The sequence below is a fragment of the Fischerella muscicola PCC 7414 genome (genome assembly GCF_000317205.1).
Taxonomy (GTDB): domain Bacteria; phylum Cyanobacteriota; class Cyanobacteriia; order Cyanobacteriales; family Nostocaceae; genus Fischerella; species Fischerella muscicola.
Genome location: NZ_AJLK01000124.1, coordinates 1 through 115,343, shown reverse-complemented (window position 1 = coordinate 115,343; position 115,343 = coordinate 1). Strand labels below are relative to the sequence as shown.

Below are 115,343 nucleotides of genomic sequence, written 5' to 3'. Positions count from 1 at the left end.
AGCTGTTTTGGATGGTGGAAACAATACCACTCATATCAGCGATCCAGCCTATGACACAGCAGATTTCAATGACAATAATCCAGGAAATCTCCGCGTTGACTATGTTCTACCGTCTGAGAACTTAAAAATTCAGGACGCCGAAGTCTTCTGGCCTACCACTAAAGATCCACTGTATTCACTAGTAGGCGATCGCCAAGATGCAACTACCACACCTTCTTCAGATCACAGTTTAGTATGGACGGATTTGACTATGAAACAACCCTCTTTAGTTGGATTTTCTTCCTTACCTGCTGATACCTATGCCGAAGGCCCGCCATCTGGTCAAAATGATGGTAATGGCAAACCCATTTCCAATAACGGGCGTACAGGGCCATTTCCAGGACAACCTGTACAAGGTTTTAGCGGTGTGCAGTTTGCCGATTCAGATAGCTACTGGTTTTTGTCAGATAACGGCTTTGGTAGCCAGACTAATAGTGCTGATTATCTACTGCGGATCTATAAAGTCGATCCAGATTTCAAAACCGCAGACAATGGCAGTGGTAACGCCGAGTGGACTGACTATATCCAACTATCCGATCCTCACAACCTAATTCCTTGGCAAATTGTTAACGAAACCACAACAGACCGATTCTTGACAGGGGCTGACTTCGACCCTGAATCTATTGTTTTGGGGAAAGACGGCACAATTTGGATTGGTGAAGAATTCGGCCCCTATCTACTGCATTTTGACAGTAACGGCGTCCTCATAGATGCCCCTATTTCCACCCCAAATATTTTCCCGCTCAATACCCTCAACGGCCAAGACCCAATCGTCATTGGCCATCGGGGTGGTGTGCCTGGCATTCGTCCAGAACATACGATTGGCGATTTAGGCGGAGATTTGCTTGCCTCTAACAACTTGGGTGCGGAATTGGGAGCAGATTTCCTGGAACCAGACCTAGTTGTTACCAAAGATGGAGTTCTAATCGTCCGTCACGAACCTGTATTGGCAGCAGTGGAGACGGATGAAAACGGCAATATTGTTTACGACGAGAACGGTAAACCCGTTATCAGTGAAGCGACAACTAACGTCGCGAATTTTGCGAAGTTTGCTGATCGCCTGACTACCAAAGTTTTAGATGGAGACAGTATCACAGGCTGGTTTGCCGAAGACTTCACCCTAGCTGAAATTAAAGAACTGCGGGCAGTTGAGCGTATTCCAGATATCCGCCCTGAGAGTGCGAAGTATGATGGTTACTTCCAAATCCCCACACTGGAAGAATACATTAACTTCATCAAAGACTACGAAGCCGCAACAGGCGTAAAACTTGGTATATATCCTGAAACCAAACACCCCACCTACTTTGCTAAGGAAGGTAAATTTTTAGATGGCACTCCCATCAACTACAATACCTCACAAATTTTAATTGATACCCTAGTTGCCAACGATTTCATCGATCCTGACCGCATTTTCATTCAGTCCTTTGAAGTCTCCAATCTCAAAGAACTCAAAAATGAAATCATGCCTAATGCTGGGGTGGATATTCCCTTGGTGCAGTTAATAGATGGTAGCGGCGCTCCCTACGACTATGTGTTCCAGGGAATTGATAAAACCTACGCCGACCTAATTACTCCCGAAGGATTGACAGAAATTGCCAGCTATGCTATAGGAATCGGCCCCAGCAAAAGGCTGATTGTACCAGCAAAGACCGTCGATGAGAATGGTGACGGTCAACCAGACGACATCAACGGCGATGGTCAAATCAGTGATGCAGATCGCTACCTACAGGAACCAACTACCCTAGTGTACGATGCTCACCAAGCAGGCTTGTTGGTGCATCCCTACACTTTCCGCAGTGATAAATTTTACCTTTCACCCGACTATAACGGCAACCCAGAACTAGAGTATGAGCAGTTTATCCGCTTAGGAGTAGACGGCTACTTCAGCGATTTTGTCGATGATGGGATAGCAGCAAGAGACAAAATCACCGCCAATGATGTTGCTTCTCCCCAAAACCCAGGAGTAGAAGAAGACGAAGCGATCGCTAATCTGGCTAGATCCCGTGGTTTTGAAGCCATGAGTTATAGCCCAGATCGCCAAACCCTCTATCCGATACTAGAAGGATATGTTGCTGGTGATCCTACCGACTCCCGACGTGTTTATGAATTTGACGTTGCAACAAAATCCTTTAGCGATGATTTAGTTGGCTACTATCAAGTAGATGATCCAAGTCATGCGATCGGCGATGCTACCCCAATCAACGATACCGAATTCTTGATCATCGAACGAGATGAAAAATCGGGAGCAGAAGCAGAATTCAAGAAAGTCTTCAAAGTCGATATTTCCCGAACCAATGAACAAGGCTATCTCTACAAAGAGGAAGTCATTGATTTACTCAACATTGCCGATCCTAACGACCTCAACGGCGATGGTAGTAACACCTTTACTTTCCCCTTCCTCACCATTGAAGATATCTTGATTCTGGATGAAAATACTGTCTTGCTTGCCAACGACAACAACTATCCATTCAACGCGATCCGCAATCCCTCACAACCAGATAACAATGAGTTTATCAAGGTTGAATTGTCCACTCCCCTCAACCTTGATTATCGGCTAGGAACGCCTAAATCAATCATCTACGGTACATCAGAAGATGATTATTTCGATGATTATCTCTACGATCCCAATTCCGATAATGCTGCTCTTTATCCAGACTTATTCTTTGGAGATAATCAAACCCTCTTTACCGGAGATGGCGATGACATCGTTGATGTAGCTGTATTTGGTAGCGGCAACCAAATTGATACTGGCAATGATGATGACATCGTATTAGCTGGTACAAAAAATACCATAAACGGCGGTGCAGGTAACGATGAATTCTATATTGGTATTGGCGGAGGCGAAAACATTGTAACTGGCGGTGAAGGAGCCGATCAGTTTTGGATTGTTACCGATGAAACAGACTTGCCAGCAAAGCCTAATACAATCACGGACTTCAACAGTGGAGAAGAAGATGTGATTGGCTTTGCTAACGTCAGTTTTGCCTATGACTATCTCGGTAGTGATTGGACAACTCGCCAAGAAGGCGATAACACCATCGTGGGTGTTTATGGACAAGATGTTGCTGTGTTACTGGGAATTCAAGCTACTAATCTGACTCAGGCAAACTTTGCCTTTGCTTAAGGCAAGAATCAAAATCCTTTGCGTCTTTCGTGTCTTCGCGGTTTAACAATTATTTTTAACCGCGAAGACACGAAGTGGCTTCCCGTAGGGTAGACGCTAAGAACACGAAGGTCAAAGCAGTTAATAATTTATTTTGATATGAGTGTTGTTTTACAAGTTCGCGAACAAAAAGTTACGGCTGAAGAAATTGTGCCTTTGCTGGCAAACTACCAGTTATTACCACAACTGTTGCGAGAAATGATCATAGATCAGGCGATCGCACCATTTGATTGCACACCAGAAGAAGCAGAAAAAGCCTGTCAAGCATTTTACTTACAGCAACGTTTAACAACACAGACTGAACGTCAAGCTTGGTTACGCCGTCGTGGTATGACTCCCGAACAAGTCCGTAAATTAGTGACACGGGCATTACGGCTAGAAAAGTTTAAACAAGCCACCTGGGAAACTCAGATTGATGTTTACTTCCACAGGCGTAAACCGCAACTAGATCGGGTAATTTATTCCGTCATTCATACCAAAGATAGTGGTATTGCTCAAGAACTTTACTTCCGTTTGCAAGCAGGGGAACAATCTTTTGCGGAACTGGCTCCCAAATATTCTATAGGGCAAGAAGCCCGCACTAAAGGTATTGTTGGGCCAGTAGAACTAGGTAAACTCCACCCCACCTTGGCAAAACTGCTAACTGTCACCCAGCCAGGACAGCTTTTACCACCCACACCCATAGACCAGTGGTTTGTCATCCTCAGGTTAGAAAAGATACTTCCTGCTGAGTTAAATGATGTCACTCGTTGGCAGTTGCGCCATGAATTGTTTCTCAAATGGCTGGGACAACAAGTTGCAGAATTAAACCCGATGAATAACAGTCAAGAGGATGGAAATTTACTGCCAATGTAACTCAGTGATGAAAAAGTCTTTTTTTTGGAAATCGACCACCGATGCACACCGATGCACACAGATAGACACAGATAGATTTTTCGTTGGTGGGTGATTGGTGATTGTAATTCATTGTTGTTGGCACTTTGATAATTGCTCCTCGCTTTATGACTCAAACTCCCACTGCAATCCCAACCTTCCTATCAGGCATCGCACCCTTTGAGCAACTATCTCTTGCCAAATTGCAGCAATTGTGCAAAAGATTGCAAGTGCGGCGTTATGGAATGGGACAAGCTATCCTACCACTACAAGAGTTACCGCCTGATGTCGCAATCATCTATACAGGACAGGCGCGACTGATCGGCCATGACCCCCAAAGCAATATACCCGTGACATTGCAACGATTACAACCGGGAGAGATTGTAGGGTGGAAAAGCTTGTTGCAGGGTGTTCCTTGTGAAAAAGTCATGGCTTGTGAGGAAGAAACCCTCTGCCTTGTGCTTCCACATGAGGAATTCTTGACTCTGCTAGAAGAAGAACCAGCCCTAAAAGCTTATTTCATGGAGTCAACTGTCAACAAGGGTCAAGACTCAAAAGTTACTCCCCCCACTCCACCCTTACGGAAAGCCCTTCGGGTTCGGGAGTTCGCAATCGTGACGGGAACCGCCAAGACCGCGACCCCCTCACCGCTACCGCGTCTACACACTCCCCCTACTCCCCACACTCCCCCCACCTCCCCACTGCCCCTAATCCCCACTCCCTTGGGGGAGTGGGGGCCCCGAGTTCCCCACCTCCCCACCAAAAAATACCCCCACGTCCGCGAAGAGTCGCACAACGCTACTCTCGCCTGTTTACAGATGGTGAGTCAGTATTTCGGGATGCCGTTTCGCCGGGAGGCTATTCGCAAAGCGATCGCCAATAACCACAAAGATTTAACTAAACCAGTTTCTCTGCAATTATGTGGAGCAATTGCTGATTTCATGGGATTAAAGGCGCAATTGGTGACTATACCAGCCAAGGCGATGAATCGTTTACCGACACCAGCGTTGATTCACTGGCAAGATAGCATGGCGGTGGTTTATGAAACTAGCGATGCAAAAGTGGTTTTGGGTGTACCAGAACGTGGTATTGTTCGTCAAAAAATGGCTGAGTTCCTCAAAAATTGGGGTGAACAAGCACAGGTACTTTTACTAACAAAAACCGCAGCAACACCGCAACAGAAATTCGGCTTGAGTTGGTTTTTGCCTTCGCTTAACCGTCACCGCACAGTTTTATTGGAAGTTCTGGTAGCTTCGTTTTTTGTGCAGTTGTTTGGACTTGCCAACCCGTTGATGATTCAAGTGATCATCGATAAGGTTTTGGTACAAAACAGTATCGACACCTTGCAAGTGTTGGGTATATTTTTACTGTTAGCGGCAATTTTTGAAGCAGTTCTCGGTACTTTGCGGACTTACTTATTTGCAGAAGCTACCAATAGAATTGACTTAGCCTTGGGTTCAGAAATTATCGATCACTTGTTGCGTTTGCCTCTGCGTTACTTTGATCGCCATCCGGTGGGAGAATTAGCAACTAGGGTAAATGAGCTAGAAAACATTCGCTCTTTTCTCACGGGTACAGCTTTGAGTGTGGTGTTAGATTCTGTCTTTTCGGTGATCTACATCATTGTCATGTTAATTTATAGCTGGGTGTTAACACTGGTATCTTTATCTACCATTCCTTTGTTTGCCTTGCTCAGTTTGATAGCAGCACCAATAGTCAGGCGACAACTACGGGAAAAAGCCGAACGCAATGCCGAAACCCAATCTTATTTAGTAGAAGTACTTTCTGGGATTCAGACTGTTAAAGCCCAAAATATAGAGTTGCGTACCCGTTGGCAATGGCAAGAACACTATGCCCGCTATGTTTCATCTGGGTTTAAAACTATAGTGACTTCTACTGCTGCTGGTTCGGCAAGTAATTTTCTTAATCAGCTTTCTGGATTACTGGTGCTGTGGGTCGGTGCATACTTAGTACTCAAGGGCGAACTCTCATTGGGTCAATTAATTGCTTTCCGTATTATTGCGGGGTACGTTACTAGTCCATTGTTAAGATTATTGCAATTATGGCAGAATTTCCAACAAACAGCCCTGTCTTTAGAGCGTCTGAGTGATATTGTTGATACGCCCCAGGAAGTCACACAAGCCGACCAAGATAATATTCCCATGCCCCCCATTCAGGGCGCTGTCACTTACGAAAACGTTTCTTTCCGGTTTTCTGCAAGTGGTTCACTGCAATTAGACAATATTAATTTAGCGTTTCCGGCTCAAAGGGTGGTAGGAATCGTCGGGATGAGTGGTTCTGGTAAAAGTACGTTGATGAAATTGCTACCGCGTCTGTATGAACCAAACGCAGGTCGAATTCTTATCGATGGTTACGACATTAGTAAAGTCGAATTGTATTCACTGCGATCGCAAATTGGCATTATTCCCCAAGACACGTTGTTATTTGACGGCACAGTTCTAGAAAATATTGCCCTCACCAACCCCGACGCTACCAGCGAAGAAGTGATTACTGCTGCCAAACTAGCAGTCGCCCACGACTTCATCATGAACTTGCCCAACGGTTACAAAACACGTGTTGGTGAACGCGGTTCCGCACTTTCGGGAGGACAAAGACAACGGATTGCGATCGCTCGTACTATCCTACAAAATCCCCAATTATTAATTTTGGACGAAGCAACTAGCGCCCTCGACTACGACACCGAACGGCAAGTATGTACTAACTTAATCCAAGCCTTCCGAGGACGAACAATGTTCATCATCACCCACCGCCTCAGCACAATTCAACAAGCAGATGAAATTGTAGTCATGCACCAAGGCAAAGTAGCAGAACGCGGTACTCATACCCAACTCATGCACAAACGTGGCCGCTACTACCACCTGTATCAACAACAGGATGGGTTAGTAGTTAGTAGTTAGTTGTTGGTTGTTTGTTGTTTGTTGTTGGTTGTTTGTTGTTGGTTGTTTGTTGTTGGTTGTTAGTGGTTAGTTGTTACTAGTTAGCAGTTAATTTATTATTGACTCCCCCCTCTCCCCACACTCCCTACTGCCCCTAATCCCCAACGCCAGGTGCTTTATGCCGGGAAACCCGTCCACCGCACTGGCTCCTCCCTGTCGGTCGCGGGGGCCGGTGAGTTCCCCATTGCCCCCCAACCCCACAAAGTGGGGACCCCTAGCCCCCCATCACCCCACCTCCCCACCTCCCCATGAATAACTCAAACGGTTCCCATCCTGACTCTAATGGTCATGGAAACAACGGTAAAACTGCTGTTTCGACTCTAAATGGCACATCCTTAGCAACTCCTTCCCTTGATGTATCACCAACACTTAAACGGTTTGATCAGCCTGTGGTGTTGCGACAGTCCTCGATTTTACCGAGGGCAGTAGTATGGACTTTAATCGGCATGACTACTGCTGGGGTAATTTGGGCTTCTGTGGCACAGTTTGAAGAGGCGATTCCTGCTCAAGGTAAACTCGAACCAGAAGGGGCTGTTACCCAAGTGCAAGCACCTGTTGCGGGTGTAGCCAAAAGGATTTTGGTCAAAGATGGGCAACAAGTCAAACAAGGTGACTTATTGCTTGCTCTTGATCCAACGGTTGATAATGCCGAACAAACATCACTGCGAAAAATTCGCGCTGCTTTGCTGGCAGAAAATCAGTATTACCAAATGCAAATGGGTGGTAAAACTTCCCCAAATACGCAACTGCTGACATCGTTACCTTCTGAACGAGTTTTTTTGACCAAACACCGGGCAGAATTGGTTGCCGAAAATCGACTGTATCGCCTGCAATTACAAGGTGCTGGCACTGGTGCAGGATTAACCCCAGAACAACAGCAACGGTTGCAGTCTGCCCAATCGGAAGTGCGATCGCGCATTAGTGCTGCTAAGTTGGAAGTTGATCAATTGCAAAAGCAGTTGAAACAAACTCAAGTTCAGTTGGTTAGTGCCAAAGAATTACTGGCAGTCGAAAAAACTATTCTCACAGACTTGACTGTGTTGGCAAATGAGGGAGGAATTGCTAGGAATCAGTATTACAAGCAGCAGCAGCAATTCCTTAGTCGACAAGCAGAGGTAGATCGACTTTTAGAAGAAGAAAAACGGCTCCAGTATGCAATTACACAAGCTGACGAGAAGGTAAAGAATGCCATCGCCCTCAGTAAAAATGAGTTACTAACTAAAATTGCTGACAATCAAAAGCGGATAGCAGAAATTGACAGTCAATTAACTAAAGCTATCGTTGAAAACGAACAGCGCATTGCCCAAATTGATAGTCAAATCAGCAAGACCCAGCAAAACCTACGCTACCAAGAACTAAAAGCCCCCGTTTCGGGTACAGTGTTCGACTTACAAGCCCGTAACCCTGGCTATGTAACTAACTCTTCGGCGCCAATTCTCAAAATAGTTCCCAATCAATCCCTTGTTGCCAAAGTCTTTATTACCAACCGCGATATCGGCTTTGTTAAAGAAGGTATGAATGTCGATGTAAGAATTGATTCATTTCCTTACAGTGAATTTGGGGATATCAAAGGTAAACTAGTCTGGGTTGGTTCCGACGCCCTACCCCCTGACAATATTTATCCCTTCTACAGATTTCCCGCAAAGGTCGTTCTTGAACGACAGTATTTAATGATTAATGATCGCCAAGTTAATCTGCAATCAGGGATGTCAGTAAGTACTAATATCAAACTTCGCAAACGCAACGTTGCTAGTATTTTTACTGACCTGTTTACAAAGAAAATGGAAAGCTTGAAGTTTGTTAGGTAAGTAAAGGTTTATTCTTTCATTCCCCGCATCGCCAATAACGCTGTTCCATAAGCCGCCTCTGTATTCACAGAAGGCATCACTGGGACTTTTAAATACCGCCCCCTAATCGCCGTCCAAGTGTCATTTGCCGCACCACCGCCAGCTGTATAAACACGAGTTAACTTATCTGCCCCCAATTCTTGCAATAACTCGTATCCGCGTGCCTCAATCCTGGCAATACTTTCTAATAACCCATGTAGAAATTCCACAGGATTATCTGGACGTGGTTCTAATCGTGGCGGTAAATTGGGGTCATTAATCGGAAAGCGATCGCCCGGTTTCAACAAGGGATAATAATCCAAAGCGCTTGCTTGGCTGGCATCAATTTCCCGACTCAGATTTTCTAATTCGGCCTTAGTAAAAAATTGCCGCAGTACAGCACCACCAGTATTAGAAGCGCCCCCAGTTAGCCATAAATCCCCTAAACGATGGCTGTAGATACCATATCTGACATCTTCTACACGGGTACGGCTTAAAAGCTTCAGCACCAGTGTAGAACCAACAGAAGTCACCGCCTCTCCTGGGGATTGTGCACCACTAGCCAGAAATGCCGCGATACTGTCTGTTGTACCAGCACACACCAAGCAATCTTTGGGCAAATTGTACTTAGCAGCAATCTCTGGGCGTAGTTCTCCGATGGCACTACCAGGAATCACTACTTTAGGTAGATGAATAGAAATTTGCAGTTTCTCTAACCATTCTGGATATTGCAAAGCTTCTACGTCATAACCCAGTTTTAAAGCGTTATGGTAATCGCTAATACCCAATCGCCCATGCAACAGAAATGCTAGCCAATCTGCTTGATGCAGAAAATATTTAGCTTGTGTGAAAAAAGCTTGTTGTGACATCCACAAAAGCTTTGCCAGGCTTGAGGTTGTACTTAAAACAGTATGATTTGGGGGTGCTGCACTCTTTAACCTATCCATCACCACAGCACCCCTTCCATCGTTGTACAGCAAAGGCGCATCTACAGGATTGCCGACAGCATCACACAATAAGACAGTTGAAGAAGTACCATTGATCGCGATCGCCTTAATTTCTCGCCTTAATTCCCCAGAAATTTGCTCTAGCAGGTTAAATAAAGCCATCTGCCAGACATTGGTTAAGTCAACGCCAGGGGACATCTCAAACGGGTATAGCACCCGTTGTTGCACAATCCCTACTTCATCAACCACCACACCTCGTGCGCCAGATGTCCCAAAATCAATACCCAAATAAAAACCCATCTTCTTAACAATCCTTGACTAAGTTAGGGATACAAAGCTTTGCCTCCCTACCAACCACCAACCACTAACAACTAACCCACTCGTTTTGTTTCATCTTGTAACAAGCTATTCCCCATTCTTGGCAAAACAAGGAAAAGTAGTAAACGTAATCAAAATTTATTCAGATTAGGAGGTTTGAAACCATGAGTATATCTGATACTCAAGTCTACATCGCTCTGGTTGTGGCTCTGCTCCCAGGATTTCTGGCTTGGCGGTTAGCAACAGAACTTTATAAATAAACCATTGCCGTAACCAAATACAAGTCGGAATTGGGGAGCAGCAATTCGGAATAATCCTTCATTCTGAATTTTGCCCTCCTAATTCCGAGTTGTTGTATAGTTCGTACTTATTCCCTTCAGCATCACTGTTTTCTGCTTTATTCATGTACTTTTAAAATCGATATAAAAGCCAATAAACCTGGTAATACGGGTACATTTGCCGGAAGTTAACGGTTTAGTACCGTGAATACTTTATGTGTAGATACGTACGTATGCTAGGTTTATTTTTAACTAACTGCATACGTGTAGCAATTGCCGAAAAATGAAGTAATATGACAGCTAAATAAAACCGTAAACAGCCCTGGAGCATTGTTGCGGTGCATCAATATTAATCAGCGAGGTTCTTTATAATTATTATGAATGCTATTCAACCATCCAGACCCCCGCTACAACCAATACCAAGACGCCGAGTTGCTCCTCGACCAAAGCGGCATCTACGTCAACGCTCTTATCAAGTGATGGCGTTGGAGACAACAGTCAAGATAGGGGTTAATGTTGTGATTTCTGTAGCAGCAGTAACTGCACTGGTAAAACTTTTACCTTATCACTGGTCGCGACAAGCTAAGTTGCAAGAAATTAACACGGAACTCAGGCAGGTAGAGGCACGAGTAAACACTCTGAAGGTAGAATTTAGCCGTAATTTTGATCCGCGTCAAGCTAAAAGCATTATGCAAGAGCAGGGATACCGATTTGATCCAAACCAGCGTCCTATTATGCTTATAAAGCCGAAAGCGCTAGAAGTTGAACAAGCAGAATCTTCTCCCTAATCAGTTATCAGTTATCAGTTATCAGTTACCAGTTATCAGTTCATCTCTACAACTTAAAAGTTAGAGAATTTAAAGTAAAAATGTTAATTTGAATGTTTATACAGATGAAGTCACTTTTCTATTCTTTGTTCTGACTATTCACTGTTCACTGATAACTGTTCACTGGTAACTGTTCACTGAATTTTGGTTAACTCGTTGAACCAATTTTCCACTAGTAAACGCAAGCGCGAACCTGGAATATCCTGTGTAGTGTCAAACGACGGTAGTAAAAGCAAAGCACGACGATAATCAGCGATCGCACAATTCCAGTCACCCCAGAGATGGTAAGTTCTACCACGTTCTGCTAAAATACGACCTTCTAACTGACCAAACAGCAGCGCTACCTCAAAATTATCAATAGCCTCTTCATATTGTCCCAAGTCGCGTAAAGTAATGCCTCTGTTCAACCATGCTCGGACATAACTAGGGTTCAAATCCAGTGCCTGATCATAGTCCGCGATCGCTGCTACTAATTCCCCACGAGCAGCATAGTAATTAGCTCTATTATTATAAGCACTAGCCAACTTAGGATTGAGTTGCAAAGCTGTATTGTAATCGCAAAAAGCTTTTTGGCTTTCGCCACATTGAAAATAAATTAGTCCCCGGTTGTTGTAATCAATTGCATTTTGGGGATGACGGTTGATCAGCTGACTCAACAGTGCGATCGCCTCAGTATAGTCTCCTCGTTGGGCTGACTTCAAAGCACAAGAGCGTAAGTAGCTGTCACCGAAAGCATATTCGCCGCTACCGTTATTTTCTCGCTGCTGAAGAGTTTTGGTAGTTTTTAACACGTTATTGTATCTGTGATTTTGCTGTTCCCCAGATGCTAAAAATGAGTGGCTGTTCATATCTTCCTGCCTGAGCTGCTTGCTCTGTGAATCAACTTACAATATTTTGTAGTGTTTGTGGTTTTGCCCCTGTGTCACTTACAAAGGTGTCTATGAGTACATAGATAAGCACCCTATATGAATATTACCCATCACTACACGATGAGTAACGTCATATTTAAATTAATCCTTGAGTTTAATAGTAGATACGTCATCCCCAAGTTCAATTCCAGAAACAGGAAATATCAATCTAGTAGACTAGTCAAGTAGTAGGAGCAACAACTTGGTAAAATGCCAACAAACCATTCAGACTTTTTTAGTTGAACTTATAGTTTTGAAAATAAATTCCTATGACAACAGCAGTTTCTTGCCCCAATGCACCTGATCTCACAACCGAAGATTACATAGTCATCGGTTTAGCTACCTGCTTCATCAAAGAAGACGGAGAAGTTCATCAAGTCGAAGTTATAGAACCTATTCCCTCAGCCGCTTTAGAAGCCCTTGTCAAACGAATTCCTACTTCCTACAAATTTGCTTGCGCCACAACTTTGGGAACTGTTGTGGATGGTCATACACTGCAAAAGCCATCAAATTTTCCAGAGACAGCCCAGTTTAGTGATGAATTTGTGCAACGCGCTTTTGCCGCTGCACGCACCTACAAGCGCAAGGAAAACGCAAAATCCTTAATCCCCATTGGCACTACCTATACAGATTTTCAATATTCCACCGAACGCAAACGCGTACTGAACGCTACTCGAGTTGTCACAAAAGAAGACAACGTCAAGCAGCATTCCCACACTCATAAGGTTCTTTAGTGGAGGTGGGGAACTCACCGGCCCCTGGTGGGGATTAGGGGCAGTGGGGAGGTGGGGAGATGGGGTGATGGGGAGTGTGAAGGGTGTGTAGACGCGCTTTGCGCGGCTTAAGGTAGGATGGGGTGTGAGGAGTAGTGAACAACTACTAACCACTAACCACTAACAACCAACAACCAAAAACTAACAACCAACAATTATCTATGCTTAAACTTTACGGTGGCGCTCGTAGTCGTGCCTCAATTGTGCAATGGTATCTCGAAGAATTGGGAATTCCCTACGAGTTTGTCATGCTAGACATGCAAGCTGGAGAACATCGTCAACCAGCATACTTAGCAATTAACCCAATGGGGAAAGTGCCAGCAATTGTTGATGGTGATTTGCAACTGTGGGAATCAGGGGCAATCTTACTTTATCTGGATGAAAAGTATGGTAAAGTCCAGCACTCACCAGAAGAAAGGGCAAAAATGGCTCAGTGGGTATTGTTTGCTAATTCCACCTTGGCTACAGGCATATTTGTAGAAGCCAATCGTGAGCGAGAAATGCCTCGTCTGATGACTCCCCTCAACGAAATTCTCCAACGTCAACTATTCTTGGTAGGTGGTAAATTTTCTGTTGCTGATGTTGCAGTAGGGTCAATTCTATCTTTTATTCCCCTAATGTTAAAGATAGACTTGAGTTCTCACCCAGCTGTATTTACCTATATGAAACGCCTGTCTGAACGCCCTGCTTTTCAAGCAACTATCGGTTCTCGTAAATAAAGATTTGGTTGGTTGTTGGTTGTTTATCTATCAACTAACAACTAACAACTAACAACTAACCAATTTAACGATAATTTGTGAATTGCAAAGCGACAGGAAAGTCCTCTTGTTTTAAACGTTGAATAACTGCTTGTAATTCATCTTTACTCTTAGCACTGACACGCACAGCATCACCTTGAATTGAGGCTTGGATTTTTTTAAATTCGTCGCGAATTAACTTAGAAATTTGCTTGGCAATTTCTTGACTAATGCCTTTTTTCAATTTGATTTCTTGGCGAACACGGTTTCCACTAGCTGACTCAACTTTACCAAAATCAAAGATTTTTTGAGAAAGGTTACGCTTGGCGGCTTTTTCTCGCAAGATATTGTGTACAGATTCTAAGGTGAACTCGCTATCAGTGTTAACAATTATGCTTTGTTCACCCAACTCTATTGTAGTTTGAGTATCTTTGAGGTCGTAACGGCTTTTAATGTCTCGCGAAGTTTGATCGACAGCGTTAACCAATTCTTGTCTGTCAAAATCACTCACAATATCAAAGGAATACGTAGAAGCCATAAGAAAAAATTAGTAGTAGATGGTCAGTAGTTTGTGTTGGTAGTTGATAGTTGCTAGTTCGTTGTTAATGATTCTTCCAAACAACAAACAACAATCAACAAACAACAAAAAATAATTAACTTGTAGCTTTGATTATACTTAGCACAAACAGAATAGCAGTACTCAGGGAACCGATGGCAAACATGAGAGAGCGCAAAATGGCAATATTTAAAATATAAAAAGCTGAGTACAAAAATCGTGCTACAACAAAGACAATAGCTGCTCCTACTGCTGTGGGAGAATTGACATTTGTAATATATGCCATTAATGCTGCGGCAACAAATATCATAAATGTTTCAAAAGAGTTCTGATGGGCCCAAGTTGCCCTTTGAGCATAGGGTGGCAGTTTATCAAACATAGCACGGGGAGCATACAGATCATAGCCTACACGCGCCCGGGCATAACTCACCAATAGAAACGGTAGATAAATCAGTACAGCCGCAGCAGCGATCGCATACAGAAAAATTGCAGAAACTGGAGACGGCAATAATTGCATCAACATAAATAAAATTTATAATAATTATTTGAAAAAATTAAATTCCCAATCTTAAATCCAAAATTCAGATTAGCTGCTTATATTGCTAACAGCTGCACAAACCCAAGGACACCTGCAAGACAGTTGTTCTGACTCGCAATGTGTCCATAATGTTTAAGCTTAGCCATTACTCAAGAGTCACTAGTCTTACAGTTGACAAAACTCACTCCTAATAGTTTTGGAGGGAATGTACCGCTGGCATAACGACTAATAACTAATCGAAGTAAAATAGCGTCACCAATTTTCTATTTTCTTCTGCTTCTTGACAAGTTTGCAATAGAGTACCACTGTCATGAAACGCAAAGCAAATTAATTGCTGGCAACGGGAGACAATCTCCTTATTGCACAGGTAACTAGCCTCTGCGAGGGACAAATGATCGTTACTAGGATTTTCCACCAAATGCATAACTTGTTCTAGTTGCAGGCGGGATTCATAGGGCTGGCGTTCCAAGCTTTGGGGCAGAATCACAGTTAACAATTTGGGATCGGCCCGCATTGCTCCCTTGATCGCAGCTGAATTTGTACCCGTTGCACCAGAGGTGATGATCTGGTTGCCTGATAAAACCAGGGCGTAAGTCATCATCTCAATAAGATTTTGATGCGTAATCGGGACATGACGGGAACCCAATAAGGCGATTCGTTTAGAACCAGTTTGCTGGATGGTCGCCAGTTCTTGGGCTAATGTATCGATATTGATAAGGTCTATTGACTGACTCAAAGACGGACGGAATCAGATTAAACAACCTAGATATTCTATCAGACTGAGAGCAAACGCAAAGCTGCTTTAAGTTATATATAGCTGTATTAGTATTATTGCAACATTAGTCTGACTTGAAATATGGGGATCGGGGATTGGGAAGAGATTTTCATGCGATGGGATTCCTATTTGATTTTTGCGAAGCTAGTGGTCTATCGCAAAAGTTATGAGAAGTTGTGAGGAGTCAGATCCCCGACTTCTTGAAGAAGTCGGGGATCTTGAAGTCGGGGATCTTGTAGCCCAGCAAAATTAATGCGATCAACCACTAGGTACACTTCCTGTTAAGAGTTCCCCAATCCCCGATCCCTATTTTCAAGCTAGACACTCATGTGATAAATCACACAATGAGAATATGAAAATTTAACTCCTCCTACACCCCTACAGCCTTATACCCCCATACCCATTTTCAAGACAGTTCCTTGGGGAAATACCCATAAACTACTGAGGATAGTGCTGTGCCAAAAATTTTTCTGCTTGAGTGCGATCGCGAATCTCTCCATCCAATGTCGCAGCTAGTAGATCATCTAGCATTTGCCGATATTGTGGCCCGGGTTTGTAACCGAGTTTCTTCAAATCATTACCATTTAAGATAGGCTGAATATTTGCCCAAACTGTCAAGTAATGCCACAGGATTTTTCTAATAGCCCGAGAACTGTGTAAAGCCACTAAAATCAGCATCGGCAAATCGTAGGATCTTAATAATTTCACCACCTGGCTCTTGAGTTGGCAAGTGGGTAAAGCATCTGTGATCTCAGCTTGTGCTTGAGCTAATTTCTCCAAGCGTTCAATACTATCTTCCTGTAATTGCAGATTCTTTGCGACCTTTGCCCGATATTCTGGAACCAGGTGAGCGATAATCGCTTCTAGGCGCATTTGCCAATGAGTCAGCAGAGTTTGTTCAGCATCAAATTTGCGTAAACAACGTTCTAGCAACCGTAATTGCCGTAATAACTCTTCATCTAGTGTTTTCAAACTTGGATGAATACACTGTAACGCCCCCAAATCTCCGAGTAACTCTAAAGCAGCTTGCCAATAGGTTGCTTCTAGAATGTGTTTAATTTCTGCTTTCAGACGGGTTTGCAGTGCAGGGGTTTTATTATTTTCTTTGGTAGTGCGATCGTAAACACCACTGTTGATGGCATAACGGATATATTCTTCTGTTTGCGGTTCAATTTTAAATCCAAAACGCACGGCAAAGCGCACACCCCGATAAATCCGGGTGGGATCTTCTATAAAGCTGTTGGCGTGTAAAACCCGAATTTGCTTTGCTTGTAAATCCAGCAAACCACCAAAAAAATCCAGGAGTTTCCCAGCCCGAGGAGGCGTAAGTCTTAGTGCTAAGGCATTGATGGTAAAGTCACGCCGATACAAATCTTGGCGAATAGAACTAGCTTCGACTTCGGGGTTTGCGGCTGGGTAAGGATAAAACTCTGTTCTGGCAGTGGCAATATCTACCCATAAAGAGTCTAATTCTGGATCTTTGTGCCAAAGTAAAGCAGCAGTTTGAAAAGCACCGTGAATCTCTAACCGTGCTGCTGGGTAAAGTTGCTGGAGTGCCTTGGCTAACTCTACACCCGCACCGACATCTGCGGCTTTGTGAAACCCATCGACTACTAAGTCGATATCTTGAATTAACAAGCTACCAGATGCTTCTTTAGCTAGGAGTAAGTCGCGTACTGCTCCCCCTACTAAATATAAATGCCAACCCCGTTGCTTGGCTTGGGCAGATGCTTTGGTGAGTAATTCCCAGAGTTTGGGATTAAGGCGATCGCGCAATTCTCCCAATGTCGGAATCTCAACATCATCTTCCCCCTCTGTTCCCCTTTCCCTTCCTCTGCCCCTCTCATTATCATTTTGCTGATGCAACTCCCGCAATACATCAGTGCGGGTGACTATACCTACTAATTGCCCGTTTTCTAATACAGGCAACCTTCCAATATCATAAGTCACCATAAATGACTCAATTTCTGGCAGGGTAGTATCAGGGCTAATTGTTTTCAAGTTGATCGTCATGTAACCTTTGACGGGTGCATGACTAAAGCCGTGGTGCAAAGCAATATCTATATCCCGACGCGAGATAATACCTAGTAATTTGCCTTGGGCATCGACTACAGATAAACCAGAGTGTCCGTAGCGTAATAAAATCCGCTGTGCTTCCTCGATTGTGGTATCTGGACGAATCGTACGAACTGGCGATGACATTAAATCCCGTGCTGTCGGTGGATAGGGAATTTGCGCTTTTAACCCTTCCAATAGTTGATTGAGTATTTCTTGGCAATTTACACCCCGCAGATTCAGTGATGTTGCTTGCGAATGTCCACCACCACCAAATGGTTGAAAGATTTGGTTGAGGTTCACACCACCAATTCGCGATCGCCCAATTACTGTTAAGCGTGAGTCTTCCTCGCCGACAGAATATTTGTTTGCCAATAATAAAGCATCTATTTCTGTCAACTCCATCAATTCTGAGGCTAGGCTCGATAAACCTGGTACATAACTATCAGTTACTAGTGTTACCCAAGCTAGGGTAGAACCTCTTATGCAGAAATATTGCAAATTGTCAAGAGCTTCTGCTAATAACTGCTGTAATTGTGGAGACAAGCCAGGTTCTACATACTCAGCAACAACTGATAAATTTGCTCCTTGCTGCATCAACCAAGCTAAGGCGAGAGCATCTCGTGGTGTAGTGTGGTCATAGGTCAGCGAACCTGTATCAACGTGGATACCCAGCGCCATAGCCGTTGCTTCTGCTGTCGATAGGGGAATTTGCTGTTTTTGCAATTCTTCCACTATCACAGTTGTGGTAGCGCCTACAGGAGCAATGTGTAATTTTGTTGCGGGGATATCACTATGTTGCTCAAGGTGATGATCATAAACTATGATTTCTTCAAGATGCGGTAAATCTAACCATTCTGCCGCTTTACCCAAGCGATCGCGATATTGAGTATCTACTACAGTCAAAGAACGAATTTTTTTGGGATTGACAGAACGCCGTTCAATCAACTGATATTCATCTCGGTATAATGCCAAAAAATCCCGCACTGGTGGATGAGCGCCGGCAGTTAACACAATCTTGCTACCTGCAAGCAAACGCGTCAGCCCTACCGCCGCCCCCAAGGCATCAAAATCAGCTGTTGTATGGCAAAGAATTAAATCCATAGTTTAGTCATTAGTCATTAGTGATTGATCATTGGTCATTGGTCATTGGTCATGGGAGCATATTTAAACCTAGAGGCTAAAGCAAATGAACACAGAGTGTTAATCTAAGCAACTTCGTTTTATATTTTGAAAAAATTGGAATGCTCTCCCAATCATTGGACAAATGACAAATGGCAAAGGACAAATGACTAAAATGTTGCAATTTCTGCTAGCTTAACAATAAGGAAGAACGTTGGTTTAACCCTGTAGATATTCTATCTTTAAGAATCTTCGTTGTCTTGGGAGAAGGGAAAATGAGTATTATATTCCAAATTGCTTTGTTAGCTCTGGTACTTGTGTCTTTTGCGATGGTGATTGGCGTTCCTGTTGCCTATGCCACTCCCCAAAACTGGAATGAGTCGAAAAAATTGCTGTGGCTTGGTTCTGGTGCTTGGATCGGTTTAGTACTTTTAGTTGCACTCTTGAGCTTTTTCGTAGTTTAAGCAACTGCCGCCACACACAACTAGTTAATAGCATAGAAACAACAGGGGCAACAGGAGTTACAAAAGGATACAGGGGAAAAGGAGGACACGGGAGACAAGGAAGACGCGGGGGATAATGGAGACAAGGAGAACATCTCCACTCCCCCATCTCCCCATCTCCCCATCTCCCCATCTCCCTATACCCCCATCCTCTTTGCTCCTGTTGTCTTTATGGAAGAAATGTATATAGTGGCAAGAGTATAGTTGATTTAGAGGCGGTCATGGCAGTTTTCGAGGGAACTTTTACGCAGACAGAACCTTTGCGGTTTGCATTGGTAATTGGACGATTCAACGATCTAGTTACCACCAAGCTACTAGAAGGGTGTCAAGATTGCTTGAAACGCCACGGCGTCGATGTTGATCCTCATGGTTCTCAAGTAGATTATGTTTGGGTTCCAGGGAGTTTTGAAGTTCCAGTAGTAGCGCGCCAACTTGCTCTTTCAGGACGCTACGACGCCATCATTTGTATGGGTGCTGTCATCCGGGGACAAACACCTCATTTTGATTATGTTTCCTCTGAGGTGGCAAAAGGTATTGCTGCTGCTTCCTTTCAAACTGGTGTACCAGTGATTTTTGGCATCTTGACAACTGATACCATGCAACAAGCTTTAGAACGGGCTGGTATCAAAAGTAATCATGGCTGGGACTATGCTATGTCAGCGCTGGAAATGGGTAGCCTCATGCGTCAGTTGCGTTCTAACCTAGCTCAGCCATACGCTGGTAATTCTCAATCCTTACCTGCTTCACTCAAAAGTGCCAACATAGGCGAACTTTCGGCATCTGGGGAAGAAGTAGGTTAACAGTTATCAGTTTTATCTGAATCGCTGTCATACCCCACCAGGAAATTACCCTGAATTCCTACTTTTCACCTCACCTCAAACCTCTGCGCGAGTTCACTGGAGGATGTCATAAGACGGGTGAGGTTTTTTATCGCCCTTCAGGCAAGATAGGAGGCTCATACCCTAACAGGATTTTGGATTTGAGATTTTGCGAAAAGTTTGTAGACACGTAGACGCGCTCATAGGCTTCAAGGCAGAGTAGCGTCCCGGAGGGAACTTCAAAGCTTTTGAAGACGGATTATGAAGCACTTATCCAATAAATGTTTCAGGTTTCCATCTGTTGCAATCATTTTTCAAATTGGTATAATACCGCGTCGTCTACACGGTGTCTACAATTGGTTCGGGTTTAAATCCCCCCATACTCTTCTTCTGCCCTCTGCCCTCTGCCTCCAGCATCGCTGTCCCATTTTTAACTTACCTAAGTACTACTTAAGTGCAAACACTGAAATATTTGCTAAAATAAGGTAATCAATGTAGGATATATATCTATTTGAGTAGCAAGATCGCGGTAAATAGAGTAAAACTCGATTTAATGATAGAAATAAAAATCTATGCCGCATAGCAATTTGACAGCAAATATACGCACAGATACCAATGGTACATTGGCTGTAGGCAAGCATATACTCCAAATCGGTTCCAGTCAAGGTGCGATCGCAGAATTAGCAACCATACCACAACAACCGAATTTGCTAGAACGCTCTACACCAGTGTTGATTCGTCAGCCCCCTAGCGAGAAACTTCTAGAGCGTGAAAAACCGATCAATGAAGCGATCGCAGCTTTAAAATCTGGACAATCGGTAGAATTTTATAGTGCCGTAGGTTTGGGCAAAAGCTTTTTATTGCGTTACTTCGCACAAGAACTCCAGGCTGATTCTGTGTTTAGTGATGGTGTCATCAGTTTATCTTCCCATCACCCTTATGTAAGTGATTTACTGCAAATAATTTGGGAAGCTTTCTATGGATATGAAAGTGATATCCCTTATAAACCTACAGATGAGCAAATACGCCAGCAAATTCAGAATAAACACGCACTAGTTATACTCGATGACGGTGATCAACTCATACTCGATGAAGTGCAAAAGCTGAGAAATGCTGCTAGCAACTGTACCTTTCTGGTTGCTTCTACAAAACAGCGTCTGCCAAAACCAGCATACTCCACTGCACTTGCTGGATTGTCTATTCAGGATGCCTTAGTTTTTTTAGAAACAAAAATGCAACGTTCCCTCAAAATTGAGGAACTACCTGCTGCTAGATCCCTGTGCATCATCCTCAAAGGAAACCCAATGCATCTGCAATTAGCGATCGCTTACATCTTAGCAGAAGAGCGATCGCTAGCGGAAATTGTCAGTCAACTACCTAATTCTCAAGCTAGTATTTATCTCATTCAACAAATCATCGAGTCGCTACCACATACCCACAGAAATATTTTGGAAATTTTGGCAGTGATGGGTGAAGTAGGGTTATTAGAGGAAGAGGTTGCAGCGATCACCCAACAACCAGATGCCTCTGAAATTTTAAAGAATTTGCAACAGCGTTATCTTATTCAACAGGAAGATTCTCGTTATCGCATCAACAAGACAATCAGAGAAATTTTACCGCCAGCATGGAAATTAGGAACACCATTAGAAAACGCGATCGCTTACTTTATTAACTGGACACAGTTGTATCTCCAGCAGCCACAAAATTTACTAGCAAAAATTGATGCGATCATACAGATTTTAGAAGTAGCAGTCAGAGCTAGCCGTTGGCAAGTTGTCTTACACTTAGCAAAAGCAGTGGAAAGCTTACTAGCTTTGAGTAAGCGCTGGGGTTTGTGGGAACATGTGCTACAACGTGGACTGCAAGCATCTCAAGCCGAACGAGACAAAGCCTCTGAAGCTTGGGCTTTGCACCAACTTGGTACTCGCGCCCTATGTTTAGAAGAAAATACCGTCGCGTTTAGATACTTTACCAGAGCCTTAGAATTACGAGAATCTTTGAGTGATGTCACAGGATTAGCCCTCACTCGCCAAAATTTCAATTTACTTCCCTCATCTTTATTAGTTACCCAGCCTCCAAATATACACAATGGTGGCAGTGAATCCCACACTCTCCCGAAAATTGAGAAAAACCCCAACTTTAGTAACCATGTTCAAAAATCAAAAGTTGAATCGCCAAAAAATGGTTATCAGCCTGTAGTTAATCACCAATTTGCTAGCACTATTCAGGCAAAAGAAGCCAACCCTTTGCCCCCTTCCTCAGTGTCACCCCTAACTCGGATGAACATAGTAGAGGGACATACTTTACCTCCACAGCCTTTGCGGCAAAACTTTTTACTTTCACAAGGAGTTATTACCACCGGAATTTTGGTTTCTGGTGGATTATTAGCTTGGTTTTACTGGGATCGTATTGCACCCCAACCCAATCAATCAGATACTAGCAAGCCTCAAGCGACAACCACACCATTAGCCCAGCCCGAAACCGAAGCAACATTCACACCATCGCCCATTGCTAAACCCACAACCTCAGAAATCCCCACACTGTCACCCATAAAACCCTTAAAGGAAAGTAAGCCCAGAATAGATCCAGCATTGACACCACCAACATTTCCTGAACCAACATTCGTCAAGCCAAAACAGCCACAAAGCAAACCTACATCTGCACCAGTACCAACATACTCACCCACACCCACTCCAGAACCAACACCGACAGTAGAAACCGAGCCAGGCTTTAATTTTACACCAGTACCTAGTCCGGCATTCGGCATACCATCTCCGACAACTTCGCCAACACCAACTTTTGAGCCACCATCACCGGAAACTACATCTGAACCTATTTTTACCCCGTCACCAACTCAAGAACCAACATCAAGTTCAATAACCATACCCTCTACTTTTACCCCGTCACCAACTCAAGAACCAACATCAAAATCAATCACCATACCTTCTACTACTCCAGAAGTGACAGTGACGCCAATTGAAGAACCATTTAATCAAAATTGATGGTTGTTGGTTGTTGGTGGTTAGTAGTTAGTGGGTAGAGACGCGAGGAACATCGCGTCTGTACATTAGTAGTTAGTAGTTAGTGGTTATTCCTCCACTCCTCACACTCCCCACACTCCTCATACTCCCCCCATCTCCCCATCTCCCCATCTCCCCATTGCCCCTTCGCCCCTAATCCCCACTCCCTTGGGGGAGTGGGGGCCCCGAGTTCCCCAGAGGGGACCCCCGCCTTCCCCATCTCCCCATCTCCCCATCTCCCCATCTCCCAGTCTAAAATCCAAAATCGCTAGTCAAAGTCCTAACTTCTCCAACACTGGGCGAGTAGAAACAATGTGCCTTTCTAAACCTAGTTCTTTCGGACTAATCCCGATCGCTAAGGCAACCAACTGTGGTAGATGCAAGACTGGCAAGCTTAGCTTGTGTCCAATCACCTTTTCTACCTCTGGTTGACGAGAATCAAGGTTGAGGTGACATAAAGGACAAGGTGTCACCATACAATCAGCGCCTGCTTCTATGGCTTCTTGAATATGCTTACCAGCCATTTTGAAGGACTCAGTAGTAGCATAACTAGCAAGAGGCCAACCGCAACATTGCGTACGACCTCTGTAATAAATAGGTGTAGCTCCCACTGCCCTAAATAGATTTTCCATCGTTTCTGGCTGAAAGGGGTCATCATAGGGCATGAATTTTTGGGCGCGCAAGAGATAGCAGCCGTAAAAAGCAGCACATTTGAGTCCAGACAATTTACGGCTAACTCGTTGTTGAATTTCCTCTAAGCCATAATCTTTTGCGAGGGCATAAAGCAGATGTTTAACTTCTGTGCTTCCCCGGTAAGGTGAACAGCCTTCTTTTTGGAGCAAACTGTTAACTTGCCCAACATAAGCGGGATTTGTTTTCTGACATTGTTTGAGGTGTTCATCAACATGGCCAATTACACCTTGACAAGTACTACAATGAGTCAGCAGGGGCAAGTTTAATTCTTCTGCTAAAGAAATATTCCGAGCATTAACAGTATCTTCTAAAAGTTGGGAATCTTCCTTAAAAGTACCGGAACCGCAGCAAGCAGCTTTTTTGAGTTCAATAAGTTCAATGCCCAATGCTTTGCTCAGGGCAACTGTGGATTGATGAAGTTCCCGACAAGCCCCTTGAGCAACACAACCTGGGTAGTAAGCGTATTTCAACGTATGGGATAGCATATAAATATTGTTGTTAGATAATCGACACAAATTGCGTACACTAGAGCAGATGAAAAAGGTAATTGGTAATTGGGGAAAAGGTAATTGGGAAAAAGGTAATAGGTGATGGGGAAAGAGGTAGTGGGAATTATATTCTATGATTTTCCTCCTGCCTCCTGCCTCCTGCCCTTTGCCTTCTGCACAGCTGCCTGTAACTGTTTTATCATCGCATTTCTTAGTGTCGGTTGTCAGACAATAGGTACTGGGGTGTATATTCTGAAAAAAAAATTTAGTAAGAATTGCAAAACAGAATCCTTTAAAGAGTGTATGCGATCGCGCTTTCAGATAAGATGTATATGCTCAAAACCATGTAACCCATAAAGAGCGGATTATAGCAACTGGTTGAGGAATTTAATCTATGAGCCAAGCGGACATTTTTGATAGAGTTAAAAAAATCGTTGTGGAGCAACTGGGTGTTGAACCCGAAAAGGTTACACCACAGGCCAATTTTGCCAATGATCTAAACGCTGATTCCCTGGATACAGTTGAGTTGGTAATGGCTTTAGAAGAAGAATTTGATATCGAAATTCCTGATGAAGCCGCTGAAAAAATTACCACAGTTCAAGAAGCATTGGATTACATTACCAACAAAGTTGCCGCATCCGCATAAGAGAGGTTAGGGCATAGGGTATAGGACACAGGGCGTAGGGCATGGGGCATAGGGCATGGTGCATAGTAAAAATTAAATGAAGCCCAATTCCCAATTCCCAAATCTCAATTCCCAATGCCCAATTTCCTATTCCCAATGCCCTGTGCCCAATTCCTGTTTTGTCCTGCCGGAGAGCCACCTGTAACTTAGTCATGACAGATTTGATACGTAAACGCGTTGTAGTAACTGGTGTTGGCGCGATTACACCGATTGGTAATACACCAGCCGAGTATTGGGAAGGATTGGTAAGCGGACGTAATGGCATTAGCGAAATTACCTTGTTTGATGCTTCGCGTCATGCTTGCCGTATTGCTGGCGAGGTAAAAAACTACGATCCGCACGATTACATGGATCGTAAAGAAGCCAAGCGCATGGATAGGTTTTCTCAATTTGCCGTTTCAGCGGCAAAACAGGCTCTAGCGGATGCGCGGTTAACTATTAATGACCTTAATGCCGAACAAGTAGGTGTGATCATCGGTTCTGGCATTGGTGGTCTAAAGGTAATGGAAGAGCAGCAAACGGTTTATCTTGACCGTGGACCAGACCGCTGTAGCCCGTTTATGATTCCCATGATGATTGCCAACATGGCTGCGGGGTTAACAGCAATTCACACTGGTGCAAAAGGGCCTAATTCCTGCTCCGTAACAGCTTGTGCTGCCGGTTCTAACTCCATCGGAGACGCTTTTCGCCTGATTCAAGGCGGATATGCCCAGGCAATGATTTGTGGGGGAGCAGAAGCAGCTATTACACCCCTATCTTTTGCTGGCTTTGCTGCATGTAAAGCACTGTCGTTTCGTAATGATGATCCTGCTCATGCCAGCCGTCCCTTTGATAAAGACCGTGATGGATTTGTCATGGGCGAAGGAGCAGGTATTTTAATTTTGGAAGAAATGCAACACGCCATCAGTCGTGGTGCGAGGATTTATGCCGAAATCGTGGGTTATGGTATGACCTGTGACGCTTACCATATCACATCCCCCGTACCTGGTGGTGAAGGAGCCGCCAGGGCTATACAGTTGGCACTCAAAGATGCAGGAATCACTCCCGAAATGGTGAGCTACATCAATGCCCACGGTACTAGCACCCCAGCTAACGATTCGACTGAAACCGCAGCCATGAAAAGAGCCTTGGGTGATCATGCCTACAAAGTAGCAATTAGTTCTACTAAATCCATGACAGGTCACTTATTGGGCGGTTCTGGTGGTATTGAAGCAGTAGCAACAGTACTCGCGATCGCTAACGACCGACTCCCACCGACAATTAACCTAGAAAACCCTGATCCAGAATGTGATTTAGACTACGTACCCAACGTTAGTCGTGTTGCACGTGTTGAGGTAGCACTGTCCAATTCTTTTGGTTTTGGCGGTCATAATGTGACCCTTGCTTTTAAAAAACATGTCTAGGGATAAAAAGGGGATAAGGGATCGGGAATAGGGAAACTCACCGGCCCCTGGTGGGGATTAGGGGCAACGAGGATCGGGCAGGGGGAATTGGGATAAATTCTCCGTTGTCTGCCTTGTCCCCCATGTCCCTGTTCCCCGATCCCCTTTGTTGATCCCCACAAATAAATAAGGTATTGTCTCTGACACCCTGCTCAGATCATTCCGTCCCTTTAACAACTGAATATTTAGGCCAATCCTTTCTAGAATAATCCCAAAATCCTCAATCAAAAATCCTCAATTTTACGGCTTGTTTGTCAACAAGCACCAATGGGATGATGATACTATCGTGGGGTAATTTGATCCCCAGCAGGCGAAAGAAGCTGAAATCAGTGAACAGTAAACAAGTTATCAGTGAACAGGCGTATGGTGGGAGTCACAGTCCGCGCCATCCAAAGCTTTCGACCAGTTAGTCGGGAACTTAAACCCAAGTGAAGATGGGTTCTTAACTGATAACTGACAACTGATAACTGTTAAAAGAGTGCTAACCCGTCGTTAACAACAATCTTATTATGGCTGTTGCAACCCAAACCCTTGAAGAACTTTGTATTAACTCGATCCGCTTTTTGGCAATTGATGCTGTAGAAAAAGCCAAGTCTGGTCACCCAGGACTGCCAATGGGTGCTGCACCAATGGCATTTGTGCTGTGGGATCGGTTTATGCGGTTTAACCCAAAAAATCCCAAGTGGTTCAACCGCGATCGCTTTGTCCTGTCTGCCGGTCACGGCTGTATGTTGCAGTATGCCCTACTCTACTTAACAGGTTACGACAGCGTCACGCTAGACGATATTAAACAATTCCGTCAATGGGGTTCTAAAACTCCTGGTCATCCAGAAAACTTTGAAACACCAGGTGTAGAAGTAACTACTGGACCCTTAGGACAGGGAATTGCCAATGCGGTCGGTTTAGCGATGGCAGAAGCCCATCTCGCCGCAAAGTTCAACAAACCCGACGCCAAAATCGTTGACCACTACACCTATGTGATTTTAGGTGATGGTTGCAACATGGAAGGTGTATCTGGTGAAGCCTGTTCCTTGGCAGGACACCTGGGCTTGGGTAAACTTATTGCCCTGTATGATGACAACCACATCTCTATTGATGGTTCTACTGATATTGCCTTCACCGAAGACGTGGGCAAGCGTTTTGAAGCATACGGCTGGCACGTGCAAGCTGTTAGCGATGGCGACACCAACTTAGAAGCGATTCACAAAGCGATCGAAGCTGCGAAAGCAGTCACCGACAAGCCATCTTTAATTAAAGTCCGTACCACTATTGGTTACGGTTCTCCCAACAAAGCAAACACCGCAGGTGTTCACGGTGCTGCCCTTGGTGGTGATGAAGTGGCTGCTACTCGTAATAACTTGGGTTGGGAACACGAACCATTTGTCATCCCAGAAGATGCCCTCAAGCACTTCCGTAAAGCCGTAGACCGTGGTGCTGAGTACGAAAGTCAATGGAACAAAACCTTTGCTGACTACAAAGCTAAGTATCCGCAAGAAGCGGCTGAATTTGAGCGGCAAATCAGTGGCAAACTGCCAGAAGGTTGGGAAAAAGCACTACCCACCTACGAACCAGGAAGTAAAGCGATCGCCACTCGCAAAACTTCCGAAATGACCCTCAATGCCTTAGCACCCGTCCTACCAGAATTGATCGGTGGTTCTGCCGACCTCACCCACTCCAACCTGACAGAACTCAAGGGGGCAGGTGACTTCCAAAAAGGACAGTACCAAAACCGTAACCTCCGTTTCGGTGTGCGTGAGCATGGTATGGGTTCGATTTGTAACGGTATTGCTTTGCATGGTTCCGGGTTAATTCCCTACTGTGCCACCTTCTTGGTTTTTGCCGACTACATGCGGGCTGCAATTCGCCTTTCGGCATTGTCTGAAGCGGGAGTCATCTACGTCATGACTCACGACTCCATCGGTTTAGGTGAAGACGGCCCCACCCACCAACCTGTAGAAACCTTGGCATCTTTGCGGGCTATTCCCAACCTGACAGTCATTCGTCCCGCCGACGGTAACGAAACCTCTGGTGCTTACAAAGTCGCCATTGAAAATGCCAATCAACACCGCCCCACTTTGCTGGCATTGTCGCGGCAAAACCTGCCCCAATTAGAAGGAAGCAGCATTGAAGGTGTTACCAAAGGCGCTTACATTCTTTCTGATAGCGAGGGTACTCCCGACATTATCCTCATCGGTACAGGTAGCGAAGTACCTCTGTGTGTCGATGCTGCTGCCAAACTCCGCGCTGAAGGTAAGAAAGTTCGTGTAGTTTCCATGCCTTCTTGGGAACTCTTCAATGCTCAAAGCGAATCCTACCGTGAGTCAGTATTACCCAAAGCAGTTAAAAAGCGTTTAGCTGTTGAAGCTGCTTCTAGCTTCGGCTGGTGTCGTTACCTGGGTGACGAAGGCGCCATGATTAGCGTAGATCGCTTTGGCGTTTCTGCACCTGGTGGTGTGATCATGGAAAAATTCGGCTACACCGTTGATAATGTAGTCACAAAGGCGAAAGAATTGTTGGGTTAATTAGCAACAGAATAATCTTTGATAAATTTTAGCGAGGGTGGGTGAAATCCACCCTTTTTTATTTTATGAACCGCATGGAGAGTACTTGAAGTAAGCTTTTCTGTACCGTTGAGTAAAAATATTTCTAGCGCTTCTCTTTATCGGTGTGTATCGGTGTTTCTCTGTGGTCGAGTTTTTCAACAAGATTGTGGCGAAGTCGCAGGGATGGTAATGATCGTAGACGCACTCATAGGCTTAAGGCAGGTACACCGATGTAGACGCGCAAGCGGTGAGGGGGTCGCAGTCTTGGACGCCACGTGACGCCACCTGCTACAACTGTTGGAACCCCCAAGGGCGCAGTGGCTCCTTTATGCCGGGAGAAGAGTCCACCGCAGTGGCTGGGCTTTGGGTCACGTAGACGCGCTCATAGGCTTAAGGTAAGGGTATGCGAACCCCCGTAGACGCGCCAAGCCCGGCTTCTCGTACGCCGTAAGGCGTGAGCGTAGGGTAGAGTACCCGAAGGGCTTCGTGTAGGGTACACACATGAGACGCCCCAAGGGTGGGTTCCCATAGGGTACACGGATAGATTTTCAAAACAGATTTTATTGTCAAGGGTTCTTTGTGAGCGCTAAAGCGGCTGAAATCAAGCGTTCAAACCTAATTGTTATGCAAAACGCCTTCATCAAGAAATTCAGTAAAACTCAGATAAATTCAGACAACTTCTGGAAATTAAGCTTTGCCTGCGTAAATATCTGAGAAGCGACTGATAAATCAACAGTCGAATAATTCCACCTATCACTCAAGACATTTAAGCCTCAAATTCTCAAAGATTCAACTATTCAACTATTACAATGACTAATATTAACGACGATAAAAGTAGTAGCTTAACAAGCTAACAGAATAAATAATATCTGACGATTAGTTACTAAGAAGTAGTAATTATATAGCGGTTTGTAGTTGGGAAAGGTGTAGGAAAAACGAACACAGATTAACACCGATGCACACCGATATAGTTGTAATTCATCTAAATGTAAGCGCTATACTTGTTTGAATATGTATCTATAAAATGTCCTAGATTTAATGCAATCTAGGATAAATTAGCATGTTTTTAATAACAACTTGTGTTAATACAAAAAACTTAAAAATTACCAGTTTTTTCAGAAATAATCAAAAATTAGTTTGTAGATAAATACGAAAACAAAGAGTAAAGATTGGCAAACAAAGAAAAGCTCTGAATAAGTAATAATTTCAACTAAGGTGACAGAAACATGAAATCTACTACACTGGCAAAAGAAATTTTAAATCTGCTCTTGCCTCACCGCCGTCTATTACCTAGCGAGGAAATGAGTCAAACAGATTCCTGTGGTCCCTGGCTAATTAGCCATATTCAAAAAACTATGTTTTTTATTGAACAGGAAAAGCCAATTCATTTCACCCTCAACCTTACCACTCAGAAAAAATAGGTATTCACATGATTAAAACATCTGATCAGTGGGGAACACCTTGGCATAACGCCACCGTTTTTGATGGCAAAGAATATCGACTTATGAAACGTAGCCAGATTGAAAGTATCGGTGGATTACTGGTTTACGAAAAGGGTCGTCCTAGTCATTACGTCCTATCTCGTCCTTTGCAAGTATCTGACATTTATTCATTAGAGGAGGCAGCCTGATGGTACTTTCTAATTTGTCTTTGTCACCCGTCTTGACGCAACTCAACAGCCAAATTCTCAATCCTTTTGGATTGGTGCTGAATACCAAAGAAGAATTCCGTGATCTTCACCTACTTTCAGTTGCAGAGTTACGCAATCTAGTTTGGGAGCATCGTTTCATCATTCTGCGCGGTTTTTCTCAACTTGAGCTAGAGGAATTATCTAATTATTGCCAGTCTTGGGGAGAACTATTGACTTGGGATTTCGGTACAGTCCTAGATGTCATTGTTCAAGAAAATCCCCAGAACTACACCTTTACCAACGGTAATATGCCATTTCATTGGGATGGAGCCTTTGCTAAAGTTGTGCCTAGCCTCATCTTTTTCCAGTGTGTGGTAGCACCAACTCCTGGAAGTGGTGGTGAAACGACATTCTGTGACACCACCAAAGTTTGGGAAAAAGCAACTCCACAACAGCGCCAGATTTGGCAGCAAACCAAGATTACCTATAAAACTCAAAAGCTAGCTCATTACGGTGGACAAATTAGCACTAACCTAGTCAGCCAGCATCCGGTCACAGGCGTTCCCATCCTGCGTTTTGCAGAACCCCTGAACGAAGAGAGTGTAAATCTCAATCCACTATTTTTAGAAATACCAGGATTATCACTCCCAGAACGTGACCAATTAATCGAGGATTTGCAAAAAAGACTTTACAATCCCGAAAACTTTTTCGCACACCAATGGCAGACGGGAGACATCTTGATTGCAGACAATCATGTCTTATTGCACGGTCGTAATCCTTTCTTTTCTCATTCCTCACGTCATCTCCAACGAGTTCACATTCTTTGAAGTTAGTGATTGGGTGATCACCAAAACACCCTACTCAAAATTCTGAATTTGGTGTAATTACCCAGTTCTTAATTCTTAACTAGTTATCTATTAAACAAAACATTTAGTTCATTACAGGAGTCGCTTCATGAATACTGCTGTCCAATCATTGGAATACGATGTAGTGATTATGGGAGCCGGATTTGCCGGTGTTTGCCAAGCACGTCATTTACTGCTGAATTTGCCTGGTATCCGGGTTGCGATCGTTGATCCTCGCTCTCTAGAACCTGATAAAAAAGAGCATAGATTGGGAGAATCAACGGTTGATATTGCCTCTGTCTTTCTCATTAAAGAGTTAGGTCTTCACGAATACCTGATTGAAAATCATACGCCTAAGGCTGGGTTAAACTTTCACTGGCCCAAGGAATTCAACAAGACAGAGTCCATTGATGACTATTTCAACGTCTGGGTCAACCAACAATTAAAGACTCCCGCTTTCCATCTCAACCGTTCCAAGTTTGACCGTGACATTCTCAAAATGAATCTGCAAATGGGAGCGCACTTCTACAACGGTCGCGTTGTGGATGTGGAACTTACACCCAAAGATAACTTGCATATTGTTCAGGTCAAGCTGGATGACAAATACCTAGAATTAAAAGCCAAACACCTTATTGATACCGCAGGTCGAAAATTTATCATTGGTCGGAAGACTGATAACCTGATGTTTGACCCTAAAGATTTGTATGGCATCAATTCTGGTAGTGCCTGGGTATGGGTTAAAAATGTAGACCGTACCCTTTTGGATAATGGTTGGCATCCTAACGAAGGCTTAGTTACTCGTTACTACTGTACTAATCACTGGATGGGTCACGGTCATTGGTTGTGGATGATTCCCTTAGATAAAGACTCAATGGAGTTGTCTGTTGGTGTCATTCATCATAAAGATGTCATACCCAGCGAATATCTCAACAGCAAAGAAAAGTTTTACGAGTTTCTCAAAGCTAATCACAACCTGCTTTACCAAATCCTCGCTAGTGGTGAACATATGGACTTCAACTACTGGTCTAGGATTGCTCACAAGAGTAAAATCATGTTTTCGCCTGATAACTGGTATGTTATGGGTGATGCTGCCAACAACTTTGATGCTCTTTACAGCATGGGGACAAGTATGTCAGCCTTGGCAATTGAGAGTGTTACAGAAATTATCCGCGCCAAGTTAGCTGGGGAAGCAGATGTAGAACAAAAGCGCGAAGCTTACAATCGGTTTAACGTTGCCTTTGCTGATTTCGCCAATCACCTAGTATGCAATCAATCGCAACACATGGGTAATGCCAGTATGTGGAAACTCATGTAGGTTGGATTCAAGATATTGCAGAAACAGAGAATGTGATCGTTGATTATCCAATTCTGGCAGATACCGATCGCATGGTTGCTAGTCTCTACGATATGATCCACCCAAATTCTGATGCTAATGTCACGGTTAGAACTGTTTTTGTCATCGATCCCAACAGAAAGTTGAGGCTTTCTTTGACATATCCTCTCAGTACAGGTCGTAATTTTCAAGAGATATTGCGCGCTATTGAAGCTATGCAAATGACCGAAAAACACAAGATAGTTGGTACTTGTTGGGACCCAACTCTGCCACGTGTGTTGCGTTCTGGTTGTGGTTGTTCTTGAATTAATAAACACAACTAAAGATTGGCTCATTCTTAATGAGCGATCGCAAGCAGAGATGGTGTTAACAGTAGCATAGAGGTCTCCAAAACTTCTGGTCTGGGTGCAAATCCTAGTCTCTGCGTCTCCAAGATGAACAAAATTCAAAATTTTTAGTGTATGAAGTCATGATTGTAGTTATCAAACCTGACACACCACCAGAGGAAATTGAACGCATTATCCAAGAACTTGATCACTGGGATGTCAAACCAGAAAAATTAGTAGGTAAACATAAAGTCGTAATTGGTTTAGTGGGTAATACAGCAATTTTGAATCCTGAACACATCCAACAAATAAGTCCTTTTATTCAGGAAGTTATACGCATAGATAAACCTTTTAAACGAGTTGCTAAAGAATTTCGACATGGAGAACCAACTGAGGTAGTTGTCAAAACTCTCAAAGGGCCTGTGAGGTTTGGTCAAAATCATCCTGTAGTTGTTGTTGCTGGGCCTTGTTCTGTGGAAAATGAAGCAATGATTGTGGAAACAGCATTGGCAGTCAAAGCAACAGGAGCAAAGTTTTTGCGCGGTGGTGCATACAAACCCCGTACGTCGCCTTACGCTTTTCAAGGTCATGGTGACAGTGCTTTGGAGTTGTTAGCTATTGCGCGTGAAGTCACCGGATTGGGAATTATCACAGAAGTTATGGATACTGCTGATATCGAAAAGATCGCAGAGGTAGCAGATGTCATCCAAATTGGTACTCGCAATATGCAAAATTTCTCTCTGCTGAAGAAAGTAGGAACTACGGGTAAGCCAATTCTGCTGAAGCGGGGATTATCAGCGACTATAGAAGAATGGCTGATGGCAGCTGAGTATATTCTGGCTACTGGTAATCCAAATGTAATTTTATGCGAACGCGGAATTCGCTCCTTTGACCAAAAGTATACCCGCAATGTCCTAGATATCTCTGCTATCCCAGTACTACGCTCTCTAACACACTTACCTATTATGGTTGATCCCAGTCACGCTACTGGAAAATCAGAATTTGTTAGACCTATGGTAATGGCAGCGATCGCATCGGGTGCAGATTCGGTGATGATTGAGGTTCATCCCGATCCGGCTAAAGCATTATCTGATGGGCCTCAATCTCTGACACTGGAAGAGTTTGAGTCAATTATGCAAGAAATAGCTCAATTTGCCCAATTCTTTGGTCGTTGGAATCAGTTACCGTTGACATTGACAACACCTGCTAGATTTCAATCTATAAATTTTTCTACAAGTTGTAATATCATGTCCGCTTGAACACTTAATGTTACCGCAGGTAATTGATAAGTGGTAAGGTATACATCGAAATTGACACTCCTCCGCCAAGCTTGACGCTGTGACGCGATCGCATGATGATGTTCCAAAATTATTCTCTGCTGCCTTGGTTAACAGCTTGGGACAATGTAGCGATCGCAGTAGATAAAGCAATGTCCCACAAATCCAAAGCCGAACGCCATCGCATAGTTGCAACCTACCTGGAAATGGTCGGTTTAAAGGATGCAGCGCGCAAGAAACCCAGACAACTTTCTGGTGGGATGAAACAACGAGTAGCGCTAGCACGGGCCTTAGCAATTAAACCAAAGCTGTTGCTGTTAGATGAACCATTTGGAGCCTTGGATGCACTGACTCGCAGTTCTCTACAAGTGGAGTTAATGCAAATTTGCGAGCAAAATCATATTACTGCAATTATGGTTACTCATGATGTCGATGAAGCTTTGTTACTCTCTGATCGGGTAGTGATGTTAAATACTGCTGCTAGTGCTTCGGTAGGGCAAATTTTCGTCAAGAATCTGCCATTCCAGCGAGTACATCACGAGGGATAGAAAAATTCTTCAATGGTTTAGAGTTCGATCCAGAGAATCCCCAAGCTTATCTCAATGCACCAACAATTCAACCAAGATTCTAAGATTACTTGATTTCATTTTCAGATTTCCACAGTGCTGCTGGTAATCGCCAGTAGAAACCCTTTTCTCTTTCCATCAGTTGATAACCAATCATTTCCCGCCGTAGTGTCGCGTAGTCAGAGTGATGCTGAGAAATAATTTCGTTGACTTGGCGTTCACTATAAGTCACTTTTTCTTCAAATTTTCTGACTAACCACCTCAGTACAACTAAGCGTTTTTTACGAGAGGCAGGGATTTTCTTTAATTGTGTACCATCAAGATAATTATTCAGTACTTTTTCTTCCCAATTTTCTAATTTATTGTTGTTCATAGTTCTACTTGTTGAAATAATGTTTAACTAATTCTTCTGAGGCTTTTTGCAATTGACTTAGCATATTTTGTTGAACCTCATTTTCGAGTAAACAAAAAATACTGCCATAATCTTCGTGAAATGTTTCTAATATATCATTCATTAATTGTGCTACTAATTCCTGAATTATATTTGTATCGTTTTGAGAAATCCTCCCTAATTTAGAAATAATGTTATTTAATCTTGTTGGTGTAACTAGTGCTAACATTTCTTGAGTTAATTCCTCTTCTATACTTAGCTCTCGCTTTTCTGGTAGCAGTTGTCGAAAGTGCCATTTTTTGGCTTGATGAAAGCGACAATCTTCTGCAAATTCAGGAATTTTTTTCTTAATTACTGGACGAATTTTACCTTTAGAAGTTTGTATATAAATAGTTTTTAAAGGTTTAATAACTATTCCTTCAGCTTTATTGGCAAAGGTTAACTTAGGCAAACCCAAAATATCTGGAATTTTAGATTCAAACTCAATGGGATATGCCATAGCATCTTCATATTTTCCAATAAATAATGGTTCAGCACCCATCATTCCTACTTGGTAAAATAAATCAAGTGCGTGGTCATAATTTAAGTAAGTTTTTTCTAAAGATGTTTGATTTTCTAAAATTGCTATATCAAAAGCACAATATTCAATTTGAGGTGAATAATAAACACCTGTTTGTATAGCTTGCAAACCAGCCACAGCCTTTACTTCTGGGTGAGGATACTCACCACCAAATAATTCTCCATAAATATATATTCTCTGCAACTGCATGGTAGACTGCAAGAGCCGGAAGATTTCTTTTGCTTGCTGTGCTAGTTTGGCTTGTAGAGATAAATAATTGAAAAAATCTTCTCCTGGCTGCAAAAATTCCTTTCTCTTGGCAAAGCGTACCTCTAAACCATTAGTAGATATACCAAAGTTTGCACCATGAATTTTTTCTGTTACTACCCAATCTGTTTTCTTAAACAACCGATAATCTGATTCTGTCAGTTGCCATTGATGAAGATTTTCTGGTATTTTTTCGTAGGTGATATATTTCCACTCTGTGGGATCACTACTTACTACATCCATGACAGTAAACAAACTTGTAACTATTATTGTATTATAATGTAATTCAAAAGGCAAAAAGACTTTGATTTGATAATTATGTTTAATATCAAATCAACAGGCGAAATGTTTAAAAAAGCGAACACCGACACATACTCTTAATTGACATGTGTGTTCCATGAGTGTACCCTGCACCAAAGCCCTTCGGGTACTCTACCCTACGCTCACGCCTTACGGCGTACGAGAGAGAAGCCGGGCTTCGCCCGTCTACGGGGGTTCGCATACCCTTACCTTAAGCCTATGAGCGCGTCTACGTGACGGGAAGCCCAGCCACTGCGCCCTTGGGGGTTCCAAGAGTTGTAGCACGTGGCGTCCAAGACTGCGACCCCCTCACCGCTTGCGCGTCTACATCCGTGTTCGTTTTTTCTCTACTGGAGTTAACCGCAAGCCACTATAATTTTGAAGAAATCGACCACCGATACACACTGATGCACACAGATAGATTGTGCGTTGGTGTCAATCGGTGTTCATCTGTGTTCATCCGTGTTCGTTTTTTCTCTACTGGAGTTAACCGCAAGCCACTATAATTTTGAAGAAATCGAACACCGATACACACCGATGCACACAGATAGATTGTGCGTTGGTGTCAATCGGTGTTCATCCGTGTTCATCTGTGTTCGTTTTTAAAAGCTTGAGTTTTGTTATAATCTCAATCCACGCCAGATGTTAATTGGCAGCTAGAGTTTATACAATAATAGGAAAACCCTTTAAATTTTAGTGCTTAAGTGTAATTGCTCATGACCACTTCACGCCGCCATTATCACATAACTACTTTCGGTTGCCAAATGAATAAAGCTGACTCAGAGCGTATGGCTGGCATTTTAGAAGACATGGGCTTTGAGTGGTCAGAAGACCCAAATCAGGCAGATGTAATACTCTATAACACCTGCACCATCCGAGATAACGCGGAGCAAAAAGTATATTCTTATCTAGGTAGGCAAGCAAAGCGCAAGCACGAACAACCGGATTTAACATTAATTGTTGCTGGTTGTGTTGCTCAACAGGAAGGAGAAGCCCTACTACGCCGAGTACCAGAATTAGATTTAGTTATGGGGCCGCAACATGCCAACCGACTGCAAGATTTATTGCAACAAGTGTTTGACGGCAATCAGGTTGTGGCCACAGAACCAATTCATATTATTGAGGATATTACCAAACCACGCCGAGATAGTAAGGTTACGGCTTGGGTGAATGTGATTTACGGCTGCAACGAACGCTGCACTTATTGCGTAGTGCCGAATGTCCGGGGTGTGGAACAGTCTCGGACACCAGAGGCAATTCGCGTCGAAATGGAGGAACTAGGGCGTCAGGGTTACAAGGAAGTTACACTCTTGGGTCAAAATATCGACGCCTACGGGCGGGATTTACCAGGAGTAACACCGGAAGGCCGTCACCAGCATACATTGACAGATTTGCTGTACTATGTGCATGATGTTCCGGGCGTGGAAAGAATCAGATTTGCTACTAGTCATCCCCGTTATTTTACTGAGCGCTTGATTCGCGCTTGTGCAGAGTTGCCGAAAGTATGCGAACACTTCCACATTCCATTTCAATCTGGGGATAACGAAGTTTTAAAACGTATGGCACGGGGTTATACCCATGAAAAATATCGCCGGATTATCAACACAATCCGCGAGTATATGTCAGATGCGGCGATTAGTGCTGATGCGATTGTTGGTTTCCCTGGAGAAACAGAAGAACAGTTTGAGAATACACTCAAGTTAGTTGCAGATATTGGTTTTGATCAGTTGAATACTGCTGCTTATTCTCCCCGCCCGGGAACACCCGCCGCAGTTTGGGAAAATCAACTCAGTGAAGAGGTGAAAAGCGATCGCCTCCAAAGATTAAACCATTTAGTGGCGACGATTGCAGCCGAGCGATCGCAACGTTATATGGGACGCTTAGAAGAAGTGCTAGTAGAAGACCAAAACCCCAAAGACAAAACCCAAGTCATGGGACGTACCCGCACTAACCGTCTGACTTTCTTTACTGGTGACATCAACGAACTCAAAGGTAAGTTAGTAAAGGTAAGAATCAGCGAAGTTCGGGCTTTTAGTTTAACGGGTGAACCAGTGGAGGTAAGGGAAGTGGTATCAGTTTGAATTGTCTGATTTTTCTGTGTCATTACTATTTCCCTGTAACCTCATGGAACCAAAAGCATAGCCAACAGCTACTTTGGCAATATCAAAATATGCAGGACGATTTTCTTTATCAAGGATGGCCAAGGATAGCGATCCTGTCACTAAAATGATTAATATTGGTGGAAGCACCCCTCCCCAAAGGGTGCTATTTTTTTTGTTTGACATATTTTTCTTCTCCAAAGTGATGATGAGTTAGTAATAAATGGTTCTCCCAAGAAGTGTTTTGAAACGCAAAGGGACGCGCAGTCAAAGCAGAGAGAAGTTTGATCGCCGTAAGCCGGCGATCAAAGCTTCGGTGGGGACGCAGAGTTTTTCCTTTTTCTTCCCCTACACCCTTATACCCTTACACCCCCACACCCGTGTTTGTTGAACCTAACGTAATGATTCAATGACGACGGTTGTTGCTAGTAAGCACAACAGAATAATTGCTGCTCGCCAAACCAATCCTCTAAACAATGGCAAGATCATAATTAGAAGATGTTGTGCGCCGACACTCATTGACATTACATAAGCGATCGCAAAACCGACTAAAGTCAGCAAAAAGTATTTCAGGAATTTGGTAACGAACCTAAATAAAGCGCTGTATTGATCTTTTTTCATAGCCATATAATTTCTCTCCTACATGACAAAAATTGGCTAAAAAATAAGACAGGGAAGTATACTAGATACTTCTTCCTGCCTCGTAAAAAATCACAATTTATCAGGGCGAGGTGATCAAATACTTTCGAGTATTTCCTTGTTCAAGCTGCCAGTCATCGCAACTATGCAATCTCTTTGGAGAGTTAGATATTCAATTATTCAATTAGTCGTTATTCAGTTGTTCTTGATTCAATTGTCTTCTGATTCAGCTTTTCGCCCACTCTCCACCACTTTTTCAAATCTTCATCGCTGATGACATACCGATAATGAGTAGAACCCAAAATCGTGACTGCGATTCGGTCATGTTTAATTTTCTCACTCTGGATTTCAATACGACCAAAACCAGTTTCTTGCCAACTGCCAATGAGAATTACTAGTAGCTGAACCAATAATTTGTCAACTTCGTTAAGTTCGTTGCTCTCTTTGGGCATAGATTGAACCATTTACTAAGCTTTCGCTGTATTCTTAGTCAAAAGTGGTAAAGGTTATGACTATCCCAAAACAGACAGATGTTCTACCTGTGTGACTAAGAATTAGACCGATTTATTCGCCTTTTGTGACCCTATGAAAAGTGACTGCGGAAACTATTTGTCGTATTTAGTGACAAGTATTGCACGCCTGATATCTGGATGTCAATAGCTTTTGAGGTAAAATATTACCAAGAGTGACTGCTATAAAGAGAATAATAAGTATAAGTGACAGGTGTCACAGATGTTTTTACGATGTAAGCTAATAATCGGTCACTAAAAGCGTATGTAAAGTTGGCAAAATGCCAAACAACATGAACCAACAACAGTTAGATGATGTTTTGAAACAGCTAACACCACGACGACAAGAGGTATTACGTTTAATCTTGGCAGGAGAATCTAATGAAGCGATCGCTGATGCCTTGAATATTAAACCTGTGACAGTGAGAAAATATTTAGAGCGGCTCTATCAAACATTTGGTATCAGCAAACGAGTAGAGTTAGTGACTTTGTTTGCGATCCACAAACCAGATTTGATCGGGAATCATCCTCATGTTCAAAAATCACAGGAATTGTCTGTTGAGCAAGGCGACAATTCCCGACCTGAAAGCAAATTAGATTTAGGAGATGCACCCGACACAATCATTTTCTATGGGCGTACAAATGAACTAAATACCCTAGAGCAATGGATTATTGGCGATCGCTGTCGTGTAGTTGCTCTTTTGGGTATGGGAGGATTAGGGAAAACAGCTCTTTCTGTGAAGCTGTTGCAGCAGTTGCAGTCGGAATTTGACTACATTATCTGGCGTAGTTTGCGTGAGACTCCGAAGTTGGAAACAATATTGGATGACGCAATCAAGTTTCTCTCAGACCAACAAGTGATTGATGTTAAAGGTAGTATCAGTGATAAAGTTTCACACTTACTTGATTACCTACGTTCTGCACGTTGCTTGTTGATATTAGATAACTTTGAATCAATTCTTGCTGATGGCGCTCATGCAGATGAATATCGAGAAGGATACGAAGATTACAGTATCTTAATTCAGCGTATTGGACAATCATCTCATCAAAGTTGTCTGCTGTTGACTAGTCGTACCAAACCCAAGGAAATTGCTCTTCAGGGGGGCGAAAATTTACCGATCCGTTCCCTATTGTTGCAAGGTCTACAACAGCCAGAAGCCATGAGAGTTTTGGCAGATAAAGGGCTTTCTGGTTCGGTAGATGAAATGCGCCAACTAGTGGAACTCTACAGTGGTAATCCCTTGGCACTCAAAATCTTATCTACGTTTATTAAAGATTTATTTAATGGCAATGTTTCTGAATTTATCGCCCAAGAAATCACCCAATTTGTTGGGATTGAAACTTTATTAGATAACCAGTTTGAGCGGTTAACAGAATTAGAACAAGAAATTATGTACTGGTTAGCAATTAACCGCGAACCAGTGTATGTCAAAGACTTATATGAAGACATGGTGGAAAAATCCATGTTTTCACAAATCATTGAAAGTCTAGAGAATTTAAAAAGGCGATCGCTCATTGAAACCGTAGACGGCAAATTTACTCTGCAAAATGTCGTCATGGAATACATGATTGCGCTATTAGTACGTCAAGTCAGCGAGGAAATTAACTCTGGAGATTGGCAAATATTTAATACCTATCCCCTGATTAAAGCAACCGCTAAAGACTATGTCCGCCATTGTCAAACAGAATTAGTTCTTAAACCTGTAGCCAAAAACATCACCGATGTTGAAAGTAAACTAGTTCATCCCCTGCGGCGTCGAGATCCGAAATTACACAGAAAAGGATATGCAGTCGGCAACATCTTAAACTTACTGCGTTACTTAGACTATAGTTTATCGGGGCTTGATTTATCTGGTTTGAAAGTTTGGCAAGCCTATCTGCGGGGTGCTGATTTACGCGGTGTTAAATTTATTGGTGCTGATTTAGATAAATCTCGCTTTACTGAAGCCTTTGGCACGGTTTTAGCAGTAGCATCTAGTTCTCGCAAATCTCTAATTGCGATGGGCGATACCAAAAGCAAAATTCGCCTCAGACATGCAGATGGTCATCAATTTCTTACTCTCGAAGGCCATACAAATTGGGTTCGCTCAGTTTACTTTAGCTTTGATGGTGAAATTTTAGCCAGTGCCAGCGATGACAAAACCTTAATGTTGTGGAACACCACGACAGGTCAGCGTCTCAAAACTCTTACCGGACACCGAGAAAGAGTTTGGTCGGTGGCTTTTAGCCCGAATGGTAACACTTTAGCTAGTGCGAGTGAAGATCGGACAATCCGACTGTGGGATATTCACACTGGCGAATGTACCAAAATCTTGGAAAGACACACAAGTTGGGTGCGGTCAGTCGCCTTTAGCCTTGATGGCAGTTTTTTAGCCAGTGGCAGCAGTGACAAAACTGTGATTTTATGGAATGCAAATACTGGCGAATATTTGACAACTCTCAAGGGACACACTGCTAGGGTACGCGCAGTCACCTTCAGTCCAGATAGCAAGACCTTAGCCAGTGGTAGTGATGATTATACAATCAGACTTTGGGATATCCCTAGTGGACAACACTTGAGAACTTTAGAGGGACACACAGGTTGGGTACGTTCAGTCGCCTTTAGTCCTAATGGTAGTATCTTAGCTAGCGCCAGCGAAGACCATCGGATCATTCTCTGGAATACTCGCACTGGTCAGCGTCAACAGACACTATCAGAACATACTGCAAGGGTTTGGTCAGTCACCTTTATTGATGAAAACGTATTGATCAGTAGTAGTGATGACAAAATTGTCAAGCTGTGGGATGCTCATACTGGTCAATGTTTGAAAACTTTGCAAGGACATACTGATTGGGCTTGGTCGATAGTTTTCCATCCAGAAGGTAATATCTTGGTCAGTGGTAATGACGATAAAAGCCTCAAGTTCTGGGATATTGAGACTGGCGAAGCCTACAAATTTCTATCGGGTCATACCAACCGGATACGCACAATTGCCATGAGTCGGGATGGTAGCATGATCGCCAGTGGTAGTGATGACCAAAGTGTTAAGTTATGGGATGTGCAAACAGGTCAACTCCTGAAAACTTTGGTGGATCACACTGATCGAGTACTCTGTGTTGCTTTTAGTCCCGATGGCGATCGCCTCGTCAGTGGTGGTGATGACAAAGCTTTGCGAATTTGGGATATCAACACGGGAGAATACCGCCAAACTCAAGAAAGTCATAAAAATTGGGTCTGGTCAGTTACTTTTAGCCCAGATGGCAGTGCGATCGCCAGCGGTAGTGAAGACCGCACTATCAAACTCTGGGATGTAAATACTGGTGAGTGCTTCAAAACTTTGAGAGGACACAATGGTTGGGTGCGATCGGTGCGCTTTAGTCCTGATGGCAAGCTTTTAGCTAGTGGTAGCGAAGATGAAACTGTCAAAATTTGGGATGTAAATACTGGTGAGTGCCTCAAAACCCTGAAGGGAAAAACTTGTTGGGTAAGGGCAGTAGCCTTTAGTAGCGATGGTCGTTTCCTCGCTGTTGGCGGCGAAAAACCGATTGTCGAGGTCTGGGATATTAATACTGGTCAAATCCTTACCACGTTCAGAGGACATCAGGAACGGATTTGGTCAGTAAACTTTAGTCCAAATTGTAATATTTTAGCTAGCAGTAGTGAAGATGGAACAATTAGACTTTGGAATGTGGAAACGGGCGAATCCCACAAATTATTAAGAGCGCCGAGACTTTACGAAGGCATGGATATTACAGGTGTAGTTAATCTCACCAAAGCCCAAATAAATACTCTCAAAACTCTAGGAGCAACTAAAAACGATGAGTAGAAAGTCGAGACCAGCTTTAATCGGTATTACAACCTATGGTCGTCAAGAAGCATTGCCCTTTTCTTTACCTCCTGCTTACCTAGATGCAGTGCGATCAGCAGGTGGTACACCAATTCTATTACCTCCTGGAGAAACTGATCCGGCGATTCTTTTAGAACCTCTCGATGGTTTGATTATTCCTGGTGGTGGAGATATCAACCCCAAGTGTTACAACGGATCGTACCATCCCAGCATTTATTCGGTAGATTGCGATCGCGATGCTTTTGAACTCAAATTAGCTGAGTTTGCTTTAAAAAATCATCTACCAGTATTAGGTATATGCCGAGGTTTACAGATATTAATAGTGTCTGGTGGTGGTAGTTTGATTCCTCATGTACCAGATGTATACGGTACTTCCGTTTTACACCGTCTTGATCCCGAACCAGGCAAGCGTTTCCCTACCGAACATAAAGTCAAAATCCATAAAGATAGCCGCTTAGCAAGTTTTATCCAACAAACTCACATATCCGTAGTTTCTTGGCATCATCAAGCAGTACAAAAATTACCTTCTGGTTGGCGTGCTGTGGCTCATGCAGTGGAAGATGGGTTAATTGAAGCGGTAGAACACACAGATCATCCTTGGGCGATCGGCGTGCAATGGCATCCAGAGTTATCTAAAGATGACCCCAATCATCAACGTATTTTTCAAGCTTTTGTAGCAGCCACCCAAAATAAAACTCAAAAAGGTCTAATAGAAAGTATGAATTACCGTTGATTGTAATATAAAATTTTCTTTTTTTAAAATGCTCTTACTCACTATCTCTTAATAACTTTTCTAAACCCGACCAAAGCATATCTAGCCCAGCAGCTATCATCTTTGCACCTTCCATAGTTGGTGTTAGTAATTCTGGCGATCGCATCAAAATTATCTTGGTGAGTTCTCGCGCTTCCTGGGCATGTCTTTCTTCCACACCATCGGAAAAACATTCAGCAAAATATGGTTCTTCTTTAATAAGAGGAAAACAATGAGAAAGACTATTCATTAAAGCCCGCATCCAATCATCTGCAAACATTTCGATTACGCACCAAGGCCCTAAAGACTTGGGGTATATATTCTGTACTAAAGAAACGAAATCAGCAGTCATTGGATCGAGTTTTTTTTGCAAATCATCTAAACTACCAAAATCTTCATCTGCAAGCAATAATTCTGCTCCCATATTGCTAAAAGCCCGGCTCAATTGATAATGATGGGTATCACCATCTTTGAGACTATCATCATCACTAATAATTCTCAGCTTCCGCACCCGTAAAGCTGGACTATCAAGGTGTGGAACAAAATAAACCATGACCCGAGTAGCATGGCAAGCTGCTTGATATCTGATATATAAATTTCCTAATAAATTGGGAGAACGGAGTTTTTCTGGTGGAAATTTTGCTAGGCAAGAAAAAAAAGAATGTTTAGATGGTAAGTGTGCTTGATAAAGTTCATCTAAGAATTGATAAAATTTTATTTCTACATCCGGAATTTGCATAATTTAAGTTAATTTATATTTTAATACATTTGTCATAAAAACCATATGATAATAACTAATAAAAATTTTTGTTCCTGGAAATTTATAATTATTTACGTACATCTCATTTTACAAATAGTGAAATTAGCTTTTTTCTAGGTTGAAATTAGCTTTTATTAATGAAATTAATACACTGCTTATATGTATTATGATTTTCCTATTTTGATATTTCATTCCATTCTATAGCGTTCCAGACAAGACCCCGACTTCTCAAAGAAGTCGGGGATCTAAGCTCTGCGATTCTCACAAATCATATAGGATTACTATAGTTATTTTTTACTTCACTCTTGCTTCATAGAGTAAATAAATCAACTGTATTTAGTGAAAAAAATGAGATAATAAGTTGCAAAATCTCAGTTACATATTATCAAATTTTATTTCCTGTCTTACTCTGCGTTCTCTGTTGAAAAGCTTTGAACGCCCCAAGCCCTAGCACCCTACACCGAAGCCGCAAAGCGTCTACAAACTTTTCGCTGTGCCTGGTGCGGTTTAATAAGTAAGTAGACGGGAATAAATATAAATATGTTACAAAAAGTAAACATGCCTGTAAGGGCAAAGCATTTGTATGTGATATTGACATCAAAACTGAATCTACTAGTACAAATGCTTTGCCCCTACCCAATGACCAATGACAAAGGACTTTTGACAAATGACGACCCCAACTGGTAGAGACGCTTCAAACAGCGCGTCTCTACATTTTTACCGACTTACTTATCCTCTCAATGTCTGATATCCCATATTTTTCTTGAGCTATAAAAAATTAGTTCACCCATCAACAGCTTGTGTTAGGCTATCTGCATTTAAGGTGTGGAGGTATCTTAAGATGACAAAGTTGCGGGTAGGGTTGCTGTTTGGTGGTTGTTCCGGAGAACATGAGGTATCAATCACCTCAGCAAGGGCGATCGCAAAAGCTTTGAGTTCAGGGCAAAATACCAGTAAGTATGAAATTTTGCCTTTTTACATTCAAAAAGATGGACGCTGGTTAGTAGGAGATGCACCGCAACAAGTCTTAGCATCAGGAAAACCACTGTCATTGCCTAACTCTGAAACTGCAAGTTCCCAATCTCTCAGTCGTTGGCAATCTCCTCCGCAAGTTGGGGAAGTCGATGTCTGGTTTCCGATTCTGCATGGCCCCAACGGGGAAGATGGTACAGTCCAGGGTTTACTAACTTTAATGCAAGTGCCCTTTGTGGGTTCTGGAGTCTTAGGTTCAGCACTGGGAATGGATAAAATAGCCATGAAAATGGTTTTTGCCCAAGCTGGATTGCCACAAGTCAAATACAAAGCGGTGAACCGTTCCCAAATTTGGTCAAATCCTTGTGTTTTTCCCAAACTTTGTGATGACATTGAATTAACTTTGGGTTATCCCTGTTTCATTAAACCTGCAAATTTAGGTTCATCGGTGGGAATTGCCAAGGTGCGATCGCGTCAAGAATTAGAAACAGCGTTGGATAATGCAGCCAGTTATGATCGCCGCATCATCGTAGAAGCAGCAGTTGTTGCCAGAGAATTAGAATGTGCTGTTTTAGGAAACGATCAACCCAAAGCTTCAGTGGTAGGTGAAATTACCTATAAAAGTGAATTTTACGATTATGAAACTAAATATACAGAAGGTAAAGCAGATTTAGTCATTCCCGCAGCAGTGCCAAATGCAGTTACTCAGCAAATCCAGGAAATGGCCTTACAAGCTTTTGCAGCTGTTGATGCTGCGGGGTTGGCAAGAGTAGACTTTTTCTATGTAGAAGCCACAGGCGAAGTATTAATTAACGAGATTAACACCCTACCCGGCTTTACAGCAACAAGTATGTATCCCCTACTTTGGCAACACAGTGGTGTTTCTTTCCCAGAATTGGTTGATCAATTAATTCAACTAGCTGTTGCAAGGTACTCTCCTGGAGAAGTAGCAGCATCAGAGTAGTAATTTTCCTGGTTTTTTAAGTACTAAATGACACTGAAAATGTAAAAATAATTAGGTTTGAGTAGTCTTTTTCTTTATAAAAAGGCTACTTAAATCGGAAAATTTTTTACGGATACGTGATCGCTGACTCCTCCAGTACAATTATTGACAAGAGGGGTACACATTTGAAAGTAGTCATGGAAAATACTCAAGATGTACAGCAGCCATTGGAGGCAAAAGCACCCGTAACTGAAGCTGTAAAAAGTGGATCTGAACTACAAACAAGCAAAAACTCTCTACTACATCTGTTAGTCCAACACCCTTGGTTACTATTTGTTGGAGCGTTACTGACTTTGCTCAGTACTACTGCTATAGCAGTGTACAGTATTGGTTACGTAGGACGTGTAGAGCGTGAAGAACCAGAATTCATACAACTTGAAGCAGAATCACCGCTTACTACAACCCCTCAAACCACCAAAGTATCCAATAGTCCCATTTCCTTACAGATGATAGCAGCGATCGCTCTGAGTTGCGCCAGTGGATGCTTTGTTGTTTTTCTCTTGCTCAACCGTCCGAAACAGCAACAAGCTCAAAAAAATCCTCATCACCCTCAATTACGCTGGAGACAACGCCGTCAAAAGCCGCAAGAACCACTTCCTACCAATAATTTACCAGTGTTTTTACCACCAGTACCCGAATCTGCTCAGACACCTCCAGAACCAGAAAAACCCACAGTTACTGTTTTGCCGCCAGAAGCAGAATTTAATAAAGATGGCAAAGACTCTTTAGCAAGCATGATGGATATTCGTAAACAGACTTCTTTGTCTGCATTGTTGCGTGAGTAAATTGTTGGAATAGTCTTTGAAAAGTAAAAAGAAATGTGTAGAATCTCAATCAATAAATTGAGGGGATTTTATACGGATGCATTATATCTTGCACCAGCTTTTCATTCCGCCAGGAAATAAATTTTAACTAAAACCGCGAAATTCCCCATCCCTCTATACGGTGGGGATGGTGCTTCGGAGAAAAATTAGGGGTTCGATGCCCCTAATTTTTCTAATCTCTTTTCCAGCGAACGAACAAACTCCCTAAAAACATCAGTCTGTGTCCTGCCTGTCAGTTCACAGTACTTATGCACAATTTCTTTCTCTTGTTCAGTTATCCGAAAGTTCATCATTTCTTTACGTAGAGAATTACTGCACTATTTTTGTCGTGTCATTCCACTACTTAATATTTACTATTATTGCCATTCGTATGAAATCTTAAAGAGGAAGTTTCAATCATGCTCCTCTATTGAAATTATGTATATTTTCCATAAGATACTAGGGATTTGAACTAAATAATTGCCATTCTGCCAAAATCAAATCCTCAGATAAAAAATTATATTTACCTACTACAAATACCAACCATTATATATAGGGCTATAACTCATGAAGGGTCATACCACTCACCCTAGATATTAGCTAAAAGTTACAAAATTCAGGTAATTATCTAAACAATATAAAATTAACAAATATCATTTTTAGTCTTTATATAGATAATCATAAACAATGTTCAAGACGCTACACAATTCTGGTAAAATTAGCATTTTTATGTGATTAATAGGTATTTTTTCAAAATTTTTCTGATGAGAAATACTTGCCAATCTGGCAACTCAGCTACGATTTATTCAGCTAAATTAAATCCAAGATAAACGACTTCAAGGGTGTTGTTATCAGGGTGTACCACAATAAAATATCTTTTATGTGGTATACCTCTACTGAATTATTTAAAGGCAATTTTCAAATATATCTAAATATGATATATGCAAAAATTGCCTATTTAAATAAAAATGATTTACACGAAATTAAACTTTATTAGAGAGGGTACTATTGATAATTTATTAGTTGTTAAATGTTGGTTTTTTATTAAGAACAATCAACAAACAACAAATACCCAATTAGATTTGACATTTACCGCACCAGGAAATTACATATGTATTGGCGTTGTTGTTCCACACTTAGCCCCCTAAACAAATAACAACGCTTGTGCATATTCCTGTTCGCTTCAGTGGTAAATGTTTGGGTGGGAGTCAAAAGCGACTGGTATGCTGACTCCCACTCTTTTTTTATAGGGAGGTGAGGAGGTGAGGAGGTGGGGTGGTGGGGAGGTGGGGTGGTGGGGTGGTGGGGAACTCACCGGTCCCCATGAGCGACTGCCGTAGACGCGTAGCGGCTTCTGTAAAGTAAGGGTTTCCCGGCATAAAGAAAGAGCCGTGCGCTTTGCGCGGCTTCGGTGAAGGGTGGAGTGTGAGGAGTGGACATTGGAAATAACCAACAAACAACTACTAACTACTAACTACTAACCACCAACAACCAACCACCAACAACCAACAAACAACTACTAACTACTAACCACTAACAACCAACAACCAACAACTAACCACTAACTAACAGAATTGTGTATCCTGCAAAAATTCTAGGATTGCTGCATTTAAGACTTTGGAAGCACCAGTGGAAGCATCATGACAGCAATTAGGCAGAATTTCTAACCTAGAATTAGGTAGGTGTTGATGCAATTTTTCTCCATGAGTGGCAGGAAACCAACTATCTTGTTTTCCCCACAAAACTAATGTCGGACAGTGAATAGAACTAAGATTATTTTGGATTCTGCTCAACAAATTGGGTTTATTTGCTTTTAGGTTCTCAATTTCCCGTACTGCTATTTGTACCTCTTCGGCTACTTTGGTAAGAGTACCCCTGAGTTCAATGTATGGATAAGTCATCCAGTAAACATCTTCCTGTGTTAAAACAGATGGATCAAACAGCACTCGACGCCGTTCTATTGCCATTACTTCTCTTACCAATGGAGCTAGTAAATTTGCTAAGGCTAATGTATCTATCGCTTGTATAACTTCTAGCGGAGTTTGAGCAAGCAGTGACATGCCCCAATGGGGAAGACTTTCGGCAAAAATTGGTACATTTACTACTACTAACCGTGCTATTAGTTGCGGGTATTCTTGAGCTAAAGCTAGAGCAATTAATCCACCTAAAGATTCTGCCACAATTGCCACAGGCTCATCACTTAGTGATTGAATAATTCGCTCAAATTCTATAACTTGATGACCACTGTGTTCTCTGCGTAACAATGGTTTTTCGGAAAATCCATACCCTTTGGCATCAAAACAAATTACCCGAAAGTGTTTAGATAAAGGCTGAATACTGTGACGCCAATTATAACTCCAGCTACCCATGCCATGTAAAAAAAATAGAGGTCTACCAGTACCTATTTCTCCATAAGCAATTTGTACAGGATAACCATGAGCATCAGAAATTGTAATACTTTGTCGCCCTTTGGGAAAAGTAACTTGCCACCAATCTTTCATTCTTTTTGTGAAAACTCATTTAACTACCGGTTAAGGCTCCCCACAGCAGTCTCATTATTATCACAGGCAATGCTACTAACACAATGGCAACAAACAGTAGTCCAATCAAAACTGCGAATACAAACCACTTATTAGCACTTTGATTTTGACTAGGAAACCTTAAATATTCTTCTAGTAGTCTGATATTACGCTCGTTTGCTGTCCAAGCAAAGTCAAACAAATCTCCCAATACTGGCGCAGCACCCACCAAACCATCAATGATGATATTAAACACCATTCTGCTTAAAGTTCTGGCTGGCACACCCAAGCGTGCTGATTCTAGGATAATGTAAGCAGAAAGCATGACACCTAAAAAATCACCACCAACGGGTATTAGTCCTAAAATTGGATCTAAACCAATGCCAATACGTGTTCCGGGTATAACAATGGCTTTATCTAGCAGGCGGCTAAGCTGACGTAGACGCTTGAGGGTAGGTGCTTTAGCTTCAGGATCAATAGTGGAAAACCGACGAGATGGCTGAGACATGAAAGCGATCGCGTGTCTGTGATAAAAATCCTAAATATCTTACTCCTATACTGGGAATTTGCAAGTAGTTTTTGCTATAAGTAACGATATTTACAAAAATATTTTGTTTGATGTTGATTGTTGGTTGGTGATTGTTCCAAACTACAAACAACACACAACAAACAACTATCACCCATTAAATATGAGTCAAGAATTAACACAGCAGTGGTTAACTGAAATCCAAGCACTGAAACAGCAGGTAGCACATTTGCAACAAGAACGGGATGCAGCTTGGGAAAGTTCTGAAAAATGGCGAAAACTCTATAACACTGAAGCAGAACAACGTCGTACAGATGCTCATCTCTCCAAACAGACGATCACATCGTTGCAAGCACAAATTCAACGTTTGCAAGGTATTGAAGCAGCACAACTTAACGATGGTGCAGCTACAGCAGCTATTGAGCAAGAAATAGCCCAAATTAAATCAACACAAGAATTAAAAGCGAAATTAGTGGCTGCCATCAAAGAACGCGATCGCTTACAACAGGCGTTGCAAAAAGAACAAGATGAACACGCGCAAACTCGTAAAAGCCTGACTACTGCCTTGGGTGATGCTATTGATAGCTTAACGCGCCAGCGTACAGAAACTCAGTGAGGAATTTTGACAGTAAATGTCGTACCAACTCCTACTTCACTTTCCACAAAAATTTCTCCTTGGTGGAGTTCCACACATTTTTTCACAACTGCTAATCCTAACCCAGTACCAACTATATTTTCAACATTTTGACCTCGATAAAATGGCTCATAAATCTTCTGCTGTTCATGCTGGGGAATGCCGATTCCTTCATCTTTAACTTGGAAAATCGTAGCTTCTACTTCACACTTTAAGAATAAATATATATTCCCTCCTTGGGGTGAATACTTGATGGCATTCAAAAGCAAATTACTGAGAATAGAATATAGTAGCTTCTCATCCATATTTGCCCGATAACAGCGGCCATATTTAATAAAATGTATTACAGTCTGTTTAGTGTCAAACAACTGGAAATCTTCTAGTAAATTTAAACAAAAAGTTTCTAGATTAATCAACTGAGGATTAAAATCTAATTTTCCTGCCTCTGCTCTTGTTAAAGTCAACAGATCAGTAATCAATTGATTCATTAACTTAGCAGAAGATTGAATGCGATATAAATTTTTTAATTTATTCTCATCAACAGATTCCTGAAGAATTTCCTTTAATAATTGAGATGAAAGCAAAATCACACTCAAAGGTGTACGAAATTCATGAGAAATCATCGAAAAGAGACGAAGTTTTAGTTCATTTAATTCTTTCTCTTGAGTTAAGGTTCTTTCCAGTGCTTCAACTTCATCATGTTTTACCCATTGACGATAAAGTATAAAACACAAACTGGAAACTACCACAAAGCTTAAAACTGTACCCAGTATTTCGATAGTTGTTCTATATTGAATACTGTACTGTGATTGTTGAAGCGAACTTTTTAAATAATCTTGTTCTTCTGCTTTGATTTCTTGTAGTATCTTGAGAATATTTTCTCGAATATCAATACTTTTTTTGTAATTAAAGATTGAGCTTGAAATGCTGATTTATCTTTCATATACAACGCTATTGATTGCTGCAATAAAGCTAATCTTTGATTGACTAGAGAGTTAAGGAGTGCTAATCGCTGTTTCTGACTATAACTAGCATGTATTTGATGCTGCAATAACTGCATTTCAGATTGCATATTTTTGGCGGCAGTTTGGTAGCGCTCTAACTCTTGTGTACTTCCTAAAAAGATATATCCTCGCCGCCCTGATTCCGCAACTGACATAGCAGCATAGAAATCAGTCAGTGTATTAAGAGCTTGATAAGTATGTTGTACTTTATCAGCACTTTCCCTAATTTCAATAGTGTTTTTATATGAAGCGAAGCTAACTAGTGCCATCAATAGGAGAGTTAAGCAAAATCCTCCTGCTATCCATTTACCTTGAATAGACCACTTCATAAAATTTTGAGTCATGATAGAGTCAAAGAACCTCTCTTCTACTTCTCTGTGCCTGAACAAGAGTATGGTGGTTAGTTTATGCGTATTCTGGTAGTTGAAGATGATACCCAATTGGCGGAGGTACTGTCAGAAGTATTAACTAGGCGTCAATATGTAGTAGACATTGCCCAAGATGGGGAAGCAGCCTGGAACTCAGTAGAGTCAATTAAGTATGATTTGCTATTGTTGGACGTGACGTTGCCAAAATTAGATGGTATTCGCTTTTGCCAACGTTTACGCACTATTCAAGCCAATAATCCAGCACATCGGAACTCTGCTGCACCCGTGTTGATGCTAACGGCTCGTGACACTGTAGCAGACAAAATTACCGGATTGGATGCAGGAGCAGATGATTATGTGGCAAAGCCATTTGACTTAGAAGAGTTAATGGCTCGTATACGTGCTTTGCTCAGAAGGGGTAGTTCTGCAACCACATTAAGTTTATGTTGGGGGAGTCTGCTTCTCAATCCCAGTACTTACGAGGCTACTTACGATGATAAACCTCTGAGCTTGACACCGAAAGAATATGCGATTTTGGAATTATTGGTGGCCAATGGCAGACGGGTGTTGAGCCGTTCTAGCATTATAGAGCAAGTGTGGTCTATGGACGACTCGCCTGTAGAGGAAACCGTTAGGTCTCACATCAAATCTCTCAGGCAAAAGCTCAAATTTGCAGGTGCTGCTGAAGATTTTATAGAAACGGTGCATGGGTTAGGCTATCGTCTCAAGTAGGAACACACGACTGTTATTTGCCCTGACGACTCCACAATTTCTGCACAAATTCTACACGGAAATTGCATATGTAGGTTTTATATTCTTCAGGTATTGGAGGGGAACATTAAGCAGTAAATCTATTGTTCCAATCAGTCTACGATCAAAAAAGCTCAGAAGGAAATTGTGGATGAAATCGAAGCAGTCTTATCATGGCTGGTTGATTGAAATAATACCAATGCCCAAAGGATATTTATTTCAGTGTTGGCTGGCGGATGAAAAGACTGGATTCAGCGATCGCCAAATTTATCCCACTTTCGCTCAAGCTTTTACGGCAGCCAAAAAACGGGCTGATTTAGAAGCTGTTAGTTTAGCGTTAATCCGTTTTCTTAACCAAGCTTACAAGCCGTGCAATCTTAGCTCTAATGAATATAAGGCTTTGGAAACATCTATAGTCAACTTTGTTCAACAAGCCAGTAGAACCCAAATGCACAACTCTCCAACATTGCTGACACAAAACCAAATTCTGTGTTTCTACAAAAACACAACTAGTCAAATTCAAATCCTTCGCATCTCCCACAGCACTAACTGTGACTTCGAGCAAATTGTTTTTCCTGGAGAACAAATGCTATTTGAGGCTTTTCCCCAAGCAGAGCTAGAAATCCATATGGATAGCACAACAGGTGCAACTTTAACCAATAAAATTCTTTGTTCCAATCTACAAGTTTATGGCTGATTTTATACATTCTTGTCATGAGTTATATAGCAATCCTAAATCATTTGTGAAATTATTTGCTTGTCTTCCTCTCCTCTTGTGTGTCTCTCTTGCCTCTGTGGTTTGTTACTCACAATTCATTTTCACAAATCAGATAGAACTGCTATGTAAGTGGAGCGATCGCGGTTCCGGGAGAGCTATACATTTGCTGTCATCAGCACTGTAAATCTAAATTAAATCTGCGTAAATCCCGGACGCGATAAAAACCAATCTACAGCATTTTCCAGAGCCACACTTAAGGGAGACTGAGGTAAACCCAATTCTCGCACAGCCTTGGAAGCGTCATAATACATCGTTTGCGTTGCCATACGTACACCATCTAAAGGAACAGATGGTGTTTTGCCAAAGCGAGTCAGAATTTTTTCATCAAACCAGGCAACACTAAGAGGTAAGCAAGCAGGTATAGACCTTTTCGGGGGTTGCAAGCCTGTAATCTCAGCAAGTTGATCGAGTAGTTGTTTGAGCGTTAGATTTTGATGTCCTAAAATGTAGCGATCGCCAGATTTACCTTTTTGCAAAGCTAGCAAATGCCCCTTCGCCACATCCCGCACATCAATAAAATTCAGTCCTGTGTGCATATAAAAAGGCATTTGCCGTCGCAAAAACCGCACAATAATATCTCCTGTCGGCGTTGGCTTAATATCCCAAGCTCCAATCGGACTGCTAGGGTTGACTATAACCACATCCTGACCATCACCAGCTGCCTGCATGGCTTCTTGTTCAGCCCAAAACTTAGACTTTTTGTAGTAACCAACTAGTTTTTCTACAGGACTTTGATAAGTTTCATCTACAATCGTACCACCAGGCCCCACTCCAATAGCCGCTACAGAACTGGTATAAACTGTTCTAGAAATATCAGCTTTTCTGGCAGCAGCTAGGACATTGCGCGTACCCAAAACATTATGCTGGTAGAGGGCTTCCCGGTCTTTTTGCCAAAGAGAATAGTGAGCAGCCACGTGAAAAACATACTGACAACCCCGCATCTGCTGCCACAATTCTGGGTGATTTAAATCACCCTTAACGATTTCTACATCCAGATTCTGGAGGTTATTTAATTGGCTATTAGGGCGTACCAATGCTCTAACGGCGTATCCTTCTGCTAGAAGTAACCGCACCAAGTTAGCGCCAACAAAACCAGTACCACCTGTAACAAATACACGCATTATCAGTTACGTAAGACTGTGAATTGAGGAAGTAATATAAGGTTTTTGGCAAGTGTCCACAGTTTGATTTTGGTTAACGAACACCGATGAACACTGATGGAACACAGATAGATTATGTTATCAGTCTATCCTCTGGGTTTGGTGTTTCTACGTCTAGGAAACCAATCATCAAGGGCGGCGTATACAACTGGGACAACAATTAAACTCAAGATGGTGGAACTTACTAACCCACCAGCAATAGCAACTGCCATAGGCGATCGCAATTCTGAACCTGCTCCCAAACCCAAGGCTATAGGAAGCATACCTAAAATGGTCGAGACAGTTGTCATCATAATTGGGCGCAGACGTATCGGCCCAGCCTGGAGAATAGCCTCTTTCTGGCTTAAGCCGCCATCTCGCAACTGATTAATACAATCTACAATCAGAATGGCATTTTTGTTAGCCAGCCCCAGCAAAAACACAAAGCCAATCAGCGAAATCATGCCAAAGTCACTTTTAGTGACTACCAGCGCCAACATTGCCCCTACTAGTGCTAAAGGCAAAGAAATACAAATCACCACTGGATCTACCCAACTGCGGAACAGGGCAATGAGTACAACAATAATACACAATGCCGACAACGCCAAAGTAGTGCCGAAACTGGCGAAAACTTCACCACTCCGTTCAGAATCACCTCCTAAATTCAAAGTCACACCAGCAGGCATCACCGCTCGAGCTTCAGCTACTAATTTATCGGTAGCATCACCTAGAGGTAAATTCTGCCCCAGATTGGCGCTAATATAGGCAACCCGTTGATTATTCAAACGTTCGATTTGCGAGACTTTATCCTGGGCATTGGTTGTCCCTTTGACAGTAACATCAGCAAATCCCGGCAATTTTTGCAGACGTTCTTTGAGTGTCTCGGCAGTTTGACTGAGGGTGTTGAGATCATTACCCTGTAATGCTACTTCTAAAGGTTTTTGCGCGCCAGAATCAACAAATTGGATGTCTTCAACGCTAAGACTTACACCCTCAAGTTTAGGCAAAGAGGAACGAAACTGATCTTGTAATTCTGAGGTTTTGATGTTGCGATCGCTTTTAAGTTTGACGTAAAGTTTGCCTTTATTCGGCTCTCCCTCACGCGTACCGACAACAGTAAATACTGTTTCTACTGCCGGCGACTTTCTCACTACCTCCTCCAATTTCTTACCCACCTCAGCAGAGTTATTCAAAATAGTTGTGATTGGAGATTCATCAGGGAAAAGAGATGAAACGGAATCGGAAACAGGTAAACGTGGAGATGGGGAAAAGTCTGGAACAAAATTTACTGTGTCCTCATCTCCCTGTCCTAACTCCGCGAAATTCGGTAAAGCAGTCGTATAAACTATATTGAATTCCCCCCGGTCTAACTTCGGTATAAACCCTTTGGGAACTAGTGGAATCAAAGCTATACCCGCTACAAAACTCAGCACAGCTAAACCGATGACTATGGCACGATGATTCAGCGACCAACCCAGTAAATTATGGTATAATTGGGCAAAACTCGGCCATCTCCTTTCTTGACGACATCCAGAACCAGAAGGCTTGGGTTTGAGCCAGTAACTAGCCAAAACAGGCGATAAAGTCCGGGCAACTAGCAAAGAAGCTAGCATTGCTGCGGAAACGGTAATGCCAAAGGGCTTAAAAAATTGACCAATTACTCCACCCATTAAACCTATAGGTAAAAACACGGCAACTGCTGTAAAAGTTGCTGCTGTGACTGTCAACCCAATCTCATTAGTAGCTAAAAAGGCAGCTTGTCGGGGGTGTTCTCCGTCCTCGACGTGCCGCATAATATTCTCGACATCAACGATCGCATCATCAACAATACTGCCAATCACCAAAGCTAGAGCCAATAGTGTAATTGTCTCTAGGTTGAAGCCAAACAAGGCCATGACAATAAAAGTTGCTAACAAAGATATCGGAATCGCCAGTGCAGAAATTGCAGTCGCTCGCCAATTCCACAAAAACGGAAAAATCACGATTACCGCCAAAATTATGGCTTCAATTAAAGCATCAATAGTGGCATCGGTGGCTTTGCGGATATACTCTGCTTGCGTAGCAGCTAGGGTGAGTTGAACATCACCCAACGTGGAACGTAACTGTTGCACCTGATTTTCTACCCGAGAAACCACTTCCAAGGTGTTCGCATCACCACGTTTAATTACCTGAATAGCAAGTGCATCTTTGCCGTTGAACCTGACTAATGTTGCTCCTTGTTGGCTAGCAGCAGAAGCGCCTAATAAATCTACTCTTAAAACTCCTGGCTGTTTGGCGATCGCAGGTATAATTTGCTCGTTAGTTAACTTTGTCAGTTCTGTTAAATTTCGCGATTGACTCTCAACGGCGTAACTAACAGCAGCAGACTCATTCAATCTAATCGGAATAATCTTAAAAGACGAACCCTCACTTAAGGATGCTTGTTTGAGTTCTGTTTCTACCCTTGCCGTAGACTTTTCCAGGTTAGTACCAACAAAAAAAGACAAACTAACAACTGTTTGACCAGGATAGGTAGAAGAGCGGATTTTATCAAGCCCTTCTAAAGAATTGAGGCGTTGTTCTATGGGTTGGGTGAGCTTTGCTTCCGTATCTAAGGCTGTCGAAAGTGGAGCTGTTGCATTTACCACTACAACAGGAAAAGTAATATCTGGAAACAAAGCATACTTCAGGGAACTAAAAGCCAATATTCCCGCTATCATCACAGCTAACCAAAAACTCACCGTCAGTCGGGGATGCTGAATCGCTAATTTAGAGATATTGAAGCGCTCACGGAGAGACTTAGAGTGATGAGGTTTTACCTTCATGACTGAGATTTTTGCTGACTGCTGATCTTAAGTTTAATCACACAGGCATACAATTAGAAGTTATATCAAATCCGTTGGCAGCGAAAATAATATATTTTTAAACGCAGAGGGACGCAAAGGGACGCAGAGTTTTTGGACTTTCTCTGCGTCCCTTTGCGTTCACTCTGCGCTCCTTTGCGTTTAAAAACACTACGATTTTGTTCTTCTGTTGTCCCTAGTTCCCTATTTTCACAAAAGTGTTCAATTCATCAACAATCCAAGCAATCCTAGTCTGTCAAGGTGCGGAGTATCAAGCTGTGTGCCGAGGCTTAAGCCGCATTACTGGTTCTACACCGTCTGTGATACCCATACCTATCGGTGTAGAAAATACATACACATATTTGCAAAAAAGTCAAGACATAAAAAATATCTTGAATCATCCACAATCCAAAGTGTTAGTGATGGGTTTGTGTGGCAGTCTGCAACCCCAGTATCAAGTGGGGGATATTGTAGTGTACGCAGATTGTATTTATCAGGAAAATACTGGCAAGACTTTGGTGTATGAGTGCGATGCAACTTTGACAGAATCTTTGCAGCAGAGTCTCCATCAGGCTGCTGTTGTCAAAGCATTCACAAGCGATCGCATGATTTGGTTGAGTACAGAAAAACGCCAGCTTGGTCAAATTTTAGCAGCCGATGTTGTGGACATGGAAGGATTTGCTGTGCTGAAATTTTTCAACTCTACTGGGGTAAGAGTGGGAATGGTGCGGGTTGTGAGTGATGGATGCGATCGCAATTTACCTAACCTCAATTCCACACTGAATTCTAATGGTTCCCTTAAACCTTTATCGTTGGCTATAGGTATGCTGAAACAACCAATTGCTGCAACTAGACTAGTGCGAGGTGCTTTGCAGGGACTACAAGTATTAGAACAAGTGACAACTTGTTTGTTTCACTCTTCCCGCAGCTGCCCCTCTGTTGAAGACTCACCTTAAATCATTTATATCGTAAGCAATCAGCCGGACTTGATATGACATCAGGAATCATCAACTAGTTTTGAGAGATTTGGATGTGGATTTTGGATTTGAGATTACAAGGTTTTAAGAAAAAACTTTTCTAGATATCTAACTTGAAAAAGGGTGTAGGGGTGTAGTCAGAGTCAAATTTTCATGTTTGTTGGTGTACAAACGTTCATGAATGGCTGGCTTGAAAGAGGGTATAGGGGAAAAGGTCTGTTTCATTAGGACTGAATCTCAGCATAGCTGCCTTATTTCTTGAAGTGTAAAGTATCAAAAGAAAATTATGATCACGGTTCTTTTAGTTGAAGATAGTTTGACAGAAACCGAGGTACTGAGTTATTACCTCAGACAAGCTGGTTTATCAGTAGTTAGCGCTACAAATTGTGAAGAAGCTCGGATGAAGCTCAGTCAGCAAAAACCGGATTTGGTCATTGTCGATGTCATCTTACCTGGACAGAGTGGTTTTGAACTATGCCGTGAACTAAAAACCCATGCCAATACTTCGCAAATTCCAGTCGTGATTTGCTCAACAAAAGGAACAGAAGTTGACAAACTTTGGGGCGCAATGCTGGGAGCAGATGCTTATCTCCCCAAACCAGTAGACCAAAAAGAATTGACAAACACGGTCTTGCGCTTAACCGCTGTATAGGAACCTACGTGATGGCACAATCATCTGATTCACAGCTAATAGCAGCCAACACTCTGGAAGCGCTGATATTAGAGCCACTTCTACCTGACACTAGAGTGCGTCTACTCCGCTTTCCTTTGGGAATTCAAGACAGTGTGCTGTTGCCTTTAGAGCAAATCGCCGAAATTCTCCAAATAGATGTGACAGAAATTTTGCCAATTCCGGAAATGCCCGATTGCATCTTAGGAATTTGCAACTGGCGGGGAGAAATGCTATGGTTGTTGGATTTTAACAACTTTGTTGGTTATCCATCTCTATTGCAGTTGCAGCCAACGCTAACTGCGATCGCCATCATAGTAGTGCAAATCAATCACCAATCAATAGGACTTGTAGTACAAAAAGTCAACGACATAGAATTGCACGACTTACAGCAACTCCAAGCAGTCCCTTTTGGCTTATTTCCACCTGATCTGTTGCCACTGATCCAAGGAATTTTACCTGGGTGCAGCGATGCTGTTTTAGACCTCCAAGCCATTATTCATTGCCCTCTATGGAAAAAACATCAGGAGAGAGAGACGTAAATTCTCCAATTGCACGATTCATGAGGCAACTCATGAAAAATAATACCCAAGACAACCAAGAAATTACTGATTCGTCAGCAGATTTAACCCTGGATGCTAACTCGCCAGATGCAACTATGCAGAACTTAGAGCAATCTGAATCAAGATTCAATCCTGTTATTTTTGGTAACTCATCATTTAGGAGTGGTAACAGTAGTGATGTACCAGCCTGGAGCAAAGATTCTATGAATATGGATTGGTTATTTACCATTGCCAAGCAAATGCGCCAGGCAGAAAAAATTGATACTCTATTGGCGGCTACAGTCACTGAAGTTCAGCAATATTTACACGCTGACAGAGTTTTGTTATATCAGCTTCAGAGCCAAAACCAAGGCGTTGTCTTAGCTGAGTCGATGGTAAACGGTTATACACCTAGTCTGAAGGAATCTTTACCCATAATCGCCTTTGGAACTCTGCTCTACCAGATTGTGACTGAACTGAGGCTAAGTTTGCAGTCATTAATTTTTCGCAACGAACAGCAAGCACTAGCCCGTGTCAGCGAAAAGGCCCGCCAGACAATCGATGAGGAAAACATATTTCAGACTACAACTCGAGAAGTACAAAAACTCCTCAATGTCGAGCGAGTCGCCATTTACAAGTTTAACTCAGACTATTGTGGTCATTTTGTCTTTGAGTCTAAAGTGCCGAATTTACACTCAATAGTCGGTAAAAGTTGGGATGATACCTATCTCAAGCAGCACCAAGGTGGCCTGTTTCGGGAAAATAAACCCTATGTAGTAGATGACGTTGCTCGTATTACTGGTGGCAGTGATTGTTATTTAGAAGCCTTTGAAAACTTCCAGATTGAAGCTTGTGCGATCGCTCCCATTTTTGTGGGGCAGGAACTCTGGGGCTTGTTATGTGCTTATCAACACAGCGACACTAGGCATTGGCTAGAAGATGAAATTAAACTTCACCGCTGGCTTAAGTGATTGTCATTTAGCAACCTTGGAGTATTTTGGCGTTAAATCCTGCCTGATTGTTGCTATTAAACAAGGAGAAAAGCTTTGGGGCTTATTAAGTGCCTTTCAACACAGCAGTTTCAAGCATTGGCTAGAAATTGATGTCAACTTACTGACTGGCATTGCTTTGCAACTGGGGAGAACTCTGCAAGAGAAAGAGTACGTCTGGCAGCTAGAGACACAAGCCACACAAATGGCTAAAGCTGCTCAAGTAGACCATGTAGTTGCCCAGCTAATTCCTAAGATTCTCCAGTCTCAGGATTTGGACACGATTTTTCGCATTACCAGCCAAACAGTGCGGCAGTTGCTGAAGTGCGATCGCGTAGCAATTTGTCGCTGCAATGCCGATGGCAGTAGCAATCTGGTTGCAGAGTCGGTAATCAAAGGCTTGGATACTTGGCAACAGTGGTATATGGGATTTGTCTTCCCAAACACAGAAGATTTGTATCGCCATCGTCAAAGCCTAGTGGTGAATAATATTTATACCTCTGGTCACTCGCCGGATGCGATCGCAAATTTAGAGGCAATGGAAATCAAAGCTTATGTACTCACACCAATTTTCCAGGACAACAACCTCTGGGGTCTACTTGGTGTTTTCCAAAGCAGTGAACCTCGTTCATGGACAGAGGTTGAAGTGAGAGCTTTGAAACAAATTTGTGTGCAAATTGGTGTAGGAATACGGCAAATAGACTACATCGAACAACTGCGAACTACATCAGAACAACTGGTGAAGATAGCTGAGCGGGAAAAGTTAATTGGTAAGACAATTGAGCGAATTCGGCAGTCCCTCGATTTGCAAAACACCTTTGAGACCACTGCCAGAGAAATCCGTAATTTCATGGAGGTAGATCGCGTCGTCCTCTACAAATTTTACACCGAGTCCGGCTACCGTGATGGAGAAACTATTGCTGAGGATGTCAAACCGGGTTATGTTTCGGCATTAGCAGTCAAAGTTACAGATAATTGCTTCAGCAAAGAGATGGCCCAACAGTACAGAAAGGGACGGTACTGTGCGATCGACGATATTTATCAGGCAGGCTTGGCGAATTGTTATATCGACGTTCTTTCCCAGTTTCAGGTACGAGCCAACTTAGTTGTACCCTTACTCAAAGGAGAAGAACTTTGGGGCCTGTTTTGCATCCACCAGTGTAGCGCCCCTCGCCATTGGCAGCAAACAGACATTGAATTTGTCAAACAAATTGCTGCTCAACTCAACATTGCCATCCAGCAGGGAGAATACATCCAGCAACTGCAACAACAATCGCAGCAATTGGCAGAAGCTGCTTACCGAGAAAAGACTGCCAAAGAGCGGCTTCAACAAGAAGTGATCCGATTACTAACAGCAGTCCGACCTGCATTGGCAGGCAACCTCACCGTCCGCGCTCCAGTCACAGACACAGAAGTTGGTACTGTTGCTGATGCCTATAACAACACCTTAGGTAGCTTACGACAAATCGTCATTCAGATGCAAACTGCCGCCACTCAAGTCACTCAAATCTCTCAAGCAAATGGATCTGCCATCACGAGGCTAGCAACTAATGCTCAAGAGCAATTCCAGGCTCTCGAACAAGCCTTGGAACGAATTGGGATGATGGTTAGCTCAACCGAAGCAGTGAAAATCAACGCTCACCAAGTCGAAGCCGCAGTTCAGCAGGCAAATCAGACAGTGATGGCGGGGGATGCAGCCATTGATCGCACCGTGGATGAGATGGAAGACATCCGAGAAACAGTCATGGAAACCAACCAGCGACTGCTGCGCCTTTCTGAATCTTCCCAAAAGATTTCTAGAGTCGTCAACTTGATTAGCAGCTTTACGACCCAAACCCAACTGCTGGCTTTAAACGCCTCGATTGAAGCCACACGCGCTGGGGAGTTTGGGCGTGGTTTTGGTGTTGTTGCTGATGAAGTGCGATCGCTTGCTCGTCACTCGGCGAATGCAGCTACTGAAATTGAGGAACTAGTGCAGGAAATTCAGCTCAATACAGCTGAAGTTTCTCGAGCGATGGAAATGGGTATTCAACAAGTAGCCTCGGGAACCACTGTAGTCAATGAAGCTCGTCAGAATCTTAATGCGATCGTCAATGCTACGGCTGAAATTAGCCAACTTGTCACGGGTATTACCCACGCCACCCAGGAACAAACCCAGCAGTGCCAATCGTTAAGCCAAACTATGACAAAGGTAGCAGCGATTGCCAACAAAACCTCAAAGGATTCTGTCACGATTTCCGCATCTTTCAAAGAGCTTCTAGCAACAGCTCAAGACCTCCAATCCAAGAGCGAACAATTCAAAGTCAGCTAAATTTGTTGGTTGTTGGTGGTTGGTTGTTGGTCGTTGATGGTTGTTTGTACCAGACGTGCCATGGCACGTCTGTACAGTGGTTAGTGGTTATTATTCTACTTCTCACACTCCTCACACTCCCCACACTCCCCACACTCCTCACACTCCCCACACTCCCCATTGCCCCCCAACCCCACAAAGTGGGGACCCCTAGCCCCCCATCTCCCCATTGCCCCCAACCCCACAAAGTGGGGATCCCTAGCCCCCCATTGCCCCTAATCCCCACCAGGGGCCCGAGTTCCCCACCTTCCCACCTGCCTTAACGAGAAAACTATAAACCTTCAAGCATGACCAAAGACCCGACTATCCGTGAGCAAACGTATCCATACTTTCTGCAAGAAGCACCAGAACTCCTACAAGCTTTGGAACAAGGTTTGTTGAACCTCAGAGAAAACTGGGGCATCAATCAAGTTAATGACTTGATGAGAGCTACCCACACCTTAAAAGGGGCAGCAACGAGCGTGGGATTAGAAACCATTGCTACGGTGGCTCATTCTCTAGAAGATATTTTTAAAGCCCTGTGTCAACCCGATGTGGTCATTGATCCCGAAGTTGAAGCCTTACTATTTGAAGGATTTGAATGTCTGCGACTGCCTTTAGTTGCGGAACTGACTGGTGGCTCGATTGATCAGGCTGAAATTTTAGATCGAGCCGCTGCTATTTTTGCCCGACTACAAGAAAAATTAGGAGACTTTTTTGGTCGGGAAGCATACCTTCCTACCTCAGCAGAGTTGGGTTTCGATTTAACCCAGTCCCTATTTGAAATTGGTGTGACTCAGCGCTTAGAGCAAATTGCCGCAATTTTAGACAATGGCCAGCCTGAAGAAATTGCTGCTCTTTTGCGAACTCAAGCAGAAGTTTTCCTGGGTTTAGCAGAATCTTTAAATCTACCGGGATTTGGAGCGATCGCACAAACAGTACTTACTGCTTTGGACAACCATCCAGACCAAGCAGTATTCATCACTCAACTTGCTCTGCGGGACTTACAAGCCGGACATGCAGCAGTGCTGGCTGGCGATCGCATCCAAGGTGGTGAACCTTCTGGTGAGTTACAACTACTTGCCGAGCAAAGCACTGAGATTGAGGCATTTTTTGTTACCTCTAGCTCGGCAACAGGCAATGAGGCAGAAATTCCTTCTCTAGAGAGCATTTGGGGACAACAGACAACCCAAGTTGAGCCAATAACGGAACAACACTTAGAGCAATTTACACAAAACAACTCTGATGTGAGCGTAGACCAAGACCCCAGCGCCGTCTACAATTCTCCGCAACCGAAGCAATCTGTTAGTCCTTTCAATCCTCTACCTCCTAAAGAGCAAGTTTCACCGTCTCCCACAGTCCGGGTGAGTGTGAAGCATCTAGACCAGCTTAATTACTCTATTGGCGAATTAGTCACTAACCAAAATCATCAGTCGCTTCAGACCGAACAGCTACAAGCTAGCAGTAAAAGGCTTCTCAACCAAATTAAACAACATCAAAAACTCCTCATTCAACTTCAAGATCAGTACAAGCGCCAGGCTAGCTTACTAGAGCGATCGCCAACAACTTCTGCCAAGAAAGCCCGCAAAGCCTCTAAGACTATGCGATCGTCAACCATTGTGCCAACTCACTCTCATTTCTGGACACAGCCTGGTGACAACGCTTACCTGATTCAGTCACTTCTGGATCATACGGTACAACTAGCAGAAACTGCTGAAGCTATTGACCTGCTGACTCGAGCCTCTCAGCAAACATCACAAAAGCAGCAGCAATTGCTGAAAATTACCCAAGGTGCTTTAATCGAAGCCCGAATGTTACCTTTAGGTGAGATATTTGGTCGTTTTCCCCAGATTCTGCAACAGCTAGAAACTCTGTCGCTCAGTTATTCATCTGTGAGGTTGGCTGCAAAACCTATGCCTTTGTTGATGATGCCATTGAACAAATTCTCATTCCCCGATCTCATCAAATCCAAGAGCGAAATAGCAACAAATTTCTCCGCTGGGGTAAGGAGAAGGATGAGAAACTAGTGCCAATTTACTCACTTGCGAGTATTCTAGATTACAATTCTCCGATCCCCCTTTCTCACCCTCCCACTCCTGCTTCCCCACTCCCCGTACTGTTGATTCGCTGCCAAGATGAACTTTTTGGCTTAGAAGTCGAGCAACTCATAGGGGAGCAGGAATTGGTAATTAGCCCTTTGGGGTCAATGATTACAGCACCCAGTTATGTTCACGGCGCTAGTATTCTGGCTAGTGGTCAGTTAGCATTGGTGATAGATGGGGGAACATTGCTCCAAAAAGTTCTGGCTAAGCAGTACAATGTCCAAACCTCTAAGGTTTGGGCAAAGTCAATCCCCTCCCTGCTGCCACCAAGCCCTAAACAACCGTTACTGTCTCAGTCTCATACTATCGTACCAGCGCTATCTGCTTCCAACTCCGATATCAAAGCAGGGGCAAGGATTTTGATCATAGACGACTCACTAACTACGCGCCAATCTGTAGCGATCGCTCTGCAAAAAGCTGGCTACTCTGTATTTCAAGCACAGGATGGCCACAAGGGGCTTGAGCAGTTCCAGCACCTCAGCGATATTCAGCTAGTGATCTGTGATATCGAAATGCCTCGGATGAACGGATTTGAATTTCTGCGATCCCGCCAACAAATCCCTGGTTTAGCAGATATTCCTGTCTTAATTCTGTCATCTCAAAGTAGCGAAAAGCACCGCTTGCTTGCTTTGCAATTGGGAGCCACTGTCTATATGACTAAGCCCTACATGGAACAAAAGCTATTAGCGATGGTGGCAAATCTGCTGGAGAGGGCTACATAAAAACCATGCAAAACCAGTCCAAGGCAGAAAAATTCATTACATTTACAGTGGCAGATTACTGCTTAGCGCTACCAATCAAAGCAGTATTAAAGGTTGTGAATTGTCCTGGTGAAGAGAATCACAAACTCAGCAAAATGGGACTAATCCAGATTGGTCGTCACGTAATCCGAGTTTTAGATTTACATCAGCGCTTAGGCATAGAAAATGTGCATCAATTACCAGAAAGCCAATCTTTTTTAATAATTACATCCATTTCTCAAGCACAACTCTGCGGAATTCTCATATATGAACCACCCGATTTGCTTGAGTTGCCCCTAGAAATGATGCAACCATTATCACAGTCTTATTATCAGTCTGGTTTGCTTGAAATCGTTAGTCACGCCATTATAGTTTCACAAGAAAAAGCCACAAAAACTATTTTTTTATTAGACATGCAACAAGTTTTGAAATGTTGTTAAGCAATAGGATAATTACCCAGTCCTTTCAAGGCGACTCATAAAATCTCTTTTTTCCTCTCTGCGCTCTCTGCGTTCTCTGCGGTTTAAAAGTTATTTATTGAACCGCACCAGGCGCAGAGAACACAGAGGTAAGAGGTGATAGAGGAATTTATTTTGGAGAATGAATTATAAGTAATTTAGATGTGGAAGAGCCTAACAATTAAACACCCAACAACACTTAGGGATTGATAGCCTGGATAGACCACTCTTTTTGTTGGTCATCGTAACAATAAAGCCAGCGATTTTGTGGTTCACCACGCAATTCTAAGTGGTCTACCTTAACCGGATCGAGTAGCAACAAACAAAAATTTGCTAGTGGCTGCATCGGATCAGGTTGTGGAAGGACAAAGGTTTTTTGTTCTTCCATTCTCCTGGGTTTACCAGGATGAGGCCAAGCAAACTGTATACGTGCAGCATCACTAAGTTCTTGCCAGGTAGTATTGCGGGCTTGTTGTAACACTGGGTCAAAATTATCACATCCTACCAGAGTTAAACAACCACTGATGCGGAATTGTTCGCGTGTATTAGGAAAATACCAACAAACTTCTGCCCAAGGTTGTTGTTGAATTTGGTCAATTTTTTCACTACGATCATCAGTGATAAATTTGAGCTTATTGGTATCTTCTAAAAAACCACGGAACACCACAGTACGATTTGCAGGACGACAATCAGCTCTTACGGTTGCTAGTTGTAAGTAACGAGCATAAACAAGGCTACGGTTGCGATGAAGAGCGCGAGCGATCGCATTTCGCCAAGGAGCAATAGACATAGTTTAAAGCCCCAAATACTCCTGCATATATTGATTTACTAATTCCGGTCGTTCCTGCTGTACCCAGTGGCTACAGTCGGGAATATATTTAATTTGTAAATCCCTCACATAAGCTTCTGTACCGTAAGTGAGTTCTTTCCCTTGTGCAGTATCTTTCTCACCCCAGATCATTAACGTTGGAACTTCTAAAACTCCCCAATTTTTATTAAAAATTTGACCTTGAAAAATATTGCGATAATAATTCAACATTGCTGTCAATGCTCCACGTTTAGCAGCAGCATTTTTATAAGCTTCAATATCAGCTTGACTAAAAGCATTTTTATTCACTGCCATACCTTTAAAAGCATTTTCAAGTAGTTGATAATCCAAGGATTGAATCAAGAATTCTGGTAGCACAGGCAGTTGAAATAAAAACACATAAGAACTTTTGAGCAATTGCACTGGTGTACGTAACCCTTCACTAAACTTAGCTGGATGAGCGATATTTAATATAATTAATCGCTCTACCATTTCTGGATGAGCATAGGTAAAACACCAAGCGATCGCACCACCCCAATCATGACCAACCAAAATACACTTTTCGTATCCTAATCCCTGAATTACTCCCTGAATATCTTTAATAAATTCATCCATTACATAGGCAGATTGTTCTTTAGGTTTATCGCTGTCATTGTAACCGCGCAAATCTACAGCCACAACTTTAAAATATTTAGCAAATTCTGGAATTTGATGCCGCCACGAATACCAAAACTCAGGAAAGCCATGCAGCATCAACATCAATGGCCCTTCTCCTTGAGTGACATAATGCAGCCTAATTCCGTTAGTAGTTATATAATCGTGCTTCCAGTTAGCCTCTAGCACAGACATAACTTACCTACCTCCTAAAAAATAGTTATTAACTTGAGGACATAACTAATTATTTAAATTCCCCAATCGTAAACTTTTCAACTAGAAAAACAAATCTCGAAATAATAATTAAACTCTCTAAATATAATAATATCTTGACTAGTTTTAAAAATAACTATATTTCTCACCTAGTCTAACATAATTTTCTAAGTAAATATCTTAAAAGACAAACTAAAATCTATCTTTCCTTGGCGCTCTTGGCGTCTTGGCGGTTCGTTAAATAGAAAAAATCTGATTTTCTCAGCAACTATATTAAACTAATAAATCAACCTCTTGAAAATCTGCAATTCTCCTTGAGATGGATGAAAAACATAGCTATATCCTGCTAAAAGCATAGCTATGAATATATTCAAAAACTATGACACAGCAACTTATACACCATCCATCATCTTGGATTGAGCGACTAGCTAGATTTGGATATATATCTAAAGGAGTAGTTTACGCCATTGTTGGATTCCTAGCATTGCAAGCAGCAGTAGGAAGCGGTGGAAAAACCACAGATTCTCAGGGCGCTCTCCAAGAAATAGTCAAACAGCCATTTGGTCAAATTTTACTAGCTTTAATAGCGATCGGCTTACTTGGATATGTGATTTGGCGTTTTGTAGAAGCCATCAAAGATCCAGAAAATAAAGGGACAGATGCCAAAGGACTAGCACAAAGAATTGGTTATGTAATTAACGATTTAATCTATGCTGGTTTAGCTTTCACTGCGATCAAACTTGCTCTGGGTACTGGTGGGAATAGTAATAGTAACTCTACTCAAGATTGGACTGCACGTATACTTTCTCAACCCTTTGGTCAATGGCTAATTGGCACAGTAGGAGCATTCATAATTGGTTTTGCTTTTTATCAGTTTTATCAAGCTTTTAGTAATAACATTCGTAAAAGACTAAACTTAACAGAATTGAGTAACGCAGAGCGCAAATGGGTAATGACAATTTGCAGATTTGGCGTAGCTGCACGGGGTGTAGTATTCTGCATAATTGGCTGGTTTTTAATTCAAGCAGCAACTCAGTATGATCCAACTCAGGCAGGAGGTTTAGACCGAGCATTGCAGACTCTAGCACAACAACCTTACGGGCCTTGGCTTCTAGGTATTGTGGCATTAGGCTTAATTGCCTATGGCGTATATATGGTGGTGCAAGCACGGTATAGTCAGCTAGGAACGAATTAGGCAGAGGAGGCGCTCTTTGCACTGCACTGCGGGCGAACAAGGAACGCCGTGGCAGAAGGCACTCCCTCTCCTGTGCGCCCAAGTTCCCCATTCCCTGTTAAGAGTTCCCTAAGATGACTATTATTGAAACTCGAGGCGTTTGGCTCACAACTACCGATAGCAAGGTTCTTCGTTCTCAGGAACGCATTGCTTCAGCAATGGACTTTCTAGCTGAGACAGGATTTAATGTTGTCTTTCCAGTTGTCTGGGGTAAGGGAGCAACACTATATCCTAGTCAAGTTATGCAACAGAGTTTCGGTATAGAAATAGACCCATCATTTCTTGGGCGTGATCCGCTAGCAGAAGTAGTTGCTGCTGGGCATCGAGTTGGTTTAAAAGTCATCCCTTGGTTTGAATACGGATTTGCTAGTTCCTACAATATGAATGGGGGACAACTGTTAGCAAAAAAACCAGAATGGGCTGCCCGTGATTGTAAGGGTAATTTACTCAAGAAAAACGGCTTTGAGTGGTTGAACTCTCTCAACCCAGAAGTTCAAAATTTTATGTTGAGTTTAATACTAGAAGTTGCGCGAAATTACGAAGTTGATGGTATTCAAGGTGATGACCGCTTGCCTGCCTTACCTTGCGAAGGCGGTTATGACCAAATTACCGTAGAACGCTATCGCCAGCAGCTTGGTAAGAATCCCCCACAAAATTACAAAGACTATCAGTGGTTAAAATGGCGTGCTGACATTCTCACAGAATTTCTTGACCGTTTATATCAATCAGTCAAAGCCATAAATCCTAATTTAATAGTATCAATGGCTCCTAATATTCCTGGCTGGGGATTTCAGGAGTATCTGCAAGACTCGCCGACTTGGTTGGAACGAGGGTTAGTGGATATTTTGCATCCACAGATATATCGCCGTAATGTCTTCAGTTATCGATGTACACTTGAGCAGCTGCTTCACAAGGAATTAGCAGGTATAGAATTAGCAAGATTAGCGCCAGGAATTTTAATGAAAATTGGTTCCTATGAAATCAGTGCTAATCCGCTTTTACAGGCAATTGAGTTGAATCGTGCTTGTGGTATTTCAGGAGAAGTATTCTTTTTCTACGAAGGTTTACGAGAAAATAATAATGCCCTAGCGAAGGTGTTACGGAGAGGCCCTTATGCCCAAGCAGCGACTTTTCCCTCGGTTGCGGATTTGAATAGATTAAGTGAAAATCGCACATAATTATCTTCTATTTGGCAAACATTAATAAGACTTTTTAACACTATTTTTTAGAGGCAATAGGCGTGGATTATCAAACGCAAATTAATCAAGTTATAGAAACTCTGAAACACGATTTACCCACACTTTTTGCAAAAGATATTTCCTATAATATTTATACACAAGATATATATTTTCAAGACCCTGTTAATAAATTTAAAGGTAAAATCAATTATCGCATCATTTTCTGGACTTTGCGTTTTCACGCTCGCTTATTTTTCACAGAGATACATTTCGATTTACACGATGTCTATCAGTCAGCTGAAGATATTATCACAGCAACATGGACTGTGCGTGGTGTATTACGTGTTCCTTGGCAAGCACACATATTTTTTAATGGATATTCTACCTATAAACTCAACCAAGATGGCTTGATATACGAACACATTGACACTTGGGATAGAAAACCTGGGGAAATTTTACAGCAATTTTTTCGTAAGGGAAAAGCTCATAATTAATGCGTTTGTAGTCAGCCCTTGAGCGTTTATTTAAACACTCAAGAAACAAAAAATTCCCTCTGGCTGTCTTTAAGGGCAAGAGGTATAAATGGCGTATCTATCCGAAAATAATTGGAGGGGACTGGTAGTTAGTGTTATCGCCATTGCCTAACCTCGGTCAACAAGTACAAGCTAACTTCCTGTCAATTAGGCTCTATAATTATGCGAATTTCTTCTGCTGCAATTTTTACTTTAGCTACTTTAGCCACTGGCAATGTGACTCAGCAAGCAACAGCCGTACCTGCGAATAATTCTACTCAGGATCAAAAAACTGCAAATGTAGTATTACCAGTAACCGAAGTCACACCTGCACAGGTAAATGCGATCGCATCACCGGAAACAGTTGTCGTTTCCCAATTTTCCCAAAACAAAGACACAGGTAAAGAAATTACTGACAGTAATTTAATTGTGACTGCGACGGATGTACAAATTGTTGGTGGAACACCAGAATTGCAGCAGATTGTGAGCAAGATTATCAAAACTCAAGTTGGCGGCGAAACTAGCCAAACTCAGTTACAACAAGATGTGGCAGCAATTTTAGACACTGGTTTATTTGCTAATGCCAGCGTTAATAGCCACAGTACCAAGGCAGGATTAAATGTAGTTTATCAAGTACAACCTGTCGTCGTGCGATCGCTACAATTTTCTGGTGCAAAAGCCCTTAACTATCAGCAAGCCTTAAAACCATTTCAATCTCAAATCGGGAAGCCAATTAGCCCTGCTAACTTGCAGCAAGCAGTACAGCAAATCAACCAATGGTACGCTGACAACGGTTACAAAGTAGCGCGGGTATTATCAATCACGCCCAGTCGTGAAGGAGTTTTAACTGTCGATGTCGCAGAAGGGTTAGTAGGCGATATTAAGTTTCGCTTTGTCAACGATCAAGGTCAAACAGTAGATGAACAAGGTAAACCAATAGCAGGGCGGACGAAAACAGATTTTCTCCGACAACAAATAAAACTCAAGCCTGGTGAACTTTTTCAAGAAAATTTAGTTAAACAAGACTTACAACAGTTATATAAATTAGGACTATTTGACAGCGTCAATGTCGCCCTAGAAGGCGATGCAACCAAGCTAGACGTCATTTACCAACTCCAGGAAAGGGGCGCACGTTCTGTGAATGTCGGGGGCAATTATAATGCAGACCAAGGTTTAGTAGGTAGTCTTTCCTTTCAAGACCAGAATGTTGGTGGCGTTAACAATTCTTTTGGCGCTAATCTCCAAGTAGGCGCGCGTGACCTCCAGTTTAATACTAAGTTTACTAATCCCTATCGCAGCAATAACCCTGATGCCCTTGGTTACAGTGTAGGTGCTTTCCGGAATCGGGAGTTGTCGAATACCTTTGATGATGAAATTAAATTAGCCAATGGCGATAAAGTCCGGGAAGGACAATTTGGTGGTGGTTTAACATTCCAGCGACCAATTGAAGGCTGGGATACCAGCTTAGGATTTAATTACAGTCGGACTAGCATCCGCGATAGCGACGGTAAAATTACCCCTGTAGATGCCCAAGGTAATCCTTTATCTTTTAGTGGTACAGGCATTGACGACTTGACAACTGTATCTTTTACTGCTAACAAAGACAATCGGGATAATCCCGCTAACCCAACTCAAGGATCTGTTTTACGTTTGAAAACAGAACAATCAATTCCTATCGGTCAGGGTGAAATTTCGATGAATCGCCTGGAGGCGAATTATAGTCAATTTGTGCCAATTAAATTATTTGACTCTCAACAGCCACAGGTATTTGCTGTGAATCTGCAAGCTGGAACCGTGATTGGTGATTTGCCACCCTATCAAACATTTAACTTGGGTGGGCCAAATTCTGTACGTGGTTATGATTCTGGCCAGCTTGGTAGTGGTCGGAGTTACGTATTAGCTTCAGCAGAATACCGCTTTCCTGTGTGGCAAAATTTCGGTGGCGTTGTGTTTGGTGACTTCGCTTCTGATTTGGGTTCTGGTGACACTGTACTCGGCAACCCAGGGGGAGTACGTGGTAAACCAGGTATTGGTTTTGGTTACGGGGCAGGTATACGCTTTAATTCACCCTTAGGCTTAATTCGCGCTGACTACGGCATCAACGACCAAGGTGAAAGCAAATTTCACTTTGGTATCGGTCAGCGTTTTTAATTTTAAAAGGATCGGGGACACGGAGGACAAGGGGGACAAGGAGGAATTGGTTACTATATTATTCTCCTCACACTTCCCCCACTCCTCACACTTCCCCCACTCCTCACACTTCCCCCACTGCCCATCACCCCATCACCCCGATTCCCGATTCCCGATCACCATCGAGATATTCGATTTTGAATTTTAGATTATTAGGATAATATTTGACGCTAATCTAAAATCTAAAAATGGATGCCCAGATCTAAATCTCAAATCCCAAATCAAAACACTATGCTAGCTGGTACAAAATTGCAGGGTGGAAAGTATACCTTAGACCAGGAAATTGGTCGGGGTGGCTTTGGCATAACTTTCAAAGCTACTCATCACTTTTTAAACCATGTAGTAGTGATTAAAACCCTGAATGAAAAGCTAAGACAACATCCTGATTTTGCCAAGTTTGAGCGTCAGTTTCAGGATGAGGCCAGGCGCTTGGCTACATGTGTCCACCCCAATATTGTCCGGGTCAGCGACTTTTTTGTCGAGTCTGGGCTGCCATACATGGTGATGGAGTACATTCCAGGTGAAACTTTAGGGGAAGCATACGTTTTACCTGGAATTCCTCTACCAGAGGCGACAGCGATTCATTATATTCGGCAAATCGGGGCTGCTTTACAAGTAGTGCATCAAAATGGCCTGCTGCACCGAGATGTCAAGCCGGATAATATTATTCTCCGCCAAGGAACTCAGGAAGTAGTACTGATTGATTTTGGTATTGCCCGCGAATTTAATAGTGGGGTGAGGCAGACTCACACGGGTATGGTGTCTGAGGGCTATTCACCAATTGAACAATACTTATCGCAAGCACCGCGCACACCTGCAACGGATGTTTACGGTTTAGCAGCAACCTTGTATTCACTGTTAACCGGACAAGTACCCATGCCTGCATTATTGCGCGATCGCGAACAAATGCCCACACCCCGCGAATTGCAACCCCACCTAAGTGCAGCAGTAAATCAAGCTGTGATGCGTGGTATGGCAATTGAAGCCAAGTTCCGCCCCCAAACAGTGGCAGAGTGGTTGAAGTTGCTACCAGGAGACGGGATAAATCAGATAGCAGTACCCGTAGTTACGCAAACAGTGCCAACTATTGATTTATCTGCCCAGTTGCACCAAGAAAACTTACCTAAACAAAAAATAGCGAATCAAAAAAAATTTTCATCACTGTTTGCCAAAATTAATCCTGCTAGTAAAAAACTGCGATCGCCAAAAGTACTTCTGGGTAGTGGTGTAGCTGTGATTGCTGCAACAGCAGGTTTTGGTATAACCACCATGTTTAACAAGCCCCAGCAACCAACTCCTAAACCAGTTTTTCAACAACCTAATCAAAGCACTTCAGCAGAAATACGATCCACAGATACACCCTCGCCGACACCCTCACAGACTTCCCAGTCAACAGTCAACTCTGCTACTAATTCCAGGCGACGCAGTCGGCGCAATCGGCGTTATTCTCAACCAGAAACCTCAAATCGCAACTCCACAGAAGAATCAACCAGAAATAACTCTCAAACTGAAGATTTACAACAAGGACAATCTTCAGAACAAGTATCATCACCCACTACACCCAGTACCTTTTCTTCGCCATCTCTAGTGGAAAAACTGCGAGAAATACGCAACTCTCGTCAAAATTCTCCTTCTCCATCTCCAGTAAATCAGTCAGTACCACCACCATCTTCAGTTAAAATCAAGCTTACTCCACCACCGCCATCAACAAATGATTCTAGTTCAGTTGTTGTGCCAATCTTGCCAAATAGGGGATCAAAACAGTCAAATCCCCCAGAGGTAGTAGTTCCAACCCAGGATGTCAAGCAAAATCTTAACTTTGATAGTCAATCAGAACAAAAACCACAAAAGGAAGTTAAACAAGAAAATAGTGAGACAACGACACAAACTAATGATAATTAGTTAGTGGTTGGTAATTAGTTGCCCACAAGCCCGCAGTTTATTGCGGGTTAATAGTCTATGTCTACTTCTAGTAGACTGAATTAAACTGAACCTAGCCCTGTGTAAATGTACTAAATTGGGGAAGTTCAGTTTTAAGCATAATGCTTTACTTATCTTTTTTTTCTGTGCTTTTTGTGGCTACTGCGGTTAAAAAATAATTTATTAAACCGCACCAGGCAAGAGAGAACACAGAGGTGGGAGTGGGAAGGGAGGAGAAAATGCAAAAAGAAAATTATGGTTTGTGTTTAATATTGAAAATATGCAAATTGATTAACCTGACAATTTTGCTCACTTTGTTTACAGGTTTTATACCTTTTAATGCAGGTTTGACAACTGTTTCTGCTTCACTCATTGCCCAAAAAACAATAAATCGTCAGCAAGCCGATCGCATCTTTAAACAAGGTGTAGAACAATATCAGGCAAAGCAATTACACTCAGCAATTACATCTTGGCAACAAGCGCTTACGGCTTATCGTACTCTCAAAGACCGTCCGGGGGAAGCAACGACGCTGAAAAATCTGAGTGCGGTTTACATAGAACTCGCTGATTATCCGCAAGCGATCGCTCATTTACAACAATACCTGAATCTGACACGAGAAGTTCGCGATCGCCAAGGAGAAGAAGCTGCTTTAGTCACGCTAGGAGATATCTATGCCAATCAAGAAAACTATACTAAAGCCATTGAATATTATCAACAAGGTTTAATTGTTGTTCGGGAATCAAAGCAAAGTTTAGCAGAAGCAATTATTTTAGGTAATTTAGCTAAGGCTTACCGCATCTTAGGTAAATATAATACTGCGATTGAATTAAATCAAAAAGCGTTGCAAATCTCGCGAAAATTAAAAGATCGCAAAACAGAGGCGAAGATATTAATAAATCTGGGTAATGCTTACAAGTCTTTGGGTGATTATGATAGTGCATTTAAAACTTTCCAAGAGAGTTTGCAGATTGCACGAGAAGTTAAAGATACTGTTGTGGAAGCAATTGCTTTGGGAAACTTAGGCGCAGCTGCTGCCGACCAACAAAAGTATGATCAGGCTATTACTTTCCATGAACAAAGTTTGAAAATTAGTGAGTCAATTAATGATGCTGCGGGAAAAGCTAGTACTTTAATTAACTTGGGATCTAATTATTATTCCTTAGGCGATCGCACTAAAGCCCTGAATTATTATCAACAGGCTTTAGAAATTGCCAAAACTGCCAAAAATAATAAGTTAGAAGCCGAAGCTTTAGGTGGCTTGGGATTAGTCTATGAAGATTTGCAACAGTACCCACAGGCTATTCAACATCAGCAGCAAAGTTTAGCAATTTTTCAGAAAATCGGTGATCCAGCAGCCCAAGGGATGGTTTTTAACAATTTGGGACACGCTTTTTTTAGTGCTGGCAAGTTGAATGAAGCAGAATCACAACTGCGTAATTCTGTCAAGTTACTTGATAATCTGCGTTTAGGACTCAGCGACACCTACAAAGTCTCGATTTTTGATACACAAGTCTCTACCTACAACCTGCTACAACAAATTCTGATCACTGGTAAAAAACCCGAAGCAGCCTTGGAAGTTTCTGAACAAGGACGCGCCCGTGCTTTTGCTGAGTTACTGGCTAGAAAATTAACAACAGATTCTATCAAGGCTAACTCATCTGTAAAATCAGTTGCCTATAGTTTATCTGTTGATGCTGCACCTAATATAGAGAAAATTCGCCAAATCGCCCGTCAGCAAAACGCCACACTTGTAGAATACACAATCATTCCCCATGATGATTTTAAGTTTCGTGGCAAACAACGGGGTAGAGAGCAAGAACTATTTATTTGGGTAGTGCAGCCAAGTGGTAAAGTTGACTTCCGACGGCGTGACTTGAAGTTTTTATGGCAAACAGAATACAAGTCTTTAGAAAACCTGGTTAAAAATAGCCGTAAATATATGGGTGTGAATGACAGTCGCGGTATTATTTCCGCAGAGGTGACTGTCGATCAACAAAGTCAAAAAAAACAGTTACAACAACTCCACGAAATTCTAGTTTCGCCCATTGCTGATTTATTACCATCCGATCCCAAAGCTAACGTCGTCTTCATTCCCCAAGAGTCTTTATTTCTGGTTCCTTTCCCAGCACTGCAAGATCAAAATGGCAAGTACTTGATTGAACAGCATACTATTCTCACCGCACCTTCAATCCAAGTGCTAGATTTAACACGAACTCTTAGAGAAAGGAGAAATAAAGATAGAGGGGAAAATGCTTCCATCAAAAGGTTTCAATCATCCGCTTTGATTGTAGGCAACCCCGCACCAATGCCGATATTACCTAAAATAAAATTAAAATCGCTACCAGAGGCAGAAAAAGAAGCCAATGCGATCGCACAACTGTTGCAAACACCTGCGATGATTGGCGGACAAGCAACAAAAACGAACATACTTAAACAATTACCCAAAGCAAGACTTATACATTTGGCTACCCACGGCTTATTGGAATACGGTAGCCAAAATGGTACAAGTTACGGGGAGGATTTGGGTATACCGGGGGCGCTTGCTCTTGCTCCCCTTAGTAAGGGGGATAATGGTTTACTAACAGCTGATGAAATTATCAATCTTCCCCTCAATGCAGAACTGGTTGTCTTGAGTGCGTGCAGTACTGGAGAGGGTAGAATTTCTGGTGATGGCGTGATTGGACTATCTCGTTCGTTTATTTCGGCTGGAACTGAAAGTGTGTTAGTTTCTTTATGGTCTGTTCCCGATGCACCTACAGCCGAGTTAATGACGGAGTTTTATCGTCAGCTACAGCAAAATAACAATAAAGCCCAATCCTTACGAGATGCGATGCTCAAGCTTGTGAAACAGTACCCTGATACGCCGAAGAATTGGGCGGCGTTTACTCTAATTGGGGAAGCAAGGTGAATTATGAGTTTGATATTTTTGGGAAAAGCGAACACAGATGCACACAGATGAACACAGATGGATTATCGGTGTGCATCGGTGTTTATCGGTGTTCGATTTATGAATCCTAAATGAGTGGGGGTTTACTCGTGAGTTTGATATTTTTGGGAAGAACGAACACAGATGCACACAGATGAACACAGATGGATTATCGGTGTGCATCGGTGTTTATCGGTGTTCGATTTATCGAATCTCAATTGCTAGTCGCCAAGAATGAAACTTATAAGTAAAGTATTTTTTTGTACTGCCCTGTTGTGGAATTTTCTATCGCCTGCGTTAGCACAAACTACTACTGGACAAAATCAGGAATCTTATAGCAATCAAGAAATTTTAGTAGTTGGTAATCCTAAATCGTCTAACTTTTCACCTCTACCAGGAGCAGCAAAAGAAGCAGTTAGTATTGCTAAGTTGTTCCAGACTCAAGCTTTGGTTGGGGATGCAGCAACGGAAACAGCTGTTGTACAAAGGCTAACCCAAGCTAGGATCATTCATCTGGCAACCCATGTTTTACCGGAAGTGGGTGTGATTGTGTTAGCACCTTCTGCTCAAGATGATGGTTTACTTACAGCTGAGGAAATCCAGGAGTTGCACTTAAAAGCAGATTTAGTGGTTCTCAGTGGTGAGCGTACGGCTTTAGGCAAAATTACTGGAGATGGTGTAGTTGGAGTAGCGCGATCGCTCATGGCAGCTGGAGCTACTAATATCATAGGCACGTTATGGTCTGTGTCGGAGCAATCGAGTGCTAAATTTATGATGGAGTTTTATCGCCAGTTACAAAAAACTGGTGATGTGGCTGGTGCTTTGCGTCAAGCATCATTAAAGATGAAACAAGAAAATCCAAATTCTAGAGATTGGGCTGCTTTTACTTTGATTGGTTCACCTAAGTAGCGTTTTTAAACGCAAAGGAACGCAGCGTAGGCGCACCAGGTAGCAGAGTGTTTTCAATGCGAATTCTTGTCCCCCTTGTCTCCCTAACGCTCAATACACACTCACCTGAGATTGAGCCATGACGACGCGATCGCGTCCGGTTTTTTTGGCAATATATAGAGCAGCATCGGCAGCTTCTATCACTGCTGCACCTGTTATACCATGTTCTGGATACATGGCTACTCCCAATGACAAGCTAATACAACCCAGTTTCTGGCGTTGATGTTGTATATCCAAATGCTTCACTGTTTGCCGAATTCGTTCGGCTCTTTCTTGGCAAACATCTAAAGAACTTTCTGGTAAAATCAACATAATTTCTTCGCCGCCGTAGCGACAGGCAATATCTGCTTTGCGAATTTGTTTTCTTAAAAATCCACCAAGTTCGCGCAATACGATATCACCGGCTTCATGACCAAATCTGTCATTGAAGCTTTTAAAATGATCGACATCCATCATAATGATGCCTACTCGTTTCTGGCTGCGTTCGGCTCGACTGATTTCTCGTTCTAAAGATTCTTCTAAGTAGCGGCGATTAAATAAACCTGTGAGAGGATCGCGAATACTCTGTTGTTGCAGGGCTTCATTGAGTCTTAAGTTAGCTAAAGCTAAGGCGATACGTTCAGCAACCGCAGAGGCTAATTGTTGTTTGGCTGCTGTTAGTTGTCCTTTTTGTGGGCAATGGAAATGTAGCATACCTAAAGCCTCACCCTGAGCCATCATTGGTACACAAAGAGCTTCGCCTCCAAATAAGTCTTCCTCAATGTGGCTACAGTGTAAACTATGATCGTCAGCTGTGGCAAAATGCGATCGCCCCCGTCGCAAAGCCCAACAGTTCTTGGGTGAAAATACTTTTTTACTCGCAAGAGTTGAGTCTCCCCAAGTAGTCACAGCTTCGACTAAGTGTTTGGAGGAACTGATAATAAACACTCCACCTGATGTCTCGGGAAACAAAGGCTGGATTAACTGAGCAATTACTTTATATGCTTCCTCAACTGTGAGACAAGCTTGGAGAATATCACTCATTTGACTCAGTAGAGCAATTTCATGGTTGCGTTGTTCAAGTTGCTGCACCCAAGAGGTAAGTTGCTCATTAGCTTTTTGCAAAGCGGCTTCTGCTTGTTTGCGTTCTGTAATGTTGCGGTTGACGCCAATGGTGGCGCTGGGCTGACCATGTTCGTTATACAGTGGTACAAATACTGTTTCGCATACCCCTTCTGTACCATCTTTGCGAACAAAATTTATTTCACCAGCCCAACGATTGGCAGTGTGCAACTCGTCTATGATTTTTTGTGTGAGTACAGCCGACTCTTCTGGTTTATGCAATATGCCGAGGTTTTTACCTAATACTTCTGCTTTGCCGTAGCCAAACATCTTTTCGGCAGCTCGGTTCCAGTCTATAACGCGACCCAATAAGTCAGTTATAATCACGCCATCAGAGATATTTTCAAAAATATAAGCCTGCTGCTGTAAAGTTTGTTCAACCCGTTTGCGCTCAGTGATATCTTGAATCTGAGTAATAAAGTATAGGGGTTGACCGTGGATGTCGCACACTAGCGATACACTTAACATAATCCATACCACGTGTCCAAGCTTGTGTATGTATCGCTTTTCCATGTGGTAACAGCGAATTTCACTAGTCAGTAGTTGACGCACGTAGTCAAAGTCAGTATCTACATCTTCTGGATGGGTGATTTCTTGGCAAGTCTTAGAGAGTAATTCTGCTTCTGAGTAACCAACAATTTCACACAAGGAATGATTCACTTGTAGCCAACTACCATTTAACCCCACCAACGCCATGCCAATAGCGGCGTAGTCAAAGGCGTTGTGAAAGCGCTCTTTACTTTCCCGTAATGCTTCTTCTGCAAAATGGCGTTCTTTGATTTCCAACTCAAGCTGGTGATTGGCTTGCTTTAGTTCTGTGAAGTTAGGAATAGTCAGAACTTTGGGAAGCGATCGCACTAGTAGGATCATTGCACACAATAAACCAAAAGCCGTGATCGCTTTGAGTAATCCCAACAACCAATACTGCGAGCGCCAGAACATCCAAGCCTCTATCAGATCAATGGTACTACTAATTACAACACTGGTTGTAATTAAACGGTATATCCACTGAAAGGGCAAATCTTGCCGCTTACGAGCAGAATAAACAACTATGATCGGAATCAAGTAATAGGCAAAGGCGATCGCAGAGTTGGATATAGCATCCAGCCAGGCCAGTTTTAGTTGACATAGATAGTAATGTCCACATTCCTGATACACCGCAACCACCTTTTTTTCATGACAGTTAGAAAAATAGTTGAGAACTCAGTAGCCAAAACTTCATTCTTAGGGTAGATGCGTAGATTTTATCCTTGTGAAAAACACATCTGTAATTTTTTTAACCTTTTCTTTAGGGAAAATCCAGTAGTTAGATTCAGAAAAGTTTAATGTTTACAATTGTAGGTTGAGGATACTAAGGGAAAAATGGAGAAACTAACGAAAACACATTGCCTCATACCGTTTCACCATAAGTCTGATACACTTGGCAAACTGAAAGATAAGGAAGACAAGGAAGACAAGGGAGAGAATTTGTATTTGTATCAACAATTTTGTCAAATGTTATCAGAACTTGCTGGAGCTGATAACAGCGACAATAAAAATGACACCCCAAAGCTCAAAATAGCCCAACTTAAAAAAACCCAGGTATCTTTGCTCAAGGTTGATTCAAGTTAACTATTTGTTGCATACATATATAAAAATATGCATCAGGGAAAACAAAATGTCATCGAAGGCATCTATGAAGTATGTATTGGCGTTCCAGAACCCATCTCGGCGATTCAGTATTGGCAGCAATTCGGTTATCGCATTGGTGAAGAAGGTAAATTATCAGCAACGACAGCTCAGCAATTATATGGTGTTGACTCAGCTTTACGATCAATTCGCCTTTACCACCAAAATGCAGATCATGGTTTGATTCGTCTAATGATTTGGCAAAACCCTATAAATAACGGGTTAAAGATGGGATCAATGAAAGTCAAGGGTAATCGTTGGGCAACAACTTTAACCGCCGACATTATAAATATCTTAAATCACGTAGAACAGGCAAAAGCAGCTGGTTGGCCGCTCTGGTTCACCCGTCCCCATTGGGAAGTTATTTATCACAAAGAAAGGAAAAACCGTCCTTTTGTTGAAACTATGGTGGGAGTGCGAGAAATGCTGCTGCTACAACCATTAACACGACAAGTTTTTTTTCAAAGGTTTGGTTATACACTCCCTGATTACGGCAACATTGATATCAATTCTCCTCTCAAGACCAGTCAGTTTACCCACATGGGGATGGTAATTCAAGATGACAGCAAAGAAACATTGAAGTTTTATGACGAAGTTTTGGGTTTGTTACGGGTGCGTGATGATGTCGAGACTAGCTATGAATCATCCTTAGCTGGTAGAGAAATTTTTGATCTCCAGCCAGGTGAAAAGTTTTTTGTCACCGCCTTTGATGATCCGCGTTCTTCTACAACTGACATGATGGCAGCACGTAGTGGCAGACTTTATATTATTCGCTTTCCTAGTTCAATAAATCTAGATTCCCGCTATGAAGCAGCACAACCAGGCAGTTTGGGAATGTGTTTGTACACCTACAGAGTACGAGAACTTCATCAGTTTTGCGATCGCATAAAAGCTAGTTCCATACAAAAGTTTACAAATATTGCCGAAAACGAATTTAGAGAACCAAGTTTTTCCTTTGTCGCACCAGATGGGTATTTTTGGAATTTAGTTGGATGTTAGTTGGGGATGGGGAGGTGGGGAGATGGGGAGGTGTGGGGAGTGTGGGGAGTATGAGGAGTGTGGGGAGTATGAGGGGTGAGCGTTGGGCATTGGAAATTAGCAACAACCAACTACTAACCACCAACTACTAACCACTAACCACTAACAATTGATTATTGACTAACAACCAACAATCAACTACCAACAATAATGTATTATGAATTGCGTTAGTGTTTTTATATGTAAATAAGACTACTGTAAATTTTTATAAAAAAAGAGTTTTCTTGGCATACTTTGTGTATTGGTGGTTGAGCAAAAAACTTTTTTAACCAGCAATGATATCAAAGCAACATTAATTTCAGAAATAATGCATAACTTGTGTGATTTATCACCAACTTAATTCAGATAAAAATGTCAAAACAGCCTGACTGAGTGGAGTAATTATGGCTAAAAACATTTACGCGCTACTAGTCGGTATTGATGAATACGATCCTGCTTCTGTTCCACCTATACCATCTTTGCGGGGTTGCGTTAACGACATTAGCGCCGTAGAAACATATCTGCGGGAACGTGTAGCTGGCGATCGCGAATGGAATTTGGTAGAACCAACAAATCAGCCTTGGATACTCATCAATCAAAATGCCACTCGTCAGGCAATTATTGATGGCTTTCGGAAGCATCTGTGCAATGCTGACAGTGAAGATGTTGTACTATTTTACTATGCTGGTCATGGTGGGCAACAAAAGTCACCACAGGAATTTTGGGGTTTAGAACCAGACCATTTGGATGAAACTTTGGTTTGTTACGATAGTCGGACAATCACTAGTCGAGATTTAGCCGATAAAGAAATAGCTTATCTCCTGAGTCAAGTTGCTCAAAAAAATCCTCATGTTGTCGTCATTCTCGACTGCTGTCACTCAGGTTCTGGGACAAGAGACATAGAAGTCAATGTACGTCAAGCTCCTACAGATTATCGCGATCGCCCTTTAAGTAGCTATATTTTTGCCCAAGACAATCTAAATTTTGTCGAAGAATTACCTGCTTCTCGCAGCTTAGATAAAAAAATCACGGGGGTAGTATTACCAAAGGGTAGACACGTAATGTTATCTGCGTGTCGAGATTACGAACAAGCGAAAGAGTATAAAGCTGAAGATGGTAAATCTCGTGGTGCTTTTTCTTACTTTTTGCTACAAACCCTGGAAAAAACCAATGGTAATATCACTTATCGGGATTTAGCTAGAAATCTTAATGCTTTAATCAGTGGCAAACTGAAAGAACAATCACCACAAATTGACGCCACTGATCCACAGGAGTTAGATAAACCATTTTTAGGTGGTGCAATTCAAGAGCGTTCTCATTACTTGACTTTGACTTACAGTGAAAATGAAAATAGTTGGGTGATTGATGCTGGCGCTCTTCACGGTATCCCAAAAACTACTGATGGTGGAGATACTCTCCTAGCTATTTTCCCAGTCGGCACTCCTGTTGAACAGTTACGGGATTTAGGAAATGCTTTAGGTGAAGCACGCTTGACCCAGGTGTTACGACAACGGAGCAAAGTAGAAATAATTGATGGTAGCGATCGCCTTCTCGAAAATACCAGTTATTGGGCAGTAATCACAAGCCTACCATTGCCCCCGTTGAAAGTGTATTTCGATGGTCAAGCCGCAGGTGTGGAATTGGCGCGTCAAACACTGGCAAACACTGGTTCTTTGTATGTGCAGCAAGTAACAACACCAGAAGATGCAGATTATCACTTGCTTGCAGATAAAAATCAATATTGGATTGTACTTTCTGCTAGTAAACGTCCTGTAGTTGCTCCCATTCCCGAACAATCAACTCAGGCTGGCTACATGCCTTACTTTGCTAACAAAGCTGTTCAGCGTTTAGAACATATTGCCCGTTGGCAAAACATTTTGCAACTCAAAAGTCCCGCGACAAGTCGCATTCAACCTGATGATATCCAAATGGAAATTATTGTCTTGTCTGGACGACAAGCATCTAACTCAAGTGCAGAAATACGGTTAGAGTATACCAATGACAATGGTGAATGGACACCACCAATTATTCAAATTAGACTCACAAATAATAGTGATAAAACTCTTTATTGTAATGTCCTCAATCTTACAGAAAACTACGGCGTAGAATTGCCATTTTTCCCAGAAAAAAGTAGCATTCGTTTAGCACCAAAAGGTAGTGAAAATAGTGTTACCGTTACAAGTTTTGCTGACCTTGGTTTTGTGATTCCCGATGAGTTTTTGGCACAAGGAATTACCGAATACAAAGATATATTGAAGTTGATTGTTAGCACCTCAGAATTTAATGCAAGTTTGTTAGAGCAAGATGGCTTAAACCCACCTTCACCCAAACGTTCAATTGGGGGAAGGAGTGTGCTGGAAAGTTTAATGCAGGAAACTGGCGATCGCAATGCTGTCAGGATGAAAGCCAGAGGTAACAATGATGATTGGCTGACACAGGAAATTGCTGTCACCATCGTTCGTCCCCAAGATGCTCAAAATTTGCAGAGCGATCGCCCGACTTTATTACAAAATTGTTTAGTGGAGGTGTTACCCCATGCAAGTTTGCAAGCACAAGTTAATCTGACAACCGTAGCGCAAACAAGCAGAGACATCGGAAATGTCATATTACCTCCCCTTCTGCAACAATTATCTATTACCGAACCATTTCAATTTACTACCAGCCGAGCTAGTGACCCTGGCTTGAGTGGTTTAGAATTAAGCAACGTGGTAGACCACACTGTCGTCACCAAAACAGCACCTCTGAAATTACTAGTTGACCGAGAAATTGCCGACAACGAATATCTTTTACCTATAGGTTATGACGGGGAATTTTTCTTACCCTTAGGAAAAGGTAAAAAGACTGTTGATGGTAAAACAGAAATTACTATCGAAAGATTACCTGTACCAACACAAAGTAGCCGTTCTTTACAAGGTTCCATTCGCATCTTTTTTGAAAAAGTCATCTGTAGCAAACTGGGAAAAACATTTGAATATCCAATTTTAGCAGCAGCAACAGTTGATGAAAACGAGCAAGTAATCTATGACAAAAATATCGCATCAGTCACAGCAAAAGTTGCTCAAGCTCAGCGAATTCTTCTCTACATTCATGGCATTATTGGTGATACAGAATCTCTAGTTCCTAGTATTCAAAAAACCATAATTACAGTAGATGGACAACAGCGCCCCATCAAAGATTTATATGACCTAATTTTGACCTTCGATTACGAAAATCTCAATACTACCATTGAAGAAAATGCCCGGCTTTTAAAACAGCAATTACAAGCAGTTGCTTTAGGAACAAATCACGGCAAACAGTTACATATTGTTGCTCACTCAATGGGTGGTTTAGTCTCTCGTTGGTTGATTGAACGAGAAGGCGGGCAGGAAATAGTGCAACATTTAGTCATGCTAGGTACACCCAACGCTGGTTCTCCTTGGCCTGCTGTACAAGATTTGGTATTTACAATATTGGTGTTTGGGTTGAATCAACTAGCAGCGATCGCTTGGCCTGCAAAAGTAGTAGCGAATTTATTGGAATATCTGGAGACCAACAATCATTCCCTTGAGCAAATGCATCCAGACTCGGAATTTCTCAAACAACTAGCCCAAAATCCCGATCCTGGTGTTCATTATACAATCGTGGCAGGCGATCGCTCCCTTGTTCCCGCAGCCACAGAAACTCAACTAGACAAACAATCAAGTCCCTTACAAAGGTTAATGTCTAAACTTTTTGGTCAAAGTATAGATCAAGTAGTCAACTTAGTCTTCTTTGAACAACCAAACGACATCGCTGTGACTCTCGCCAGTATCAAAAGCGTGAGTTCCAACCGTTCACCCCAGCCTCAGATACTCACACCAAATCCAGCCTGTGACCATCTCACCTATTTTAATCATCCAGCTGGGTTAGAAGCACTAGCTAAAGCGCTTTCTCAATCACTCAGTCCCAGAACTTCTCAACCACAGCTACAACTCCCAACTATGCGTCATAGCAGGGTGAATTACGAAGATATCACCATGATTATTCCGCCAGGCACACCCCACGATCCTATACCCGATACTGCTCCCAGTCCATCACCAGCCAGAAATCAACCAACCGAAAATCGTTCTACGGTGAATGGCCCCGTCATCTGGGTAATTGCTTTGTCGATAGTTGTAATTGCTGGTTTAATTATTTGGAATCGGACTCAGGAGCAAAAACCAGATAATCAGCAAAGGAATAGTCAATTAGGTTTTGATGTGAGTTATGGTCTTGACAACAGTCGTTTTTAGTAGTCGAACACCGATACACACCGATGCACACAGATGGATTATGCGTTGGTAGCTAAGTGGTATTACTCATCATACTTCGGCAGGTCGTTGGGTGCGCCGCACGCGGAAATGTTACCTGTGAAATTTACGTCCGCCATCAATTCTGGATGTTGTTGCTTACGCTGGGCAATTTGTTCGCGGGTGAGAATTTTCGACTCATCAAATCCTAGTTCTATCTTGGTGTGCAGTCCATCGTACTTGACTCGTTTGAGGTTGTAGAAGCGTTTGTTGAGGGTTGTTTGCACAAATGCCTTTAAGCAACCTAAAAGATACTTGCGTTTAAATGGATCTTTGACAAACCAGTATTCAAAGGTTTTGCGTAGGTAAAAACGGGCGTAGTTCCGCAGTACTCCTTTGAGGACATCTTCCCGTTCCATAGCCTCTGGCTTCATAATCGGAGTAACAAAGTTATATTGAGAATAATCACGAACTTCGACGCGATCGCCTAAATCTTGAAATAATTCGGAAAATGGCCAAGGTGTAAACATATTCCAGTTCACCATGTCTGCTTTCCAATCCAAGGCCATTTGATAGGTTTGTTCGATTGTTTCTGGGGTTTCGTTTTCCAAACCCATGATAAATTGAGCTTCTGTAACGATGCCGTTTTGATTTAATAGTTTGATGGCACGCTTGTTTTGTTCGATAGTTGTTTCTTTGCGGAACAAATTCAACTTCAACTGCGCTGCTGCTTCTGTCCCTAAGGAAACATGCACCAGTCCGGCTTTGCGGTAAAGTGGTAGTTCTTGCTCATCCCGCAAAATATCTGTCACTCGTGTATTGATTCCCCAGTAAACGCCTAAGTTGCGTTCTATTAGTTCGTTACACAAAGCGATAAATTTCGGCTTGTTGATTGTTGGTTCTTCATCCGCAAGAATGAAAAAGCCGACTTTGTGTTTTTTCACCAAGGTTTCAATTTCATCGACGAACCTCTTGGGAGTAGCGGAACGATATCTACGCCAGAATTTCCATTGAGAACAAAAACGGCAGGTGAAGGGACATCCTCTGGCATAGTTAGGAACAGCAACCCGTACGTTGAGAGGGGTATAAATATATTTACTCCAATCTAATAAATTCCAATCTGGGGTGAGGCTATCCAAATCGGCAATGGGGGGATGGGCTGGTGTGGCGACGACTTGCCCATTTTCGAGGAAAGCAATACCTAAGATATTACGGCGATCGCTCTCATCTGTACCATTAGCTATGGCTTGCAGCAGGTTAACTGTAATCTCTTCCCCTTCTCCTCGGATGATATAATCCACCCAAGGTGCTTCGTTGAGAACTTCATTGTACATATAGGTAGGGTGAACCCCACCCATGATAGTTTTAGCTTGGGGACAAACTTCTTTAACAATCTTCAGGGTTTTTTGGGATTGGTAAATCATCGGCGTAATCGCCGTTGCTAGCACTACATCCGGTTGATGCTGGGCGATGATTTGCGCTAAAGCATCATCGGCAATATAATCTGTCATGGCATCCACAAAACGGATATCCCTAAAGCCAGCAGTCTTCAACGCCCCACCAACATACGGAACCCAACTGGGTGGCCAGTTTCCCGCAATTTCAGCACCACCAGAATGATAATTGGGTTGAATCATCATTATCCGCATAATCTGGCTCCTTATTATTGACAGATGACAACCAAATTAAATTGCTTTGGCAAGCATTAATTACAAGTTGGAATTGATACATGAATTGCATAATCACAGTTCTTTTTCCCCTCTTAGATAATTTGCTGACTAAACCATTACTCGTGATTTAGTTTTGCAACTTAATTTTTATATAACTTTAAAACGATGAAAATTGTAAAAAAAAGCAAGATTTTCAAAACTTAATCTGGAATTAGCTTTGATCAAAAAAATGCTTGTGATAAGCATTCTTACTATAAGCTAGACGGTCATGTGATAAATCACACAACGAGGACATGAAAATTGAACTCCTCCTACACCCTTACACCCCACACCCATTTTCAAGCTATAACCCAGGGGCAATTGCCCACAACGGGCGATCGCCTTAGTTTATCAAGAAAGGCAGAGGGCAGCTATGCTGGAGGCAGAAGGAATAATGTTTTCTACCCTCTGCCACGACCGGAGAGAGTAAGGGTTCCGTGACCCCCACTCAAACGAAGTTCAGTGGCCTCAATTAAGGAGGGGTCTGAATCCCCTTCTTAATTGTCCCTTCTGCCCTCTGCCTCCTGCCTCCTGCCTTCTTCAATTACCCTTGGAAGTTTGAGAAAATTACTATATAAATAAATGCTTGACGAATCTTAATAATGACTGTAAACACACAGCAGCTACCAACAACAGCCACTTTTGCAAAACACATCTGGACTTGGCAAGGTTACAAAATTCAGTACACTGTCCTGGGTACAGGCAAGCCCTTGGTTTTAGTTCACGGCTTTGGTGCTTGTATTGGCCACTGGCGAAAAAATATCCCTGTTTTAGCCAATGCTGGCTATCAAGTATTTGCCCTTGATTTATTGGGATTTGGTGGTTCAGAAAAAGCGCCTATTGATTATACAGTGGAAGTGTGGGTAGAACTACTGAAAGATTTTTGGATAGCCCATATTAACGAACCAGCTGTATTTATTGGTAACTCTATCGGGGCACTTCTGAGCTTGATGGTATTAGCCGAACATCCAGAAATTGCTGTGGGTGGGGTGTTGATTAACTCTGCGGGGGGTTTAAGTCATCGTCCCCACGAATTGAACCCACCACTGCGAGTTGTGATGTCTGCTTTTAATAAACTTGTTGGTCATCCAATTACCGGGAGTTTCGTATTTAATCGCATTCGGCAAAAACACCAAATTCGCCGGACTCTCTACCAAGTTTATCGCGATCGCCAAGCTGTTACTGATGAATTGGTAGATCTGCTTTATACACCATCTTGCGATCCGGGAGCGCAAAAAGTCTTTGCTTCCATCCTCACAGCACCTCCTGGTCCCACTCCGGCGGAACTATTGCCCAAAGTCCAACATCCTCTGCTGGTTATTTGGGGTGCTGACGATCCTTGGACACCCATCACTGGTGCGAAAATTTACGAGCAAGCCCAAGAGAATGGTAAAAATATCAAAATCGTTCCCATTCCTGGTGCTGGACATTGTCCTCACGATGAAGTGCCGGATGTGGTGAATTCGCAGATTGTGGAATGGTTAGGGTCTTTGTCAATGTGAATTTGAGATCCTCTGGCTAACCGAAGAGCGGTTAGCCGGAGAGTTGTCAAAGTTATAACATAGCTAATATTTTTTCTGATTTCATCCTTCAGATTTTTGTACTTAGCTTCATGACAAACCAAGAAGAACTAGCAAAAAATTTATCTTCATTACAAGCTTTTATTGATGACTTGTATTCTAAATACGAGTCATTACAGGATGGAGTAGTTGCGAATTACATCCCAGAATTAGCCAAGGTAGACCCGGAGTTGTTCGCCATCAGCATCGTCAATGTGAACGGTGAAATTTACGAAGTTGGGGATTATCAGCAGCTGTTTACGATTCAATCCATATCAAAGGTGTTTGTATACGGACTCGCTCTTATGGATCATGGGCGAGATTATATATTGACCAGAGTGGGTGTGGAGCCAACAGGAGACGCATTTAACGCCATTGTCCTTGACGAACAATCCAAGCGACCTTACAACCCAATGGTCAATGCAGGAGCGATCGCCACCACTAGTTTAATCAAAGGGTCGGACGCAACCGAACGTTTAAACCGGATGTTGGATATGTTCCAGAAATACATCGGGCGTGATGTATTTGTTGATATCTCAGTATTCACCTCAGAACGCACTACCGGACACCGTAATCGGGCGATGGCGCATCTCATGCTCAACTTTGGCATGATTGACAAACCCATTGATGAAGCGTTGGATTTGTACTTCCAGCAGTGTGCTGTGATGGTCAATTGCCATGATTTAGCAGTGATGGCGGCGACATTAGCTAACAAGGGTGTCAATCCCATCACCAATGAACAAGCGATAAAAAGCTGTTATGTTAAAGACATTCTGAGTGTCATGTACACCTGTGGGATGTATAACTTTGCTGGTGAATGGGCTTACAAAGTTGGTATTCCTGCCAAAAGTGGTATCTCTGGTGGAATTATTGCGGTAGTACCTGACAAAATGGGAATCGCAGTATTTTCACCGCGCTTAGATGCACGCGGAAACAGCGTCCGGGGAGTCAAGGTGTGCGAGGAACTATCTCAACGTTTTGGTTTACATTTGTTTGAGTGTTCGTCGTTTATCAATAGTCAATAGTTAATTTTAGCCGTTTGAAGTATAACTAAACTTCAATATGGCTTTAATGTCATCCTCTTCTTCTTTGAGTACATGATATAGATCCCAATTTTGCTGAAGATTAAGCCAGAACTGAGAACTGTTTCCAAAGAATTTGGAGAGACGCAACGCAGTACTTGGTGTCACACCGCGCTTACCATTCACTAGCTCATTAATTCGCTGGTAGGGAACATGAATTGCTTGTGCAAGTTCAGTTTGTGATATTCCCATTGGCTCTAAGAAGTCCTTAAGCAGGATCTCTCCAGGGTGTGTTGGAGGACGATTTTTTGGAGTTCTCATTTTACTACCTCTAATGATGATAATCCACTATTTCAACCTCAGAAGGGCCTTCTGGTGTCCATGCAAAGCAAACTCGATATTGATCATTAATCCGAATACTGTAGTAACCTTTTCGATCTCCCTTAAGTGCCTCTAATCTATTGCCTGGTGGCACTTTTATATCATCCAAAGAAAAAGCAGCATTCAATTGGTCTAATTTCCTCCGTGCAACTTCCCAAACATTGCTGGGACACTTCTTTCGAGCGTCTTTAGAATTGTTCCCATCGAAAATGTCTTCAGTTCCTTTGTCTTTGAATGACAATATCATTTTAACATGATAACACGGATGTCATGCTAAAACTAGAAAATCATTAGCTAATCTTAATTTTACAAATACTACTTCTCACAAAAAGACGGTGGGAAACCAGCTCATTGGCGGGGCATTCCGAACCGCCGCCCGTAAGCGTGGTAATGGGTAATGGGCCAATTACCAATTACCAATTACCCAAAACCCGTGAAATCAAGAGCGGTGTCTTCCAGGGGATGAGCTTAACTCCTCATTTCCTCATGCTCTTGCCAACAAAGGCGCAGCAGCAAGGAGAGTTTGCGTATAGGGATGTTGGGGATTGGCAAAAATCTCTTTAGTGGGGCCCATTTCAACTATTTTGCCACTATTCATAACGGCAATGCGATCGCACAAGAACCTCGCTAACCATAAATCATGAGTAATAAATAAATACGTTAAATCAAATTCTTCTTTCAACTCCAGCATCAAATCTAATACTTGTGACTGTACGCTAGCATCTAACATGCTCACGGGTTCATCACAAATCAAAAGTTTGGGATGAGTGATTAAAGCACGAGCAATTGCGACTCGTTGTTGCTGTCCTCCTGATAAATCTGAGGGATAACGCTGATAATAAACTTCTGGTGGTTGTAACCCAACTTTTGCCAACATCTGCAAAACCTGTTGTTTTGCTTCTTCAGGAGTTGCCAGCTGGTGAATTAATAATGGGTCAGCTATACTTTGTCCTACCGTCATCGCTGGATTGAGGCAAGCATGAGGATCTTGAAAGACCATTTGCATTTGCCGCCGTTGCAGACGAATTTCTTGCCGAGATAGGTTAGTAATGTCTTGACCAAGAAACTCAACTTTGCCAGCGCTAGGACGAATTAGTTGCAAAATTGTTCGCGATAATGTACTTTTACCACAACCAGACTCCCCGACTAATCCTAAAATCTCTCCTGGATAAAGTTCTAAGTTTATGCCATCAACTGCTTTGATAGTTTGACCTGGCCCTTTAAAAAATATACGTTCGACAAAATTAGGCTCAATGGTATAGTGCTGCTTTAGGTCTACAACACGCAGAATAGGGGATCGGCGATCAGGGATTGGGGATTGGGGATTGGGAGAAGACAAAGGAGGAATTCCCCCGTGTCCTCCTTGTCCTCCTTGTCCCCTGTCACCAGTCCCTTGCACTGCCTGAATATGCAAAGCTGCCTGGAGAAGCGATCGCGTGTATTCGTGTTGGGGATGCCGAAATACGGATTCTGTAGCACCTATTTCTACCATTTTGCCGTTATACATCACGCCAATGCGATCGCAATACTCTGCCACCATTGCCAAATCATGGGAAATCAGCAACAGGGCCATGTTTTCTTCAGCACACAGGCGGGTGAGTTCCTGCAAAATCTGGGCCGAGACAGTGACATCTAAGCTGGTGGTGGGTTCATCGGCAACTATCAGCTTTGGTTGCAACAACAAAGCTAAAGCAATTGCAACCCGTTGCCGCATTCCACCGCTAAACTCATGGGGATACTGATTCCAGCGAGTAGCAGGTATATTGACCTTTTCTAAAGTAGCGATCGCTTTTTCTTTCGCTGCTTTGGCTGACAATTGGGGTGAGTGTGCCTTGAGCGTTTCAATACAGTGGTTGCCAATGGTCATCAATGGGTCGAGGCGCGTCATTGGGTCTTGAAAGATCAAAGCCACTGCTTCTCCCCGAAATTTTCGCATCTCTACAGGTGTCAAATTAAACACCGACCGTCCTTGAAATGTTACCCGTCCCTCAATCCGAGTAGATGGTGGTAGCAATCGCATTGCTGCCCTTCCCAAAGTCGACTTACCACACCCAGACTCTCCTACCAATCCCATTTTTTCACCTGGTTGGAGGCTGAAAGACACATCATCAACAGCCCATTGAGTATTTTCATCACTACTGTGAGGATAGGCAACCCGCAAATTTTCAATAGAGAATAAGGTATCACTCATATAATTTAGCTATCACCAGTAATATCAAGTTCAGATAATTGCTTACAGAGAAAGGCAGACGGCACAGAGAAGTTTGTAGGCGCGATAGCGACTTCAAGGAAAGGGTGTGGAGGTTTCCTCCGCTCAAAGCTTCAAAGAGGCATTGGGCATTGGACATCGGGCATGGGAAAAAACATCAGTATCTTAATTACCCATTACCCATTACCCATTTTTGTTTGTTAATGTCTACCGACTTCATTGCAGACAATGTATCAAAATTATTATTAGAGTGTGAAATTTTGTTCATAAAATCTATAAAATAAAGCACACTATAATTTAAATTTCTTTGGAAGTGGGGTGATAAAAGTATGTTAGAGCCTATACAAACTATTACCATTTTTCAAAAACAACCTGGTCCAGTAATATTTTCACCCGGTCAAGTTATCTTCCAGGAAGGACAACCAGGAGATTGTATGTATGGTGTCGTAGAAGGAAAAGTAGATTTATTAGTCAATGGTAGGGTTGTAGAGACTATAGAAGCAGGAAATGTTTTTGGTACGGGAGTGCTGATTGGTATCAAAAACAGAACTTATACAGCGATCGCTAAGACAGACTGCAAGCTAGCTTCTCTAGATCAAGCAAGGTTTCTGTTCGCTGTTCAGGAAACCCCTGTGTTTGCGATCGAGGTAATTAGAAATTACTCGGAGCGTCTGAACCGTTTGCGGCAACAAGAGTTACACTCGTGAAGAGCTAGTAAAGCATGAGTGCAATATAACCAACATAGGACACAGTTCAGTAAATCACTGTCATTACCATTGGTGTCCAGGTTCGTGATCGCTTTTTATATGCCAGCCGCAAATCAACTGAAAATCCAGAATATTTCTAAACAGAAGTGCATAAGTTCCAGTTACGGAAATTTCTACATCCAACAGGGCGATCGCACATCCAGCTAACATAACTTTCCAGTCATATTGATAATATGAAAGCTCCAGTTAACTTGAAAACTGTCTTTTATTCAAAATCTCAAATCAAAATCGATTAACAAATGCTCATATCTGCTGATACGCGGATTTCTTTTCCACTCTCCCTAGTCTACGCTACCTATCGGGATAAGCTAATTGAACTTGTTCCCTACATGCCAAACGTGCGCCAAATTGAGGTGAAATCTCGTCGCGAGGAAGATAAACGAATTTACAGTATTAACGAATGGCACGGAGGCGGAGACATCCCCTTGGCAGCAAGGGCCATACTTAATGAAGATATGCTGTCTTGGACAGAATACAATACTTGGAACGAAGCTGAGTTTGTGGTGGAGTGGCAGATTAAAACTCATGCTTTTACCGAAGCGGTTCACTGTGCAGGCAAGAACCGCTTTATTGCAGATGGTGATGCCACACTTATTAAAAGCCGTGGCGAAATGATGATTGACCCCAAGCAAATCAAAGGTGTACCTTGGTTCATTGCGACCAAAGTCGCAAATATAGTTGAAGATTTTCTCGGCAAAAAGGTTGAACCAAATCTATTGCAAATGAGTGAAGGAGTGCGTCAGTATCTGGAAAAACAGACGAAAGGCTAAAAATATTAATTGAGACAGGGGAAGATGGGGAGAAATATTGTACCCTATTTCCTGAGTACAGAAGCCAATCTACAGAGATGGATAACGGTAGTAAATAATACATTCATCTATATTTTTTCATCCTGTGAGGATCATCGCTAAATCCTCCCAGAAAATGCTTATTCCCAACAATAAACCACCGTTGCCAACCATATTGAAAATACTGACGTAAAAATTTTTTTCAAAATAATAATTAACATTTAGTTCTGTCTGAAGTTATCGTGGTATCCATGAATTCCACATATATTCTGACTGAAACTTAGTATATGAGGCTATGCCGTTATTCAATTGTGCTGACTATCTGTTTTACTTACCTGAGTTTGGGCTACAGTTCCCCAACTACGGCAACACAAAACTTTGAGAAATGGGGGGCTAGGGGTTCCCACTTTGTGGGGTTGGGGGGCAATGGGGAAACTACATTAGAAAATCCTCCCGTCTCCCAATCTCCCAATTTCCTCACTGGGAAGCATCTGTTACGTTTGCACACAACTTGGTATAAAAATATTTTTGCCAGTTCTAACCCGGAACCCACCAAAAATAACAAGCAATCAAAAGAACACGACTTGATCTGGTGGTTAGTAGTGGCGATCGCGATTTTGGGAGCTACTGGTGCATTGTTATTTTTAATAAAATTATTGGGCAGAAGCAAAAAAGTTATGCCTAGTAAAAGTGATACTTTATCTTTGGATAGCTCCACTGATATAGATTCCCAACAGGAAACACAGCCTCCACAAGAATTAAATACTACTCTACAAGTATCTACCACATCACAAACAGTAAAATTACTGCCACCATCACCAACAGAAAGCACTTCTCGCCTAGCCAAAGTCAATATTGTTGAAGAATTAATTCAAGATTTAAGCAGTCCTGATCCCATCAAGCGACGCAAAGCAATTTGGAGTTTAGGGCAACAAGGAGACTCCCGGGCGATTCAACCGTTAGTAGATTTAATGATTGATGCAGACTCACAACAGCGGAGTCTAATTTTGGCTGCTTTAGCAGAAATTGGCATCAGCACACTTAAACCGATGAATAACGCTTTGGCTATCTCTCTACGAGATCAAAGCCCACAAGTACGGCAAAATGCTATCCGTGATCTCACTCGTGTTTATGACATGATGGCTCAAATTAGCCAGATTTTATGTCATGCAGTCCAAGATTCCGATCCTGATGTCCAAGCAACAGCAAGATACGCCCTTGCACAAATGAATCGAATACGGAGTTTGCCTTCTGGTGACAGTCTATCTGATAATTCACCAAGAATACCGTAAGCGTGGTGGTGGGGAGGTGGGGTGATGGGGAACTCACCGGCCCCCTCTGCGGATTAGGGGCAGTGGGGGGCTAGGAGTCCCCACTTTGTGGGGTTGGGGGGCAATGGGGAAAGTGGGAGGAATCCGGAATTAGGGACAACAGGGACGGGGTGACGCGGAGAAAAACTAATAACCAATGACGAATGACCAATGACAAATGACAAATGACCAATGACAAATGGCTACTAAAAACCAACCAACAATCAACCCTTCAGGTTCGTCAGTTGCTCATGGGGGACTCACCGGCCCCCCACTCCCTGTCGGTCGTGGGGATTGGGGGCTAGGGGCCCCCTTTGGGGTTGGGGGAGGGAACCCCCCCTTCTGCGCGCTGACTCACCACTAACTACTAACAAATAACAATTGACTACCAAACCAGTATTTCCGCTAAAATCATCTCTGGATTGTGGATTAGGGAGAGACTAGGGTTGCCTACACTCGGCGTAAATATTGACCATATTGCCACTATCCGGCAAGCACGACGGACAGTGGAACCAGACCCTATCGCAGGGGCAGTATTGGCAGAATTAGGTGGTGCAGATGGCATTACTGCCCATCTGCGAGAAGATAGACGACATATCCAAGAAAGGGATGTGCGTTTATTGCGACAAACAGTCAGAACACATTTGAATTTGGAAATGGCGGCTACAGATGAAATGGTAGCCATAGCCCTCGATATCAAACCAGACTATGTGACTTTAGTTCCTGAACGACGGGAAGAAGTGACTACAGAAGGTGGATTGGATGTCGCAGGTCAGATTGATAGAATTGGAGAAGTTGTTGATAAACTACAGGCTGCTGACATTCCAGTGAGTCTGTTTATTGATGCAGAATCGGCACAAATAGAAGCATCTCGAATGGTGCAGGCAAAATTTATTGAATTGCACACTGGTCGATATGCGGAGGCGAAAAATGAAACTAGTCGTCAACAAGAATTAGACCTGTTAGCAGCTGGATGTAAACAAGCAATCAAAGCCGGATTGCGAATCAACGCTGGTCATGGACTCACCTACTGGAATGTCTTCCCCGTTGCTTGTCTTCCTGGTATGGAAGAACTTAATATAGGTCATACCATCATCAGTCGGGCTGTATTAGTAGGTATGGAAAGAGCAGTTCAGGAAATGAAATTAGCTATGCGCGGGAATCAGTAAACAGTGAACTGTTATTAGTTATCACTTACTCTTGACTGATTAACTGGTAACTGGTAATTGAATAAATAGGAAAAGTTTCTGCGAAATCTAAAAATTTAATGGTATTTGCGGTTACAGCAAGTCAACTTTGAAACCAAGGAATTTTATGAGCGCAACACAATCCCAAGACCTTCCGCTTTGGGTACAAGACCGGGATACAGTAATTGCACAAAGCAAAAATGCCCAATGGCGTTACGGCGCCCCTCCTGATTATTCCGATTCAAAAGCAGGCCTAGCCCAGGAGAGCAAATGCCGCCATTTAGAAGGTTCTCTGGAAGTGATCGTGCAAAACTTAGTCCGAACTTTTGAGATGGAGGTTTCATTCAAAAGTAATCCCCAAGAGTGGTTATCTGTTGTACAAGACAAGTTTCGCATGAGTAGTAACGGAGGTCAAACCTACACTGCCGAAGATGTGTTCGCGTCTGGAACTTATAATCTCTTCATCGGTGATATAGATAATTACAAAGCTTCTGAGGAAACCTTTGAATCTTCAGGCCAGCTTTTTAAGACTGCGTTTCCAAAAGGATTTTTGTGGGAAGTGCTGGAGGTTTATTCAGGGCCACCCAAAGTTACATTTAAGTGGCGTCATTGGGGAACTTTTAGCGGCCCATACAAAGACCATGCACCCACAGGGGAAACGGTGGAGATAGTGGGCATGAGTGTTGCTCGTGTTACTGATGACTTGAAAATTCTCTCTGTTGAGCATTATTTTGACAATAGCGAATTTTTTAACAAGCTCACAAGTGGTGGCAAACAGGCTAATGAACAATCAGCTAATGGTTGTCCTTTCGGGTCGTAGTTAAAGAGGCTAAAGCTGAGATAATTTTCAAGGACATAGTAAATAATGCTATGTCCTTACCTTAGCTCTTTAGTAAAGAACGAAAATGAAAACATACTATTACGTTTTGGCAAGTCAACGCTTTTTACTAGAAGAAGAACCAATGGAAGAAGTGTTGCGAGAACGTACCCGTCACTATCACGAACAAGAAAAGGAAATTGATTTTTGGGTAGTGAAACAACCTGCTTTTCTGGAATCTCCCCAGATGGCACAAGTAAAGGCAAAGTGTCCGCAACCAGCAGTGGCGCTCATTTCTACCAATCCCCAATTTATTACTTGGTTAAAACTGCGCTTAGAATACGTCCTCACAGGAGAATTTCAAGCCCCTAGTGAAAGTATCCCCGATCCTTTGGCTTCTCTTGCCAGTGTGGCTTAGTGGCGGAGATAGGGAAGTGTGAGGTGATGGGGTCATGGGGAACTCACCGGCCCCTGGTGGGGATTAGGGGAGTAATGTAGAGACGCACTGTTTGAAGCGTCTGGGAGTGTGGGGAGTGTGAGGAGTAAACAATTAACTACTATTGTACAGACGCGAGGAACATCGCGTCTCTACCTACTAACAATCAACCATCAACAACCAACCACTAACTCTTTACCCATCACAATATTACCTAACTTCTCTATATAGAAATATATGGAACAAATATATGTATTTTTTATCAAAGATGGTGGATAATACTGTGAATTTATTTTTATGTATAAACCAGCGGTGTATAAATTTCAGAATTCACCAAATATTTTACTAAGTAGTTTCACTCTAGCGATCGCCTCGTTTGCTTCCTTCGCCTCTTTGATCGCTGGTATCAATACTGCTGTTGCTCAACAACAAAAAACTCCCGTTTGTCAACCTCCCAATCCTGGCGAATATGTATTGTTGGTGATCAGTCCAACCCAGGATAGTCGCAATCAATTGCATCGTGCCTTACCGTCTGAGCTTAAAACTACAAACTGTAGATATCTCAACGATACAGTCACTAGAATCGGCGGATTTACTAGAATTGATGATGCTAACCGTTGGGCTAGGTATATCAATAGCATTGCGGGTTTGTCTGCTATTATTACCACTCGACCAGCAGACGTAGCAGTAGCACCAACTCAGACTCTTAGCTTTCAACCTCAACGTTTGGGAAATGGTTTCGCCGTCTTAGTAGATTATTTCAACCGTCCAGAACTGGCAAATCAAGTTAAACAAGCTGTAGGCGGCGATATCGGTTTTGCAGCATATGGACAACGCCATTACTTGCTAGCGTCCTATACAACTAATCAAAAAGATGCATATAGCACATTAAAAAAACTCTCAGAACGAGGTTTTATTGCTGTGATTGTGGACAGTAGTAAAGTGATGCTGTTGCGATCGGCAGTGAACGTACCACAAAATTAAACAAAATTAAATTAGTTGTTAGTTAGTAGTTGGTGGTTGATTGGAACAGACAAACAACAACCAACAAACAACCAACAACAAACCTTTCAATTATAGGCATAACTAGCTAACCAAGAGATGGTGATACCTAATGCTGAGCCTGCTATCACCTGGAATGGTGTATGTCCTAACAATTCCTTGAGGCGATCGCCTGTAAATTCTGGGTGTTCGTGAAACAATTCATCAATCATTTGGTTGAGAATACGAGCTTGTTTGCCAGCAGCTTGACGGACTCCAGCTGCATCGTACATGACAATAATCGCAAAAACTGTGGCGAGGGCAAATTCAGCAGAAGCCCAGCCATGAGTTTGCCCCACGCCAACCGCTAAAGCCGTAACTAAAGCTGAATGAGCGCTGGGCATACCTCCGGTTGTGACTAAGACACTAACATTTAATTTTCGATTCTTGACTAGTTCAATGATGAGCTTCAAAGCTTGAGCCATCAAACAAGCTACTAGAGCAACCACCAGCACCCGGTTGTCTAAAATATTACCTATATCCTGCATGGTATTTTGGTCAGGTTAATAACAATGAGCAGCAGTTGTATGTGTGAGGAAGTAATAGATGCAACCAAAAATCCATAATTAACCCAGTGCTATACAGCAGAAGATCAGTAAACAGTCATTCGATTTTGGATTTTGCGAAAAGTTTGTAGACGCAAGGCGGCTTACCGTTAGGGTGCGGAGGTTTCACGCGACGTGATGCCAGGTGCTTTATGCCGGGAAAAGAGTCCACCACAGTGGCTCCTCCGTTAGCGTAAGCTCCGAAAGCGATAGCGAGGCTCAAAGCTTTTCAATACGGATTCTAGATTTTGCATTGACTCCACAGATATTTTCTGGGAGCTTTTACCATTAAAGAATTATCGGTCAACCGACAACTGATGACTGATAACTAATCACTGCTTAGTGACTACGACTGGTGATAAAGTGAGCTAGTGCCACCAATGGTTCTGCCGCTTTCCCAAACGGTTCTAATTCTGCACAAGCAGACTCTATTAGCTGTTGGGCTTGTTTTTGAGATTTTTCAATTCCCCAGAGGCTTGGATAGGTTACTTTCTTGGCTTTTTGATCTTTGCCCACAGTTTTTCCTAGCTGCTGTTGTGTAGCAGTGATATCTAAGATGTCATCAATAATTTGGAAGGCTAGCCCAATATTCTTGGCATAGCGAGAGAGTCTTTTTAAATTGTCTTGTGATGTCCCTGCCAAAATTCCACCACAAACTACACTAGCTTCTAAAAGCGCTCCTGTTTTGTGGTGATGAATAAAATCCAATGTTTCTGAAGAAATATCTGATTTCCCTTCTGATTCTAAATCGAGTACTTGGCCACCCACCAAACCAGCAGCGCCCACTGCACGCCCTAAATGGGCGACTACTCGCAATAATCGCTCTGCTGGCACGTCTTTAGTGTTCTCGGCTACATATTCAAAAGCGTAAGCTAACAAGCCATCTCCAGCCAAAATCGCGATGTCTTCGCCGTATACCTTGTGATTGGTGAGTTTACCGCGACGATAATCATCATTATCCATTGCTGGCAAATCATCGTGAATCAAAGACATAGTGTGAATCATTTCCAATGCACACGCGGTTGGCATGGCTATGGCGATGTTCCCACCAGTCATTTCACAAGTAGCAAGGCAAATAATGGGACGCAGGCGCTTACCTCCAGCTAAAAGCGAGTAGCGCATTGCTTCATAAATCTTTTCTGGATAACGTACGGAAATAGCCTGTTCCAAAGCTACTTCACATAGCTTTTGTCGTTCTTTTAAATAGGTAATTAGGTCAAAAGTTGCTTTTTCTGGAGTTTGTTTCAGGTTATCCGTTGTTACCATCCTTGATTTCCTTAAATTTCTGTTATTTAAGTAACAATTTTAAGGGAAAGAGTCATTATTGGTTGGTAGTTGGTGGTTAGTGGGTTAGTTATTCCAAACAACAAACAACAAACAACAAACAACAATAATCACTCTTTTGTTTTTAAGCGTTGGCTGTAGCTATCCACTGTATTTTGCAATAACATAGCCACAGTCATAGGCCCAACACCGCCAGGTACTGGGGTGAGGAATTCTGCCACATTGGCAACTGATTCAAATTGGACATCTCCGACTAAGCGGCTATTGCCACTGTCATCGGTGACACGATTTATCCCCACATCTACCACAACAGCGCCTGGTTTAACCATCTGGGCCGTAATTAGTTCTGGACGACCAACAGCTGCTATTAAAATATCAGCGTTTTTAGTTATGGCTGGGAGATCATGCGATCGCGAATGAGCAATTGTCACAGTTGCATCAGCCTCTAGGAGCATCAATGCCAATGGCTTACCCACCAAAATACTACGTCCTACCACTACCGCTTGTTTAGAGCGCAAGGAAATTTTATATTCCTGCAACAGACGCATAACTCCCGCCGGCGTACAGCTACGCAAACCAGGTTCACCCCGCACTAGTTTTCCTAAATTCACTGGGTGTAATCCATCGGCGTCTTTGTCAGGATCAATTTGATGCAATAAGGAAATAGCATCTAGATGATTGGGTAGGGGCAATTGCACAAGAATACCATCCACCCGTTCATCCTGGTTTAGGTGATGAATAACTTCTTCTAGTTCGGCTTGAGTGGTTTGTGTGGGAAAATGCTTACCAAAAGAAGCCATACCTATTTTTGCACAGGCTTTTTCTTTACCGCGCACATAAGCAGCTGAGGCTGGGTTATCCCCCACCATTAGTACAGCTAAACCGGGCGGGCGTCCTATGTGGGGTTGTAATCTGGTAATAGTAGCAGATAATTCTTGCTGAATTTTTGTAGCTAGGGCTTTACCATCAAGCAGTTTAGCAGTGTTTGTTTCCATTAGATAATTAACAAAAATACGCTCTTTTTTGGTGTCGCTGCCTGATGCTGTAGCGCTTTTCAAACAGCATTCGCCATAAACTTTAGGGGAACTCTTAACTCTTAACGGGGATCGGGGATCGGGGATCGGGGATCGGGGATGATTAATAACCACTAACCATTCCATTACCCATTACCCATTACCCATTACCCATTTTCTCAGATTGGTTGCTTCAATTGAGAGTGTATTTTGAGGAGTGAAGAACATGGGTAGACTGAAGGGGAACTGACTCATTGCAAATAGCGACAAACCAACCACTGATGCCAAAATTCCCCCAAAAGGTATCTTTTATGCTACAGGCAAATAAATTTTACATTAATTTCAAAAAAGAATGTAATAAATGGATTGACAAAACTCAGATTTATAAAACGATTCCCAATCCAAAGTCACGCCACGTGCTACAACTTTGGGAACCAAAGCAACGCAGTGGCTCCAAAATCCAAAATCCAAAATCGTCTTACCTTCCTTCCACTGTTTTTTATTTGGGATTAACTTACTTTCTCATGGCAGGATTAGTAAGTTGCAGTAATTTCAGCTTTTCTGGGATCAACGCTCTTGGCGCAAATGTGACTCCAATTCGAGAACTGCAATCACAACCAGATAGCAATATAACAGTATACATCCAAGGCAAAGTTGAAAAAATAGCTCCCCTCTTGAAACGACGAGCATATCTGGTAAAAGACGATACTGGTAAAATTTGGGCTATAACTAATCAAACTAATTTACTAGTTGGAGATCAAGTAGTCATTAAAGGTCAAATTCGCTACCGAAGCATTCCGATTGCAGGCAAAGAATATGGGGAAGTGTATATAGAAGAAAAGTAAAAAGACCTCGTCCTTAAGGACGGGGTTTAACAATAACGTCACACTGTCCCAAGAAAATTTATGAGTAAGCAACCGGTACATGTAGCGATCGCGATTCTCTACCAAAAAGACAAGTTTCTCATGCAACTGCGCGATAACATTCCCAATATTCTCTACCCTGGTTACTGGGGACTATTTGGCGGACATATCGAACTTGGTGAAACCCCAGATGTAGCAGTGAAGCGAGAAATTTTAGAAGAAATTGGCTACAATCTACCACCAACAGTGTCTGAGTTTGGTTGTTACGACGATAACTCTGTTGTACGTCATGTTTTCCAAGCACCATTGTTGGTGGAATTAAATCAACTTGTTCTCAATGAAGGTTGGGATATGGGTTTAGTAACGCCGGAAGACATTCACCAAGGACAATGTTATTCCAAAATCGCAGGGGAAGTCCGTCCTCTTGGGCCAGTGCATCAGCGAATTTTGTTAGATTTTATGAAAAAGGGAATCTTGAATGGTTAGTGGATAGTGGGGAGATGGGGTGATGGGGAAGGCGGGGGTCCCCTCTTGGGAACTCGGGGCCCCCACTCCCCCAAGGGAGTGGGGATTAGGGGCGAAGGGGCAATGGGGTGATGGGGTGATGGGGTGATGGGGGGCTAGGGGTCCCCACTTTGTGGGGTTGGGGGCAATGGGGAACTCACCGGCCCCACTCCCCGAAGGGAGTGTGAGGGGTGTGTAGACGCGCGCAGCGCGGCTTAAGGCAGAGTACCCGGAGGGCTTAAGGTAAGGGTGGGGTGTGAGGAGTAAGTATTTTAAAAAACAACCAACAACCAACAACCAACAACCAACAACTAATATAACAATTCCCAATGTCAGCAAATCAACTTCCGCGATGGTTAACTATAGCCTTGGCATTTCCCTTAATCATTCTCAATGCTTGGGTATTGCTTCAGGTAATTAATTATTTTCAACCTTTAGTCAGCATTGTTGTTGCTGCTATTTTATTAGCTTTTATTCTGGATTATCCAATTCGATTTGTGCAAGGAAGAGGGGTACAACGTAATCTTGCTATTGCCGGAGTACTGCTGTTGGCTGTACTAATATTGGTAGCTGTAGGTATTACTTTAGTACCGCTGATTATACAACAACTCAATGAATTAGCTAATATTTTACCGACATGGATAGATTCTGGTAGCCAACAACTACAGGCTTTACAAAATTGGGCAACAACTGAACAACTACCAGTTCATTTAAGTGGTTTAATACCCCAACTTCTTGATAGAATATCGAATCAAATTCAAAATTTTACGGGTAGGATATTAGGCTTTGCTTTAGATACTATTGGTAGTTTAGTTAATGTTCTGCTAACAGTTGTACTGACTTTCTACTTAGTTTTAAATGGGGAACGTCTTTGGGATGGCATATTTCTATGGTTTCCATCTCATGTCGGCTTACAAGTGCGTCAGTCATTACGGGAAGATTTTCAAAATTATTTTATTGGTCAGGTAACATTAGCTACTATCTTGGCATCAGGGATTACTCTAGCTTTTTTGGCTTTGCGAGTTCCTTTGAGTCTACTTTTTGGATTAGTAATTGGTTTTTTTGCTTTGTTCCCTTTTGGAACAGGAATAGGCATTACTATAGTCAGTTCTTTAGTGGCATTAAGTAATTTTTGGTTGGGAGTAGAAGTTTTAATTGTAGCAGTAGCGATCGACCAATTTAACTACAATTTTGTTGCTCCTCGCATTTTGAGTAACTTAACTGGTTTGAACCCTGTTTGGGTAGTAATTTCTTTATTGATAGGTGCAAAATTAGGAGGATTATTAGGACTTTTAGTTGCTATTCCTTTAGCAAGTTTTATCAAAAGTGTTGGCGATAATTGGCGTGAAGGAAAATTCAGTCCTACAACTGATACTGATAAAGATGTTAAATACAGTTCCGAAATTCAGACAGCCAAAAACCTTTGAATCACTTCCTGACTTAGTTCGCTGGTAGAACCAGAGGCGACAATACCACCTTTTTGCATAGCGTAATAGTAATCGGCTTGACGGACAAAGTGTAGGTGTTGCTCTACTAATAAAACAGAAATGCCTGTAGTCGCAACAATCCGGCGGATTGCGGCTTCAATTTCTAAAATAATCGAGGGTTGAATTCCTTCTGTGGGTTCGTCTAATAAAAGTAATTGGGGTTGTCCCATTAAAGCACGAGCGATCGCTAATTGTTGTTGCTGTCCACCACTCAAATCACCACCCATACGGGAAAGCATAGTTTTCAAAACTGGAAATAGCGTTAAAATTTCTTCGGGAATTTCTTGATTTTTCGCTGGCTTTTTTCGCGCTTCTAAACCCAATAAGAGATTTTCCTTCACCGTCAAACGTGGCATAATTTCTCGTCCTTGGGGAACATAACCAATTCCCATTTTTGCTCTTTGATCGGGGGATTTGGAATTTATAATTGTCTCATTCAGGGTAATTGTACCGCCACGGGGTTTGAGTAAACCCACAATTGTTTTGAGGAGAGTTGTTTTCCCCACACCATTGCGTCCGATGAGACAAACCATTTGTCCATCTGGAACACTCAAATCGACATTGCGAAGAATGTGACTTTCGCCGTAGTAAACATCAAGATTAGATATGTTTAACATGATTTTGTATTTATAGGAAGAAGAAACGAACACAGATGCACACAGATGAACACCGATAAGCTATCTGTGTGCATCTGTGTGCATCGGTGTGCGACTTAAAAAACACGACTGTTGTCAACGCTTAAATTCATATCAAACCCTATCAACCATCTTGCGATTGTCCCAAATAAACCTCAATCACGCGAGGATCATTTTGCACTTCTTCGATACTACCTTCACATAACACCGAACCTTGATGGAGAACTGTGACTTTCCTGGCTATTTGGCGCACAAACTCCATATCATGTTCAATCACTAAAATTGAATGACTCTTTGCTAAAGCTAAAAGTAATTCCCCAACGTTATAAGTTTCTTCATCAGTTAACCCAGCCACAGGTTCATCAACAAGTAATAAATCAGGAGACTGCGCTACCAACATCCCAATTTCTAAACGTTGTTTTTCACCGTGGGAAAGTAAGCCTGCTGGAATATCTGACTTATTCCTTAAACCAATTGTTTCTAGTAATCCTTTGATGCTATTTTTTTCAGCAGTACTAGGATGTCCAAACAAAGTCGAAAATACATTTTTATTGCGGTTGCTAGCAAGTTCCAAATTTTCACGGGGTGTGAGATTGAGGTAAATTCGAGGAGTTTGGAATTTGCGACCAATTCCTAAACGTGCAATTTGATGTTCTTTGAGAAAACGGAGATTTTTACCTTTAAATAAAACTCGTCCTTTTGTTGGTTGTACTTTACCTGTAATTACATCAAGAAAGGTTGTTTTACCAGCACCATTCGGGCCAATTACTACTCGTAATTCTCCCACATCTATGCTAAAGTTCAACTGATTTAATGCCTGAAACCCATCAAAAGTAACAGTGAGGTTTTCAGTTTCCAAGATTTTGGCGTTCATGCTGCACTTCGGGGTCTTGTTCTAAGCTGGGATAAGTGGCAATTTGAGAAGGACGTTGTAAAAGAGAAATTTTTTGCTGACGCAACCATCCAACGATGCCATCCGGTAAGACTGTGACGACTATTAAAAATAGCGCCCCCTGGAAAAATAGCCAAATTTCGGGAAATTGTTCGCTCAAGAAAACACGAGCATAGTTAACAAGTAAAGCGCCTAAAATTGCTCCCACTAAAGTGGCGCGTCCCCCCACTGCAACCCAAATTACCATTTCAATCGAAAAGGCAATATCCATGGCTCTCGGTGATACAGAACCACTTTGCAGGGTGTAAAATGCTCCGGCGATTCCTGCTATTGCTCCTGAAATAGCAAAAACCAACACTTTGAACTCTGTAGGATTGTAACCAGAAAAACGCACTCGACTTTCATCATCACGAATTGCTATGAGCAACCTACCGAAACGTCCACTTGTTAGCCAGCGACAAAGAGCATAGATAGCAACAAGAAACAATATTGTGAGAATGTAGAAAACAAACTGGGTTTTTGTATCGCTTACTGTCGCACCAAATAAAGTCGTAAAATCTATCAACCCATTCGTACCATTAAATAGTTTTTGTTGACCATTAAAGAAATTGAAAAAAACAATTGTCGCCGCTTGCGTCAAAATCGAAAAATACACTCCCTTGAGGCGGTTACGAAACACCAAATATCCTAATAACCCCGCCAATACTGCGGGAATAACTACCACAGCAACAACCGCAAAAGGAAACGAATAAAAAGGTTGCCAAAACCAGGGTAATTCTGTCACCCCGTACAATCCCATAAAATCAGGTAACTCACCTTGGGGAACTTGCAGTTTCAGGTACATAGCGATCGCATATCCACCCAAGCCAAAGAAAATCCCATGTCCCAAACTCAACAACCCCGTATAACCCCAAATTAAATCTATACCTAAAGCCACAATTGCCAGCGATAAAAATCGTCCCAGCAAATTCAGCCGAAAGCTAGACAAAACAACAGGCATAATCAAAATCAAGATGAGTGCGATCGCCACCACCACCCCCACCTCAAATAAAATTAGCCTTCTCCCCTTCCTTCTCATAACTTGGCGTCCTTGGCGTCTTGGCGGTTTATCTCAAGTTAAACATCAACAGTACGACCCTTCTGTGGAAAAATACCAGCAGGCTTCCACTGTAAAAACGCAATAATTAACCCAAACACCATCACCCTTGCCATACTCGTTGTCGCAAAAAAGGTAAAGAAATCTGCCAAAGGCTGAATAGGAGTCAACAACAAAGCCAAAGTCCCAGAACCGATCAAAAAATTTACCGTCCCAATCGCCAACGCTGCCACAATACTACCTACCAGGTTTCCCACACCACCCACAACCACAACCATAAAAGTATCAATAATGTAGTTTTGCCCTGTATTTGGCCCCACAGAACCGAGTAAACTAATTGCACACCCAGCCACACCAGCTAATCCCGAACCTAGTGCAAAAGTCATGGCATCAACTTTCTGTGTTGGGATACCCAAACAAGCACTCATGCTGCGATTTTGTGTAACTGCGCGAATTCTTAATCCCCAATTAGAACGCTGCAAAAATAGGTAAATACCCAGCACACAAATAACAGTCAAGGCAATAATAAATAACCTGGCAAAAGGCAATTGCACGCCACCCAAAGACATACCCCCTCGTAACCAACCAGGTGCAGTCACATCCACATTTTGCGCGCCAAACCAAGGTTGAGTAACAGCTAATTGATAAGTTGCACTTAAAAAATTACTGACTGCGATTGTCACCCCTAAAGAAAGTAACAATATCACTGTCACAATCCAATTCCGCACCCGTCCAAAATTGGCGCGGGAATTCAAAATCCATAAACCACCAAAAAACAAGAGGCAAAATAGAGCGATCGCAATTACCAAAACCCAATTTACACTGCGAACAAACTGCTGCAAAATCAAACTCACACCCCAAGTTGCCAACAGAGTTTCTAGGGGACGATTGTAGAGATAACGCACCACACCCCTTTCTAGAATTAATCCGACAATTGCTGTCAGCAAAAAAGCAAAAATGAGAGCAAAAAATATATAACTTTCAAACCATAATCCACCGAGTTGTTTACTAACATTTTGCACCACAAAGGTAGTGTATGCTCCCAACATCATCAACTCGCCATGTGCCATATTAATGACACCCATCAGTCCAAAAACAATGGCAAGACCTAGTGCTGCAATTAGCAACACAGCACCGATACTAATGCCATTAAATATGGCATCTAAAAATCCTGCTAACACATTTCCCCCAAGAAAATCAGTTATCAGTTATTAGTGATCAGTTATCAGTCCAGTAGGGTGTGTTAGGCGCATTTTTTGATCTCAATTTTTCACGAAAAACATGATAAAAGCGCCTAACGCACCGCCGCTCACATGGTGCGTTAGGCTGAAGCCATAACACACCCTACTTAAGATTTATATCAGTTATCAGTTTAATTTTTCACTGATAACTGTTAACTGTTAACTGTTAAACCTTGTATTTACCACCTTTGTTTGGATCTGACCAATCACAAGCAAATCCCTTAGTTTCTTTTACAAACTGATTCCAAGGAATTGGTTCAACTGGTGCGGGAGTAGCATAGACAATATTAAACAAACCATCATCTCTCACTTCACCAATCCGCACAATTTTTGATATGTGATGGTTAGCTGCCATTGTAACTTTGCCTTCGGGAGCATTCAAAGTTTGACCGTAGGCTGCGGCGCGTACTTTGGCGATATCGGTAGTCTTGGCTTTTTCTACTGCTTGTTTCCACAAATAAACTCCGATATATGCTGCTTCCATCGGGTCATTTGTGACTCGCTCATTACCATATTCTTTCTTAAAAGCTTCGACAAATTTCTTATTTTCTGGAGTATCAACTGTCATGAAATAGTTCCAAGCGGCGTAGTGTCCTTTGAGGTAATCAACACCGATCGCTTTGACTTCTTCTTCAGCAATACTTACAGACATGCTGGGATATTTATCTGGAGTTAATCCCGCACCTTGCAATTGTTTAAAGAATGCGACGTTACTATCACCATTCAGGGTGTTGAAAATTACACCACCGTTAGGTAAAGTTTGTTTAATTTTAGTAATAATCGGCGTCACTTCTGTGTTACCTAGTGGTAAGTAATCCTCGCCGACTGTTTTACCGCCTTGAGCTTGTAACTGCGCTTTAATAATTGTGTTAGCTGTCCGGGGAAAAACGTAGTCGGAACCTACCAAGAAGAATTCTTTGCCTTTATTTTTGAGTAGCCAATCAACGGCAGGTTCTATTTGTTGATTGGGAGCAGCGCCAGTGTAGAAAATGTTATTAGAACACTCTTGCCCTTCGTACTGCACCGGATACCAAAGCATATGGTTTTTGCTTTCAAATACCGGCTTGACATTCTTGCGGCTAGCAGAAGTCCAACAACCAAAAACGACAGCAACTTTATCTTGATCAATTAGCTTGGTGGCTTTTTCCCTAAAAGTATCCCAATTGGAAGCACCATCTTCGACAATTGCTTCAATTTTCTTGCCTAAGACACCACCAGCAGCGTTTATTTCTTTAATTGCTAGTTTTTCGGCATCAACAACGCTTTTTTCACTAATAGCCATTGTGCCGCTAAGAGAATGTAAAATTCCCACTTTAATTGTGTTGCCATTAGCAGCAGCACTGACAGGAGAAGCCGCAGGTGATGTGACCGCGGCTGGATTTTCTGCGGTATTAGTTGAAGAATTGTTGGCACAACCCTTTAATATAAAACTTCCTCCCAAGGAGGCGGAACCATAAACTATAAACTTACGCCGTCTCATATTTAAATTGTTTTGCTCAAATGAATTAGCTAAAAACTTTTGCAAGCAATGTTAGTGTTACATTTAACTAGGAAACAGTCTATTTTGATACTGTTTGTTATCAAAGGTTAATAATTAGTTAAATAAGTTTTGAGGGTGGTCAATACTCTACATATGTGCATTCATCGGGAAAGGGTAAGGGTGACTCACCATTTAAGTTAGGTCACAATAAACAAAGCTAAGTAGTTAGGGTCGTCATTGCTCATTGGTAAGTTTCCACAACCGCCTCAGAAATTTCACAAATTCGTAGCGAATAAAATTCAAAAAAAACTCTGCGAACCTTTGCGCTGACTTTGCGTCCCTCTGCGTTTAAGTTTATGCAAAGCTGTACCAAGTTAGCTCCCTTTTACCCCCAATCCCTTGATGAAGAAAAAATAAATAAACCTTGAGCAATTTCTTGGTAGCGCTGATAACGCGCTATCATCGGTTATTGGCATGTTAAAAAGTGTATCCCTGAACATCCATGACCGCTTCTTACTCTGCATCCCAGCCAAACGCCGGCAACAATGCGAACACATTTATTACTGACCACCGACTGGTGGATCGCAGTAAGCTGACTCAAATGTTTCAGCATTATGTGGAAACGAAGGAGAAGTATCCCCATGCGGTGTTGCTGTATCGAGTAGGAGACTTTTTTGAATGCTATTTTGAAGATGCTGTGATTCTGGCGCAGGAATTAGAACTCTACCTCACGAGTAAGCCAGTAGGAGAAGTGGGAAGGGTATCAATGAGTGGTGTCCCGCATCACGCCTGGGAACGTCACGCTACTCTGTTGGTAGAAAAAGGGTATGCGGTGGTAATTTGCGATCAAGTTGAAGATGCTTCGGAAGCTGTTGGTAGATTGGTACGGCGAGAAGTAACGCGGATTCTCACTCCCGGTACTCTGCTAGAAGAAGGAATGTTGAAAGCCAGTCGCAATAATTACCTGGCGGCTGTGGTAATTGCTGGGGAGCATTGGGGTTTGGCTTATGCAGATATTTCTACTGGGGAATTCCTCACTACTCAAGGTAGCAGCAGTGAACATTTGACCCAAGAGTTAATGCGGTTGCAGCCTGCGGAAGTATTAGTTCCTACGAATGCGCCTGATTTGGGAAGTTTACTGCGTCCAGGAGAAAAGTCTGACCATTTACCGGAATGTTTACCGCCAGCGTTTTGTTATGCACTGCGATCGCAACTACCTTTTTCAGCCGGGGAAGCGAGATCTAGGTTATTACAGAAATTTAAGGTGCGATCGCTTGAAGGTTTGGGTTGCGAACACCTCCCCCTTGCAGTCCGCGCGGCTGGCGGTCTTTTAGAATATTTGGAAGATACACAAAAAGAAAATTCTATACCTCTACAGCTACTTCGTACTTACACAATTACTGATTACCTAATTGTAGACTATCAAACCCGCCGCAACCTGGAAATTACGCAAACTGTCCGCGATGGTAGTTTTCACGGCTCCCTACTGTGGGCTTTGGATCGAACTTCGACGGCGATGGGTAGTCGAGCTTTACGGCGCTGGTTGTTACAACCGCTACTTGATATCAAAGGTATTCGAGCGCGGCAAGATACAATTCAAGAATTGGTAGAAAATACACCTCTGCGTCAAGATTTGCGGCAGTTGTTACGGCAAATTTATGACTTGGAACGTCTGACGGGAAGGGCTGGTTCTGGTAGGGCAAATGCCAAAGATTTGGTGGCTTTGGCTGACTCTGTGTCCAAGTTGCCGGAATTAGCGCTACTAGTGATGGATGCTGCTTCTCCTTTCCTCAAAGCCTTACAGAAGGTACCTCCCGGCTTGGAGGAGTTAGGGCAGAAAATTCGTAGTTATATTGTGGAGTCACCACCGATACATATTAAAGAAGGTGGATTGATTCGTCAGGGAGTGAATCCCCAATTGGATGAAAGACGGACTTTGGTGGAAGAAGACCAAAAATGGATTGCGAATTTGGAGGTTGAGGAACGGGCGAGGACTGGTATTCAGACACTGAAGGTCGGATTTAATAAAACTTTTGGATATTACATCAGTATTTCCCGGGCTAAGGCTGACCAAGTACCGTCAAATTATATACGCAAGCAAACTTTGACGAATGAAGAACGTTACATTACTCCAGAGTTGAAGGAAAGGGAAGCGCGGATTTTGACGGCGCGGGATGATTTGAACCAGATGGAGTATGAAATTTTCGTGGCGTTACGGGAGGAGGTAGCAGCCCAGGCGGAGGTAATTCGGAATCTTTCGCGGGCTGTGGCGGCGGTGGATGTGTTATGTGGTTTGGCGGAGTTGGCTGTATATCAAGGTTACTGTCGCCCCGAGATGGTGGAGGGGCGAGAGATTTATGTTGTGGATGGGCGTCATCCGGTGGTGGAACAGTCTTTGCCGGCGGGGTTTTTTGTGCCGAATTCAACGCAGTTAGGAGGAATGGTAACGACTGATGGGGAGGTGGGGAGATTGGGAGATGGGGAGAATTCACCCCACCACCCCACCACCCCATCACCCCATCCTGACTTAATTATCCTTACGGGTCCGAATGCGAGTGGTAAGAGTTGTTATTTGAGGCAGGTGGGGTTAATTCAGTTGATGGCGCAAATTGGCAGTTTTGTGCCTGCTAGGTATGCGAAGTTGAGTGTGTGCGATCGCATTTTTACCCGTGTGGGTGCGGTGGATGATTTGGCTACAGGCCAATCTACGTTTATGGTGGAGATGAATGAGACGGCGAATATTCTCAATCATGCTACTTCGCGATCGCTGGTGTTGTTGGATGAGATCGGACGGGGGACGGCAACTTTTGATGGGCTGGCGATCGCTTGGGCAGTGGCGGAATATTTAGCGGCGGAGATTGAGGCGCGGACGATTTTTGCAACGCACTACCACGAGTTGAATGAGTTGGCGTCACTGTTACCGAATGTGGCTAATTATCAGGTGACGGTGAAGGAGTTACCAGACCAAATTATCTTTTTGCATCAGGTGCAGCCGGGAGGTGCGGATAAGTCTTACGGTATTGAAGCGGGAAGGTTGGCGGGTTTACCTGGGGTGGTAATTCAACGGGCAAAACAAGTGATGGGACAAATTGAAAAGCATAGTAAAATTGCGATTGGTTTGCAGAGTTTGGAGTGAAGCGATCACGCTTAGCTTGTGGAGTTCAGCAACTTAGGGATGCGGTGCAGCAAATGCAAAGTCTTTTATATATAGCGTAATCATACGTAGAGACAATTCATGAATTGTCTCTACACAACTGGAGTTTAGACTAATACCAATTCAATTAATGATAGCAACACATCCTTGGATAAAGACGCGATGAATCGCGTCTCTACAAGATGGCCCATCTGTCGCATTCTTTTGGCGAATTGGTA

The 115,343-nt window shown here is 42.6% G+C and carries 94 protein-coding genes and 3 pseudogenes (1 of these 97 running past the window's edge); 61 read left to right on the top strand and 36 right to left on the bottom strand.

The genetic code is table 11. The features are described 5' to 3' along the window. The 4 genes from UYI_RS0119985 to UYI_RS0119970 all read left to right on the top strand — a co-directional run. Positions 1 to 3,163: the 3' portion of an esterase-like activity of phytase family protein gene (locus UYI_RS0119985; protein ID WP_016868452.1), read on the top strand. 914 nt of this gene lie to the left of the window's left edge; 3,163 of the gene's 4,077 nt are visible here — the last part of the coding sequence; its start codon lies beyond the left edge, outside the window; it ends in the stop codon at positions 3,161 to 3,163. 138 nt (positions 3,164 to 3,301) lie between these two features. Continuing rightward, positions 3,302 to 4,057 (top strand): peptidylprolyl isomerase, encoded by a 756-nt coding sequence (locus UYI_RS0119980; protein WP_016868451.1) that lies wholly within the window; start codon positions 3,302 to 3,304, stop codon positions 4,055 to 4,057. Between the two features lie 146 nt (positions 4,058 to 4,203). Then, positions 4,204 to 6,993 carry a peptidase domain-containing ABC transporter gene (locus tag UYI_RS0119975; protein WP_026086068.1) on the top strand — a complete coding sequence of 930 codons (2,790 nt, stop codon included), beginning with the start codon at positions 4,204 to 4,206 and terminating at the stop codon, positions 6,991 to 6,993. 287 nt (positions 6,994 to 7,280) lie between these two features. Then, positions 7,281 to 8,840, top strand: a complete 1,560-nt coding sequence (locus UYI_RS0119970) for an HlyD family efflux transporter periplasmic adaptor subunit (RefSeq protein ID WP_016868449.1) — start codon at positions 7,281 to 7,283, stop codon at positions 8,838 to 8,840. An 8-nt stretch (positions 8,841 to 8,848) separates the two neighbouring features. Here the strand turns inward: UYI_RS0119970 and UYI_RS0119965 are convergent, their stop codons facing one another. Then, positions 8,849 to 10,105 (bottom strand): FGGY-family carbohydrate kinase, encoded by a 1,257-nt coding sequence (locus tag UYI_RS0119965; protein ID WP_016868448.1) that lies wholly within the window; start codon positions 10,103 to 10,105, stop codon positions 8,849 to 8,851. 182 nt (positions 10,106 to 10,287) lie between these two features. Here UYI_RS0119965 and psaM point away from each other — a divergent pair, with 182 nt between their 5' ends. Both psaM and UYI_RS0119955 read left to right on the top strand, forming a co-directional pair. Beyond that, a complete protein-coding gene (gene psaM / locus UYI_RS0119960; RefSeq protein WP_016868447.1) occupies positions 10,288 to 10,383 on the top strand; it encodes a photosystem I reaction center subunit XII in 96 nt (31 codons plus the stop codon). A 395-nt stretch (positions 10,384 to 10,778) separates the two neighbouring features. Further along, complete coding sequence (locus UYI_RS0119955) at positions 10,779 to 11,189, top strand: slr1601 family putative cell division protein (RefSeq protein ID WP_016868446.1); 411 nt, start codon at positions 10,779 to 10,781, stop codon at positions 11,187 to 11,189. Between the two features lie 173 nt (positions 11,190 to 11,362). On the opposite strand, the gene UYI_RS0119950 is transcribed toward UYI_RS0119955, so the two are convergent. Then, positions 11,363 to 12,076: a tetratricopeptide repeat protein gene (locus tag UYI_RS0119950; RefSeq protein ID WP_016868445.1), complete on the bottom strand. Its 714-nt coding sequence runs from the start codon at positions 12,074 to 12,076 to the stop codon at positions 11,363 to 11,365. 329 nt (positions 12,077 to 12,405) lie between these two features. On the opposite strand from UYI_RS0119950, the gene UYI_RS0119945 reads away from it, so the two are divergent. Both UYI_RS0119945 and UYI_RS0119940 read left to right on the top strand, forming a co-directional pair. Then, entirely contained in the window at positions 12,406 to 12,870 is a 465-nt protein-coding gene (locus UYI_RS0119945; protein ID WP_016868444.1) for a hypothetical protein, read from the top strand. Positions 12,871 to 13,070: 200 nt separating this feature from the next. Continuing rightward, positions 13,071 to 13,628, top strand: a complete 558-nt coding sequence (locus UYI_RS0119940) for a glutathione S-transferase family protein (RefSeq protein WP_016868443.1) — start codon at positions 13,071 to 13,073, stop codon at positions 13,626 to 13,628. Between the two features lie 64 nt (positions 13,629 to 13,692). Here UYI_RS0119940 and UYI_RS0119935 read toward each other — a convergent pair whose 3' ends face one another. The 4 genes from UYI_RS0119935 to UYI_RS0119920 form a co-directional block, all read right to left on the bottom strand. Continuing rightward, positions 13,693 to 14,184 carry a YajQ family cyclic di-GMP-binding protein gene (locus UYI_RS0119935; protein ID WP_016868442.1) on the bottom strand — a complete coding sequence of 164 codons (492 nt, stop codon included), beginning with the start codon at positions 14,182 to 14,184 and terminating at the stop codon, positions 13,693 to 13,695. A gap of 115 nt (positions 14,185 to 14,299) precedes the next feature. Further along, a complete protein-coding gene (locus UYI_RS0119930) occupies positions 14,300 to 14,725 on the bottom strand; it encodes an MAPEG family protein (protein WP_016868441.1) in 426 nt (141 codons plus the stop codon). 247 nt (positions 14,726 to 14,972) lie between these two features. After that, positions 14,973 to 15,476 (bottom strand): hypothetical protein, encoded by a 504-nt coding sequence (locus UYI_RS0119925; protein WP_009460015.1) that lies wholly within the window; start codon positions 15,474 to 15,476, stop codon positions 14,973 to 14,975. A gap of 477 nt (positions 15,477 to 15,953) precedes the next feature. Continuing rightward, positions 15,954 to 18,674 carry a CBS domain-containing protein gene (locus tag UYI_RS0119920; RefSeq protein WP_016868440.1) on the bottom strand — a complete coding sequence of 907 codons (2,721 nt, stop codon included), beginning with the start codon at positions 18,672 to 18,674 and terminating at the stop codon, positions 15,954 to 15,956. Between the two features lie 293 nt (positions 18,675 to 18,967). Between UYI_RS0119920 and psbZ the strand changes: the two genes are divergently transcribed. The 3 genes from psbZ to UYI_RS0119905 all read left to right on the top strand — a co-directional run bounded on the left by psbZ (position 18,968) and on the right by UYI_RS0119905 (position 23,015). After that, entirely contained in the window at positions 18,968 to 19,156 is a 189-nt protein-coding gene (gene psbZ, locus UYI_RS0119915) for a photosystem II reaction center protein PsbZ (RefSeq protein ID WP_016868439.1), read from the top strand. 260 nt (positions 19,157 to 19,416) lie between these two features. After that, positions 19,417 to 19,995: a 6,7-dimethyl-8-ribityllumazine synthase gene (ribH, locus tag UYI_RS0119910; RefSeq protein ID WP_016868438.1), complete on the top strand. Its 579-nt coding sequence runs from the start codon at positions 19,417 to 19,419 to the stop codon at positions 19,993 to 19,995. A 590-nt stretch (positions 19,996 to 20,585) separates the two neighbouring features. Further along, entirely contained in the window at positions 20,586 to 23,015 is a 2,430-nt protein-coding gene (locus UYI_RS0119905) for a hypothetical protein (protein WP_016868437.1), read from the top strand. Between the two features lie 119 nt (positions 23,016 to 23,134). On the opposite strand, the gene UYI_RS36980 is transcribed toward UYI_RS0119905, so the two are convergent. Together UYI_RS36980 and UYI_RS0119895 are read right to left on the bottom strand one after the other, a co-directional pair. Then, positions 23,135 to 23,296, bottom strand: coding sequence for a hypothetical protein (locus UYI_RS36980; RefSeq protein ID WP_157226370.1), 162 nt, complete (start codon positions 23,294 to 23,296; stop codon positions 23,135 to 23,137). Positions 23,297 to 23,305: 9 nt separating this feature from the next. Continuing rightward, positions 23,306 to 24,211 (bottom strand): CoB--CoM heterodisulfide reductase iron-sulfur subunit B family protein, encoded by a 906-nt coding sequence (locus UYI_RS0119895; RefSeq protein WP_016868435.1) that lies wholly within the window; start codon positions 24,209 to 24,211, stop codon positions 23,306 to 23,308. Between the two features lie 397 nt (positions 24,212 to 24,608). On the opposite strand from UYI_RS0119895, the gene acpP reads away from it, so the two are divergent. From acpP to UYI_RS32990, 10 genes and pseudogenes are all read left to right on the top strand, one after another. Then, positions 24,609 to 24,860: an acyl carrier protein gene (acpP, locus tag UYI_RS0119890; protein WP_016868434.1), complete on the top strand. Its 252-nt coding sequence runs from the start codon at positions 24,609 to 24,611 to the stop codon at positions 24,858 to 24,860. A 191-nt stretch (positions 24,861 to 25,051) separates the two neighbouring features. Beyond that, on the top strand, positions 25,052 to 26,302 hold the full coding sequence (fabF, locus tag UYI_RS0119885; RefSeq protein WP_016868433.1) for a beta-ketoacyl-ACP synthase II: 1,251 nt from the start codon (positions 25,052 to 25,054) through the stop codon (positions 26,300 to 26,302). Positions 26,303 to 26,850: 548 nt separating this feature from the next. Further along, positions 26,851 to 28,863 carry a transketolase gene (gene tkt, locus UYI_RS0119880; protein ID WP_016868432.1) on the top strand — a complete coding sequence of 671 codons (2,013 nt, stop codon included), beginning with the start codon at positions 26,851 to 26,853 and terminating at the stop codon, positions 28,861 to 28,863. A 1,247-nt stretch (positions 28,864 to 30,110) separates the two neighbouring features. After that, on the top strand, positions 30,111 to 30,305 hold the full coding sequence (locus tag UYI_RS0119875) for a hypothetical protein (protein WP_016868431.1): 195 nt from the start codon (positions 30,111 to 30,113) through the stop codon (positions 30,303 to 30,305). Between the two features lie 8 nt (positions 30,306 to 30,313). After that, positions 30,314 to 30,514 carry a hypothetical protein gene (locus UYI_RS0119870; protein ID WP_016868430.1) on the top strand — a complete coding sequence of 67 codons (201 nt, stop codon included), beginning with the start codon at positions 30,314 to 30,316 and terminating at the stop codon, positions 30,512 to 30,514. Beyond that, the gene (locus UYI_RS0119865; protein WP_016868429.1) at positions 30,514 to 31,341 is read left to right on the top strand and encodes a TauD/TfdA dioxygenase family protein; all 828 of its coding nucleotides are present in this window, start codon (positions 30,514 to 30,516) and stop codon (positions 31,339 to 31,341) included. Before UYI_RS0119870 ends, UYI_RS0119865 begins: the two co-directional genes overlap by 1 nt. A 127-nt stretch (positions 31,342 to 31,468) precedes the next feature. After that, positions 31,469 to 32,674, top strand: coding sequence for an NAD(P)/FAD-dependent oxidoreductase (locus UYI_RS33000; protein ID WP_016868428.1), 1,206 nt, complete (start codon positions 31,469 to 31,471; stop codon positions 32,672 to 32,674). Beyond that, positions 32,659 to 32,934 (top strand): annotated as a pseudogene (locus UYI_RS32995) (redoxin domain-containing protein); the annotation flags it as partial. The gene UYI_RS33000 and the pseudogene UYI_RS32995, both read left to right, overlap by 16 nt. A gap of 227 nt (positions 32,935 to 33,161) precedes the next feature. After that, positions 33,162 to 34,277, top strand: coding sequence for a 3-deoxy-7-phosphoheptulonate synthase (aroF, locus tag UYI_RS0119850; protein WP_016868426.1), 1,116 nt, complete (start codon positions 33,162 to 33,164; stop codon positions 34,275 to 34,277). An 83-nt stretch (positions 34,278 to 34,360) separates the two neighbouring features. Further along, positions 34,361 to 34,825, top strand: a pseudogene (locus tag UYI_RS32990) (ABC transporter ATP-binding protein); the annotation flags it as partial. Between the two features lie 103 nt (positions 34,826 to 34,928). On the opposite strand, the gene UYI_RS0119840 reads toward UYI_RS32990, so the two are convergent. Together UYI_RS0119840 and UYI_RS0119835 are read right to left on the bottom strand one after the other, a co-directional pair. Next, positions 34,929 to 35,234: a DUF2087 domain-containing protein gene (locus tag UYI_RS0119840; RefSeq protein WP_016868424.1), complete on the bottom strand. Its 306-nt coding sequence runs from the start codon at positions 35,232 to 35,234 to the stop codon at positions 34,929 to 34,931. Positions 35,235 to 35,238: 4 nt separating this feature from the next. Further along, positions 35,239 to 36,321, bottom strand: a complete 1,083-nt coding sequence (locus tag UYI_RS0119835; RefSeq protein ID WP_016868423.1) for an RNA ligase family protein — start codon at positions 36,319 to 36,321, stop codon at positions 35,239 to 35,241. Between the two features lie 773 nt (positions 36,322 to 37,094). On the opposite strand from UYI_RS0119835, the gene miaB reads away from it, so the two are divergent. Continuing rightward, a complete protein-coding gene (miaB, locus tag UYI_RS0119830) occupies positions 37,095 to 38,459 on the top strand; it encodes a tRNA (N6-isopentenyl adenosine(37)-C2)-methylthiotransferase MiaB (protein WP_026086066.1) in 1,365 nt (454 codons plus the stop codon). Here the strand turns inward: miaB and UYI_RS0119825 are convergent. From UYI_RS0119825 to UYI_RS0119815, 3 genes are all read right to left on the bottom strand, one after another. Beyond that, positions 38,451 to 38,663, bottom strand: a complete 213-nt coding sequence (locus UYI_RS0119825) for a hypothetical protein (RefSeq protein WP_016868421.1) — start codon at positions 38,661 to 38,663, stop codon at positions 38,451 to 38,453. The genes miaB and UYI_RS0119825 overlap by 9 nt on opposite strands. A 207-nt stretch (positions 38,664 to 38,870) precedes the next feature. Continuing rightward, positions 38,871 to 39,104, bottom strand: a complete 234-nt coding sequence (locus UYI_RS0119820) for a hypothetical protein (protein ID WP_016868420.1) — start codon at positions 39,102 to 39,104, stop codon at positions 38,871 to 38,873. 203 nt (positions 39,105 to 39,307) lie between these two features. Further along, positions 39,308 to 39,568: a hypothetical protein gene (locus UYI_RS0119815; protein WP_235147981.1), complete on the bottom strand. Its 261-nt coding sequence runs from the start codon at positions 39,566 to 39,568 to the stop codon at positions 39,308 to 39,310. A gap of 338 nt (positions 39,569 to 39,906) precedes the next feature. On the opposite strand from UYI_RS0119815, the gene UYI_RS0119810 reads away from it, so the two are divergent. Together UYI_RS0119810 and UYI_RS0119805 are read left to right on the top strand one after the other, a co-directional pair. Continuing rightward, entirely contained in the window at positions 39,907 to 43,431 is a 3,525-nt protein-coding gene (locus UYI_RS0119810; protein WP_235147980.1) for an NACHT and WD40 repeat domain-containing protein, read from the top strand. Then, entirely contained in the window at positions 43,424 to 44,185 is a 762-nt protein-coding gene (locus tag UYI_RS0119805) for a gamma-glutamyl-gamma-aminobutyrate hydrolase family protein (protein WP_016868417.1), read from the top strand. Before UYI_RS0119810 ends, UYI_RS0119805 begins: the two co-directional genes overlap by 8 nt. Before the next feature lie 34 nt (positions 44,186 to 44,219). Here the strand turns inward: UYI_RS0119805 and UYI_RS0119800 are convergent, their stop codons facing one another. Continuing rightward, a complete protein-coding gene (locus tag UYI_RS0119800) occupies positions 44,220 to 44,942 on the bottom strand; it encodes a hypothetical protein (RefSeq protein ID WP_016868416.1) in 723 nt (240 codons plus the stop codon). Between the two features lie 862 nt (positions 44,943 to 45,804). On the opposite strand from UYI_RS0119800, the gene UYI_RS0119795 reads away from it, so the two are divergent. Together UYI_RS0119795 and UYI_RS0119790 are read left to right on the top strand one after the other, a co-directional pair. Further along, positions 45,805 to 46,899 (top strand): D-alanine--D-alanine ligase family protein, encoded by a 1,095-nt coding sequence (locus UYI_RS0119795; protein WP_016868415.1) that lies wholly within the window; start codon positions 45,805 to 45,807, stop codon positions 46,897 to 46,899. A 164-nt stretch (positions 46,900 to 47,063) separates the two neighbouring features. Continuing rightward, the gene (locus UYI_RS0119790; RefSeq protein ID WP_235147979.1) at positions 47,064 to 47,723 is read left to right on the top strand and encodes a hypothetical protein; all 660 of its coding nucleotides are present in this window, start codon (positions 47,064 to 47,066) and stop codon (positions 47,721 to 47,723) included. Between the two features lie 1,262 nt (positions 47,724 to 48,985). Here the strand turns inward: UYI_RS0119790 and UYI_RS39770 are convergent. The 3 genes from UYI_RS39770 to UYI_RS0119775 form a co-directional block, all read right to left on the bottom strand. Further along, positions 48,986 to 49,120, bottom strand: coding sequence for a hypothetical protein (locus UYI_RS39770; RefSeq protein WP_268742272.1), 135 nt, complete (start codon positions 49,118 to 49,120; stop codon positions 48,986 to 48,988). 186 nt (positions 49,121 to 49,306) lie between these two features. Further along, complete coding sequence (locus UYI_RS0119780) at positions 49,307 to 50,242, bottom strand: alpha/beta fold hydrolase (RefSeq protein WP_016868412.1); 936 nt, start codon at positions 50,240 to 50,242, stop codon at positions 49,307 to 49,309. A gap of 19 nt (positions 50,243 to 50,261) precedes the next feature. After that, positions 50,262 to 50,768: a DUF4112 domain-containing protein gene (locus UYI_RS0119775; protein ID WP_016868411.1), complete on the bottom strand. Its 507-nt coding sequence runs from the start codon at positions 50,766 to 50,768 to the stop codon at positions 50,262 to 50,264. 181 nt (positions 50,769 to 50,949) lie between these two features. Between UYI_RS0119775 and UYI_RS0119770 the strand changes: the two genes are divergently transcribed. Further along, positions 50,950 to 51,402: a hypothetical protein gene (locus UYI_RS0119770; RefSeq protein ID WP_026086064.1), complete on the top strand. Its 453-nt coding sequence runs from the start codon at positions 50,950 to 50,952 to the stop codon at positions 51,400 to 51,402. On the opposite strand, the pseudogene UYI_RS40235 reads toward UYI_RS0119770, so the two are convergent. Further along, positions 51,396 to 52,768 (bottom strand): annotated as a pseudogene (locus tag UYI_RS40235) (sensor histidine kinase). The gene UYI_RS0119770 and the pseudogene UYI_RS40235 overlap by 7 nt on opposite strands. A 63-nt stretch (positions 52,769 to 52,831) precedes the next feature. Here UYI_RS40235 and UYI_RS0119755 point away from each other — a divergent pair. Together UYI_RS0119755 and UYI_RS0119750 are read left to right on the top strand one after the other, a co-directional pair. Further along, complete coding sequence (locus tag UYI_RS0119755) at positions 52,832 to 53,524, top strand: response regulator transcription factor (RefSeq protein WP_016868409.1); 693 nt, start codon at positions 52,832 to 52,834, stop codon at positions 53,522 to 53,524. A gap of 169 nt (positions 53,525 to 53,693) precedes the next feature. Then, entirely contained in the window at positions 53,694 to 54,239 is a 546-nt protein-coding gene (locus UYI_RS0119750) for a DUF1830 domain-containing protein (protein WP_016868408.1), read from the top strand. Positions 54,240 to 54,451: 212 nt separating this feature from the next. Here UYI_RS0119750 and hpnA read toward each other — a convergent pair whose 3' ends face one another. Both hpnA and UYI_RS0119740 read right to left on the bottom strand, forming a co-directional pair. Beyond that, positions 54,452 to 55,441, bottom strand: coding sequence for a hopanoid-associated sugar epimerase (gene hpnA / locus UYI_RS0119745; protein ID WP_016868407.1), 990 nt, complete (start codon positions 55,439 to 55,441; stop codon positions 54,452 to 54,454). Positions 55,442 to 55,566: 125 nt separating this feature from the next. Further along, a complete protein-coding gene (locus tag UYI_RS0119740) occupies positions 55,567 to 58,263 on the bottom strand; it encodes an efflux RND transporter permease subunit (protein WP_016868406.1) in 2,697 nt (898 codons plus the stop codon). Between the two features lie 236 nt (positions 58,264 to 58,499). On the opposite strand from UYI_RS0119740, the gene UYI_RS0119735 reads away from it, so the two are divergent. The 8 genes from UYI_RS0119735 to UYI_RS0119705 all read left to right on the top strand — a co-directional run bounded on the left by UYI_RS0119735 (position 58,500) and on the right by UYI_RS0119705 (position 67,070). Further along, positions 58,500 to 59,237, top strand: coding sequence for a 5'-methylthioadenosine/S-adenosylhomocysteine nucleosidase family protein (locus UYI_RS0119735; RefSeq protein ID WP_016868405.1), 738 nt, complete (start codon positions 58,500 to 58,502; stop codon positions 59,235 to 59,237). 307 nt (positions 59,238 to 59,544) lie between these two features. Continuing rightward, a complete protein-coding gene (locus tag UYI_RS0119730) occupies positions 59,545 to 59,910 on the top strand; it encodes a response regulator transcription factor (protein ID WP_016868404.1) in 366 nt (121 codons plus the stop codon). Between the two features lie 11 nt (positions 59,911 to 59,921). Further along, positions 59,922 to 60,470 carry a chemotaxis protein CheW gene (locus UYI_RS0119725; RefSeq protein WP_016868403.1) on the top strand — a complete coding sequence of 183 codons (549 nt, stop codon included), beginning with the start codon at positions 59,922 to 59,924 and terminating at the stop codon, positions 60,468 to 60,470. Positions 60,471 to 60,502: 32 nt separating this feature from the next. Continuing rightward, positions 60,503 to 61,441: a GAF domain-containing protein gene (locus UYI_RS34185; protein ID WP_157226369.1), complete on the top strand. Its 939-nt coding sequence runs from the start codon at positions 60,503 to 60,505 to the stop codon at positions 61,439 to 61,441. Next, complete coding sequence (locus UYI_RS32985) at positions 61,410 to 63,770, top strand: GAF domain-containing protein (protein WP_016868401.1); 2,361 nt, start codon at positions 61,410 to 61,412, stop codon at positions 63,768 to 63,770. The genes UYI_RS34185 and UYI_RS32985 overlap by 32 nt, the downstream gene beginning before the upstream one ends. 326 nt (positions 63,771 to 64,096) lie before the next feature. After that, a complete protein-coding gene (locus tag UYI_RS32975) occupies positions 64,097 to 65,815 on the top strand; it encodes an Hpt domain-containing protein (RefSeq protein WP_035138823.1) in 1,719 nt (572 codons plus the stop codon). Continuing rightward, positions 65,722 to 66,612: an ATP-binding response regulator gene (locus UYI_RS39100; protein ID WP_235147982.1), complete on the top strand. Its 891-nt coding sequence runs from the start codon at positions 65,722 to 65,724 to the stop codon at positions 66,610 to 66,612. Before UYI_RS32975 ends, UYI_RS39100 begins: the two co-directional genes overlap by 94 nt. Before the next feature lie 5 nt (positions 66,613 to 66,617). Further along, positions 66,618 to 67,070: a chemotaxis protein CheW gene (locus UYI_RS0119705; protein ID WP_016868399.1), complete on the top strand. Its 453-nt coding sequence runs from the start codon at positions 66,618 to 66,620 to the stop codon at positions 67,068 to 67,070. Positions 67,071 to 67,287: 217 nt separating this feature from the next. Here the strand turns inward: UYI_RS0119705 and UYI_RS0119700 are convergent, their stop codons facing one another. Next, positions 67,288 to 67,878, bottom strand: coding sequence for an Npun_F5749 family FMN-dependent PPOX-type flavoprotein (locus UYI_RS0119700; RefSeq protein WP_016868398.1), 591 nt, complete (start codon positions 67,876 to 67,878; stop codon positions 67,288 to 67,290). Positions 67,879 to 67,881: 3 nt separating this feature from the next. Then, entirely contained in the window at positions 67,882 to 68,745 is an 864-nt protein-coding gene (locus UYI_RS0119695) for an alpha/beta fold hydrolase (protein ID WP_016868397.1), read from the bottom strand. A 397-nt stretch (positions 68,746 to 69,142) separates the two neighbouring features. Here UYI_RS0119695 and UYI_RS0119690 point away from each other — a divergent pair, with 397 nt between their 5' ends. From UYI_RS0119690 to UYI_RS0119660, 7 genes are all read left to right on the top strand, one after another. Next, positions 69,143 to 69,958: a DUF1206 domain-containing protein gene (locus tag UYI_RS0119690; protein ID WP_016868396.1), complete on the top strand. Its 816-nt coding sequence runs from the start codon at positions 69,143 to 69,145 to the stop codon at positions 69,956 to 69,958. A 113-nt stretch (positions 69,959 to 70,071) separates the two neighbouring features. After that, complete coding sequence (locus tag UYI_RS32965) at positions 70,072 to 71,175, top strand: glycoside hydrolase family 10 protein (RefSeq protein ID WP_016868394.1); 1,104 nt, start codon at positions 70,072 to 70,074, stop codon at positions 71,173 to 71,175. 62 nt (positions 71,176 to 71,237) lie between these two features. Further along, complete coding sequence (locus tag UYI_RS0119680; protein WP_016868392.1) at positions 71,238 to 71,669, top strand: DUF2358 domain-containing protein; 432 nt, start codon at positions 71,238 to 71,240, stop codon at positions 71,667 to 71,669. A gap of 201 nt (positions 71,670 to 71,870) precedes the next feature. Beyond that, positions 71,871 to 73,838: a BamA/OMP85 family outer membrane protein gene (locus UYI_RS0119675; RefSeq protein WP_016868391.1), complete on the top strand. Its 1,968-nt coding sequence runs from the start codon at positions 71,871 to 71,873 to the stop codon at positions 73,836 to 73,838. Between the two features lie 270 nt (positions 73,839 to 74,108). After that, complete coding sequence (locus tag UYI_RS0119670) at positions 74,109 to 75,779, top strand: serine/threonine protein kinase (RefSeq protein WP_026086061.1); 1,671 nt, start codon at positions 74,109 to 74,111, stop codon at positions 75,777 to 75,779. A gap of 257 nt (positions 75,780 to 76,036) precedes the next feature. After that, positions 76,037 to 78,706, top strand: a complete 2,670-nt coding sequence (locus tag UYI_RS0119665; protein WP_016868389.1) for a CHAT domain-containing tetratricopeptide repeat protein — start codon at positions 76,037 to 76,039, stop codon at positions 78,704 to 78,706. A 252-nt stretch (positions 78,707 to 78,958) separates the two neighbouring features. After that, a complete protein-coding gene (locus UYI_RS0119660) occupies positions 78,959 to 79,633 on the top strand; it encodes a CHAT domain-containing protein (protein ID WP_016868388.1) in 675 nt (224 codons plus the stop codon). A 90-nt stretch (positions 79,634 to 79,723) separates the two neighbouring features. On the opposite strand, the gene UYI_RS0119655 is transcribed toward UYI_RS0119660, so the two are convergent. After that, positions 79,724 to 81,931, bottom strand: coding sequence for a PAS domain S-box protein (locus tag UYI_RS0119655; RefSeq protein ID WP_016868387.1), 2,208 nt, complete (start codon positions 81,929 to 81,931; stop codon positions 79,724 to 79,726). A gap of 204 nt (positions 81,932 to 82,135) precedes the next feature. On the opposite strand from UYI_RS0119655, the gene UYI_RS0119650 reads away from it, so the two are divergent. The 4 genes from UYI_RS0119650 (at position 82,136) to UYI_RS0119635 (ending at position 87,708) form a co-directional block, all read left to right on the top strand. Then, positions 82,136 to 82,384, top strand: a complete 249-nt coding sequence (locus UYI_RS0119650; RefSeq protein ID WP_016868386.1) for a hypothetical protein — start codon at positions 82,136 to 82,138, stop codon at positions 82,382 to 82,384. Between the two features lie 27 nt (positions 82,385 to 82,411). Continuing rightward, positions 82,412 to 83,440: a hypothetical protein gene (locus UYI_RS0119645; RefSeq protein ID WP_016868385.1), complete on the top strand. Its 1,029-nt coding sequence runs from the start codon at positions 82,412 to 82,414 to the stop codon at positions 83,438 to 83,440. After that, entirely contained in the window at positions 83,434 to 83,571 is a 138-nt protein-coding gene (locus UYI_RS36975) for a hypothetical protein (RefSeq protein WP_016868384.1), read from the top strand. Before UYI_RS0119645 ends, UYI_RS36975 begins: the two co-directional genes overlap by 7 nt. 291 nt (positions 83,572 to 83,862) lie before the next feature. Further along, positions 83,863 to 87,708 carry a caspase family protein gene (locus UYI_RS0119635; protein WP_016868383.1) on the top strand — a complete coding sequence of 1,282 codons (3,846 nt, stop codon included), beginning with the start codon at positions 83,863 to 83,865 and terminating at the stop codon, positions 87,706 to 87,708. Positions 87,709 to 87,770: 62 nt separating this feature from the next. Here the strand turns inward: UYI_RS0119635 and bchE are convergent, their stop codons facing one another. Further along, positions 87,771 to 89,354, bottom strand: a complete 1,584-nt coding sequence (gene bchE, locus UYI_RS0119630) for a magnesium-protoporphyrin IX monomethyl ester anaerobic oxidative cyclase (protein WP_026086060.1) — start codon at positions 89,352 to 89,354, stop codon at positions 87,771 to 87,773. Between the two features lie 662 nt (positions 89,355 to 90,016). Between bchE and UYI_RS0119625 the strand changes: the two genes are divergently transcribed. Both UYI_RS0119625 and glsA read left to right on the top strand, forming a co-directional pair. Next, positions 90,017 to 90,916, top strand: a complete 900-nt coding sequence (locus tag UYI_RS0119625; protein WP_016868381.1) for an alpha/beta fold hydrolase — start codon at positions 90,017 to 90,019, stop codon at positions 90,914 to 90,916. Positions 90,917 to 91,026: 110 nt separating this feature from the next. Then, positions 91,027 to 91,998, top strand: a complete 972-nt coding sequence (glsA, locus tag UYI_RS0119620) for a glutaminase A (protein ID WP_016868380.1) — start codon at positions 91,027 to 91,029, stop codon at positions 91,996 to 91,998. A 6-nt stretch (positions 91,999 to 92,004) separates the two neighbouring features. Here the strand turns inward: glsA and UYI_RS0119615 are convergent, their stop codons facing one another. The 3 genes from UYI_RS0119615 to UYI_RS0119605 form a co-directional block, all read right to left on the bottom strand. Then, positions 92,005 to 92,316 carry a HigA family addiction module antitoxin gene (locus UYI_RS0119615; RefSeq protein ID WP_016868379.1) on the bottom strand — a complete coding sequence of 104 codons (312 nt, stop codon included), beginning with the start codon at positions 92,314 to 92,316 and terminating at the stop codon, positions 92,005 to 92,007. 10 nt (positions 92,317 to 92,326) lie between these two features. Then, positions 92,327 to 92,623: a type II toxin-antitoxin system RelE/ParE family toxin gene (locus UYI_RS0119610; RefSeq protein ID WP_016868378.1), complete on the bottom strand. Its 297-nt coding sequence runs from the start codon at positions 92,621 to 92,623 to the stop codon at positions 92,327 to 92,329. Positions 92,624 to 92,860: 237 nt separating this feature from the next. Then, complete coding sequence (locus UYI_RS0119605; RefSeq protein ID WP_016868376.1) at positions 92,861 to 94,567, bottom strand: dipeptide ABC transporter ATP-binding protein; 1,707 nt, start codon at positions 94,565 to 94,567, stop codon at positions 92,861 to 92,863. Between the two features lie 347 nt (positions 94,568 to 94,914). Between UYI_RS0119605 and UYI_RS0119600 the strand changes: the two genes are divergently transcribed. Beyond that, positions 94,915 to 95,292, top strand: coding sequence for a cyclic nucleotide-binding domain-containing protein (locus UYI_RS0119600; RefSeq protein WP_016868375.1), 378 nt, complete (start codon positions 94,915 to 94,917; stop codon positions 95,290 to 95,292). Positions 95,293 to 95,355: 63 nt separating this feature from the next. Here UYI_RS0119600 and UYI_RS36970 read toward each other — a convergent pair whose 3' ends face one another. Further along, positions 95,356 to 95,502 (bottom strand): hypothetical protein, encoded by a 147-nt coding sequence (locus UYI_RS36970; RefSeq protein WP_016868374.1) that lies wholly within the window; start codon positions 95,500 to 95,502, stop codon positions 95,356 to 95,358. A gap of 89 nt (positions 95,503 to 95,591) precedes the next feature. On the opposite strand from UYI_RS36970, the gene UYI_RS0119590 reads away from it, so the two are divergent. The 6 genes from UYI_RS0119590 (at position 95,592) to UYI_RS0119565 (ending at position 100,874) form a co-directional block, all read left to right on the top strand. Beyond that, positions 95,592 to 96,122 carry a hypothetical protein gene (locus tag UYI_RS0119590; RefSeq protein WP_016868373.1) on the top strand — a complete coding sequence of 177 codons (531 nt, stop codon included), beginning with the start codon at positions 95,592 to 95,594 and terminating at the stop codon, positions 96,120 to 96,122. 305 nt (positions 96,123 to 96,427) lie between these two features. Beyond that, positions 96,428 to 97,432, top strand: a complete 1,005-nt coding sequence (locus UYI_RS0119585) for a HEAT repeat domain-containing protein (RefSeq protein ID WP_026086059.1) — start codon at positions 96,428 to 96,430, stop codon at positions 97,430 to 97,432. A 464-nt stretch (positions 97,433 to 97,896) separates the two neighbouring features. Continuing rightward, a complete protein-coding gene (locus UYI_RS0119580; protein ID WP_016868371.1) occupies positions 97,897 to 98,619 on the top strand; it encodes a pyridoxine 5'-phosphate synthase in 723 nt (240 codons plus the stop codon). Positions 98,620 to 98,764: 145 nt separating this feature from the next. Next, on the top strand, positions 98,765 to 99,457 hold the full coding sequence (locus tag UYI_RS0119575) for an ester cyclase (RefSeq protein WP_016868370.1): 693 nt from the start codon (positions 98,765 to 98,767) through the stop codon (positions 99,455 to 99,457). Between the two features lie 85 nt (positions 99,458 to 99,542). Next, a complete protein-coding gene (locus UYI_RS0119570) occupies positions 99,543 to 99,872 on the top strand; it encodes an MgPME-cyclase complex family protein (protein ID WP_016868369.1) in 330 nt (109 codons plus the stop codon). A gap of 315 nt (positions 99,873 to 100,187) precedes the next feature. Further along, positions 100,188 to 100,874 carry a hypothetical protein gene (locus tag UYI_RS0119565; RefSeq protein ID WP_016868368.1) on the top strand — a complete coding sequence of 229 codons (687 nt, stop codon included), beginning with the start codon at positions 100,188 to 100,190 and terminating at the stop codon, positions 100,872 to 100,874. Between the two features lie 86 nt (positions 100,875 to 100,960). On the opposite strand, the gene UYI_RS0119555 is transcribed toward UYI_RS0119565, so the two are convergent. The 3 genes from UYI_RS0119555 to folD all read right to left on the bottom strand — a co-directional run bounded on the left by UYI_RS0119555 (position 100,961) and on the right by folD (position 103,755). Beyond that, a complete protein-coding gene (locus tag UYI_RS0119555; RefSeq protein ID WP_009460306.1) occupies positions 100,961 to 101,419 on the bottom strand; it encodes a divergent PAP2 family protein in 459 nt (152 codons plus the stop codon). 396 nt (positions 101,420 to 101,815) lie between these two features. Next, positions 101,816 to 102,742, bottom strand: a complete 927-nt coding sequence (gene crtE, locus UYI_RS0119550) for a geranylgeranyl diphosphate synthase CrtE (protein ID WP_016868367.1) — start codon at positions 102,740 to 102,742, stop codon at positions 101,816 to 101,818. Between the two features lie 128 nt (positions 102,743 to 102,870). After that, on the bottom strand, positions 102,871 to 103,755 hold the full coding sequence (gene folD, locus UYI_RS0119545) for a bifunctional methylenetetrahydrofolate dehydrogenase/methenyltetrahydrofolate cyclohydrolase FolD (protein WP_026086058.1): 885 nt from the start codon (positions 103,753 to 103,755) through the stop codon (positions 102,871 to 102,873). Between the two features lie 329 nt (positions 103,756 to 104,084). Between folD and UYI_RS0119540 the strand changes: the two genes are divergently transcribed. The 3 genes from UYI_RS0119540 (at position 104,085) to UYI_RS0119525 (ending at position 106,567) form a co-directional block, all read left to right on the top strand. After that, on the top strand, positions 104,085 to 104,618 hold the full coding sequence (locus tag UYI_RS0119540) for a hypothetical protein (RefSeq protein ID WP_026086057.1): 534 nt from the start codon (positions 104,085 to 104,087) through the stop codon (positions 104,616 to 104,618). A gap of 60 nt (positions 104,619 to 104,678) precedes the next feature. Further along, complete coding sequence (locus UYI_RS0119535) at positions 104,679 to 105,122, top strand: NUDIX hydrolase (RefSeq protein WP_016868364.1); 444 nt, start codon at positions 104,679 to 104,681, stop codon at positions 105,120 to 105,122. Positions 105,123 to 105,469: 347 nt separating this feature from the next. Continuing rightward, positions 105,470 to 106,567: an AI-2E family transporter gene (locus UYI_RS0119525; protein ID WP_016868362.1), complete on the top strand. Its 1,098-nt coding sequence runs from the start codon at positions 105,470 to 105,472 to the stop codon at positions 106,565 to 106,567. Here UYI_RS0119525 and urtE read toward each other — a convergent pair. The 5 genes from urtE to urtA form a co-directional block, all read right to left on the bottom strand. Then, the gene (gene urtE / locus UYI_RS0119520; RefSeq protein ID WP_016868361.1) at positions 106,546 to 107,244 is read right to left on the bottom strand and encodes an urea ABC transporter ATP-binding subunit UrtE; all 699 of its coding nucleotides are present in this window, start codon (positions 107,242 to 107,244) and stop codon (positions 106,546 to 106,548) included. The genes UYI_RS0119525 and urtE overlap by 22 nt on opposite strands. Positions 107,245 to 107,386: 142 nt before the next feature. Then, positions 107,387 to 108,136: an urea ABC transporter ATP-binding protein UrtD gene (urtD, locus tag UYI_RS0119515; protein WP_016868360.1), complete on the bottom strand. Its 750-nt coding sequence runs from the start codon at positions 108,134 to 108,136 to the stop codon at positions 107,387 to 107,389. Then, entirely contained in the window at positions 108,111 to 109,232 is a 1,122-nt protein-coding gene (gene urtC, locus UYI_RS0119510) for an urea ABC transporter permease subunit UrtC (protein WP_026086056.1), read from the bottom strand. The genes urtD and urtC overlap by 26 nt, the downstream gene beginning before the upstream one ends. Before the next feature lie 38 nt (positions 109,233 to 109,270). Next, on the bottom strand, positions 109,271 to 110,431 hold the full coding sequence (locus UYI_RS0119505) for an ABC transporter permease subunit (RefSeq protein ID WP_016868358.1): 1,161 nt from the start codon (positions 110,429 to 110,431) through the stop codon (positions 109,271 to 109,273). 226 nt (positions 110,432 to 110,657) lie between these two features. Continuing rightward, entirely contained in the window at positions 110,658 to 111,971 is a 1,314-nt protein-coding gene (gene urtA / locus UYI_RS0119500) for an urea ABC transporter substrate-binding protein (RefSeq protein ID WP_016868357.1), read from the bottom strand. Between the two features lie 502 nt (positions 111,972 to 112,473). On the opposite strand from urtA, the gene mutS reads away from it, so the two are divergent. Then, positions 112,474 to 115,107 carry a DNA mismatch repair protein MutS gene (gene mutS / locus UYI_RS0119495; RefSeq protein ID WP_016868356.1) on the top strand — a complete coding sequence of 878 codons (2,634 nt, stop codon included), beginning with the start codon at positions 112,474 to 112,476 and terminating at the stop codon, positions 115,105 to 115,107. The last annotated feature ends 236 nt before the right edge of the window (positions 115,108 to 115,343 follow it).

Bases quoted from the DNA above. Each gene is read 5' to 3' on its own strand.
- UYI_RS0119980 (WP_016868451.1), top strand. From the start codon at position 3,302: ATGAGTGTTGTTTTACAAGTTCGCGAACAAAAAGTTACGGCTGAAGAA.
- UYI_RS0119975 (WP_026086068.1), top strand. From the start codon at position 4,204: ATGACTCAAACTCCCACTGCAATCCCAACCTTCCTATCAGGCATCGCA.
- UYI_RS0119970 (WP_016868449.1), top strand. From the start codon at position 7,281: ATGAATAACTCAAACGGTTCCCATCCTGACTCTAATGGTCATGGAAAC.
- UYI_RS0119965 (WP_016868448.1), bottom strand. From the start codon at position 10,105: ATGGGTTTTTATTTGGGTATTGATTTTGGGACATCTGGCGCACGAGGT.
- psaM (WP_016868447.1), top strand. From the start codon at position 10,288: ATGAGTATATCTGATACTCAAGTCTACATCGCTCTGGTTGTGGCTCTG.
- UYI_RS0119955 (WP_016868446.1), top strand. From the start codon at position 10,779: ATGAATGCTATTCAACCATCCAGACCCCCGCTACAACCAATACCAAGA.
- UYI_RS0119950 (WP_016868445.1), bottom strand. From the start codon at position 12,076: ATGAACAGCCACTCATTTTTAGCATCTGGGGAACAGCAAAATCACAGA.
- UYI_RS0119945 (WP_016868444.1), top strand. From the start codon at position 12,406: ATGACAACAGCAGTTTCTTGCCCCAATGCACCTGATCTCACAACCGAA.
- UYI_RS0119940 (WP_016868443.1), top strand. From the start codon at position 13,071: ATGCTTAAACTTTACGGTGGCGCTCGTAGTCGTGCCTCAATTGTGCAA.
- UYI_RS0119935 (WP_016868442.1), bottom strand. From the start codon at position 14,184: ATGGCTTCTACGTATTCCTTTGATATTGTGAGTGATTTTGACAGACAA.
- UYI_RS0119930 (WP_016868441.1), bottom strand. From the start codon at position 14,725: ATGTTGATGCAATTATTGCCGTCTCCAGTTTCTGCAATTTTTCTGTAT.
- UYI_RS0119920 (WP_016868440.1), bottom strand. From the start codon at position 18,674: ATGGATTTAATTCTTTGCCATACAACAGCTGATTTTGATGCCTTGGGG.
- psbZ (WP_016868439.1), top strand. From the start codon at position 18,968: ATGAGTATTATATTCCAAATTGCTTTGTTAGCTCTGGTACTTGTGTCT.
- ribH (WP_016868438.1), top strand. From the start codon at position 19,417: ATGGCAGTTTTCGAGGGAACTTTTACGCAGACAGAACCTTTGCGGTTT.
- UYI_RS0119905 (WP_016868437.1), top strand. From the start codon at position 20,586: ATGCCGCATAGCAATTTGACAGCAAATATACGCACAGATACCAATGGT.
- UYI_RS0119895 (WP_016868435.1), bottom strand. From the start codon at position 24,211: ATGCTATCCCATACGTTGAAATACGCTTACTACCCAGGTTGTGTTGCT.
- acpP (WP_016868434.1), top strand. From the start codon at position 24,609: ATGAGCCAAGCGGACATTTTTGATAGAGTTAAAAAAATCGTTGTGGAG.
- fabF (WP_016868433.1), top strand. From the start codon at position 25,052: ATGACAGATTTGATACGTAAACGCGTTGTAGTAACTGGTGTTGGCGCG.
- tkt (WP_016868432.1), top strand. From the start codon at position 26,851: ATGGCTGTTGCAACCCAAACCCTTGAAGAACTTTGTATTAACTCGATC.
- UYI_RS0119875 (WP_016868431.1), top strand. From the start codon at position 30,111: ATGAAATCTACTACACTGGCAAAAGAAATTTTAAATCTGCTCTTGCCT.
- UYI_RS0119870 (WP_016868430.1), top strand. From the start codon at position 30,314: ATGATTAAAACATCTGATCAGTGGGGAACACCTTGGCATAACGCCACC.
- UYI_RS0119865 (WP_016868429.1), top strand. From the start codon at position 30,514: ATGGTACTTTCTAATTTGTCTTTGTCACCCGTCTTGACGCAACTCAAC.
- UYI_RS33000 (WP_016868428.1), top strand. From the start codon at position 31,469: ATGAATACTGCTGTCCAATCATTGGAATACGATGTAGTGATTATGGGA.
- aroF (WP_016868426.1), top strand. From the start codon at position 33,162: ATGATTGTAGTTATCAAACCTGACACACCACCAGAGGAAATTGAACGC.
- UYI_RS0119840 (WP_016868424.1), bottom strand. From the start codon at position 35,234: ATGAACAACAATAAATTAGAAAATTGGGAAGAAAAAGTACTGAATAAT.
- UYI_RS0119835 (WP_016868423.1), bottom strand. From the start codon at position 36,321: ATGGATGTAGTAAGTAGTGATCCCACAGAGTGGAAATATATCACCTAC.
- miaB (WP_026086066.1), top strand. From the start codon at position 37,095: ATGACCACTTCACGCCGCCATTATCACATAACTACTTTCGGTTGCCAA.
- UYI_RS0119825 (WP_016868421.1), bottom strand. From the start codon at position 38,663: ATGTCAAACAAAAAAAATAGCACCCTTTGGGGAGGGGTGCTTCCACCA.
- UYI_RS0119820 (WP_016868420.1), bottom strand. From the start codon at position 39,104: ATGGCTATGAAAAAAGATCAATACAGCGCTTTATTTAGGTTCGTTACC.
- UYI_RS0119815 (WP_235147981.1), bottom strand. From the start codon at position 39,568: ATGCCCAAAGAGAGCAACGAACTTAACGAAGTTGACAAATTATTGGTT.
- UYI_RS0119810 (WP_235147980.1), top strand. From the start codon at position 39,907: ATGCCAAACAACATGAACCAACAACAGTTAGATGATGTTTTGAAACAG.
- UYI_RS0119805 (WP_016868417.1), top strand. From the start codon at position 43,424: ATGAGTAGAAAGTCGAGACCAGCTTTAATCGGTATTACAACCTATGGT.
- UYI_RS0119800 (WP_016868416.1), bottom strand. From the start codon at position 44,942: ATGCAAATTCCGGATGTAGAAATAAAATTTTATCAATTCTTAGATGAA.
- UYI_RS0119795 (WP_016868415.1), top strand. From the start codon at position 45,805: ATGACAAAGTTGCGGGTAGGGTTGCTGTTTGGTGGTTGTTCCGGAGAA.
- UYI_RS39770 (WP_268742272.1), bottom strand. From the start codon at position 49,120: ATGCCGGGAAACCCTTACTTTACAGAAGCCGCTACGCGTCTACGGCAG.
- UYI_RS0119780 (WP_016868412.1), bottom strand. From the start codon at position 50,242: ATGAAAGATTGGTGGCAAGTTACTTTTCCCAAAGGGCGACAAAGTATT.
- UYI_RS0119775 (WP_016868411.1), bottom strand. From the start codon at position 50,768: ATGTCTCAGCCATCTCGTCGGTTTTCCACTATTGATCCTGAAGCTAAA.
- UYI_RS0119770 (WP_026086064.1), top strand. From the start codon at position 50,950: ATGAGTCAAGAATTAACACAGCAGTGGTTAACTGAAATCCAAGCACTG.
- UYI_RS0119755 (WP_016868409.1), top strand. From the start codon at position 52,832: ATGCGTATTCTGGTAGTTGAAGATGATACCCAATTGGCGGAGGTACTG.
- UYI_RS0119750 (WP_016868408.1), top strand. From the start codon at position 53,694: ATGAAATCGAAGCAGTCTTATCATGGCTGGTTGATTGAAATAATACCA.
- hpnA (WP_016868407.1), bottom strand. From the start codon at position 55,441: ATGCGTGTATTTGTTACAGGTGGTACTGGTTTTGTTGGCGCTAACTTG.
- UYI_RS0119740 (WP_016868406.1), bottom strand. From the start codon at position 58,263: ATGAAGGTAAAACCTCATCACTCTAAGTCTCTCCGTGAGCGCTTCAAT.
- UYI_RS0119730 (WP_016868404.1), top strand. From the start codon at position 59,545: ATGATCACGGTTCTTTTAGTTGAAGATAGTTTGACAGAAACCGAGGTA.
- UYI_RS0119725 (WP_016868403.1), top strand. From the start codon at position 59,922: ATGGCACAATCATCTGATTCACAGCTAATAGCAGCCAACACTCTGGAA.
- UYI_RS34185 (WP_157226369.1), top strand. From the start codon at position 60,503: ATGAAAAATAATACCCAAGACAACCAAGAAATTACTGATTCGTCAGCA.
- UYI_RS32985 (WP_016868401.1), top strand. From the start codon at position 61,410: ATGAAATTAAACTTCACCGCTGGCTTAAGTGATTGTCATTTAGCAACC.
- UYI_RS32975 (WP_035138823.1), top strand. From the start codon at position 64,097: ATGACCAAAGACCCGACTATCCGTGAGCAAACGTATCCATACTTTCTG.
- UYI_RS0119705 (WP_016868399.1), top strand. From the start codon at position 66,618: ATGCAAAACCAGTCCAAGGCAGAAAAATTCATTACATTTACAGTGGCA.
- UYI_RS0119700 (WP_016868398.1), bottom strand. From the start codon at position 67,878: ATGTCTATTGCTCCTTGGCGAAATGCGATCGCTCGCGCTCTTCATCGC.
- UYI_RS0119695 (WP_016868397.1), bottom strand. From the start codon at position 68,745: ATGTCTGTGCTAGAGGCTAACTGGAAGCACGATTATATAACTACTAAC.
- UYI_RS0119690 (WP_016868396.1), top strand. From the start codon at position 69,143: ATGACACAGCAACTTATACACCATCCATCATCTTGGATTGAGCGACTA.
- UYI_RS32965 (WP_016868394.1), top strand. From the start codon at position 70,072: ATGACTATTATTGAAACTCGAGGCGTTTGGCTCACAACTACCGATAGC.
- UYI_RS0119675 (WP_016868391.1), top strand. From the start codon at position 71,871: ATGCGAATTTCTTCTGCTGCAATTTTTACTTTAGCTACTTTAGCCACT.
- UYI_RS0119670 (WP_026086061.1), top strand. From the start codon at position 74,109: ATGCTAGCTGGTACAAAATTGCAGGGTGGAAAGTATACCTTAGACCAG.
- UYI_RS0119665 (WP_016868389.1), top strand. From the start codon at position 76,037: ATGCAAAAAGAAAATTATGGTTTGTGTTTAATATTGAAAATATGCAAA.
- UYI_RS0119660 (WP_016868388.1), top strand. From the start codon at position 78,959: ATGAAACTTATAAGTAAAGTATTTTTTTGTACTGCCCTGTTGTGGAAT.
- UYI_RS0119650 (WP_016868386.1), top strand. From the start codon at position 82,136: ATGGAGAAACTAACGAAAACACATTGCCTCATACCGTTTCACCATAAG.
- UYI_RS0119645 (WP_016868385.1), top strand. From the start codon at position 82,412: ATGCATCAGGGAAAACAAAATGTCATCGAAGGCATCTATGAAGTATGT.
- UYI_RS36975 (WP_016868384.1), top strand. From the start codon at position 83,434: ATGTTAGTTGGGGATGGGGAGGTGGGGAGATGGGGAGGTGTGGGGAGT.
- UYI_RS0119635 (WP_016868383.1), top strand. From the start codon at position 83,863: ATGGCTAAAAACATTTACGCGCTACTAGTCGGTATTGATGAATACGAT.
- bchE (WP_026086060.1), bottom strand. From the start codon at position 89,354: ATGCGGATAATGATGATTCAACCCAATTATCATTCTGGTGGTGCTGAA.
- UYI_RS0119625 (WP_016868381.1), top strand. From the start codon at position 90,017: ATGACTGTAAACACACAGCAGCTACCAACAACAGCCACTTTTGCAAAA.
- glsA (WP_016868380.1), top strand. From the start codon at position 91,027: ATGACAAACCAAGAAGAACTAGCAAAAAATTTATCTTCATTACAAGCT.
- UYI_RS0119615 (WP_016868379.1), bottom strand. From the start codon at position 92,316: ATGAGAACTCCAAAAAATCGTCCTCCAACACACCCTGGAGAGATCCTG.
- UYI_RS0119610 (WP_016868378.1), bottom strand. From the start codon at position 92,623: ATGATATTGTCATTCAAAGACAAAGGAACTGAAGACATTTTCGATGGG.
- UYI_RS0119605 (WP_016868376.1), bottom strand. From the start codon at position 94,567: ATGAGTGATACCTTATTCTCTATTGAAAATTTGCGGGTTGCCTATCCT.
- UYI_RS0119600 (WP_016868375.1), top strand. From the start codon at position 94,915: ATGTTAGAGCCTATACAAACTATTACCATTTTTCAAAAACAACCTGGT.
- UYI_RS36970 (WP_016868374.1), bottom strand. From the start codon at position 95,502: ATGTTAGCTGGATGTGCGATCGCCCTGTTGGATGTAGAAATTTCCGTA.
- UYI_RS0119590 (WP_016868373.1), top strand. From the start codon at position 95,592: ATGCTCATATCTGCTGATACGCGGATTTCTTTTCCACTCTCCCTAGTC.
- UYI_RS0119585 (WP_026086059.1), top strand. From the start codon at position 96,428: ATGAGGCTATGCCGTTATTCAATTGTGCTGACTATCTGTTTTACTTAC.
- UYI_RS0119575 (WP_016868370.1), top strand. From the start codon at position 98,765: ATGAGCGCAACACAATCCCAAGACCTTCCGCTTTGGGTACAAGACCGG.
- UYI_RS0119570 (WP_016868369.1), top strand. From the start codon at position 99,543: ATGAAAACATACTATTACGTTTTGGCAAGTCAACGCTTTTTACTAGAA.
- UYI_RS0119565 (WP_016868368.1), top strand. From the start codon at position 100,188: ATGTATAAACCAGCGGTGTATAAATTTCAGAATTCACCAAATATTTTA.
- UYI_RS0119555 (WP_009460306.1), bottom strand. From the start codon at position 101,419: ATGCAGGATATAGGTAATATTTTAGACAACCGGGTGCTGGTGGTTGCT.
- crtE (WP_016868367.1), bottom strand. From the start codon at position 102,742: ATGGTAACAACGGATAACCTGAAACAAACTCCAGAAAAAGCAACTTTT.
- folD (WP_026086058.1), bottom strand. From the start codon at position 103,755: ATGGAAACAAACACTGCTAAACTGCTTGATGGTAAAGCCCTAGCTACA.
- UYI_RS0119540 (WP_026086057.1), top strand. From the start codon at position 104,085: ATGCTACAGGCAAATAAATTTTACATTAATTTCAAAAAAGAATGTAAT.
- UYI_RS0119535 (WP_016868364.1), top strand. From the start codon at position 104,679: ATGAGTAAGCAACCGGTACATGTAGCGATCGCGATTCTCTACCAAAAA.
- UYI_RS0119525 (WP_016868362.1), top strand. From the start codon at position 105,470: ATGTCAGCAAATCAACTTCCGCGATGGTTAACTATAGCCTTGGCATTT.
- urtE (WP_016868361.1), bottom strand. From the start codon at position 107,244: ATGTTAAACATATCTAATCTTGATGTTTACTACGGCGAAAGTCACATT.
- urtD (WP_016868360.1), bottom strand. From the start codon at position 108,136: ATGAACGCCAAAATCTTGGAAACTGAAAACCTCACTGTTACTTTTGAT.
- urtC (WP_026086056.1), bottom strand. From the start codon at position 109,232: ATGAGAAGGAAGGGGAGAAGGCTAATTTTATTTGAGGTGGGGGTGGTG.
- urtA (WP_016868357.1), bottom strand. From the start codon at position 111,971: ATGAGACGGCGTAAGTTTATAGTTTATGGTTCCGCCTCCTTGGGAGGA.
- mutS (WP_016868356.1), top strand. From the start codon at position 112,474: ATGACCGCTTCTTACTCTGCATCCCAGCCAAACGCCGGCAACAATGCG.